The sequence below is a fragment of the Agromyces ramosus genome (genome assembly GCF_004216665.1).
In the GTDB taxonomy this organism is placed as follows: Bacteria; Actinomycetota; Actinomycetes; order Actinomycetales; family Microbacteriaceae; genus Agromyces; species Agromyces ramosus.
In genome coordinates this window covers 664,976-777,124 of record NZ_SGWY01000002.1, presented here as the reverse complement: position 1 = coordinate 777,124, position 112,149 = coordinate 664,976, and the positions used below count along the sequence as shown (strand labels likewise).

At 71.3% G+C, this 112,149-nt stretch carries 110 protein-coding genes and 2 tRNA genes (1 of these 112 running past the window's edge); 47 read left to right on the top strand and 65 right to left on the bottom strand.

Annotated features, from left to right (window positions below; translation table 11 throughout):
• Positions 1-163: 163 nt before the first annotated feature.
• Positions 164-592 carry a cupin domain-containing protein gene (locus EV187_RS10235; protein ID WP_130352932.1) on the bottom strand — a complete coding sequence of 143 codons (429 nt, stop codon included), beginning with the start codon at positions 590-592 and terminating at the stop codon, positions 164-166.
• 112 nt (positions 593-704) lie between these two features.
• On the opposite strand from EV187_RS10235, the gene EV187_RS10230 reads away from it, so the two are divergent.
• Positions 705-1,703 (top strand): NAD(P)H-dependent flavin oxidoreductase, encoded by a 999-nt coding sequence (locus tag EV187_RS10230; protein WP_130352931.1) that lies wholly within the window; start codon positions 705-707, stop codon positions 1,701-1,703.
• 245 nt (positions 1,704-1,948) lie between these two features.
• Here EV187_RS10230 and EV187_RS10225 read toward each other — a convergent pair whose 3' ends face one another.
• From EV187_RS10225 to EV187_RS10215, 3 genes are all read right to left on the bottom strand, one after another.
• Positions 1,949-4,339, bottom strand: a complete 2,391-nt coding sequence (locus tag EV187_RS10225) for an ATP-binding cassette domain-containing protein (protein ID WP_130352930.1) — start codon at positions 4,337-4,339, stop codon at positions 1,949-1,951.
• A gap of 104 nt (positions 4,340-4,443) precedes the next feature.
• Positions 4,444-5,061, bottom strand: a complete 618-nt coding sequence (locus tag EV187_RS10220) for a hypothetical protein (protein WP_130352929.1) — start codon at positions 5,059-5,061, stop codon at positions 4,444-4,446.
• Positions 5,062-5,240: 179 nt separating this feature from the next.
• Complete coding sequence (locus EV187_RS10215) at positions 5,241-5,624, bottom strand: META domain-containing protein (RefSeq protein ID WP_130352928.1); 384 nt, start codon at positions 5,622-5,624, stop codon at positions 5,241-5,243.
• 232 nt (positions 5,625-5,856) lie between these two features.
• Between EV187_RS10215 and EV187_RS10210 the strand changes: the two genes are divergently transcribed.
• The gene (locus tag EV187_RS10210; RefSeq protein ID WP_130352927.1) at positions 5,857-6,474 is read left to right on the top strand and encodes an HdeD family acid-resistance protein; all 618 of its coding nucleotides are present in this window, start codon (positions 5,857-5,859) and stop codon (positions 6,472-6,474) included.
• 81 nt (positions 6,475-6,555) lie between these two features.
• Here the strand turns inward: EV187_RS10210 and EV187_RS10205 are convergent, their stop codons facing one another.
• Positions 6,556-7,323 (bottom strand): SDR family oxidoreductase, encoded by a 768-nt coding sequence (locus tag EV187_RS10205; RefSeq protein WP_130352926.1) that lies wholly within the window; start codon positions 7,321-7,323, stop codon positions 6,556-6,558.
• Between the two features lie 134 nt (positions 7,324-7,457).
• Here EV187_RS10205 and EV187_RS10200 point away from each other — a divergent pair, with 134 nt between their 5' ends.
• The 4 genes from EV187_RS10200 (at position 7,458) to EV187_RS10185 (ending at position 10,093) form a co-directional block, all read left to right on the top strand.
• Positions 7,458-7,931 carry an NfeD family protein gene (locus EV187_RS10200; RefSeq protein ID WP_130352925.1) on the top strand — a complete coding sequence of 158 codons (474 nt, stop codon included), beginning with the start codon at positions 7,458-7,460 and terminating at the stop codon, positions 7,929-7,931.
• Positions 7,928-8,884, top strand: a complete 957-nt coding sequence (locus EV187_RS10195) for an SPFH domain-containing protein (protein ID WP_130352924.1) — start codon at positions 7,928-7,930, stop codon at positions 8,882-8,884. Before EV187_RS10200 ends, EV187_RS10195 begins: the two co-directional genes overlap by 4 nt.
• Positions 8,885-8,889: 5 nt before the next feature.
• Positions 8,890-9,642, top strand: coding sequence for a glycerophosphodiester phosphodiesterase family protein (locus EV187_RS10190; protein ID WP_130352923.1), 753 nt, complete (start codon positions 8,890-8,892; stop codon positions 9,640-9,642).
• An 85-nt stretch (positions 9,643-9,727) separates the two neighbouring features.
• A complete protein-coding gene (locus EV187_RS10185; protein ID WP_130352922.1) occupies positions 9,728-10,093 on the top strand; it encodes an RNA polymerase-binding protein RbpA in 366 nt (121 codons plus the stop codon).
• 6 nt (positions 10,094-10,099) lie between these two features.
• Here EV187_RS10185 and lnt read toward each other — a convergent pair whose 3' ends face one another.
• The 9 genes from lnt to EV187_RS10140 all read right to left on the bottom strand — a co-directional run bounded on the left by lnt (position 10,100) and on the right by EV187_RS10140 (position 20,075).
• Entirely contained in the window at positions 10,100-11,647 is a 1,548-nt protein-coding gene (gene lnt, locus EV187_RS10180; RefSeq protein WP_130352921.1) for an apolipoprotein N-acyltransferase, read from the bottom strand.
• 30 nt (positions 11,648-11,677) lie between these two features.
• A complete protein-coding gene (locus EV187_RS10175) occupies positions 11,678-14,107 on the bottom strand; it encodes a DEAD/DEAH box helicase (RefSeq protein ID WP_130352920.1) in 2,430 nt (809 codons plus the stop codon).
• A 12-nt stretch (positions 14,108-14,119) separates the two neighbouring features.
• On the bottom strand, positions 14,120-14,917 hold the full coding sequence (tatC, locus tag EV187_RS10170; RefSeq protein ID WP_341272752.1) for a twin-arginine translocase subunit TatC: 798 nt from the start codon (positions 14,915-14,917) through the stop codon (positions 14,120-14,122).
• A 5-nt stretch (positions 14,918-14,922) separates the two neighbouring features.
• Positions 14,923-15,201 carry a twin-arginine translocase TatA/TatE family subunit gene (gene tatA, locus EV187_RS10165; protein ID WP_130352919.1) on the bottom strand — a complete coding sequence of 93 codons (279 nt, stop codon included), beginning with the start codon at positions 15,199-15,201 and terminating at the stop codon, positions 14,923-14,925.
• Between the two features lie 92 nt (positions 15,202-15,293).
• Complete coding sequence (locus tag EV187_RS10160) at positions 15,294-16,319, bottom strand: helix-turn-helix transcriptional regulator (RefSeq protein ID WP_130352918.1); 1,026 nt, start codon at positions 16,317-16,319, stop codon at positions 15,294-15,296.
• Complete coding sequence (locus EV187_RS10155) at positions 16,319-17,338, bottom strand: helix-turn-helix transcriptional regulator (RefSeq protein WP_130352917.1); 1,020 nt, start codon at positions 17,336-17,338, stop codon at positions 16,319-16,321. The genes EV187_RS10160 and EV187_RS10155 overlap by 1 nt, the downstream gene beginning before the upstream one ends.
• Before the next feature lie 49 nt (positions 17,339-17,387).
• Positions 17,388-18,332, bottom strand: coding sequence for an FKBP-type peptidyl-prolyl cis-trans isomerase (locus EV187_RS18725; RefSeq protein ID WP_130352916.1), 945 nt, complete (start codon positions 18,330-18,332; stop codon positions 17,388-17,390).
• A 43-nt stretch (positions 18,333-18,375) separates the two neighbouring features.
• Positions 18,376-19,404: a tRNA (adenine-N1)-methyltransferase gene (locus EV187_RS10145; RefSeq protein WP_130352915.1), complete on the bottom strand. Its 1,029-nt coding sequence runs from the start codon at positions 19,402-19,404 to the stop codon at positions 18,376-18,378.
• The gene (locus EV187_RS10140; RefSeq protein WP_242609533.1) at positions 19,401-20,075 is read right to left on the bottom strand and encodes an HAD family hydrolase; all 675 of its coding nucleotides are present in this window, start codon (positions 20,073-20,075) and stop codon (positions 19,401-19,403) included. Before EV187_RS10140 ends, EV187_RS10145 begins: the two co-directional genes overlap by 4 nt.
• A gap of 75 nt (positions 20,076-20,150) precedes the next feature.
• Here EV187_RS10140 and EV187_RS10135 point away from each other — a divergent pair, with 75 nt between their 5' ends.
• Complete coding sequence (locus tag EV187_RS10135) at positions 20,151-21,089, top strand: PAC2 family protein (RefSeq protein ID WP_242609532.1); 939 nt, start codon at positions 20,151-20,153, stop codon at positions 21,087-21,089.
• Positions 21,090-21,120: 31 nt separating this feature from the next.
• On the opposite strand, the gene EV187_RS10130 is transcribed toward EV187_RS10135, so the two are convergent.
• Together EV187_RS10130 and EV187_RS10125 are read right to left on the bottom strand one after the other, a co-directional pair.
• Positions 21,121-21,939 (bottom strand): undecaprenyl-diphosphate phosphatase, encoded by an 819-nt coding sequence (locus tag EV187_RS10130; RefSeq protein ID WP_130352914.1) that lies wholly within the window; start codon positions 21,937-21,939, stop codon positions 21,121-21,123.
• Positions 21,940-21,994: 55 nt separating this feature from the next.
• The gene (locus EV187_RS10125; protein ID WP_130352913.1) at positions 21,995-23,320 is read right to left on the bottom strand and encodes a M20/M25/M40 family metallo-hydrolase; all 1,326 of its coding nucleotides are present in this window, start codon (positions 23,318-23,320) and stop codon (positions 21,995-21,997) included.
• A gap of 123 nt (positions 23,321-23,443) precedes the next feature.
• Between EV187_RS10125 and EV187_RS10120 the strand changes: the two genes are divergently transcribed.
• The 7 genes from EV187_RS10120 (at position 23,444) to EV187_RS10090 (ending at position 32,949) form a co-directional block, all read left to right on the top strand.
• Positions 23,444-23,527: transfer RNA gene (locus EV187_RS10120), tRNA-Leu, on the top strand.
• Positions 23,528-23,707: 180 nt separating this feature from the next.
• Positions 23,708-24,430, top strand: a complete 723-nt coding sequence (locus EV187_RS10115) for a hypothetical protein (RefSeq protein WP_130352912.1) — start codon at positions 23,708-23,710, stop codon at positions 24,428-24,430.
• On the top strand, positions 24,427-25,968 hold the full coding sequence (locus EV187_RS10110; RefSeq protein WP_130352911.1) for a DNA polymerase Y family protein: 1,542 nt from the start codon (positions 24,427-24,429) through the stop codon (positions 25,966-25,968). The genes EV187_RS10115 and EV187_RS10110 overlap by 4 nt, the downstream gene beginning before the upstream one ends.
• Before the next feature lie 29 nt (positions 25,969-25,997).
• A complete protein-coding gene (locus tag EV187_RS10105) occupies positions 25,998-29,459 on the top strand; it encodes an error-prone DNA polymerase (RefSeq protein WP_130352910.1) in 3,462 nt (1,153 codons plus the stop codon).
• 96 nt (positions 29,460-29,555) lie between these two features.
• Positions 29,556-30,749 carry an MFS transporter gene (locus EV187_RS10100; protein ID WP_130352909.1) on the top strand — a complete coding sequence of 398 codons (1,194 nt, stop codon included), beginning with the start codon at positions 29,556-29,558 and terminating at the stop codon, positions 30,747-30,749.
• A gap of 68 nt (positions 30,750-30,817) precedes the next feature.
• On the top strand, positions 30,818-31,690 hold the full coding sequence (locus EV187_RS10095) for a DUF3097 domain-containing protein (protein WP_130352908.1): 873 nt from the start codon (positions 30,818-30,820) through the stop codon (positions 31,688-31,690).
• Positions 31,691-31,854: 164 nt separating this feature from the next.
• The gene (locus tag EV187_RS10090; protein ID WP_130352907.1) at positions 31,855-32,949 is read left to right on the top strand and encodes a VIT1/CCC1 transporter family protein; all 1,095 of its coding nucleotides are present in this window, start codon (positions 31,855-31,857) and stop codon (positions 32,947-32,949) included.
• Positions 32,950-32,956: 7 nt separating this feature from the next.
• Here the strand turns inward: EV187_RS10090 and EV187_RS10085 are convergent, their stop codons facing one another.
• The gene (locus EV187_RS10085) at positions 32,957-33,433 is read right to left on the bottom strand and encodes an Lrp/AsnC family transcriptional regulator (protein ID WP_130352906.1); all 477 of its coding nucleotides are present in this window, start codon (positions 33,431-33,433) and stop codon (positions 32,957-32,959) included.
• A 110-nt stretch (positions 33,434-33,543) separates the two neighbouring features.
• Here EV187_RS10085 and EV187_RS10080 point away from each other — a divergent pair, with 110 nt between their 5' ends.
• Positions 33,544-34,767 (top strand): trans-sulfuration enzyme family protein, encoded by a 1,224-nt coding sequence (locus EV187_RS10080; RefSeq protein ID WP_130352905.1) that lies wholly within the window; start codon positions 33,544-33,546, stop codon positions 34,765-34,767.
• A 54-nt stretch (positions 34,768-34,821) separates the two neighbouring features.
• Here the strand turns inward: EV187_RS10080 and EV187_RS10075 are convergent, their stop codons facing one another.
• Together EV187_RS10075 and EV187_RS10070 are read right to left on the bottom strand one after the other, a co-directional pair.
• Positions 34,822-36,246 carry an MFS transporter gene (locus EV187_RS10075; protein WP_130352904.1) on the bottom strand — a complete coding sequence of 475 codons (1,425 nt, stop codon included), beginning with the start codon at positions 36,244-36,246 and terminating at the stop codon, positions 34,822-34,824.
• 76 nt (positions 36,247-36,322) lie between these two features.
• A complete protein-coding gene (locus tag EV187_RS10070) occupies positions 36,323-38,125 on the bottom strand; it encodes a DEAD/DEAH box helicase (RefSeq protein WP_242609531.1) in 1,803 nt (600 codons plus the stop codon).
• Between the two features lie 64 nt (positions 38,126-38,189).
• Here EV187_RS10070 and EV187_RS10065 point away from each other — a divergent pair, with 64 nt between their 5' ends.
• A complete protein-coding gene (locus EV187_RS10065) occupies positions 38,190-38,975 on the top strand; it encodes an SGNH/GDSL hydrolase family protein (protein WP_130352902.1) in 786 nt (261 codons plus the stop codon).
• Here EV187_RS10065 and EV187_RS10060 read toward each other — a convergent pair.
• Together EV187_RS10060 and EV187_RS10055 are read right to left on the bottom strand one after the other, a co-directional pair.
• Positions 38,957-40,240 (bottom strand): D-alanyl-D-alanine carboxypeptidase family protein, encoded by a 1,284-nt coding sequence (locus tag EV187_RS10060; RefSeq protein ID WP_130352901.1) that lies wholly within the window; start codon positions 40,238-40,240, stop codon positions 38,957-38,959. The two genes, EV187_RS10065 and EV187_RS10060, sit on opposite strands and share 19 nt — an antisense overlap.
• On the bottom strand, positions 40,237-41,073 hold the full coding sequence (locus tag EV187_RS10055; protein WP_130352900.1) for a TrmH family RNA methyltransferase: 837 nt from the start codon (positions 41,071-41,073) through the stop codon (positions 40,237-40,239). The genes EV187_RS10060 and EV187_RS10055 overlap by 4 nt, the downstream gene beginning before the upstream one ends.
• A 151-nt stretch (positions 41,074-41,224) precedes the next feature.
• Between EV187_RS10055 and EV187_RS10050 the strand changes: the two genes are divergently transcribed.
• The gene (locus EV187_RS10050; protein WP_242609574.1) at positions 41,225-42,007 is read left to right on the top strand and encodes an NAD-dependent protein deacetylase; all 783 of its coding nucleotides are present in this window, start codon (positions 41,225-41,227) and stop codon (positions 42,005-42,007) included.
• Between the two features lie 5 nt (positions 42,008-42,012).
• On the opposite strand, the gene EV187_RS10045 is transcribed toward EV187_RS10050, so the two are convergent.
• Both EV187_RS10045 and EV187_RS10040 read right to left on the bottom strand, forming a co-directional pair.
• The gene (locus EV187_RS10045; RefSeq protein ID WP_130352898.1) at positions 42,013-43,113 is read right to left on the bottom strand and encodes a glycosyltransferase family 4 protein; all 1,101 of its coding nucleotides are present in this window, start codon (positions 43,111-43,113) and stop codon (positions 42,013-42,015) included.
• Entirely contained in the window at positions 43,110-44,003 is an 894-nt protein-coding gene (locus EV187_RS10040) for an alpha/beta fold hydrolase (protein WP_130352897.1), read from the bottom strand. The genes EV187_RS10045 and EV187_RS10040 overlap by 4 nt, the downstream gene beginning before the upstream one ends.
• Positions 44,004-44,116: 113 nt before the next feature.
• Here EV187_RS10040 and EV187_RS10035 point away from each other — a divergent pair, with 113 nt between their 5' ends.
• Positions 44,117-44,923: an exonuclease domain-containing protein gene (locus EV187_RS10035; protein ID WP_130352896.1), complete on the top strand. Its 807-nt coding sequence runs from the start codon at positions 44,117-44,119 to the stop codon at positions 44,921-44,923.
• A 94-nt stretch (positions 44,924-45,017) separates the two neighbouring features.
• On the opposite strand, the gene EV187_RS10030 is transcribed toward EV187_RS10035, so the two are convergent.
• From EV187_RS10030 to glgA, 3 genes are all read right to left on the bottom strand, one after another.
• Positions 45,018-45,266 carry a type B 50S ribosomal protein L31 gene (locus EV187_RS10030; protein ID WP_130352895.1) on the bottom strand — a complete coding sequence of 83 codons (249 nt, stop codon included), beginning with the start codon at positions 45,264-45,266 and terminating at the stop codon, positions 45,018-45,020.
• A 124-nt stretch (positions 45,267-45,390) separates the two neighbouring features.
• A complete protein-coding gene (locus EV187_RS10025) occupies positions 45,391-46,176 on the bottom strand; it encodes an ABC transporter ATP-binding protein (protein ID WP_130352894.1) in 786 nt (261 codons plus the stop codon).
• Between the two features lie 77 nt (positions 46,177-46,253).
• Positions 46,254-47,441, bottom strand: a complete 1,188-nt coding sequence (gene glgA, locus EV187_RS10020; RefSeq protein ID WP_130352893.1) for a glycogen synthase — start codon at positions 47,439-47,441, stop codon at positions 46,254-46,256.
• An 81-nt stretch (positions 47,442-47,522) separates the two neighbouring features.
• Between glgA and glgC the strand changes: the two genes are divergently transcribed.
• The 3 genes from glgC to EV187_RS10005 all read left to right on the top strand — a co-directional run bounded on the left by glgC (position 47,523) and on the right by EV187_RS10005 (position 50,465).
• Positions 47,523-48,770 (top strand): glucose-1-phosphate adenylyltransferase, encoded by a 1,248-nt coding sequence (gene glgC, locus EV187_RS10015; RefSeq protein WP_130352892.1) that lies wholly within the window; start codon positions 47,523-47,525, stop codon positions 48,768-48,770.
• The gene (serB, locus tag EV187_RS10010) at positions 48,767-49,429 is read left to right on the top strand and encodes a phosphoserine phosphatase SerB (RefSeq protein WP_242609530.1); all 663 of its coding nucleotides are present in this window, start codon (positions 48,767-48,769) and stop codon (positions 49,427-49,429) included. The genes glgC and serB overlap by 4 nt, the downstream gene beginning before the upstream one ends.
• An 85-nt stretch (positions 49,430-49,514) precedes the next feature.
• Entirely contained in the window at positions 49,515-50,465 is a 951-nt protein-coding gene (locus EV187_RS10005) for an SMP-30/gluconolactonase/LRE family protein (protein WP_130352891.1), read from the top strand.
• A 21-nt stretch (positions 50,466-50,486) separates the two neighbouring features.
• On the opposite strand, the gene EV187_RS10000 is transcribed toward EV187_RS10005, so the two are convergent.
• Positions 50,487-51,197 carry a beta-ketoacyl-ACP reductase gene (locus tag EV187_RS10000; RefSeq protein ID WP_130352890.1) on the bottom strand — a complete coding sequence of 237 codons (711 nt, stop codon included), beginning with the start codon at positions 51,195-51,197 and terminating at the stop codon, positions 50,487-50,489.
• A 143-nt stretch (positions 51,198-51,340) separates the two neighbouring features.
• Here EV187_RS10000 and EV187_RS09995 point away from each other — a divergent pair, with 143 nt between their 5' ends.
• From EV187_RS09995 to EV187_RS09985, 3 genes are read left to right on the top strand one after another with little or no spacing between them, the layout of a single operon-like run.
• Complete coding sequence (locus EV187_RS09995; protein ID WP_130352889.1) at positions 51,341-51,799, top strand: DUF3099 domain-containing protein; 459 nt, start codon at positions 51,341-51,343, stop codon at positions 51,797-51,799.
• Positions 51,796-52,044, top strand: a complete 249-nt coding sequence (locus tag EV187_RS09990) for a hypothetical protein (protein WP_423190882.1) — start codon at positions 51,796-51,798, stop codon at positions 52,042-52,044. The genes EV187_RS09995 and EV187_RS09990 overlap by 4 nt, the downstream gene beginning before the upstream one ends.
• Positions 52,041-52,886 (top strand): SURF1 family cytochrome oxidase biogenesis protein, encoded by an 846-nt coding sequence (locus EV187_RS09985; protein ID WP_165391155.1) that lies wholly within the window; start codon positions 52,041-52,043, stop codon positions 52,884-52,886. Before EV187_RS09990 ends, EV187_RS09985 begins: the two co-directional genes overlap by 4 nt.
• A 1-nt stretch (position 52,887) precedes the next feature.
• On the opposite strand, the gene EV187_RS09980 is transcribed toward EV187_RS09985, so the two are convergent.
• Positions 52,888-54,486, bottom strand: coding sequence for an ABC-F family ATP-binding cassette domain-containing protein (locus EV187_RS09980; protein ID WP_130352887.1), 1,599 nt, complete (start codon positions 54,484-54,486; stop codon positions 52,888-52,890).
• A gap of 133 nt (positions 54,487-54,619) precedes the next feature.
• On the opposite strand from EV187_RS09980, the gene EV187_RS09975 reads away from it, so the two are divergent.
• Positions 54,620-55,726 carry a winged helix DNA-binding domain-containing protein gene (locus EV187_RS09975; RefSeq protein ID WP_130352886.1) on the top strand — a complete coding sequence of 369 codons (1,107 nt, stop codon included), beginning with the start codon at positions 54,620-54,622 and terminating at the stop codon, positions 55,724-55,726.
• 53 nt (positions 55,727-55,779) lie between these two features.
• Here the strand turns inward: EV187_RS09975 and EV187_RS09970 are convergent, their stop codons facing one another.
• Both EV187_RS09970 and EV187_RS09965 read right to left on the bottom strand, forming a co-directional pair.
• Positions 55,780-56,343 (bottom strand): YceI family protein, encoded by a 564-nt coding sequence (locus EV187_RS09970; RefSeq protein ID WP_130352885.1) that lies wholly within the window; start codon positions 56,341-56,343, stop codon positions 55,780-55,782.
• A 71-nt stretch (positions 56,344-56,414) separates the two neighbouring features.
• Positions 56,415-57,599 (bottom strand): glycoside hydrolase family 3 N-terminal domain-containing protein, encoded by a 1,185-nt coding sequence (locus EV187_RS09965; RefSeq protein WP_130352884.1) that lies wholly within the window; start codon positions 57,597-57,599, stop codon positions 56,415-56,417.
• A gap of 46 nt (positions 57,600-57,645) precedes the next feature.
• On the opposite strand from EV187_RS09965, the gene EV187_RS09960 reads away from it, so the two are divergent.
• The 6 genes from EV187_RS09960 to EV187_RS09935 all read left to right on the top strand — a co-directional run bounded on the left by EV187_RS09960 (position 57,646) and on the right by EV187_RS09935 (position 63,957).
• Positions 57,646-58,836, top strand: coding sequence for an aggregation-promoting factor C-terminal-like domain-containing protein (locus EV187_RS09960; RefSeq protein ID WP_242609529.1), 1,191 nt, complete (start codon positions 57,646-57,648; stop codon positions 58,834-58,836).
• Positions 58,837-58,914: 78 nt separating this feature from the next.
• Positions 58,915-59,742: an oxygenase MpaB family protein gene (locus EV187_RS09955; RefSeq protein ID WP_130352883.1), complete on the top strand. Its 828-nt coding sequence runs from the start codon at positions 58,915-58,917 to the stop codon at positions 59,740-59,742.
• Positions 59,739-60,233: an Lrp/AsnC family transcriptional regulator gene (locus EV187_RS09950; protein WP_130352882.1), complete on the top strand. Its 495-nt coding sequence runs from the start codon at positions 59,739-59,741 to the stop codon at positions 60,231-60,233. The genes EV187_RS09955 and EV187_RS09950 overlap by 4 nt, the downstream gene beginning before the upstream one ends.
• 108 nt (positions 60,234-60,341) lie before the next feature.
• A complete protein-coding gene (gene pdhA, locus EV187_RS09945; RefSeq protein WP_130352881.1) occupies positions 60,342-61,469 on the top strand; it encodes a pyruvate dehydrogenase (acetyl-transferring) E1 component subunit alpha in 1,128 nt (375 codons plus the stop codon).
• A complete protein-coding gene (locus tag EV187_RS09940) occupies positions 61,466-62,488 on the top strand; it encodes an alpha-ketoacid dehydrogenase subunit beta (RefSeq protein ID WP_130352880.1) in 1,023 nt (340 codons plus the stop codon). The genes pdhA and EV187_RS09940 overlap by 4 nt, the downstream gene beginning before the upstream one ends.
• Complete coding sequence (locus tag EV187_RS09935; RefSeq protein WP_130352879.1) at positions 62,488-63,957, top strand: dihydrolipoamide acetyltransferase family protein; 1,470 nt, start codon at positions 62,488-62,490, stop codon at positions 63,955-63,957. Before EV187_RS09940 ends, EV187_RS09935 begins: the two co-directional genes overlap by 1 nt.
• Here the strand turns inward: EV187_RS09935 and EV187_RS09930 are convergent.
• The 9 genes from EV187_RS09930 to EV187_RS09890 all read right to left on the bottom strand — a co-directional run bounded on the left by EV187_RS09930 (position 63,954) and on the right by EV187_RS09890 (position 69,467).
• Positions 63,954-64,496, bottom strand: a complete 543-nt coding sequence (locus EV187_RS09930; protein ID WP_130352878.1) for a hypothetical protein — start codon at positions 64,494-64,496, stop codon at positions 63,954-63,956. The two genes, EV187_RS09935 and EV187_RS09930, sit on opposite strands and share 4 nt — an antisense overlap.
• A 99-nt stretch (positions 64,497-64,595) precedes the next feature.
• The gene (locus EV187_RS09925) at positions 64,596-65,093 is read right to left on the bottom strand and encodes a glutathione peroxidase (RefSeq protein ID WP_130352877.1); all 498 of its coding nucleotides are present in this window, start codon (positions 65,091-65,093) and stop codon (positions 64,596-64,598) included.
• A gap of 99 nt (positions 65,094-65,192) precedes the next feature.
• Positions 65,193-66,365 (bottom strand): low temperature requirement protein A, encoded by a 1,173-nt coding sequence (locus EV187_RS09920; protein WP_130352876.1) that lies wholly within the window; start codon positions 66,363-66,365, stop codon positions 65,193-65,195.
• A 79-nt stretch (positions 66,366-66,444) separates the two neighbouring features.
• Complete coding sequence (locus tag EV187_RS09915) at positions 66,445-66,666, bottom strand: amphi-Trp domain-containing protein (RefSeq protein ID WP_130352875.1); 222 nt, start codon at positions 66,664-66,666, stop codon at positions 66,445-66,447.
• 190 nt (positions 66,667-66,856) lie between these two features.
• Positions 66,857-67,063, bottom strand: a complete 207-nt coding sequence (locus EV187_RS09910; protein WP_130352874.1) for a hypothetical protein — start codon at positions 67,061-67,063, stop codon at positions 66,857-66,859.
• A gap of 28 nt (positions 67,064-67,091) precedes the next feature.
• Entirely contained in the window at positions 67,092-67,598 is a 507-nt protein-coding gene (locus EV187_RS09905) for an SRPBCC domain-containing protein (RefSeq protein WP_130352873.1), read from the bottom strand.
• Positions 67,599-67,607: 9 nt separating this feature from the next.
• Positions 67,608-68,255: a dihydrofolate reductase family protein gene (locus tag EV187_RS09900; RefSeq protein ID WP_130352872.1), complete on the bottom strand. Its 648-nt coding sequence runs from the start codon at positions 68,253-68,255 to the stop codon at positions 67,608-67,610.
• Between the two features lies 1 nt (position 68,256).
• The gene (locus EV187_RS09895; RefSeq protein ID WP_130352871.1) at positions 68,257-68,595 is read right to left on the bottom strand and encodes an ArsR/SmtB family transcription factor; all 339 of its coding nucleotides are present in this window, start codon (positions 68,593-68,595) and stop codon (positions 68,257-68,259) included.
• A 398-nt stretch (positions 68,596-68,993) separates the two neighbouring features.
• Positions 68,994-69,467 carry a winged helix-turn-helix transcriptional regulator gene (locus EV187_RS09890; RefSeq protein WP_130352870.1) on the bottom strand — a complete coding sequence of 158 codons (474 nt, stop codon included), beginning with the start codon at positions 69,465-69,467 and terminating at the stop codon, positions 68,994-68,996.
• A 103-nt stretch (positions 69,468-69,570) separates the two neighbouring features.
• Here EV187_RS09890 and EV187_RS09885 point away from each other — a divergent pair, with 103 nt between their 5' ends.
• On the top strand, positions 69,571-70,065 hold the full coding sequence (locus tag EV187_RS09885) for an SRPBCC family protein (protein ID WP_165391154.1): 495 nt from the start codon (positions 69,571-69,573) through the stop codon (positions 70,063-70,065).
• 374 nt (positions 70,066-70,439) lie between these two features.
• On the opposite strand, the gene EV187_RS09880 is transcribed toward EV187_RS09885, so the two are convergent.
• From EV187_RS09880 to rplU, 10 genes are all read right to left on the bottom strand, one after another.
• Positions 70,440-70,515, bottom strand: a tRNA-Ala gene (locus EV187_RS09880).
• Positions 70,516-70,608: 93 nt separating this feature from the next.
• Positions 70,609-70,983, bottom strand: a complete 375-nt coding sequence (gene rsfS / locus EV187_RS09875) for a ribosome silencing factor (protein WP_130352868.1) — start codon at positions 70,981-70,983, stop codon at positions 70,609-70,611.
• 40 nt (positions 70,984-71,023) lie between these two features.
• Positions 71,024-72,079 (bottom strand): hypothetical protein, encoded by a 1,056-nt coding sequence (locus EV187_RS09870; RefSeq protein ID WP_130352867.1) that lies wholly within the window; start codon positions 72,077-72,079, stop codon positions 71,024-71,026.
• Positions 72,076-72,675 carry a nicotinate-nucleotide adenylyltransferase gene (nadD, locus tag EV187_RS09865; protein WP_130352866.1) on the bottom strand — a complete coding sequence of 200 codons (600 nt, stop codon included), beginning with the start codon at positions 72,673-72,675 and terminating at the stop codon, positions 72,076-72,078. The genes EV187_RS09870 and nadD overlap by 4 nt, the downstream gene beginning before the upstream one ends.
• 15 nt (positions 72,676-72,690) lie before the next feature.
• Positions 72,691-72,915, bottom strand: coding sequence for a hypothetical protein (locus EV187_RS09860; RefSeq protein WP_242609585.1), 225 nt, complete (start codon positions 72,913-72,915; stop codon positions 72,691-72,693).
• Between the two features lie 50 nt (positions 72,916-72,965).
• On the bottom strand, positions 72,966-74,234 hold the full coding sequence (locus EV187_RS09855) for a glutamate-5-semialdehyde dehydrogenase (RefSeq protein ID WP_130352865.1): 1,269 nt from the start codon (positions 74,232-74,234) through the stop codon (positions 72,966-72,968).
• 9 nt (positions 74,235-74,243) lie between these two features.
• The gene (gene proB / locus EV187_RS09850) at positions 74,244-75,062 is read right to left on the bottom strand and encodes a glutamate 5-kinase (RefSeq protein WP_130352864.1); all 819 of its coding nucleotides are present in this window, start codon (positions 75,060-75,062) and stop codon (positions 74,244-74,246) included.
• The gene (obgE, locus tag EV187_RS09845; protein WP_130352863.1) at positions 75,059-76,660 is read right to left on the bottom strand and encodes a GTPase ObgE; all 1,602 of its coding nucleotides are present in this window, start codon (positions 76,658-76,660) and stop codon (positions 75,059-75,061) included. The genes proB and obgE overlap by 4 nt, the downstream gene beginning before the upstream one ends.
• A gap of 73 nt (positions 76,661-76,733) precedes the next feature.
• Positions 76,734-76,991, bottom strand: coding sequence for a 50S ribosomal protein L27 (gene rpmA / locus EV187_RS09840; protein ID WP_130352862.1), 258 nt, complete (start codon positions 76,989-76,991; stop codon positions 76,734-76,736).
• 26 nt (positions 76,992-77,017) lie between these two features.
• Positions 77,018-77,326, bottom strand: a complete 309-nt coding sequence (gene rplU, locus EV187_RS09835) for a 50S ribosomal protein L21 (RefSeq protein ID WP_130352861.1) — start codon at positions 77,324-77,326, stop codon at positions 77,018-77,020.
• Between the two features lie 217 nt (positions 77,327-77,543).
• Between rplU and EV187_RS09830 the strand changes: the two genes are divergently transcribed.
• Complete coding sequence (locus EV187_RS09830) at positions 77,544-77,831, top strand: DUF4031 domain-containing protein (RefSeq protein WP_130352860.1); 288 nt, start codon at positions 77,544-77,546, stop codon at positions 77,829-77,831.
• On the opposite strand, the gene EV187_RS09825 is transcribed toward EV187_RS09830, so the two are convergent.
• Positions 77,814-80,492, bottom strand: coding sequence for an Rne/Rng family ribonuclease (locus EV187_RS09825; RefSeq protein ID WP_130352859.1), 2,679 nt, complete (start codon positions 80,490-80,492; stop codon positions 77,814-77,816). The genes EV187_RS09830 and EV187_RS09825 overlap by 18 nt on opposite strands.
• A gap of 277 nt (positions 80,493-80,769) precedes the next feature.
• On the opposite strand from EV187_RS09825, the gene EV187_RS09820 reads away from it, so the two are divergent.
• Positions 80,770-81,396: a vitamin K epoxide reductase family protein gene (locus EV187_RS09820; RefSeq protein WP_130352858.1), complete on the top strand. Its 627-nt coding sequence runs from the start codon at positions 80,770-80,772 to the stop codon at positions 81,394-81,396.
• A gap of 72 nt (positions 81,397-81,468) precedes the next feature.
• On the opposite strand, the gene ndk is transcribed toward EV187_RS09820, so the two are convergent.
• From ndk to EV187_RS09795, 5 genes are all read right to left on the bottom strand, one after another.
• Positions 81,469-81,891 (bottom strand): nucleoside-diphosphate kinase, encoded by a 423-nt coding sequence (gene ndk, locus EV187_RS09815; protein ID WP_130352857.1) that lies wholly within the window; start codon positions 81,889-81,891, stop codon positions 81,469-81,471.
• Positions 81,888-82,334 carry a DUF4233 domain-containing protein gene (locus tag EV187_RS09810; RefSeq protein WP_130352856.1) on the bottom strand — a complete coding sequence of 149 codons (447 nt, stop codon included), beginning with the start codon at positions 82,332-82,334 and terminating at the stop codon, positions 81,888-81,890. The genes ndk and EV187_RS09810 overlap by 4 nt, the downstream gene beginning before the upstream one ends.
• A complete protein-coding gene (locus EV187_RS09805; RefSeq protein ID WP_130352855.1) occupies positions 82,331-83,710 on the bottom strand; it encodes a bifunctional folylpolyglutamate synthase/dihydrofolate synthase in 1,380 nt (459 codons plus the stop codon). The genes EV187_RS09810 and EV187_RS09805 overlap by 4 nt, the downstream gene beginning before the upstream one ends.
• Complete coding sequence (ileS, locus tag EV187_RS09800; protein ID WP_130352854.1) at positions 83,707-87,012, bottom strand: isoleucine--tRNA ligase; 3,306 nt, start codon at positions 87,010-87,012, stop codon at positions 83,707-83,709. Before ileS ends, EV187_RS09805 begins: the two co-directional genes overlap by 4 nt.
• Before the next feature lie 230 nt (positions 87,013-87,242).
• Positions 87,243-87,638: a GntR family transcriptional regulator gene (locus tag EV187_RS09795; protein WP_130352853.1), complete on the bottom strand. Its 396-nt coding sequence runs from the start codon at positions 87,636-87,638 to the stop codon at positions 87,243-87,245.
• Between the two features lie 205 nt (positions 87,639-87,843).
• On the opposite strand from EV187_RS09795, the gene EV187_RS09790 reads away from it, so the two are divergent.
• From EV187_RS09790 to EV187_RS09775, 4 genes are all read left to right on the top strand, one after another.
• Positions 87,844-89,193, top strand: coding sequence for an MFS transporter (locus tag EV187_RS09790; RefSeq protein ID WP_242609528.1), 1,350 nt, complete (start codon positions 87,844-87,846; stop codon positions 89,191-89,193).
• Between the two features lie 143 nt (positions 89,194-89,336).
• Complete coding sequence (valS, locus tag EV187_RS09785; RefSeq protein WP_130352852.1) at positions 89,337-91,919, top strand: valine--tRNA ligase; 2,583 nt, start codon at positions 89,337-89,339, stop codon at positions 91,917-91,919.
• A gap of 9 nt (positions 91,920-91,928) precedes the next feature.
• The gene (locus EV187_RS09780; RefSeq protein ID WP_242609527.1) at positions 91,929-92,375 is read left to right on the top strand and encodes a GNAT family N-acetyltransferase; all 447 of its coding nucleotides are present in this window, start codon (positions 91,929-91,931) and stop codon (positions 92,373-92,375) included.
• Positions 92,375-92,599, top strand: a complete 225-nt coding sequence (locus EV187_RS09775) for a hypothetical protein (RefSeq protein ID WP_130352851.1) — start codon at positions 92,375-92,377, stop codon at positions 92,597-92,599. Before EV187_RS09780 ends, EV187_RS09775 begins: the two co-directional genes overlap by 1 nt.
• Positions 92,600-92,602: 3 nt before the next feature.
• On the opposite strand, the gene EV187_RS09770 is transcribed toward EV187_RS09775, so the two are convergent.
• A complete protein-coding gene (locus tag EV187_RS09770) occupies positions 92,603-93,436 on the bottom strand; it encodes a methyltransferase domain-containing protein (RefSeq protein WP_130352850.1) in 834 nt (277 codons plus the stop codon).
• 54 nt (positions 93,437-93,490) lie between these two features.
• Here EV187_RS09770 and EV187_RS09765 point away from each other — a divergent pair, with 54 nt between their 5' ends.
• The gene (locus EV187_RS09765; RefSeq protein WP_130352849.1) at positions 93,491-95,530 is read left to right on the top strand and encodes a M3 family metallopeptidase; all 2,040 of its coding nucleotides are present in this window, start codon (positions 93,491-93,493) and stop codon (positions 95,528-95,530) included.
• A 33-nt stretch (positions 95,531-95,563) separates the two neighbouring features.
• On the opposite strand, the gene EV187_RS09760 is transcribed toward EV187_RS09765, so the two are convergent.
• From EV187_RS09760 to sufB, 5 genes are read right to left on the bottom strand one after another with little or no spacing between them, the layout of a single operon-like run.
• Positions 95,564-95,893, bottom strand: a complete 330-nt coding sequence (locus tag EV187_RS09760; protein ID WP_130352848.1) for a metal-sulfur cluster assembly factor — start codon at positions 95,891-95,893, stop codon at positions 95,564-95,566.
• A 21-nt stretch (positions 95,894-95,914) separates the two neighbouring features.
• Complete coding sequence (gene sufC / locus EV187_RS09755; RefSeq protein ID WP_130352847.1) at positions 95,915-96,697, bottom strand: Fe-S cluster assembly ATPase SufC; 783 nt, start codon at positions 96,695-96,697, stop codon at positions 95,915-95,917.
• Between the two features lie 47 nt (positions 96,698-96,744).
• Positions 96,745-97,071 (bottom strand): non-heme iron oxygenase ferredoxin subunit, encoded by a 327-nt coding sequence (locus tag EV187_RS09750; protein ID WP_130352846.1) that lies wholly within the window; start codon positions 97,069-97,071, stop codon positions 96,745-96,747.
• 1 nt (position 97,072) lies between these two features.
• A complete protein-coding gene (gene sufD, locus EV187_RS09745; protein ID WP_242609526.1) occupies positions 97,073-98,242 on the bottom strand; it encodes a Fe-S cluster assembly protein SufD in 1,170 nt (389 codons plus the stop codon).
• A gap of 14 nt (positions 98,243-98,256) precedes the next feature.
• On the bottom strand, positions 98,257-99,675 hold the full coding sequence (sufB, locus tag EV187_RS09740) for a Fe-S cluster assembly protein SufB (RefSeq protein WP_130352844.1): 1,419 nt from the start codon (positions 99,673-99,675) through the stop codon (positions 98,257-98,259).
• Between the two features lie 250 nt (positions 99,676-99,925).
• Between sufB and EV187_RS09735 the strand changes: the two genes are divergently transcribed.
• Positions 99,926-100,864 carry a COX15/CtaA family protein gene (locus EV187_RS09735; protein ID WP_130352843.1) on the top strand — a complete coding sequence of 313 codons (939 nt, stop codon included), beginning with the start codon at positions 99,926-99,928 and terminating at the stop codon, positions 100,862-100,864.
• 13 nt (positions 100,865-100,877) lie between these two features.
• The gene (locus EV187_RS09730; RefSeq protein ID WP_130352842.1) at positions 100,878-101,483 is read left to right on the top strand and encodes a gamma carbonic anhydrase family protein; all 606 of its coding nucleotides are present in this window, start codon (positions 100,878-100,880) and stop codon (positions 101,481-101,483) included.
• Positions 101,484-101,485: 2 nt separating this feature from the next.
• Here the strand turns inward: EV187_RS09730 and EV187_RS09725 are convergent, their stop codons facing one another.
• Positions 101,486-102,406: a heme o synthase gene (locus tag EV187_RS09725; protein WP_130352841.1), complete on the bottom strand. Its 921-nt coding sequence runs from the start codon at positions 102,404-102,406 to the stop codon at positions 101,486-101,488.
• A gap of 322 nt (positions 102,407-102,728) precedes the next feature.
• Here EV187_RS09725 and tkt point away from each other — a divergent pair, with 322 nt between their 5' ends.
• Genes tkt through pgl form a run of 6 tightly spaced genes read left to right on the top strand, consistent with a single transcriptional unit; the run spans position 102,729 to position 110,843 of the window.
• The gene (gene tkt / locus EV187_RS09720; RefSeq protein WP_130352840.1) at positions 102,729-104,822 is read left to right on the top strand and encodes a transketolase; all 2,094 of its coding nucleotides are present in this window, start codon (positions 102,729-102,731) and stop codon (positions 104,820-104,822) included.
• 26 nt (positions 104,823-104,848) lie between these two features.
• The gene (gene tal, locus EV187_RS09715) at positions 104,849-105,961 is read left to right on the top strand and encodes a transaldolase (RefSeq protein ID WP_130352839.1); all 1,113 of its coding nucleotides are present in this window, start codon (positions 104,849-104,851) and stop codon (positions 105,959-105,961) included.
• Positions 105,958-107,562, top strand: a complete 1,605-nt coding sequence (locus tag EV187_RS09710) for a glucose-6-phosphate isomerase (protein WP_130352838.1) — start codon at positions 105,958-105,960, stop codon at positions 107,560-107,562. Before tal ends, EV187_RS09710 begins: the two co-directional genes overlap by 4 nt.
• A 16-nt stretch (positions 107,563-107,578) precedes the next feature.
• The gene (gene zwf / locus EV187_RS09705; RefSeq protein WP_130352837.1) at positions 107,579-109,120 is read left to right on the top strand and encodes a glucose-6-phosphate dehydrogenase; all 1,542 of its coding nucleotides are present in this window, start codon (positions 107,579-107,581) and stop codon (positions 109,118-109,120) included.
• The gene (locus tag EV187_RS09700; RefSeq protein ID WP_130352836.1) at positions 109,117-110,076 is read left to right on the top strand and encodes a glucose-6-phosphate dehydrogenase assembly protein OpcA; all 960 of its coding nucleotides are present in this window, start codon (positions 109,117-109,119) and stop codon (positions 110,074-110,076) included. The genes zwf and EV187_RS09700 overlap by 4 nt, the downstream gene beginning before the upstream one ends.
• Positions 110,073-110,843, top strand: a complete 771-nt coding sequence (gene pgl, locus EV187_RS09695) for a 6-phosphogluconolactonase (RefSeq protein ID WP_130352835.1) — start codon at positions 110,073-110,075, stop codon at positions 110,841-110,843. The genes EV187_RS09700 and pgl overlap by 4 nt, the downstream gene beginning before the upstream one ends.
• Positions 110,844-110,955: 112 nt before the next feature.
• Here pgl and EV187_RS09690 read toward each other — a convergent pair whose 3' ends face one another.
• The 3 genes from EV187_RS09690 to tpiA all read right to left on the bottom strand — a co-directional run.
• Positions 110,956-111,324, bottom strand: coding sequence for an RNA polymerase-binding protein RbpA (locus tag EV187_RS09690; RefSeq protein WP_130352834.1), 369 nt, complete (start codon positions 111,322-111,324; stop codon positions 110,956-110,958).
• 10 nt (positions 111,325-111,334) lie between these two features.
• The gene (gene secG, locus EV187_RS09685; RefSeq protein ID WP_130352833.1) at positions 111,335-111,586 is read right to left on the bottom strand and encodes a preprotein translocase subunit SecG; all 252 of its coding nucleotides are present in this window, start codon (positions 111,584-111,586) and stop codon (positions 111,335-111,337) included.
• An 85-nt stretch (positions 111,587-111,671) separates the two neighbouring features.
• Positions 111,672-112,149 carry the 3' portion of a triose-phosphate isomerase gene (gene tpiA, locus EV187_RS09680; protein WP_130352832.1) on the bottom strand. Its footprint extends 311 nt past the window's final position, so the window shows 478 of its 789 coding nt (coding positions 312-789); its start codon lies off the right edge, out of view; it ends in the stop codon at positions 111,672-111,674.

The window sequence follows — 112,149 nt, the reverse complement described above, 5'->3', positions numbered from 1 at the left end:
GGCTGCCGCGACAGCCGGACGTCGTGTCTGCACAGTGTTCCCCCGTGGTCGGATACCGAGATCCTAAGTCGCCACCGGGCCGAATGCACGGTCGGGAGAACGAGATCCGTCATCGATCGACCACGACGTCGACCCCACCGACGGTTCAGCCGACCAGCCGCGCTCACCAGGGCATGTCGCGGCCGACGGCGCGTTCGGAGTCGTCGGGAAGGTGCGGCAGCTCGTGTCCGCCGGCGCGGATGCAGAGCCAACGCAGCTGGTCGGCACTGTCGGGCACGCAGCGCCAGGTGCGCCAGACGCCCTGCCCGACGCGGACGACGGTGCCCGGTCCGACCGCGACGAGATCGTCGCCCAGCCCCATCTGGCCGTTCCCGCCAAGGAAGACGTAGAGTTCCTCGACCTGGGCGTGCCGGTGCCAGTAGCCGGCTTCCTCGCCGGGTTCCAGGGCGTTCGCGGTCAATCCGATGTATTGCATCGTGAGCTCGTGATCGACCACGCGCCGGCCGTCTCGGGAGCTCTCGGGGCGGAATCCGCCGTAATGAGAACGCCAGCCGTCGAGTCCGCCGATCTCCAGCACCTGGTAGTCAGCCACGTCGCCCACCCTATTGCCGGCCACTCCCCCTCGGCTCCCCGGCCGCCACGGAAAACGCTTGCCCGACACACGCCATTGACGCGACCGGAACGTGGTTTCGTAGGCTCGAGCCATGATCAGGACCACGTTCTCCGAGCTGTTGGGCATCGACGTGCCGATCGTGCAGGCTCCGATCGGTGCCGCGAGCACGGCACAGCTCGTGGCAGCCGTTTCCGACGCGGGTGGGCTCGGGATGCTCTCGGGGAGCTGGCGCGAGCCCGACGAACTGCGCGCGCTGATCGCCGACATCCAGAGCCGGACTGAACGGGCGTTCGGCGTGAACCTGGGGCTCGCGTGGGACCAGGCCGAGCGACTCGCCATCTGCCTCGATGCCGGTGTCCCGGTGGTGTCATTCTTCTGGGGTGACCCGTCGACGTTCGTCGAGGAGGTGCACGCCGCCGGTGCGGTCGTGATGCAGACCATCGGCAGCGCGGAGGATGCCCGGCGGCAGGTGGCGAACGGCGTGGACGTCCTGGTCGCCCAGGGCTGGGAGGCAGGAGGGCATGTGTGGGGCGAGGTCGCCACGATGGCGCTCATCCCGGCGGTCGTGGACGCGGCCGGGTCCGTGCCCGTGATCGCCGCAGGGGGCATCGGTGATGGACGTGGAATGGCGGCCGCCCTCGCACTCGGCGCGCAGGGTGTCTGGCTCGGCACGCGTTTCCTGGCGAGCATCGAGTCCGCGGCTCACCACGTCTACAAGGGCGCCGTCATCGCCGCCGATGAGGCCGCGACCGCCTACACGACACTGTTCGACGGCGGATGGGCGGCGCCGCACCGCGTTCTGCGGAACAGCACCTACCGAGCGTGGGAGGCTGCCGGACGCCCGGCACAGGGCCGACGGCCCGGTGAGGATGAGCAGCTTGCGACGAACGCCGATGGGTCGGCCGTTCGCCGGTACGACGACGCCAAGCCGGTGGAGGGGATCTCCGGCGACGTGGAGGCGCTCTCGCTCTATGCGGGCCAGAGTGCCGGACTCGTGCACGACGTGAGGCCGTCGGCGCAGATCGTGTTCGACCTCGCGGACGAGGCCGAGCGCGCCCTTCGCCGGGCGTTGTCCACATTCGGCGAGTGATCCGACCGGGCCCCATGGAGCTCGGTCGCGGAGCACGTGCGGGTGGCAGTCGTCGGGGCCGTTGCGGATCACGCGCGACAGCTCGAGCCTGGTCGTGACCTTCTCCTGGTGGAGGCCTCCCCCGACGGCGAGGCCCCCCGCGCCACCGCGCTGTTGCGCATCACGCGGCTGGTGATGAGCTCGCCCCTGCGGCCGGTATCCAGTGATCTCGAGCCGCTGTCTGCCCCCGTCCGCGTGCCCGACGGTCAGGCGCCGACGTAGTCCGCGAGATGCTCGCCCGTCAGGGTCGACCGCTTGGCGACGAGGTCGGCGGGCGTGCCCTCGAAGACGACCAGCCCGCCGTCGTGGCCGGCGCCCGGTCCGAGGTCGATGATCCAGTCGGCGTGCGCCATGACCGCCTGGTGGTGCTCGATCACGATCACCGACTTCCCGGAGTCCACGAGCCGATCAAGCAGGCCGAGGAGGTTCTCCACGTCGGCGAGGTGCAGGCCGGTCGTCGGCTCGTCGAGGATGTAGACGCCGCCCTTCTCGCCCATGTGCGTCGCGAGCTTCAGACGCTGCCGCTCGCCGCCCGACAGCGTGGTGAGCGGCTGGCCGATGGTGAGGTAGCCGAGCCCGACGTCCGCGAGCCGCTGCAGGATCGTGTGCGCCGCCGGGATCCGGCTCTCACCGGAGGCGAAGAACTCCTCGGCCTCCTCGACCGACATCCCGAGGACCTCGCTGATGTCGCGACCGCCGAGGTGGTACTCGAGCACGGATGCGTCGAACCGCTTGCCTTCGCACACCTCGCAGGTGCTCGACACGCCCGCCATCGGTCCGAGGTCGGTGTAGATCACCCCAGCCCCGTTGCAGTTCGGGCAGGCACCCTCGGAGTTTGCGCTGAACAACGCGGGCTTCACGCCGTTGGCCTTCGCGAACGCCTTCCGGATCGGCTCGAGCAGCCCGGTGTACGTCGCCGGATTGCTCCGCCGCGATCCCTTGATGCCGCCCTGGTCGATCGCGACCACGCCGTCGCGCCCGGCGACCGACCCGTGGATCAGCGAGCTCTTGCCGGAGCCGGCGACGCCCGTCACCACGACGAGCACCCCGAGGGGGACATCGACGTCGACGTCCCGCAGGTTGTTGGCGTCGGCACCGCGCACCTCGATCGCACCCGACGGCTCACGCACCGTCGACTTCACCGCGGCCCGGTCGTCGAGGTGCCGGCCGGTGAGGGTGCCGCTGGAGCGCAGCTCCTCGATGGTTCCCTCGAACACCACCTCTCCCCCGGCGGCGCCGGCGAGGGGACCGAGGTCGACGACGTGGTCGGCGATCGCGATCGCCTCGGGCTTGTGCTCCACCACCAGCACGGTGTTGCCCTTGTCGCGGAGCTGCAGCAGCAGTCGGTTCATCCGCTCGATGTCGTGCGGATGGAGGCCCACGGTGGGCTCGTCGAACACGTACGTGACATCGGTCAGCGACGACCCGAGGTGGCGGATCATCTTCGTGCGCTGCGCTTCGCCGCCCGACAGCGTTCCCGACGCCCGGTCGAGCGAGAGGTAGCCGAGGCCGATCGCCACGAAGGAGTCGAAGAGGCGGCGCAGGTTCGCCAGCAGCGGTGCGACGGATGGCTCATCGAGGGACGCGACCCACTCCGCCAGGTCGCTGATCTGCATCGCGCACGCGTCGGCGATGCTCACGCCCGCGATCTTCGACGACCGAGCGCCCTCGTTGAGCCGAGTGCCGCCGCACTCGGGGCACGCGGCGAACGTGACCGCCCGCTCGACGAACGCGCGGATGTGCGGCTGCAGGGCGTCGACGTCCTTGGAGAGCATCGACTTCTGGACCTTGGGGACGAGGCCCTCGTACGTGATGTTGATGCCGGACACCTTGACCTTGGTCGGCTCCTTGTAGAGCAGGTCGTGCAGCTCGGACTCGGTGAAGTCGCGGATCGGCTTGGCGGGGTCGAAGAAGCCCGACTCCGCGTACATCTTCACGGCCCATCCGTCGGCCGTGTAACCGGGCACGGTGATGGCGCCCTCCGTGATCGCCTTCGAGGCGTCGTAGATCTGCGCGAGATCGATGTCGGACACGGTGCCCATGCCCTCGCAGCGCGGACACATGCCGCCGAGCTGGCTGAAGTCGCGCTGGAGCGTCGTGCCACCGGTGCCGCCGCGCTCGATCGTGATCGAGCCGCTCCCCTGCACGCTCGGGATGTTGAAGGAGAACGCCTGCGGCGAGCCGATGTGCGGTTGCCCGAGACGGCTGAAGAGGATGCGCAGCATCGCATTGGCGTCGGTGACGGTGCCGACGGTCGACCGCGCGTTGGCGCCCATCCGCTCCTGGTCGACGATGATCGCAGTGGTCAGTCCCTCGAGCACGTCGACATCCGGTCGGGCCAGCGAGGGCATGAAGCCCTGCACGAAGGCGCTGTAGGTCTCGTTGATCATCCGCTGCGACTCCGCGGCGATGGTGGCGAACACGAGCGAGCTCTTACCCGAGCCGGAGACGCCGGTGAACACGGTGAGCCGGCGCTTGGGCAATTCGACGCTGACGTCTTTGAGGTTGTTCTCCCGTGCGCCCTGCACGCGGATCACGTCGTGGCTGTCGGCATCGCGGGGTGCGGGCTGCGCGTCGGTGCTCGCGGGCATGCTCATCGTGTCTCCATCCGTCGTCGGGGGCAGCCCGCCGACAACGCCATCGACGCGCCCCTGCTCGATCTAACCAGCTTCGCGCAGACCAGCCTCGCGCAGGCAGCCGATCAGTTCGAGGTGCCCAGGAGCTCGGCGGCGTAGCCCCAGCAGCCGGCGTCCTCCCAGCGGTACTCGGCGCCGAGCGCGCTGTCGCCGTGGAGTGCGAGCTCCCACGCGGCCCTCGCCTCGCCGACGAGGTGCGTCGGCATCCCGCCGGGCGTGCCCGCCCCCCTCCACCACTCCCAGTACAGGTACTCCTGGCCGACGCCGGCCATGCAGTCGCGCACGACCTGCTGGAACGCCAGCCACTCCAGCTGCTCCGAAGTGAACGACTCGTCGCCGACATCGTTTGACTCGGGTGCGGGAACCGCGTCGCCGTCGGGAGCCGTCCCGACGTCGAGCGGCACCGTCGCGTCGGGCGACTCCGCCCGCGTGTCGGCGGTCTCGAACTCGGCCGGCGCGGGATGCGAGGTCGGCGGCGATGCGGTCGGGTGCAGCCGCCGCGCGTCGAGCGACCCTGCACCGATCTGCCCGGCATCGCGCTCGATGCTCGACGCACCGCTCGCAACCGACACCCGCTCGACGGTCGCGGGCTGCGCCCCCGCAACCGCCGCAACGACGCCGCCGATGACCACCGCACCCATGACACCGCCCAGCACCGCTCGCCAGGTCCCAGATCGTCGCATTCCCGCCTCCCCGTCGAGGCCACGGTGGCCACGTCGTCAGGGTAGTGATCGGGAGATCGCGAGGAAAGAGGGATCGCCCTCTTGACGAGACGCGTCGAGCCCGATACGACCCGGTCCGCCCGGTGTCGAACACCCGCGAAGCGGCAAACCGTCCGCCGGCCGGTCGGCGCGATCGATCGTCAGTCGGTGCGCTCGAGCTGGCCGATCTCCGCGCCGTCTTGGCCGAGGATCGTCATCGTCGACCCGGAGATCGATGCCTGGCTGAGCTGGTCGAGCCAGACGTCGACGTCGGGGCACGCCATGCGCGTCGAGGCGACGGAGCCGAAGGAGACGAGGTCGTCGTCCTCGAGCTCCCACGATCCCGAGAGCTGGTTGCAGCCGTCCGTGCCGGTGAGCTTTCCGCCGTCGGCGAGCGTGAGCGATGGGGCGTCCGCGTCGCTGGACTCCGCCCAGGTGCCCACGGGGTCGATGGAGCCACCGCCGGAGCTGGTCGCGCAGCCACTGAGCGCGACGGCGGCCAGCACGATGAGCGCGGCGGCGAACGGAGCACGAATCCGAGTCATGCTCGAAAGTGTAGCCCCGCCGTTGCGGGGCAGGCGGGTCCGTTCAGGGCGGGTGTCGCGGCCCGTGCCTGTGCGTTCCCTGAGCGCGAGGCGCGCCTCCCACTCCCCTGCGTCGCACTCGAAGCGCGGCGACGCGCATGACGCGCGCGTTCACATCCGACGCTCAGGGGTTGCGTGGGAATAGCCTGACACCTGCAACGCACCATGTCGTCGCCCTCAGAAAGGACATCTCATGTCTTCGCCGCAGTCCAATACGGTCTTCGCCGCGTTCTCGCTGGATTCAGCGGACCTGTCGAAGGCCGCGATCAACACCGTGCGCACCACCCTCGGCATCACCGGCGCCGTCTCCCTCATCGTCGGCATCCTGATCACGTTCTGGCCGAAGGACTCGGCGGTCGTGATCACCGTGATCCTCGGGATCTACTTCATCATCGCCGGGCTCGCCTACGCCGGCCTCGGCATCTTCTCGAAGGGGATCTCCGGCGGCGCGAGGACGCTCGACATCATCCTCGGCATCCTGTTCGTGGTCGGCGGTGTCATCGTGCTCGCGAACCCGTCGGACTCGGCGGTCGTGCTCGGCATCTTCCTCGGCATCCTGATCGGGATCCTGTGGATCGTGGAGGGCATCGTGGCGCTCGTGCAGTCGAGCGACGCCCCGTCGAAGGGATGGGCGATCTTCTTCGGCATCCTGAGCGTCGTCGCGGGCATCGTGCTGCTGTTCTCCCCGCTGTGGGGCGCGGTCATCCTGTTCATCATCGCCGGCATCAGCCTGATCGTGCTCGGGATCATCCAGATCGTGCGCGCCTTCACCTTCGGGCGCGGCGCGAAGAACGCGCCCGCCACCGCGTAGCACCGCGGCATCCGACGACGAAGGCCGGTCCGGAGCGCACGACGCTTCGCGACCGGCCTTCATCGTGACCGGGGTGCAGGTTCAGCTCTCGGCGACGAACCCCGAGGTGTCGCCGACGTAGCGCGTGTGATCGGCGGGCACCGGGTCGACGGCGGCCGAGGCGACCTCGGCCGCGAACTCCGAGACGTTGTACAGGCGGCCGGCGTCCTGCTTGCGCGCTTCGATCGCGCCCGGATTCGCGCGCTCGAGCAGCGTGGCGGTGATGGTGCCCTCGATCATGTCGCCCGAGACGACGACGAACTCGAACCCGGCGGCCTCGAGCTCGGGCAGCTTGGCGCGCAGGGCGTCTTCGCCGGCGCGCTTCGACAGGGCCACCGGCTCGTACTCGGGCATGGTGGGCGTGGTGCGGATGAAGTGGGCCTGGTGGCTGGTCACGAACACGATGCGGGCGCCGGGAGCGAGGTGCGGCAGCGCTCCCTCGAGCACGTTGACCTGGGCGTCGCGGTTGAGCCGCATCGCGTAGTCCTCCCCCATGCCCGACTCCATGCCGCCGGAGGCATTGAGCACGAGGACGTCGATGGGCCCGAGCTCGGCCACGGTGCGCTCGAACATCGCCCCGACGGATGCCGCGTCGGTGAGGTCGGCGCCGACCGCGATCGCGCGGCCGCCCGCCTCGGTCACCTCGGCGACGACCTTCTCCGCCCGGGGCGCCTTGCTGCGATAGTTCACGACGACGGCGGCGCCCGCGCCGGCGAGGAAGCGCACGGTGTCGGCTCCGATGCCGCGTGACGATCCCGTCACGAGGGCGACGCGTCCGTCGAGCGATCCGGGGGCGAGTGGGCTGGTCACGGCGGGGACTCCTCGAAGCATCTGGATAGGGGCCTGCAGGCCCTCGGCGGTGCGCCGAACCGAGACTATCAACTCCACCCGCCGCGGCATCCGCCCTGCTAGTTTCGAAGCGGGGCGCGTGCGAAGGAGACCGAATGGATGTGCTGACCCAGTACGCGTGGATCGTCTGGCTGGTGCTGATCCTGGTGTTCGCGACGATCGAGGTGTTCACACTCGAGATGACGTTCCTCATGCTGGCTCTCGGCAGTGTCGCCGGCCTGCTCTCCGGACTGTTCGGCATCCCGTGGTGGGCCCAGTTCATCGTCGCCGCCGTCGTGGCGGTGGCGCTCATCCTCACGCTCCGGCCACCGCTGCTGCGGATGCTCCGGCGCGGCGGTGATCCCGCCCGCAGCAACATCGACGCGCTCATCGGGGCGGAGGGCTCGGTCGTCCGCACCGTCACGTCGTCGAGCGGGCAGGTTCGTCTCCAGAATGGAGAGGTCTGGACGTCACGCCTCTCCCCCATCACCGAGCAGGCGGATGTGGCGGTCGGCGAGCGGGTGCTCGTGACCGGCATCGATGGTGCGACGGCCGTCGTCGTGCCCGTTGAGAGGAGCACCCCGCAGTGACCGATATCGACGTCGGGACCATCGTCCTGGCGGTCATCATCCTCGTCATCGTCATCTTCGTGATCGTCGTGCTCGCGAAGTCCATCCGCATCATCCCGCAGGCCTATTCGGGCATCGTCGAGCGGCTGGGCCGCTATCACAAGACCCTCTCCCCCGGCCTGAACATCCTCATCCCGTTCATCGACCGGCTTCGTCCGCTCGTCGACATGCGCGAGACGGTCGTCTCCTTCCCGCCCCAGCCGGTCATCACCGAGGACAACCTGGTCGTCTCCATCGACACGGTCGTGTACTTCCAAGTGACCGATGCCCGGGCGGCGACCTACGAGATCGCGAACTACATCGGCGCGGTCGAGCAGCTCACCACGACCACGCTCCGCAACGTGGTCGGCGGCCTCAACCTCGAGGAGGCGCTCACCTCACGCGACAACATCAACGGGCAGCTGCGCGTCGTCCTCGACGAGGCGACCGGCAAGTGGGGCATCCGGGTCGGCCGCGTGGAGCTGAAGGCGATCGATCCGCCCCACTCCATCCAGGACTCGATGGAGAAGCAGATGCGCGCCGAGCGCGATCGACGCGCACTCATCCTCACCGCGGAAGGCACCAAGCAGTCGGCGATCCTCACGGCAGAGGGCGCCCGACAGGCCGCGATCCTCGAGGCGGAGGGCGACGCCAAGGCCGCCGTGCTGCGCGCACAGGGCGAAGCCGAGGCGATCCTCACGGTCTTCGACGCCATCCACAAGGGCGACGCGGATCCCAAGCTGCTCGGCTACCAGTACCTGCAGATGCTGCCGCAGATCGCGCAGGGCCCGGCCAACAAGCTGTGGATCATCCCGAGCGAGCTGACCGAGGCGCTCAAGGGCATCGGCACGGCGTTCACGCCGCAGTCGGGCGCGACGACGGATGCCCCGGCGCCGCCGCCCGCATCGGGTGCCACGCCGACCGCCCGGCCCTGACCGGCGTGCCCTCGACGTACTTCGATCCGCCGAGGCCGCGCGTGCTCGCGCACCGCGGCCTCGCGCTCGAGGCACCGGAGAACACGCTGCTCTCGTTCGCCCACGCGGTGGGTGTCGGCGCGTCGTACCTCGAGACCGACGTGCACCTCACGGCCGACGGCGTCGCCGTGGTGTCGCACGATCCGTCGCTACGGCGGGTTGCGGGGCGAGACGTCGACGTGTCGAGGCTGACCATGGCCGAGCTCCGTCGCGTCGACCTCGGGCACGGGCAGGGCTACTGCTCGCTGGAGGAGGCCCTCGACGCATTCGGCGAGACTCGGTTCAACATCGACGTCAAGGCGGAGACCGCCGTCGGGGCGACCGTCGACGCGGTGCAGCGCACCCGGGCGGGCGCGCGCGTGCTCCTCACGAGCTTCTCGGATCGCCGTCGCCGTCGCCTCGGCGAGCTCGTGCCCGACGCCGTGACCTCGGCCGGCCGCGCCGGTGTCATCCGTGCCCGCCGCGCGGCGTTCGCCGGAGCGGACGCACTTCGACGTGCGCTTCGCGGCGCGGCCGCGCTCCAGGTTCCGGAACGCGTCGGGCCGGTGCGATTCGTCACGTCGCGCTTCGTCGAGCGCGTGCACGAGGCGGGGGTCGAGGTGCACGTCTGGACGGTGAACGACCCCGCCGACATGGTGCGGCTGCTGGACCTCGGCGTCGATGGGCTGGTGACCGATCGCGCCGACCTCGCCCTGCCGCTCGTGGCCGGTCGAAGCTGAGAATTCCCCGGCAATCACCCAGTCGTTGGAAGGGGAATGCCCAGCTTGATCGTTTATACCTATAGACGATCGAGAGGAGTACGCCATGGCGGACCGGAGCCTTCGGGGCATGCGAATCGGCGCGCAGAGCCTGCAGAGCGAGGACGGCGTGATCTTCGCCGACCGCGCCGACTACACGTACCGCTGTGCCACGTGCAGCCGCGAGACGGTGATGACCTTCTCGACCGAAGCCGAGCTCCCCGAGAGCTGGGAGTGCCGCTACTGCGGTGCCGCGGCCACCCTCCTCGTCGACTCCCAGCCGGTCGAGATCGACCGCTCGGGCGAGAAGGTCGCCCGCACCCACTGGGACATGCTGCTCGAGCGTCGTACCCGCGCCGAGCTCGAGGAGCTGCTCGAGGAGCGACTCCAGTACCTGCGTGCTCGCCGCGGCCAGCAGAAGATCGGCGCGTAGCCTCCGTCAGCCCTCGGAGTCGACCTCGCGACGTGACCGTCGTCGGGCGAGGACGCCCGCCGCGACGAGGCCGCCCAACGACGCGGCCACGATCAGGAACGGCACGGTTCCGCCGAGGACGACCGACGGCGTCAGGCCTTCGCGCAACTCGACGTCGGTGACCATCGCCCCCTGCTCGTAGGCCGGGAGGGCGTCCATGGTGCGCCCGGTCGGGTCGATGACCTGGCTGGTGCCGACGGTGGAGATGTTCACCACGGATCGGCCCGTCTCGATCGCCCGCAGGCGCGCGATCGCGAGCTGCTGCTGGTTCTCGTCGGTGCCGGTGAAGTCGGCATTGTTCGTCTGGAACATGTACAGTTCTGCGCCGTCGCGCGCGCCCTCCCAGATCAGCTCGTCGTAGATCACGTCGAAGCAGATCGCGAGGCCCGTGACGGTGCTGCCCAGGTCGAACACCGGCGCGTTGGTGCCCGGGGTGTAGCCGCGCTGGATGAGGCCGATGAGGTCGGGGGCGAGCGGCTCCCAGAACGCCCGGTCGGGGATGTACTCGCCAAACGGCACCGGATTGCGCTTGTCGTAGCTGTCGACGGCGCCTTCGCCGGCGCGCCACAGCAGGGACGTGTTGAAGAACTCGTCGTCGCGCGTCGTCACGGTGTTCAACACGACCGGCGCACCGAGCCGCTCGCTCAGGTCGTCGAAGGTGTCGGCGACATCGGGGCTGCGCGTCGGGTCGAGGTCGGAGCCGCCCTCGGGCCAGAGCAGCACGTCGACGCCCGGCTCGTCGAGGATCGGTTCGGTGGCGTCGAGCTGGGCCTCCAGCACGTCGCCGGGAGCGCGCTCGTCGAAGTACCCCGCCGGGCCGTTGCCCTGCACGCTCGCCACGCGGATCTCCCCCGTCGTCGTCGTCGGCCACGCCGGCAGCAGCAGCGCAACCAGCGCGAGCGCCGTCACCGGGATGGCCGACCGCAGGTCCTGCCACCCGCGCAGGCGCACCCACTCGATGACGCCCGCGACGATCGCGACCATGACGAACCCGAGCCCAGTCGACCCGACCCAGGAGACGATGTCGGCGAACGGGCTCTCGGACTGGCTGAGCGCGGCGCGGCCCCACGGGAACCCGCCGTACGGGATCGAGCCCGTCGCCGCCTCGCGCACGCACCAGAGCCCTGCGACGAGCAGCGGCAGCCAGAGGAGGCGCACCCAGCGCGACGTGCTCGCCCTCGGGACCCACCGGTAGGCGAGCGCGATGAGCACGGCGCCTCCGGCGACGATGAGCGACTCGAGCACCGACAGGGCGAGCCATGGCACGGGCCCGAGGTACAGGGTCGTCCACGACACGTGCTGCAGGTAGAACGCCATGCCGAACGCGAAGCCGACGAGCGCGGCCGACCATGAGGTCCGGCCGATCAGGCTGACGAGGGCGAGCGCGATTCCGGCGAAGGCGAGCGGCCAGATGCCCGCATCCGGGAAGCCGAGGTCGTAGACGAGTCCGCCCGCGATCGCCACGAGCACCGCGACCCACAACGGCAGCAGGGGACGCGGATCGTTCTCGGGCACCAGATCAGCCTAGGCGACGCGACCGGTCGATCATGCGACCGAACCGTAGGCGACCACGCCTCGCCGGACGGCGTCGATCGCCGCGCGCGCCGTCGCGCCGAGCTCGGCATCCGCCACGATCGAGACCTGGTCGAGCAGGTCGACGACCTGCTTCGTGAGCCGCACGAAGTCGCCCGCCGCGAGCTCGGTGTCGGCGAGGACCTGGCCGAGGCCCGCGCCGCTCGCCCAGGCGTGCATGGCGGTGGCCAGCGCCGGCGACGGTTGGTCGCTGCCGGCGAGCCGGTGGTCGCGCTCGAGGTCGTCGAGCTCGCTCCAGACATCCGTGGTGCGTTCGAACGCCGCACGGAAGCGTCCGCGGGGCAGGCGGAACTGCTCGCCGCGATCGTCACGTCGTGGTTCGTACACGAGGGCCGCCGCCATGGCCGCGAGCGACGGCACGTCGAGGCCGTCCCAGAAGCCCTGCCGCAGGCACTCGGCGACGAGGAGGTCACGTTCTCCGTAGATGCGCTTCAGGATGCGTCCCGCCGACGTCGAGACGAGCGAGCCATGCCGATCGCGCTCGAGGTAGCCGAGCTGCTCGAGCACCTCGGCGACCCGGTCGAATCGCTTGGCGACCTGCCCCGTGCGCGTGCGGATCTGCCGGGACAGCTGGTCGTGCTCCTGCTTCAGGCGCCACCAACGCTCGGCCCACCGCGCGTGCTGCTCGCGCTCGGCGCAGCCGTGGCACGGATGCGCCCGCATCGCCTTGCGGGCCTCGCCGAGCTCGCGCTGCAGCCGCTCGCGCTGCGCGTGCGTCGGATTGCCCTTCGACGTCTGCCGCTCGAGCTCTCCGATACGGCGTCGGAGCGCAGCGTACTCGCCGAAATCACCAAGGTGGCAGCGCATGGCCTCCTCGTAACCGGCCATCGACTCCTCCTGCTTGCGCAGCGTCCGCGCCAGGTCGACCACCGCCCGGTCGGCCTGGAACTGCGCGAACGAGAGCTCGAGGATCTGCCTCGTGCGCTCCCGGCCGAACTGGTCGACGAGGTTCACGGCCATGTTGTAGGTCGGCTTGAAGCTGGAGTTCAGGGGGTAGCTGCGCCGCGAGGCCAATGCAGCCACCGCCTCGGGATCGAGGCCGTCGACCCACTGGATGACGGAGTGGCCCTCCACGTCGATTCCACGGCGGCCCGCTCGACCGGTCAGCTGCGTGTACTCCCCCGGCGTGATCGGCACCCGGGCCTCGCCGTTGAACTTCTCGAGCTTCTCGAGCACCACCGAGCGCGCCGGCATGTTGACGCCGAGCGCGAGCGTCTCGGTCGCGAAGACGACCTTCAGGAGCTTCAGCTGGAAGAGCTCCTCGACGACCTCCTTGAAGGCCGGCAGCATGCCGGCGTGGTGCGCGGCCACCCCTCGCTGCAGGCCCTCGAGCCACTCCCAGTAGCCGAGCACCGCGAGGTCCTCGTCCCGAAGCATCCGTGCGCGCTCCTCGACGATGGCTCGGATCTCGTCTCGCTCGGCCGCGTCGGTCAGGCGGATGCCGGAGCGGAGCACCTGGCGCACGGCCTGGTCGCAGCCCGCGCGCGAGAAGATGAAGACGATCGCGGGCAGCAGGTGCTTGCCGTGCAGCAGCTCGATCACGTCGGGGCGCTCGACGCGCCCGCTCCCCGGCGAGGGCTGGTGGTACCTGCCGCGATCGCCGCCGCGGCGCCCGCGTGCCGACCGCGATGAGATCGACCGTCCGCCGGCGCGCGCGAGGCGCTGGAGCTCGGGGTTCACCCGGTTCGTCGCCGCCTGCCCCGACGAGTCGAACAGGTCGATGAGCTTCGCCTTCACGAGCACGTGCTGCTCGAGCGGCACCGGCCGGTCCTCGGACACGATGACGTCGGTATCGCCGCGCACGGCTTGCAGCCAGTCGCCGAACTCCTCGGCGTTCGACACGGTCGCGCTCAGCGAGACGAGCCGAACCTCCTCGGGGAGGTGGATGATGACCTCCTCCCAGACCGCACCGCGGAACCGGTCGGCGAGGTAGTGCACCTCGTCCATCACCACGTACGCCAGCCGGTCGAGCAGCGGCGAGTCGGCATAGAGCATGTTCCGCAGCACCTCGGTGGTCATCACCACGATGCGCGCACCCGAGTTCACGTTCGTGTCACCAGTGAGGAGGCCGACCTCGGCCGCGCCCCACTCGTCGGCGAGCTCCTGGTACTTCTGGTTGCTGAGCGCCTTGATCGGCGTCGTGTAGAAGACCTTCGCGCCGGGCTCCCGCATCGCGAGGAAGACGGCGAACTCGGCCACGACCGTCTTGCCCGCGCCGGTGGGCGCCGCGACGAGCACGCTGCGATCCTCGTCGAGCGCGGCGCACGCGGCGCGTTGGAACGGGTCCAGGTCGAAGCGGAGCCTCGACGCGAACTCGACGAGTCGGGGTTTCCGGCGCTGGTCGCGAGCACTCGCGTATCGTTCGGCCGGTGAGAGGCTCATCACCCCTCCAGCCTAGACAGCCGGTTCGAACTCCAGGCGGTTGCGGCGCTCGACACGGCGATCGTGCAGGTGCGCGATGAACCAGGCCGCGAAGTAGAGGGCGATCATCGGCACGGCGAGCATGAACATCGAGATGATGTCGGCCGACGGGGTCGCGATCGCCGTGAACAGCACGATCACGAGGATGGCCACGCGCCACGACTTGATGATGGCGGCGGCACTGATGACGCCCGCGAAGTTGAGCAGCACGATGAAGACCGGCACGACGAACGCGACGCCGATCGCGATCACGAGCTTCAGCACGAAGTCGATGTACTCCTTCGCCGTGAGCAGCGACTCGCCGCCCTCGGGGACGAAGCTCGTCATGAGCTTCACGATGTTCGGCAGCACGAACCAGCCGGCCGCGCACCCCGCGAAGAACAGCGGGATCGCGGTGGCGAAGAACGCGAGCGTGAACCGGCGTTCCCGCTTGTTGAGCCCGGGCACGAGGAACGCGAACACCTGGTAGAGCCACACCGGGCTCGAGATCACGATGCCGAGCGTGAACGCGATCTGGAGCCGGAGGTCGAATGCGCTCGAGATGGTCGGGAAGATGATCGCCGAGGAGCTTCCCTGCGCCTCGGCCACCCGCTGGACGGGCTCCTGGATGGCTTCCCAGACGGCGACGTCGGTGAGCCACCAGCCCAGCGCGGCGCCGACCACGATCGAGATGGCGGAGATGAAGAGGCGCTTGCGCAGCTCGATGAGATGCGCACCGAGCGACATGCGCTTCTCGCGGTTCTTCTCCCCGCGATCCTTCACCGCGGACATCGGGTTCAGCGGCTCTTGCCGGAATCGGCCTCGTCGGTCTTCGTCGAGCTGACGGTGCCGTCTGCCGCGCTCGTCGTGCTCGCCGCCGCGCCCGTGGTGTTCGCGTCGGCTGCCGGGGTCTCGGTCGTGCCGGACTCGTCCTTCTCGGGACGGACCTCGCTCTTGAGGATCTTCATCGACTGACCGAGGCTACGGGCGAGCGCCGGGAGCTTCGGGGCGCCGAAGAGCAGCAGGATGACCACGAGGATGATCAGCGCGTGCCAACCGGTGAAGCCTTGCCACATGGGTGTTCGTCCGTTCTCGGGAGGGATCGTGACGACAGTCTACCTGTCGCGGGAGCACACTGCCCCAACGAGATGTCCGGCGCCGGTTCGGGTCAGGCCGTGCCGTCGCCGGGGTGAGGCGAGCGCGCGTCGGACTCGGCCGTTCCGTGTTCGGGGTATCCCGCCAGCCCGGCGCTCGCCCAGTCCGCCACCGCTGCACGCGCCTCGGGCGGCGCGACGACGGTGACGAGGCCGGGCAGCCCCGCGACGAGCCGCTTCAGTCCGTGCACGTGCGCGAGGCGGAGCGTGACGCGGAGTCGTCCGTCGACCTCGCGGGAGCTCGAGTCGGCGAGGTAGTCGGACAGCAGCGGCAGGGCCGCCGGGGACACGTCGACGACCACGTCGAGGTCGGATTCCGAGCCCTGGAACAGGGTGTCGGGGACGATGCGGTGCGAGTGGTCGCCGATCGGCTCGTCGGTGAGCACGAGGTCGCTCATGCGGTCGACGCGGAAGTTCCGCACGTCCTCCCGCGTGTGGCAGTACGCCTGCAGGTACCAGTCGGCGTCCTGCGAGATGATGCGCAGCGGGTCGGCCCTGCGGCGGCCGCGCTCGCCCCTGGCGTTGAGGTAGTCGAACTCGAGCTGGCGGCCCTCGGCGACCGCTTCTCGGATGAGGGCGAGGGACGCGTCCGCCTCGGTCTCGGCGACCCCGAGGCGGCTCGGCGCCGACGAGGCACCGGCCGCGAGCTTCGCGCGCAGCGAGGCCAGCGACGCGCTGCCCGCGCTCTCGGGCGAGGCGGAGAGGTACTGGAGCCCGGCCATGAGCGCCGCCGCCTCGCGCGCGGAGAGGCGGGGCGCGTCGTCGATCGCGACGTGGTGCACGATGACGATGACGTCGTCGTCCTCGAACGAGTCCCAGTCGATGTCGAAGAGGTCGTTGGGCTGGTACGTCCCGGTCGACCCGGGCAGTCCCGAGGTCGCGATGAGTCGCACCGCGTCGCGGATCTCCTCCTCGGTCATGCCGAAGTGCTGCGCGGCCTCCGCGACGTCGACGACCCGCCGCTCCAGCAGGTACGGCACGAACGAGAGGAGGAAGACCAGCTTGTCGGGCGCCTTGAGCGGCTTCGAACGCCGGGCCATCACGCGGCACCTCCGCCGCGGTGGGCGGCGACGACGGTCGCGAGGCGCTCGCGCACGGCCTCGCGCAGGGAATCGGGGGCGATGACCCGCACCTCAGGACCGTAGGCCGCGAGCTCGTCGGCGAAGACCGCGACATCCGTGTAGTGCAGGCGGATGACGCCGGCATCCTCGTCGCGCAGCACCGCCCGCCGCCCGAGGCGCACCTCGGCGTCGGACCCGGCGGTGACCGCGAGGTCGGCCGCGTTGCGCGAGCGGAGCTCGTCGAGCTCGGCGAGGACGCGGTCCTGGATGTCGGCCGGCGGAGCGTCGAAGGTCATGCCGGGAACGGGCTCGACGGCTCCGATGATGCGCGAGAGCAGGAACGTGCGCGGGGCCCCGGCGTCACGGTCGAACGCGTGCAGGTGCCACCGGCCCTCGTGGAGCACCACGGCGAGCGGGTCGACGGTGCGTTCGCGCGGAGCGCCCTCGCCGGGCTTGAAGTAGTGGAATCGCACCGACTGGCGGCGGTCGAGCGCCTGCCGCAGCGGCTCGAACGCGGCGTCGCGCACGCGCAGCCGCGGCGCGTAGCCGATCACGGGCTCGCGCGGTTCGATGCCGAGCGAGCGCAGCTTGGTGAGCGCCCGCTGCGAGTCGGCCGAGAGGGATGCCTCGCGCCACACCTCTGCGGCCAGGCCGAGCAGGGCGAGCTCGTCGGGGGTGAATCGCACCTCGTCGGGCAGGTCGTACAGGCCCTTCGGGATGCGGTACCTGAGCGCCTGGTTGTCGCCCGGCCGATCGGGCGACTCGACGGTCTCGAGCGGGATGCCGAGCTCGCGGATGTCGTCCTTGTCACGCTCGAACTGTCGCTCGAGGTTGGCGTTCTGGCCGGAGTCGTCGTAGCGCTCGGCGTAGCCGCGCACCGACGAGAGGATCTCGGACTTCAGGAGCCCCGTCTCGGTGGCGAGCAGCGCCAGGACCAGGCTGAAGAGCCGATCTTCGACCGGGATCCTCGGCTCACCCTTGCGCGATGCACCCGACACAGGAGCGATCATACTGAACGACGGGCGACCGACGGCCGCGCCCGCCGGCTCAGATCACACCCAGGATGTCGATCACGAAGAACAGCGTGGATCCTGCGGGCACCTGGGCGTTGCCCTCGTCGCCGTATCCCTCGGACGGCGGCACGATGACGCCGATCTGCGAGCCGACCTGCTGGCCGACGAGGGCCTTCGAGAAGCCCGGGATGACCTGCGCACCCGAGCCCTCGCCGACCACGAACGTGGCCGGGGCGCCGTTCTGCCAGGACGAGTCGAAGACCGTGTTGTCGTTCCAGAGCACGCCCGTGTAGTGCACGACGACGGCGTCGCCGTCTTCGACGGTCTCGCCGTTCCCCTGCTTCAGGACCTCGGTCTGCAGCTCCTTCGGCGGGTCGTTCTTCGGCACGGTGATGCCGGGGCGGCCGTCGGGCGCGAGCACCACGGCCGGGAAGCCGTCGCGCGTGAGCCGCGCCGCACCGTCGGCGCGGGCCGGGAAGGCGCGCTGCACGTCGATCACGAAGACGAGGCTGTCGTCGGGCGACACGGCGAGCGACTCGTTGCCCTCCTCGCCGAAGGCGTCCTCCGGCGGCACGACCACGGCGACGCGCGAGCCGACCTGCGCGCACTCGAGCGCCTTCTTGAGTCCGGGAAGCGTCGAGTCCGACACGGTGACGGCGATCGGCTCCTCGTCGCCGAAGCCCGCGTACTGGATGTCCTCGCCCGTCGAGCCGTTGAACACGGCCAGGCTGATGAGCGCCTGCTGCCCCTCCTGCAGCCGCTCCCCTTCGCCGGCGATGACCTCGGAGCACTGCGTCTCCTGGGGTGCGAGCGGCGACGGGAACTCGACGCGGGGCTCCTCGCCGAAATCGCCCTCCACGACGACGACGCCGGAGGACTGTCCCGGGGTCGCCTCGGGGGCGGCCGGCGCGGACGAGCATCCGGTGAGGGCCGCGGCGACGATGCCGGCCGTGGCGATGAGCGCGAGTGACGAGCGCACTGATCCTCGATTCTTCGATGGGTCGCGGAGGGGCACGGAAAGCCTACAAGGCTTCGCCCGGCGCTTCGTCGTCGGGCGAGGCGCCCGGCTCCGAGGCGCGCGAGCGCTCCGCCGCGGCATCCGCCGCCCGAACGCGCTTGCGCAGCGCCTTCGCGCTGACCGCCCGCTCGCCGAGGGCGCCGGGCGTCCACGCCTCCACGTCCTCGTCGCTGAACTCCGTCTTGGACGGGCGGCGCTTGAGCTCGGGCAGCACGGTGCCGGGCGCGAGCCGACGGGCGGTGAGCAGGAAGCCGGTGTGGGCGATCATGCGGTGGTCGGGGCGCACCGCGAGGCCCTGCACGTGCCATCCGCGCACCATGGTCTCCGACGACTGCGGCTCCGTGTACATGTCGGTGTCCCGGATCGCCTCCGCCACCCGCGACAGCTGCGTGACGGTGGCGATGTAGCAGAGCAGCACGCCGCCCGGCTTGAGCGCGGTCGAGACGACGTCGATGCACTCCCAGGGCGCGAGCATGTCGAGCACCACGCGATCAACGGATGCCGCGGGCGCCTGTCCGGGCAGCGCCTCCGCGAGGTCGCCGAGCGTGATCGACCAGTTCCCGGGGTCGTAGCCGTGGAAGGTCGCGACGTTGCCGCGCGCCACCTCCGCGAACTCCTCGCGCCGCTCGAACGACATGAGGCGGCCGGCCGGACCGATCGCGCGCAGCAGCCAGAGCGAGAGGGCGCCCGACCCGACCCCGGCCTCGACGACCGTGGCGCCCGGGAACACGTCGGCCTGGGCGAGGATCTGCGCGGCGTCCTTGGGGTAGACGATCGCGGCGCCGCGGGGCATCGACATGACGAAGTCGCTGAGCAACGGGCGCAGGGCGAGGTACTCGACGCCGACCTGGTTCGCGACCACCGACCCGTCGGGACGGCCGATGAGGTCGTCGTGCGCGATCGGCCCCTTGTGCGAGTGGAACAGCTTTCCCGGTTCGAGGGTGATGGTGTGCATCCGCCCCTTGGGCCCGGTGAGCTGCACGCGGTCACCCGACCGGAACGGCCCGCTGCGTTCGCCGCGGCTCTCGCTCATGCGCTCGCCTCCCGCGCCTCGAGCAGCGCCGCGACATCCGCCACCGACTTGTCGGCGAGGGTCGGCCAGAGCACGTGGGCGGGCGCCTCGTCGAGCGAGATGAAGTTCGGCACGCCGATCGTGACGGCGCCGGCCGACCACGCCGAGGTGAGCCCGGCGGGCGAGTCCTCGATCGCGACGCAGTCGCGCACGTCGACGCCGAGGGCGTCGGCCGCCGCGAGGTACGGCTCGGGGTGCGGCTTGGCGTTGCCGACCGAGTCGCCGGTCACGATCACGTCGAACGCGTCGAACGGGATCGCACGCACGACGTCGTCGGCCATGGAGCGGACCGACATGGTGACGAGCGCGGTGGGCACGGATGCCAGGCGCAGCGCCTCGAGCAGCTCGCGCGCGCCCGGCCGCCACGGCACGCCGTGCTCGGCGAGCTGCTCCTGCACGCGCGCGGTGAGGCGCGCCACGATCGTGTCGGCGTCGAGGTCGACCCCCGCCGCCTGGAAGACCCGGGCCGACTCCCACAGCCCGCTCCCGACGAGCCCGAGGGCGTCCTCGTGCGTCCAGCGGCCCCCGAAGGACTCGACGAGCTCCTCCTCGGCCGCCATCCAGTAGCGTTCGGTGTCGACGAGGGTGCCGTCCATGTCCCAGAGGACGGCGGCGGGAAGGCGAGTGGTCACAACCCGCAAGTCTACGGGCACGGCCTATTGTGGGAGGGACCCCGGGCGTCCGGGGCGGGAAGCGGGGCACCTGGAGTGAATCAGCCGGCCGGGTTCGAGGGCGGAAGGCTGCTCGTCGTCGCCTTCGAGGGATGGAACGACGCGGGCGAAGCGGCGACCGGGGCGGCGAAGCTCCTGGCCGAGCGGCTCGGCCTGGTCGAGATCGCCGGGGTCGACCCCGAGCTCTACTTCGACTACCAGTTCACCCGGCCCACGGTCGTCGTCGGCGACGACGGCTCGCGGCGCCTCGAATGGCCCGGCGCCGCGATCCTCGGCCCGGGCGGCACCCCCACCTCGGACGACGAGGAACGGGTCACCGGACCCGGGGCCGCGACCCTGCACGTGCTCATCGGCGCCGAGCCGGCGCGCAGCTGGAAGGGCTTCGCCGCCGAACTGGTGGATGCCGCGCTCACGGCCGACATCGAGGGCATCGTGCTGCTCGGCGCCATGCTCGCCGACGCCCCGCACACGCGTCCGCTGTCGGTGTTCGCGTCGAGCGAGAACCGCGAGGTGCGCGAGGCGCTCGGCGTCGACCGGTCGAGCTACGAGGGGCCGGTCGGGATCCTCAGCGTCATCGCCGACCAGGCCGAGCGCGTCGGCATCCCCACCGTGTCGCTCTGGGCGTCCGTGCCGCACTACGTGCACAACGCGCCGTCCCCGAAGGCCGTGCTGGCCCTGCTCGGCAAGCTCGAGGAGCTCACCGGCCTCAGCATCCCGCGCGGCAACCTCGAGACCGAGGCCAAGGCGTGGGAGGCGGGCGTCGACGCACTCGCGGCCGACGACGAGGACATGGCGGGCTACATCACGCAGCTCGAGCAGGCGCGCGACGCGGTCGACGCGCCCGAGGCGAGCGGCGAGGCCATCGCCCAGGAGTTCGAGCGCTACCTGCGCCGCCGCGGCGAGGGGCCCGAGGGCCGCGCCGACGGGCGCGAGGGTCCGCGCGACGAGCCGTGGCGACCGCGCGACGGCTCCTGACGGTCCGATCGAGCGGATGCCGCGGCATCCGTCACGCGTCGATGACGCCCGTCGCGAGCAGCGCGAAGATCGTGCCGCCGAGCAGGATGCGGTAGATCACGAACGGCAGGAAGCTGTGCCGTGAGATGTAGTTCATGAAGAACGCGATCACGAGGATGGCCACCACGAAGGCGACCAGCGTCGCCGCGGCGGTCTCGATCGGACCGTACACGGCGGGCTCCCCCAGGCTCTTCGCGAGCTGGAAGAAACCGCTCCCGAACACCGCTGGGATCGCGAGTAGGAAGGCGTAGCGAGCCGCCGCGGCGCGCTCGTAGCCCAGGAAGAGCCCGGCCGAGATCGTGCCGCCCGAGCGGGAGACCCCGGGGATGAGCGCGAGGGCCTGGGCGAACCCGAACGCGATGCCGTGCGGGATCGTGAGGTGGTCGAGCGTGCGGTTCTTGGCGCCCGCCCAATCGGCGAGGCCGAGGATGATGCCGAAGACCACGAGCATCGTCGCGACGATCCAGAGCGAGCGGAACGTCGTCTCGATCTCGTCCTGGAAGAGGATGCCGAGCACCACGATGGGGATCGAGCCGACGATGATCAGCCATCCCATGCGTGCGTCGGGATCGTTGCGCGGTATCCGTCCGAAGAGCGCCTTGAACCAGTGCGAGACGATGCGCACGATGTCGCGCCAGAAGAACACGACGACGGCCGTCTCGGTGCCGAGCTGGGTGATCGCGGTGAACGCGGCGCCCGGATCCTGCGCGCCCGGGAGGAACTCGCCCAGGATCCGCAGGTGCGCGCTCGACGAGATGGGGAGGAACTCGGTGAGTCCCTGCACGAATCCGAGGATGAGCGCTTCGAGCACGTTGGTGTCCGCCTTCCGCCTCCGCGGAAGCCGGAGGAACGAGACCGGTCGTTGGTCAGTAGTCGAGCAGGAGGTCCGTCAGGACCCTCCTCCCGAAGGATAGTGCGTCGAGCGGCACGCGCTCGTCGACCCCGTGGAACATCGCCGGGAAGTCGAGGTCGGCCGGCAGCCGGAGCGGCGAGAACCCGTAGCCCGCGATGCCGAGCCGCGAGAGGGACTTGTTGTCGGTGCCGCCCGAGAGCAGGTAGGGGAACACGCGTGCCCCGGGGTCGTGCGTCGCGAGCGACCGGGTGACGGCGTCGACGAGGGGTCCGGACGTGGAGGACTCGAGGCCGACGTCGCGGTGCACGAACTCGATCTCGATGTCGTCGCCGATGATCTCGCGCACCTCGGCGAGCACCGCGTCCTCCTCGCCGGGCAGCGTGCGGATGTCGACGAGGGCCTCCGCGCGATCGGGGATGACGTTGTGCTTGTAGCCGGCGTCGAGCTTCGTCGGGTTCGTGGTGGTGCGGAGGGTGGCGGTGATGAACCCCGAGGCCGAGCCGGTCGCGACGGCGAGCTCATCCGGCGCGACCCGCGCGGGATCCACTCCGAGGGTGTCGGCGATGGCGGCGAGGAGCTCGCGGGTGGTGTCGGTGAGGTGGAGCGGCCACTCCGTGCGGCCGAGGCGGGCGATGGCCTCGGCCAGCTTCGTGACGGCGTTGTCGCGGATCAGCCGCGACCCGTGGGCGGCGACGCCGTGGGCGACGAGCCGCACCCAGATGAGCGACTTCTCCCCCGTCTGGAGCAGGTAGGCGCGCTCGCCGCCGACCGTGATCGAGTAGCCGCCGACCTCGCTGATCGCCTCGGTGGCGCCGTCGAAGAGCTCGGGATGCCGGTCGACGAGCCAGCTGGCGCCGACCCCGCCGCCCGCCTCCTCGTCGGCGAAGAACGCGACGACGAGCTCGCGCTCGGGCAGTGAGCCCGACCCGATGATGTCGCCCAGCGCCGTGAGGATCATCGCGTCCATGTCCTTCATGTCCACGGCGCCGCGCCCCCACAGCATGCCGTCGCGGACCTCGCCGGCGAACGGGTCGACGCTCCAGTTGCGCGGATCGGCCGGCACCACGTCGAGGTGGCCGTGCAGCACGAGCGCGGGCTTGTCGGGGTTGCGCCCCGGGACGCGCGCCACGACGCTCGCCCGGCGCGGCTCCGGCTCGAAGAGCTGCGGTGCCAGGCCCAGCGCGGCGAGCCGCGCCTCCACGTACTCGGCCGCCTCGCGCTCCCCCTTCGCGCGCCCCTCCCCGTAGTTGGTCGTGTCGAATCGGATGAGATCCCTGGCGATCACCGCGGTCTCGTCGAGCTCGGTGGTCGGCTGCTGGACTGCGGATGACTCGGCCATGCGATTCACCGTAGCCGCCGCGCTCGGGGCGGGCCAGCGGCGCCCTGGCGGCGTTCGAGGCGCCTCGGAATCCGTGCTAATGTCTTCTCTCGGGCCTCCGAGCGATCGAGGGCCTGGAACAACGCGCGGGTGGCGGAAATGGCAGACGCGCTAGCTTGAGGTGCTAGTGCCCTAACGGGCGTGGGGGTTCAAGTCCCCCCTCGCGCACGCGTTGTCGAGAAGGCCGGATCATGGTGATCCGGCCTTCTCGCGTTTCCGGGTGCGGCGTCGATCCGCGGCCTCCACGAAGCCTCGAGGTCGTGCCTCGGTACCCCCGGAACGCGGGGTGGACGGTCGGCATCCTCGACTTGCCGGATTCGAACGTATGTTCGAAACTGGGGTATGACCATGACCGCTCCCCTCGCCTCAGCGCCCCGCCCGGCGCGCGTCGACGAGCTGCAGGCCCGCATCCGCGGGATGCAGGCCACGCGGCTCGACTCCAAGGCCGTGCCGACGCATCCGGCCCTCGAGTCGGTGCTGCCGGGCGGCACGCTCCGCGAGGGCACGGTCGTGCAGGTCGAGGGTTCGACGACGCTGCTCATGGCGCTGCTCGCCGGGCCGAGCGCGAGCGGCCGGTGGGTCGCGGTGGCCGGCATGCCCGAGTTCGGCGTCGAGGCGGCGGCCCGGTTCGGCATCGCCCTCGAGCGGCTCGTGCTCGTGCCCGATCCCGGGCGGCAGTGGCTCACCGTCGTCGCCGCGCTCGCCGACGTCATCCCCGTGGTCGCGGTGCGGCCGGCCGGCCGTATCGCCCCCGCCGAGTCGAGTCGCCTGCAGGCCCGGCTCCGCCAACGCGGCACCACGCTGCTCGTCGCGGGCGAGTGGCCCGGCAGCGACGCCCGGCTCGGGGTCGAGGCGAGCGAGTGGCAGGGCCTCGAGCGCGGACACGGCCGGCTCGCCGAACGCGAGGTCGTGGTGAGCACGGCCGGCCGCGGCGAGTTCGTGCGCCGCGCCAGGTCGCGGTTGCGGCTTCCGGGGCGCTCGCTGGAGTTCGCCCCGGTCGACGAGGTCGCCGCCCCCGACGTGACCGAGCCGGTCCGCCTCGACGACCTCGAGCGGAGGGCCACCGGATGAGCGCCGACCCCGGCCGCACCATCGTGCTGTGGTGCCCCGACTGGCCGATCCTCGCGGCGTGCCGCGAGCAGTCGCTCGACCCGGCCGCCCCCATCGCCCTCACCGAGGGCGGCCTCGTGTTCGCCTGCTCGCCGGCCGCGCGCCGCGACGGCGTCGCTCGCGGACTGAAGCTGCGCGAGGCGCAGTACCGCTCCCCCGGGCTCACGGTGCTCGACTACGACGCGGCGCTCGACATGCGGGTCTTCGAACCCGTCGTGCGACGCGTCGAGGCCACCGTGCCCGGGGTCCAGCTGATCCGCCCCGGCACGCTCGCGATGCGCGCCCGGGGTCCCGCGCGCTACTACGGGGGCGAGGAGGCCGCGGCGGCGGCCCTCCTCGCGACCGTGGCGGAGCTCGGGGTGCCGGGCGCCCGGGTCGGCATCGCCGACGGGCCGTTCGCGGCCGAGCAGGCCGCACGCGCCGCGCGCGAGTCCGTCGAGATCGTGCCCCCCGAGGCATCCGCCGCCTTCATCGCCCCGCTGCCGGTGGCGCTCGTGGTCGACCCGCGCACGGCGATCCTGCTCAACCGGCTCGGGGTGCGCACGCTCGGCGAGTTCGCCGCGCTGCCCGCCGACGACGTGCGGCGTCGCTTCGGAGCGTCCGGCGCCTTCGCGCACGACCGTGCGGCGGGGCGGGAGCAGGCACGGGTCGTGGCACGCACGCCCCCGCCCGAGTTCGAGGTGGAGCAGCACTTCGAGCCACCGCTCGACCGCGTCGACCAGCTCGCGTTCGCGTTCCGGGTGGGCGCCGAGGAGTTCATCGAGCGCATGCGGGCGGTGCGCCTCGTGTGCACGGGCCTGCGCATCGAGCTCGACGACGAGGGCGGCGGGCACTCGAGCCGCAGCTGGCTGCATCCGCGATGGTTCACGCCGGGCGACGTCGTCGACCGGGTGCGGTGGCAGCTGCAGGGCGCGGGCACCGTCGACAGCGGGCTGGCGTCGCCGATCGTGCGGCTGCGGGTCGTGCCCGAGCGCATCGACTCCACGGGCAACCACGAGGAGGGGCTGTGGGGCGGCGGGCCCGACGAGCGCGTGCACCACGGGCTGACCCGCGTGCAGAGCATGCTGGGGCACGAGGCCGTGGTCACCGCGACGATCGGCGGCGGCCGCATGCTCGCCGACCGCCAGGTGCTGGTGCCGTGGGGCGACCGCCCGCCCGAGCGCACGGGCGACGCGCCGTGGCCCGGGAGCCTGCCCGCGCTCGCACCCGCGAGCGTCTTCCGTGAGCGGCTGCCGATCGCCCTCCTCGACGGGCGGGGCGAGATCGTCGCGATCGACGCGCGCGGAGCGATCTCAGCAGCACCCGAGCGATTCGCGGTCGGCGGCGGCGAGGCGGCGCCGGTGCGGGCCTGGGCCGGCCCATGGCCGGTGGTGGAGCGCTGGTGGGACGCCGAGCACGCCAAGCGCGTGCACCGGTTCCAGGTCGTCGACGACGACGGCTGCGCGTGGCTCCTCGTACGCGACCGCGAAGGCTGGTGGGCCGAGGCGAGGTACGACTGATGACCGTGGATCGTCAGGCGGGGTGAGCGATGGGCTGGAACAATCCGTCGATCCCGTGGTCGGAGCTCGAGCGCAAGCTCTCCGACCAGCGACGTCCGGGCGGGCCGTCGCTCATCGCCGACGGCGGCGACAGCCCCGCGTGGAGCCGCAAGCGGCATCCGTACCGCCCCTCGGAGGGGCTCGAGGCGCCGGCCGGGCCGATCGTGCCCTACGCCGAGCTCCACGCGCATTCCACGTTCAGCTTCCTCGACGGCGCCTCCACGCCCGAGCAGCTGGTGGAGGAGGCGCACCGGCTCGGGCTCTCCGGCCTGGCCGTCACCGATCACGACGGCTTCTACGGGATCGTGCGTTTCGCCGAGGCGGCCGAGAGCTTCCCCGAGCTCGCGACCGTGTTCGGCGCCGAGCTCTCGCTCGGGCTCAGCGAGCCGCAGATGGGCGTGGCCGACCCCGAGGGCGAGCACCTGCTCGTGCTCGCACGGCAGGAGCCGGGCTACCACCGCCTCGCGAGCGCGATCACCGCCGGCCAGCTCGCCGGCGGCGAGAAGGGCCGGCCCACGTACGCGCTCGAGGAGCTCGCCGAGCGCTCGGGCGGCGAGTGGGTGGTGCCCACCGGATGCCGCAAGGGCGCGGTGCGCCGGGCGCTCGCGCACGGCGGGCCGGATGCCGCGTGGCGCGAGCTCGACCGGCTGGTCGCGCTCTTCGGGCGCGACAACGTCGTCGTGGAGCTGTTCGACCACGGGCATCCGCTCGACCAGGAGGCGAACGACGCGCTGGCCGGGCTCGCCGAACGCGCCCGGCTGCCGCTCCTCGCGACGAACGCGGTGCACTACGCCACTCCCGGCGAGCACCGGCTCGCCTCCGCGCTCGCGGCGGTGCGGGCGCGGCGCAGCCTCGACGAGCTCGACGGGTGGCTGCCCGCCTCCGACGGCCTGCACCTGCGCAGCGGAGCCGAGATGATGCGTCGCTTCGAGCGCTACCCTGGCGCGGTCGCCCGTTCGGTGACGCTCGCCGAGGAGCTCGGCTTCCGGCTGCGGAGCGCGCGCCCGCACCTGCCGCGCCAGGAGGTGCCCGCGGGCCACACGCCGATGAGCTGGCTGCGCGAGCTCGTCTGGGCCGGCGCCGAGAAACGCTACCCCGGCCTGCCCGACCACGTGCGCGAGCGGCTCGCCCGCGAGCTCGACGTCATCGAGCGGAAGGACTTCCCCGGCTACTTCCTCATCGTCTACGACCTCGTGCGCGAGGCACGCAGCCGCGGCATCCTGTGCCAGGGGCGCGGCTCCGCCGCGAACTCGGCGGTCTGCTACGTGCTCGACATCACGGCGGTCGACTCGATCTTCTTCGACCTGCCGTTCGAGCGGTTCCTCTCCGCCCTGCGCGACGAGGAGCCCGACATCGACGTCGACTTCGACTCCGATCGGCGCGAGGAGATCATCCAGTACGTCTACGGCAAGTACGGCCGGCACAACGCCGCACAGGTCGCGAACGTCATCAGCTACCGGCCGAAGGCCGCGGTGCGCGACATGGCGAAGGCGCTCGGGTACTCCACTGGCCAGCAGGACGCGTGGTCGCGCCAGGTCGAGCGCTGGGGCGCGGTGGTCTCCACCGACGACCACGACATCCCGGGCCCGGTCGTCGAGCTCGCCGAGCAGCTGCTCACGTTCCCACGGCACCTCGGCATCCACTCGGGCGGCATGGTGCTCACCGACCGGCCGGTCGGCGAGGTGTGCCCCATCGAGCACGCCCGCAAGGAGGACCGCACGGTGCTGCAGTGGGACAAGGACGACTGCGCGTGGATGGGCCTCGTGAAGTTCGACCTGCTGGGCCTCGGCATGCTCGCCGCCCTGCAGTACACGTTCGACCTCGTGCGCGAGCACACCGGTGAGGAGTGGGAGCTCGCGACGATCCCGAAGGAGGAGGCGGCCGTCTACGACATGCTCTGCAGGGCCGATTCGATCGGGGTGTTCCAGGTCGAGAGCCGTGCGCAGATGGGCACGCTCCCCCGGTTGCAGCCGCGCTGCTTCTACGACCTCGTGGTCGAGATCGCGCTGATCCGGCCCGGACCGGTGCAGGGCGGCGCCGTGCACCCCTACATCCGCCGGCGCACGGGCGAGGAACCCGTCAGCTACCTGCATCCGAAGCTCGAGCCGGTGCTCGCCCGCACGCTCGGGGTGCCGCTCTTCCAGGAGCAGCTCATGCAGATGGCCGTCGCCGTCGGCGACTGCAGCGCGGCCGACGCCGACCTGCTGCGCCGCGCGATGGGGTCGAAGCGCGGGGTCGAGAAGATCGAGAAGCTCCGCTCGAAGCTCTATGCGGGAATGGCCGCGAACGGCATCGAGCCCGAGGTGGCCGACTCGATCTACGCCAAGATCGAGGCGTTCGCGAACTTCGGCTTCGCCGAGAGCCACGCCCTGAGCTTCGGCCTGCTCGTGTACGCGAGCTCCTGGCTGAAGCTGCACTACCCGGCCGCGTTCCTCGCCGCGCTCCTGCGCGCCCAGCCCATGGGCTTCTACTCGCCGCAGACGCTCACCGCCGATGCCAGGCGGCACGGCGTCGAGATGCTCCGGCCCGACATCCTCCGGTCGGGCGTGGACGCGGGGCTCGAGGCGATCGGCGACGCCGCGTGCGCAGCCGGGGCGGCGACCGGCTCGGCGACCGACGACCACGCGGGTGGACTCCGCCGCGTGCCGACCGGCATGGGCGGATGCACCGACCCCGCGCAGCCGCCGATCGGCAGGTTCGACCGGAGCGCACCCGACCGCTCCGCGGAGCACCGGCGCGACGGAGCGTTCGCGGTGCGGCTCGGGCTCGCCGACGTCTCCTCGATCGGCACGACCGTGGCCGAGCGCATCATCGCCGAACGCGAGGAGCGCGGACCGTACCGCGATATGGCCGATGTCTCGCGCCGGGCCGGCCTGAACGCCGAGCAGCTCGAGGCGCTCGCCGCGGCGGGTGCGTTCGACGGCTTCGGCCTGCAGCGGCGCGAGGCGCTCTGGCTCGCGGGCGAGGCTGCGGAGGACCGCGAGGAGTTCCTCGCGGGCTCGATCGTCGTCGTGCAGCCGCCGCTCCTGCCGATGCTGAGCGCGGCGGAGCAGGTCGTGTACGACCTGTGGGCCACGGGCATCTCGCCCGACGACCATCCGATCCGGCACATCCGCCAGCAGCTCGACGAGCGCGGTGCGATCCGCATCGACCTGCTTCGCCATGCAGAGAGCGGCCGGCGCATCGAGGTGGGCGGAGTGGTCACCCACCGTCAGCGGCCGGCGACGGCGAGCGGCATCACCTTCATGAACCTGGAGGACGAGTCGGGCACGCTCAACGTGATCGCGGGCGTCGGCGTGTGGAACCGATACCGCCGCATCGCCCGCGAGGCGCCGGCCATGATCGTGCGCGGCATCCTGGAGCGCTCGCCCGAGGGGGTGACCAACCTCGTGGCCGACCGATTCGAGCGCCTCATCCTGTCGGCCCCAACCCGCTCGCGCGATTTCCGCTGAACCCGCCGGCGACTGCCCACGGGAATATCCTGAGGTCGTGGATGCCCGCGATCCACGATCGCCGAGCCGATCCGCGCCGGGCCAAGGGGTCACGCGATGACCCGCCCGCCGGCGACGGAGCGGTTGTTCACGCCGTCGTTCATCGCGCTCGGCGTCGCGGAGCTCTGCTACTTCACCGCCGGCGGCGTCGCCATCTTCGGCCTGCCCCTCTACGTGACCGGCCCGGTCGGCGGCGACGAGGCCGCGGCCGGGCTGGCGTTCGGCGCCTTCGCGCTCTCGGCGCTCGTGCTGCGGCCGGTCGCCGGACGACTCGCCGACCGGTACGGCCGCCGCCCCCTCCTCCTCGCCGGAGCACTGCTCGCCGCCGCGAGCCTCGCGCTCATCGGCGTCGCCGACGACTTCGCCGTGATCGTCGCACTCCGGCTCCTCGCCGGCGTCGCCGAGGCCGCGTTCTTCGTCGCCGGGTTCGCCGCCCTCGCCGACCTCGCGCCGCCCGCGCGCCTCGGCGAGGCGCTCTCGTACAACTCGCTCGGCCTCTACCTCGGCGTCGCGCTCGGTCCGCCCCTCGGCGAGGTCCTCGTGCGGACGTCCGGATTCGGCCTCGCGTGGGCGGGCGCCGCCGCCCTGGCCGTCGCGGCGGCGGGCCTGGCCCTGCTCGTCGGCGAGACGCGGGCGGGCGGGCCGTCCGACGACGGCGAACGTCACCTCATCCACCGCCCCGCCCTGCCCATCACGCTCGGCTTCCTCGCCTCGCTCGTTGCGATGGGCGGGTTCCTGGCCTTCGCCTCGCTGTACGCCGTGCGAGTCGGCGTCGCGAACGCGAGCCTCGTGCTGCTCGTGTACGGCGGCGTGGTCGTCGTCTGCCGCCTCGCCTTCGCACGCGTCCCCGATCGCCTGCCGCCACTCGCCCTCGGCGCCGCGGCGCTCGGCACGATCGCCCTCGGGCTCGTGCTCGCCGCGTCGTGGCCGTCGCCGGCCGGCCTGCTGCTGGGCGCCGTGGTCACCGCGGTCGGCGTGTCGTTCAGCACGCCCGCGTTCTTCTCCGCGATCTTCGCGACCGCCTCGCCGTCGCAGCGCGGCGTCGCATCCGGAACCGCCAGTGCCGCGATCGACCTCGGCCTGGGGATCGGACCGATCCTGCTCGGCCTGGTCGCCGATCCGTTCGGCATCCGGTGGGCGCTCGCCGTCGGGGCCGCCGTCGCGCTGGCGGGCGCGGTGTGGACGTTGCTGCTGCGACGACGCTCCACGGTCGCGGCATCGCCCGCGACGCCCGCGACCCCGGCGGAGTGACCCACCCGAATCGCGCCCCGCCCCGTGTCGGCGCCGCCCGCCCACGGGACGTCCGCTAGCCTCGACCGGTGCCGACTGCGCCCCACGACTCGAACGGACCGGACCGCTACGGCGCCGACGTGCTCGCCGGCGACTGGCGGGGCCGTGGCCGCCGCACGATCCCCACTGTCGAGGCCGAGCGCGACCTCGTGGTCGAGCTCGCCGCCAACGGGTTCTGCGGCGCGGTCGTGGCGGTCGACCGGCGCACGGTCACGCTCGAGGATCGCCGGGGCGCGACGCGGATGTTCCCGCTCGGACACGGGTTCCTCGTCGACGGGGAGGCGGTGCAGCTCGTCGCACCGGCGCCGAAGGCGCCGTCCGGACGTCTGCGCACGGCCTCCGGCTCGTTCGCCGTGGAGCGGGCTGACGCGCGGGTCGCGCTGCCCAGCCGCATCTTCGTCGAGGGCCGGCACGATGCGGAGCTCGTCGAGAAGGTCTGGGGCGCCGACCTCCGCGTCGAGGGGGTCGTCGTGGAGTACCTCGAGGGGGTCGACGTGCTCGCGGAGCAGCTCGATGCCTTCCGGCCGGGCCCCGGACGACGCGCCGGCATCCTCGTCGACCATCTCGTTCCGGGCTCGAAGGAGCAGCGCATCGCCGACGCGGTGCGGCGCGGCCCGCACGGGCGGCACGTGCTCGTCGTGGGGCATCCGTTCGTCGACGTCTGGCAGGCGGTGAAGCCCGCCCGGCTCGGCCGCGAGGCGTGGCCGGTGATCCCGCGGGGCACCGAGTGGAAGCACGGCGTCTGCGAGGCGTTCGGATGGCCGCACGCCGACCAGGCCGACATCGCACGCGCGTGGCAGCACGTCCTCGGCCGGGTGCGCGGCTACGGCGACCTCGAGCCCGCGCTGCTCGGCCGGGTGGAGGAGCTCATCGACTTCGTCACCGCTCCACGGGAGCCCTGAGCCGCGGCTGTGCTTCGGCGCTCCGAAATGCTGCCAATCCCGGCGAATCGGGCGGATGGCGCGCCGCGCGCGGATATCGTGGCTGAGGCCGCGCAGGCGGCAGCGACGTGACGGAGCGGGAGCCTCGGCGAGCGTCCGCGGCTCCCCCAGGGGATGTGGAGCAGATGATCGACGAGCAGCGGCCGGGAACCCAGGCCGACCGGGCGAGGTGGCGCAGGTACCTCGCCGACGAGCGGGCGGAGGCCGCGGTCTACCGCGAGCTCGCCGCGCGCCGCGACGGCGAGGAGCGCGAGATCCTGCTCGCGCTCGCCGCCGCCGAGGGACGCCACGAAGCCCACTGGCTCGCCCTGCTCGACGGCGACGACGACCGGACCCCCCGCGCCGACGTGCGTACGCGAATCCTCGGGGCCCTCGCTCGCCGGTTCGGCTCGATCTTCGTGCTCGCACTCGCGCAGCGCGCCGAGGCCCGGTCGCCGTACGCATCCGACCCCGACGCGACCCCCGCGATGGCCGCCGACGAGCGCATCCACGGCGAGGTCGTGCGCGGCCTCGCAGCCCGCGGACGACGGCGCCTCGCCGGCACCTTCCGCGCTGCGGTCTTCGGTGCGAACGACGGCCTCGTCTCCAACCTCGCCCTCGTGCTCGGCATCGGCGCGACCGGCGTCCCGGCGTCAGTGGTGCTGTTCACCGGCATCGCCGGGCTGCTCGCCGGAGCCCTCTCGATGGGAGCGGGCGAATACGTGTCGGTGCGGTCGCAGCGCGAGCTGCTGGAGGCATCCGCGCCCGACCCCACGACCCGCGAGGCGCTCGTCGACCTCGACATCGACGCGAACGAGCTCGCGCTCGTCTACCGCGCCCGCGGCATGGACGAGGCCGCGGCCCGCGAGCACGCCGCGCTGGTCGTGGCGCGCGTGCACGCCGCCGGCCAGCTGCAGGCCCCCACCGACGCCCTCGCGGTCGTGGCGCAGGACGACGAGGCGGTCGGCACCGGCCTCTCGGCGGCGATCTCGAGCTTCCTGTTCTTCGCATCGGGCGCGCTCGTCCCCGTGCTGCCCTGGATCTTCGGCCTCGACGGTGCGGCGGCCATCATCACTGCGACCGTGCTCGTCGGCATCGCGCTGCTCGCCACGGGCGCCACGGTGGGGCTGCTCTCGGGCGCGTCGCCGATGAAGCGGGCGATGCGCCAGCTCGGCATCGGCCTCGGCGCGGCAGCCGTCACCTACCTGCTCGGCCTCGCCTTCGGCACGACGATCGGCTGATGACGCCTCAGCCGACGAGCTTGTTCCAGCCGTCGCCGTCGACGTGCTCGAAGATCAGGTTCGTCTCGGTGTGGGCCACGGCGGGATGCCCCGTGAGGTGCGCGAGCACGAACTCCCGCAGCTCCTCCGCGTCGCGCGCGGCCACGTGGAGCAGGTAGTCCTCCGCCCCGGCCATGTGGAACACCCCGAGCACGCCGGGCAGGTGCGGCACCTGCGCCCGGAACGCGTCGATCTCGCTGCGATCGTGCTTCACGAGCCGGATCGCGATCAGCGCCTGCAGCGACACGCCGAGCGAGGCGAGGTCGACCTCAACCCGGTAGCCGCGCACGGTGCCGAGGCTCTGCAGGCGACGAAGGCGGAGCGATACCGTTGATTCGGCGACGCCGACCTCGGCGGCGAGTGCGGCGCCCGAGGCCCGCGCATTGGTCGACAGCGCCTGGAGCAGTGCTCGGTCGACGCGGTCGAGTTCGGGTTTCTGCGCCATTGTGTGGACTCCCCCGGGATCGGATTGCAGAAGCTGCGAGATTTCGAGTGTATCGCACTGATCGTGCAGGTCGAGTTGCTGTTTGTCACAGCTTCTGCTTCATTCAAGGCATGCAGACATCGTCGTCGCAGTTCGAGACCCGCGCCGTCCACGGCGGCATGACCGGGGTCCGAGCGAGCGGATCCCACGTTCCCGTCATCGACTTCTCCACCACGAACCCGCTCGGCTCCGTCGAGACCGGCGGGCTCTCCTACGAGGAGCTCGCCACCGGGCACGACCTGGGCGACGGGCGCTCCGCGGTCTACCAGCGCTTGTGGCAGCCCGGCGTCGCCCGGTTCGAGGAGTCCCTCGCCGGCCTCGAGGGCACCGAGGGCGCGGTCGCGTTCGCGAGCGGCATGGCGGCGCTCGCGGCGACGCTGATCGCCATCGCGTCGGCCGGCACGCCGCACGTGGTGGCGGTGCGTCCGCTGTACGGCGGCACCGATCACGTGCTCGAGGGCGGCCTGCTCGGCACGAGGGTGACGTGGACGGATGCCGCGGGCATCGCCGCGGCCATCGAGCCCGACACCGGCCTGGTGATCGTCGAGACCCCGGCCAATCCGACCCTCGAGCTCCTCGACCTGCGGAAGGTGGCGGATGCCGCCGGCGACGTGCCGGTGCTCGTCGACAACACGTTCGCCACCCCAGTGCTGCAGCGGCCCGCCGAGTTCGGCGCCACCCTCGTGCTGCACAGTGCCACGAAGTACCTCGGCGGACACGGCGACGTGATGGGCGGCGTCGTGGCCGCCGACCGGGACTGGGTGGAACGGCTGCGCCGCGTCCGCGCGCTGACGGGTGGCCTGCTGCACCCGATGGGCGCCTACCTCCTGCATCGGGGCCTGCGCACCCTGCCCGTTCGCGTGCGCGCCCAGCAGGCGACCGCCGCAGTGCTCGCCGAGCGCCTGCTCGCCCACCCGGCCGTGGCGCGCGTGCACTACCCGGGCCTGCCCGGCCAGGATCCCGCGGGCCTCATCGGCCGCCAGCTCGCAGGCCCCGGCTCGATCATCGCGCTCGAACTCGCCGGCGGCTACGACGCCGCTGCCCGGTTCACGGAGTCGTGCGAGCTCGTGACGCACGCCGTGTCGCTCGGCGGTGTCGACTCGCTCGTGCAGCATCCGGCGTCGCTCACCCACCGACCGGTCTCCGGCGAGGCGAAGCCCGGCGCCGCCGTCGTGCGCCTGTCGATCGGCCTCGAGCACGTCGACGACCTGACGGCCGACCTGATGGCCGCCCTCGACGCGGCCGCCGAGCTCGTCGGCCTCGTGGCGCCGACCGAGGCGGAGGCGACCGCCTGACCCGGGCGCGCCGCCGGCGCGGGAGCGACTGCGCCGTGCGCTGACCCGACTCCCTCAGTCGACCCCGTGCGGCGGCACGTGCGCGGTGCCGGTCGACGGCGCGTCGGGTTGCGGCGTCGCTCCGGTGGCATCCGGCGACGGCACCGGGTTGCGGATGCCGAGCCAGGAGATGACGCCGCCGACGACGAGGAAGACGGCGGTGGCGATGGCCGCGCGGTGGTATCCGCCCACATCGAGCTGTGTGCCGACGATCACGCCGAGGCTCGCGATCGCCACGAGGCCGGCGATGCGTGCGACCGCGTTGTTGACCGCCGAGCCGATGCCCGCCCGCGCGGGATCCACCGCACCGAGGATCGCCGCCGTGAGTGGTGCGACCGTCATCGCCATGCCGAGGCCGACGACGAGGATCCCGGGCAGGAACTGCAGCCAGTAGTTCAGGTCAACCTGCACCGAGAGGGTGAGCAGGTAGCCGACCGCGACGATGATCGGCCCGAGCGTCATGAAGATCCGCGGCCCGAAGCGCGTGGAGAGCCCGCCGAACCACGAGCCGAGGAGCACGAGCATGATCGTCGGCGGGAGCGTCGCGAGCCCCGCCATCGTCGCGGAGAGGCCGCCGGTCTCCTGCAGGAAGATCGTGATCACGAACGGCCCGAGCGAGAACGCGGCGTAGACGAAGACGGTCGCGAGGTTGCCCGCGGCGAAGTTCCGCTCGCGGAACAGGGTGAGCGGCAGCATCGGCTGCGGCGCGCGCCGCTCCCACAGCACGAAGGAGACGAGGGCGACCAGCCCCACGACCAGCGGCACGAACACGATGGGCGAGCCCCAGCCGAAGCGGCCCTGCTCGATGAGCGCGAACACCGTGCCGCCGAGTCCGACGACGCAGAGCGCCGCGCCGATCCAGTCGATCCGCTCATGGTCGGGGTTCGGCTCGTCGCGACCGAGGGCGCGCATGAGCACGAGCACCGCGACGATGGGCACGAGGTTGATCCAGAACGCGAGCCGCCACGAGACGAGGTCGACGAGCACGCCGCCGAACAGCGGCCCGATCAGGAACGCGCTCGTCGTCCACGCCGTCCAGCGTCCGATCGCGCGACCCTGCTCCGCGTGCGGGAAGGTGGCGACGATGAGGGCGAGCGAACTCGGCACGAGGAGCGCGCCCGCCGCGCCCTGCAGGGCGCGGCCGATCACGAACACGACCCCGGTGGGCGCGAGCGCGCACAGCACCGACGTGGCGGCGAACCCGTACAGGCCGATGCGGATGATCCGGAGCCGGCCGTACGAGTCGGACAAGGATCCCGCGAGCAGGATGAGCGAGCCGAGCGTGAGCAGGTAGGCGTCCACGGCCCACTGCTGCAACGCGAGCCCGCCGCCCAGCTCCGCGGCGAGCGACGGCAGCGCCACGTTGATGACCGCGCCGTCGAGGAACGCGATGAACGAGACGACGATCGCGACGACGAGCACCCGGGTGCGTCGGTCCATCCGCCCATGCTCGCACACGCCTGCGACGACGGACCCGGATGCGGCGTCCGCTCGCCCGGGGGCGGATGCTCGGCGCTCAGCGGCTGCCGAGTCGCCGGCGAAGCAGGTCGATGCGCGCCTGCAGCTGGGTCACGGTGGCCTGCGCGACCGCCGGACCGCCGCACACCCGGCGGAGCTCAGCGTGCACCTGGGAGTGCGCCTCGCCGGTGTGGCGCGCCCAGAGCCCGACCAGGCTGTTGAGCAGCGACCGCTGCTCCTTGAGCGTGCGGTAGAGCGCCACCGGTTCGGCACGGCCGGACTCCTCGGACTCGGCTGCGTGCCGGCGGCGCTCTCCCGCCCGACGGGCCTGTCGCGCCTGCCGGTGCCGCAGGAGCTCCGACACCTGTTCGGGCTCGAGCAGACCCGGGATGCCGATGAAGTCGTACTCCTCGTCGCTGCCGGGCTCGGCGAGCGTGCCGAACTCGGTGCCGTCGTAGAGCACGCGATCGAACGAGGCATCCGACCCGATCGCCTCCCAGGTACCGAGGCCGGCCTCCTCCGAGGCGCGCTCCTCGCGGTTCGCGGACTCGAGCAGGCTGTCGTCGAGGCCGTCGTCGCCGTCGCCGCTGCGCCGGTCGAGGGCGTGGTCGCGCTCGAGCTCGAGCTGGGCCGCGAGGTTCATGAGCGTCGGCACGTTCGGCAGGAACACCGAGGCGGTCTCGCCACGGCGTCGTGCGCGCACGAACCGGCCGATCGCCTGCGCGAAGAACAGCGGCGTCGAAGCGCTCGTCGCGTAGACGCCCACTGCGAGCCGGGGCACGTCCACCCCCTCGGACACCATCCGCACCGCGACCATCCAGCGGCGCGTATCGCACGAGAACTCCTCGATCCGCGCGCTCGCCTCCTTCTCGTCGGAGAGCACCACCGTGACGGGCTCGCCGCAGATGCCCTCCAGGATCTGCGCGTAGGCCCTTGCGACCGTCTGGTCGGTCGCGATGACGAGCCCGCCGGCGTCGGGGATGCCGTGCCGCACCTCGGTCAGCCGTCGATCGGCGGCCTGCAGCACCGCGGGGATCCACTCGCCGGTGGGCTCGAGCGCGGTGCGCCACGCCGACGACGTGATGTCCTTGGTGTTGTCCTCGCCGAGCCGTGCCTCCATCTCGTCGCCGGCCTTCGTGCGCCAGCGCATGTGACCGGCGTAGATCATGAACAGCACCGGGCGCACGACGCCGTCGGCGAGTGCCCGGCCGTAGCCGTAGTCGTAATCCGTCTGCGACAGCCGCACGCCCCGCGCGTCGGGTTCGTAGTGGACGAACGGGATCGGCGCCGTGTCGGAGCGGAACGGGGTCCCGGTGAGCGAGAGGCGCTTCGTCGCCGGTTCGAACGCCTCGCGGATCGCGTCGCCCCACGAGAGCGCGTCACCGCCGTGGTGCACCTCGTCGAGGATCACCAGGGTACGGCCGGAGATCGTGAGCTCGCGGTGCAGCGCGGGCCGCATGGCGACCTGGGCGTAGGTCACGGCGACGCCGTGGAAGTGCCGGGCGCTCTGCCCGTGGGCGTTGCGGAACCCGGGGTCGAGCCGGATGCCGGCGCGCGCCGCGGCATCCGCCCACTGGCGCTTCAGGTGATCGGTCGGCGCCACGACGGTGATGCGGTCGATGATCCGCCGGGAGCGCAGCTCCGCCGCGAGGCGGAGGGCGAAGGTGGTCTTGCCGGCGCCGGGCGTCGCGGCCGCGAGGAAGTCGCGCGGCATCTCGGCGAGGTACTGCTCGAGGGCCTCGGCCTGCCAGGCGCGCAGCTTGCTCGCGGTGCCCCACGCGGCGCGCTCGGGAAAGGACGGGGAGAGGTGCTCGGCAGCCGAGGTGCCCGGCTGGTGGCCGGAGGGGGTCGCGGTGCTCACTGGATTCGAGGGTAGCGGAGCGGTCCGACATCCTCGAACCCGCAGCCTTGGCACAATGGAGGGCATGGTCACGCAGCAGCATCCCTGGTCCCGCTACGTCGCCGTCGGCGATTCGTTCACGGAGGGCATCGGCGACCCCGAGTCGACCGTGCCGGGCGGCCACCGCGGCTGGGCGGATCGCGTCGCGGAGGCGCTCTCGCAGGGCAGCGAGGACTTCGCCTACGCGAACCTCGCCGTGCGCGGCAAGCTGATCCAGCAGATCATCGACGAGCAGCTCGAGCCCGCGCTCTCGCTGCGACCGGATCTCATCACGATCTCGGCGGGCGGCAACGACGTGATCCGGCCTCGCACCGATCCCGACGAGATCTCGGCCCGATTCGAGTACGCGATCGAGCGGCTCTCACGCGACCACGCGACCATCGTGCTCTTCACGGGGGTGGACGTGGGCTTCTCGCCGGTCTTCCGCGGCATCCGCGGCAAGGTGGCGATCTACAACGAGAACCTCCGCACGATCGCGAAGAAGTACGACTGCATCGTCGCCGACCAGTGGGCGCTCACCGAGATCCAGGACCAGCGGATGTGGTCGCCCGACCGGCTGCACCTCAACTCGCTCGGCCACCACGAGGTCGCCCGCATGGTGCTCGCCGCGCTGAACGTCGAGAACGACTTCGAGCCGATGAAGCCCGAACCGCTGCCCACGAGCACCTGGCGGCAGGCGCGCGTGGAGGACCTCTCGTGGGCGCGCGAGTACCTCGTGCCATGGGTGCTGCGCCGCGTCCGTCACCAGTCGTCGGGCGACCTCATCTCGGCGAAGCGCCCAGATGCCGGTCCCTACTCGCTGCCCGACTGAGCCACCTCCGGGGCGTCGAGGGCGCCGGGGTTCGTGAGGCGCCACCAGGCGCCCGGTTCCTCGAGCGACGCATCCAGCACGAGCGGCACCGTGATCTCCTGCGAGCCGGCGCGCACGACGGCGGTGCCGACCTCGTCGCCCCGGCTCGCGAGCGTCAGGGGGTCGGCGTGCACCTCGACGTCGACCGGGGTGTCGCTCCACACGACGACGGATGCCCCGCCGGTCGTGCGCGCGCGCGCCGTCTCGCCCCACGGGGTCTCGTACTGCGCGAGCACCTGGTTCGCCTCGAGCGGCGTCACCTCGTGGAAGCCGGGCGCGATGGAGTCGAGCAGCGCGGCGATGGCCTCGTTCAGCACCGCGTGGGTGGCGCCGCCGAGCACGACCCCGACGACCGTCACGCTCGATGCCCCCACCGCGTAGTCCGCCGAGAACAGGAGGTTCGCGGCGTCGTCGGTGGTGCCGGTCTTGATGCCGTCGACCCCGTGCGCGCCGAGCAGCTTGTTGCCGTTCTTCACCGTGCCGAGTTCGGGGATGTCCGCCGACGGCATGGCCACGATCTCCGCGACCGTCGGATCGGCGATGGCGAGCTTCCCGAGCTCCACGATCTCGGCGGCGGTGCTCACGTCGTCGAGCGAGAGTCCGCTCGTGTCGACGAGGCGGGTGTTCACGAGGCCGTGCTCGTCGAGCCAGGCGCGGGCTCGCTCGAGGAAGCCGTCGACCGACCCGAACGCCCAGTTCGCGATCGAGATCGAGTAGTTGCCGCCCGACGGCAGGAGCATCGCCTCGAGGCTCTCGCGCAGCGAGAGCGTGGAGCCCGCGACCACCGGGGCCACCGACGAGTTCTGTGCCACCTGGTCCCAGTAGATGTCGACGTCGGCGTCGGTGTAGGTGATGTCGGGACCACCCTCGCCCGCCGGGATCGGGTTCGCGTCGAGCACCACGAGGGCCGTGATGACCTTCGTGATGCTCGCCATCGGCATCGGACGCTGCTCGTCGCCGGCGGCGAGGAGGCCCTCGAACCCGACCCCGCCCACCGCGAAGGTGCCGAAGCCGGGCAGGCTCAGCGACTGGGGAGCCGCAGCGACGGGTGCCGGGTCGGTGATGGCCGGCTGGGCCGCGGGGACGGGCGCGCCGAGCGCATTCGCGGAGTAGACGCCACCGGTCGTGAACAGCGCGAGCACGATGGCGAGGGCGCTGAACACCACGATGCGACGCCGGCGGTACACGCGTGCGCTCGGCCTCGCCGTGCTCGAGCCGGCGCTCATCGCCCGGCTCCGGCCGGCTCGGCCGGCACGGGATCGACCGCGAGGGCGTAGAGCACGACGGCGGCCGCCGCGGCGACGTTGAGCGAGTCGACGCCGTGCGCCATCGGGATCGTGACGACGTGGTCGGCGGCCTCGATCGCGTTCGTGCTGAGTCCGTCGCCTTCGGCGCCGAAGACGAGCGCGAGTCGCTCCGGCGGATCGGCCGCGAGGTCGCGGAGGGACACCGCGCCGTCGGCGAGGGCGAGGGCGGCGATCGAGACGTCGTGGGCGTGCAGCATCCGTGCGGCCTCGGGCCATTCGGGCAGCCGGGTCCACGGCACCTGGAACACCGTGCCCATGCTCACCCGCACGCTGCGACGGTAGAGCGGATCGGCGCACCTCGGGCTCACCAGCACCGCGTCGGCCCCGAGCGCCGCGACCGAGCGGAAGATCGCGCCGACGTTGGTGTGGTCGACGATGTCCTCGAGCACGACCACCCGGCGCGTGTTCGCGAGCAGCGCAGCGGGATCGGGCAGCGCGGGGCGCTCGAAGGCGGCGAGGGCGCCCCGGTGCACGCGGTACCCGGTGATGGCCTCGAGCTGCTCGGGGTCGGCGAGGTGCACGGGGATGTCGAACGCGTCGAGCGAGAGCTCGAGGCCCGCCAGCCACTTCTCCTCCATGAGCACCGAACGCGGACGGTGGCCGGCGCCGATCGCGCGGCGGATGACCTTGGCGGACTCCGCGATGTAGAGACCGTTGGCCGGCTCGTGCGCGCTGCGCAGCGTCACGTCCGTGAGCCGGGCGTAGTCGGCCACGGCGTCGGATGCCGCGTCGCGGACTCGTTCGATGTGCATGGATCTCCTCCCCTCAAGCCTGCCAGTGCGCGAAACATTCCGGAAAACGGACACGTCTAGAATCGGACCACCGTCGAAGGGAGACACGGTGGTGCCTGGCCTCGAAGCTCCGATCCTGACCGACGCGCTGCTCGATGCGGCGATCGGGCTCATGCGCGGCGCACGCGTCGCCGTGCTCACCGGGGCGGGCGTCTCGACGGACTCCGGAATCCCCGACTACCGCGGTGAGGGCGCTCCCGTGCGCACGCCGATGACCCTGCAGGCGTTCCTCGCCTCCGAGACGGCGCGCAAGCGGTACTGGGCGGGCAGCCACCTCGGATGGCGCAGCTTCGGCAGCGCGCAGCCCAACTCGGGTCACCTGGCCCTCGCCGAGCTCGAGGCCGGCGGTGTGGTCACGGGCGTCGTCACGCAGAACGTCGACGGCCTCCACCGCCGGGCGGGCAGCCGGCACGTCGTCGAGCTGCACGGCGGCATGGACCGCGTGCTCTGCCTCACCTGCGGGCAGCACTACGCGCGGCAGGCGATCGCCGAGCGCCTCGCCGAGCTGAATCCCGCCATCGACCTCGACACGGCCATCCGCGCGCGACCCGACGGCGATGTCGACGTCGACGACGTCGAGGCGATGGTGATCCCGGCCTGCACCGTCTGCGGCGGCATCCTGAAGCCCGACGTCGTCTTCTTCGGCGAGTTCGTCCCGGTCGACACGTACCAGGCGGCGGCCTCGCTCGTGCAGGGCGCCGACACGCTGCTCGTGGCCGGCTCGTCGCTGGTCGTGAACTCGGGCGTGCGGCTCCTCGAGCTCGCCCGCCGACGCCGCACGCCCATCATCGTCGTGAACCGCGGCATCACGAAGGGCGACAGTCGTGCCGCCGTCAAGATCGAGGCGGGTGCGAGCGAGACGCTCACGGCGATGGCGGCCGCGCTCGCGTCCTGAGCCGCTCACCGACGGCGGCCGGCGCCACGCCGACGGGTGCCCGGCGCCACGGTGCGGCGCATGAGGTCCAGCAACTGCTCGGCCGACGACGCCCAGTTGTAGCGTGCCGCCACGGCGACGGATGCCGCGGAGCGCCGCTCCCACTCCCCCTCGCGCTCGAGCGACCACAACGCCGCGACGAGCGCCTCGGGGTTGCCGGAGTCGAAGTACAGCGCGGCGTCGCCGCCGATCTCGCGGAAGATCGGGATGTCGCTGACCACGACGGGAGTGCCCAGCCGCATCGCCTCCACGAGCGGGATGCCGAATCCCTCCGCCTGCGAGGCGTGCACGAGCGCGGTCGCACCCGAGAGGAGTTCGGCGTACTCGGCGTCGGTGACGCCGTCGTGGAAGACGAGGCGAGCCTGCGGGGCCAGCCGCGTGAGCCGCGCGCGCTCGTCACGGCTGATGCGGCTCAGCAGGTGCAGCTCGTGGTCGGGCAGGGCGGCGACCGCACGCACGAGCGTGTCGACGTTCTTGTAGGGCATGTAGGAGCCCATGTACACCAGGCGGTGCCCCTCGGGCCTGGCCCGGGGCAGCGTCGGCGTCCCGAGGTCGTCGGCGGCGTTCGGGATCACCGTGACCGGCCGGTCGGTGAGGTGGTGCTCGTGGATGAGCCCGGCGGTCGTCTCGGACACGGTGACGACGCCGTCGCCGCGGTTGAGGAGCATCCGCTGGGGCCACCAGGCGAGGTGGTACAGCCGCCACAGCAGGCGCACGGGCGCCGGCAGGTCGCGCGGCGGTGTGCGGTGCTCGTAGTAGATGAGGTCGTGCAGGGTGAGCAGCAGCTTGTAGTCCCGGCCCCACGAGCCCATCGTCTGCATCGGCGTGAAGACGAGATCGGGTCGCAGCTTCTTCACCTGCAGCGCCACGAGCGGCTCGCGGATGCTGGTCGGCGAGCTCACGAGCTGCCACGGCAGCGGCGGGAGCAGCTCGAGCTGCCGGTGGTCGCTCACGAGCATGGTGAGCGGATGCCGCTTGGCGAGCTCGGCGACGATGCCCGCCGTGAAGCGGCTGATGCCGTCGTGGTGCCCGATGCGCACGTAGCGGCAGTCGACGACGATCCTCACGCGTCGGCTCCCGAGCGCAGGAAGCGGAGGATGCGCGCCGCGGCGTCGCCCGGCGTCTCGTAGTGGATGAGGTGCCCGACCTCGGGGATGACCTCGAGCGAGGCATCCGGGAACAGCGTCACCAGCCGTCGCTGGGCATCGAGGGGCGTGACGTCGTCGCGCTCGGCCGCGACGAGCAGCGTGGGCACCCGGATGTCGGCAGCGACCTCGCTCACGTCGTGGCTGACCGACGCCCGGAACGCCTCGAGCACGGCGTCGCGGTCGCCGAACGCGGAGAAGTAGCGGTCGTGCTGGTCGTGGATCCAGCGGCGAAGTGGCTTCGACCGGGTCTTGGCCATCGTGACGCTCATCACGCGCACGATCGCGCCGTTGCGCAGCAGCGCGAAGCCCGCGCGCTCGGGAAGCGCCGCCGCCGTGCGGTAGTAGAGCACCGCGAGGCGGGTCATGACGCCGCGGGGTCCCTCGAGCGCGGGTGCGCCGATCGGGTTCACGAGCACGAGCCGTTCGGGTGACAGCCCTCGAGCGACCGCGTTGGCGGCGACGATCGAGCCGAACGAGTGCCCGAGCAGCGCGTAGGGGCCGACGATCCCGACGGCGCCGATGAACGCGGCGAGCCAGTCGGCGTAGGCCTCGATGTCATGCGGGCGACCCTGGAACGTCGCCGACTCGCCGAAGCCCGGCAGGTCGGGCGAGATGATCCGGAAGCCGGGGAGCTGCGCGACGACGGGCTCGAGCCCGTGGTGGTCGCCGCGGAACCCGTGCACGAGCACGAGCACCGGCGCATCCGCGCGGCCGTACTCCCACCATGCGGTGTCGGTGCCGTCGACGTCGGTGCGGTGCGCGCTCACGGGGATGCGAGCGAGCTGCTCGTCGTACGGGGAGGCGATCATCCCGCACATTCTACGGCGCGTCGCCTGCGCGTCCGCCGGTCGCCCGCGCCGGATGCCGGAGACACGCGCGCGGCTCCCCCGGTCGTGACGGTGGCCGCCCATAGCCTTCCACCATGGATGCCACGAGCAGCGCCCGCTGGGCCGACGAACTCGCCGTGTTCGACCTCGAGACCACGGGCATCGACGTGGACACGTGCCGCATCGTGACCGCCCATGTCGGCGTCATCGGCGTCGACGGCGAGGTGCTCGAGCGTCGGGAATGGCTCGTGGACCCCGGCGTCGAGATCCCCACCGCGGCATCGCTCATCCACGGGGTCACGACCGAGCGAGCACGGCTCGAGGGGGTGCCGGCGGTCGGGGCCGTCGCCGAGATCATCGCCGCGCTGGCGGATGCCGCCGCGCGAGGCCTGCCGATCGTGGCGTACAACGCGGCCTACGACCTGACCCTCCTCGAGCGCGAGGCGGAGCGCTACGGACACGCTCCGCTGCCCGGTCCGGGTCCGGTCATCGACCCGCTCGTCATCGACAAGGCCGTCGACCGGTATCGACGTGGCAAGCGCACGCTCACCGCGGCGGCGGAGCACTACGGCGTCGCGCTGCCCAACGCGCACGACGCGGGCGCCGACGCCGTGGCGGCCGGTCGCGTCGCGCAGGCGATCGTCCGGGCGTTCCCCGAACTCGCCGCCGTCGCGGTCGGCGACCTCCACGCCCGGCAGGTCGAGTGGTGCCGGGAGCAGGCCGAGAGCTATCAGGCGTACCGGCGTGCCAACGGCGAACCCGGGTTCACGACGACGGGCGCCTGGCCCGTGCGGCGCGCCGTCGCCACGGCCACCGCCGCCGCCGCCGCCCCTGCAGCCACCTCGACCGCGGTGCTCGACCTCGCCCTCCCCGAGCCCGCCTCGGTCGACATGCTCTTCTGACGGCGACCGTTCGCACCGGCCACCGGCCGCGCGCCGCGCAGACGAGGCCCCCACCATGTGGCGGGGGCCTCGTGCGAGCTGCTCGGGATGTGCGTTACTTGCCGAAGTTCTTGAAGCGCTGGTTGAACTTCTCGACGCGGCCGGCCGAGTCCATGATGCGCTGCTTGCCCGTGTAGAACGGGTGCGACTCCGACGAGATCTCGACGTCGATCACCGGGTAGGTGACACCGTCGAGCTCGATCGTCTTGTCGCTCGTCACCGTCGAGCGGGTGAGGAACGTGGCGCCCGACGAGAGGTCGCGGAAGACGACGGCGTTGTAGTCGGGGTGGATGTCGGTCTTCATGGAGACTTCCTTGGATTTCAGATGGCGAGTGTTCGGATGATGGATTCGCACCTGCCGCGGGCAGGAAAGTACGTAGGCCCCGTGGGCCAGCTCACGATTCTAGCAGAATCGACGTGAAGGGGTGTCAGGCCGCCCGCGCGGCGTATCGCCCGTCGGCTTCGGCGAGGTCGATCGAGAGACCGAACGTCTCGGTGAGCGTCTCGGACGTGAGCGCCTCGGCCAACGGCCCGGCGGCGACGATCTTGCCGCCCGCCAGGAGGAGGGCGTGGCTGAAGCCCTGCGGGATCTCCTCGACGTGGTGCGTGACCATGACGATCGCGGGAGAGGCGGGCGAGGAGGCGTAGCCGCCGAGGAGCCCGACGAGCTCCTCGCGGGCACCGAGGTCGAGGCTCGCGGCCGGCTCGTCGAGGAGCAGCAGCTCGGGATCGGTCATGACCGAGCGCGCGATCTGCACGCGCTTCTGCTCACCGTCGGAGAGGCTGCCGAACTTGCGGCCCGCGAAGCCCTCGAGGCCCCACTCCTGCAGCACGCGGTGGGCACGCCGGAGGTCGATCTCCTCGTACTCCTCGTTCCAGCGGCCGGTGACCGAGTAGGCGGCGGTGAGCACGACGTCGAGCACGGTCTCGTTGCGCGGGATCTTGCGCGCCATCGCGGTGGAGGCGAAGCCGATCATCGGGCGCAGCTCGAAGACGTCGACCTTGCCGAGCGACTCCTCGAGCACGTGCGCCGATCCCTTCGACGGGTGCATCGCGGCCGCGGCGATCTGCAGCAGCGTCGTCTTGCCCGCGCCATTCGGCCCGAGGATGACCCAGCGCTCGTCGGAGTCGACGCTCCACGTCACCGAGTCGAGGATCAGATTGCCGTCTCGGACCACCGACACATCGCGGAACTCCAGCACCGTACTCGCCATATGACCCATGCTATCGGGACGCGGCGAGGCCTCCGGTCCGCCCGGGTGCATGCGAGGGCGAGCGGCCGGGTCGGCGCTCAGCCGGCGAGCACCCGCTCGTACAGTTCCCGCGTCCTGGCGGCGATCGCGTCCCACGCGAAGTGGTCCTCCGCCCGCTGCCGGCCTGCGGCTCCCATCGCCCGGGCGCGCTCGGGGTCGTTCACCACACGCGCGAGCGCCGCGGCGAGGTCGGCGACGAACGCGTCGGGGTCGAGGGGGGTGCCGGTGCCGTCGTCCGCCTGCTCGATGGGCACGAGCACGCCCGTGACGCCGTCGTCGACGACCTCGGGGATGCCGCCGGTCGCCGTGCCGACCACCGGCGCGCCGCACGCCATCGCCTCGAGGTTCACGATGCCGAGCGGCTCGTAGACCGACGGGCACACGAAGACCGTCGCGGCCGTGAGCAGCGACGTGAGCTCGTTGCGCGGGAGGTGACGGTCGATCCACACGACGCCGCCGCGCTCCTCGCGGAGCTCGTCGACGAGGCCGGTGACCTCGGTCATGATCTCCTCGGTGTCGGGCGCGCCCGCGCACAGCACGAGCTGCACGTCGGCGGGCAGCAGTCGCGCCGCGCGGAGGAGGTAGGGCAGGCCCTTCTGCCGCGTGATGCGGCCCACGAAGATCACCGACGGACGATCGGGGTCGAGGCCGAGGGCGCGCGCGGTCTCGGCGTCGTGGTTGGGCTGCCAGTCGGCGAGGTCGATGCCGTTGTACACGACCTGCACGCGCGACGGGTCGATCGACGGGTAGGCCCGCAGGATGTCGCGGCGCATGCCATCGCTGACGGCGATCACCGCGTCGGCGTCCTCGAAGGCCGTCCGCTCCACCCACGACGAGAGCCGGTAGCCGCCGCCGAGCTGCTCGGCCTTCCACGGACGCAGCGGTTCGAGGCTGTGCGCGGTCACCACGTGCGGGATGTCGTGCAGCCGCTTCGCGGTGAACCCGGCGAAGTTCGCGTACCACGTGTGCGAGTGCACCAGGTCGGCGCCCGCGGCATCCCCCGCCATCAGCAGGTCGACGCCCATCGTGCCGAGCGCGGCGTTGCGCCCGTCGAACTCGGCCGGCGTGGCGTAGCCGAACGTTCCGGCCTCGTCGCGCGGCGCGCCGAAGCAGCGCACCACGACCTCGAGATCTCGCCGGAGCGCCCGGACGAGTTCCGCGACGTGCACCCCCGCTCCTCCGTAGACCTCGGGCGGGTACTCGCGGGTGAGCAGGTCGACGCGCATGCTGCAACGGTAGCGCAGCGGCATCCGACATGGTCGGACTTCCGCGCCCGTGATGGGCCTCGTCTGACTACGCTGGTGGGCATGGCCACGCGCAAGGTATTCGGCATCGTCCTCGCCGGCGGCGAGGGAAAGCGGCTCATGCCCCTCACGGAGGACCGGGCCAAGCCCGCGGTGCCGTTCGGCGGGCAGTACCGGCTCATCGACTTCGCGTTGTCGAACCTCCTGAACTCGGGGCTCAGGCAGATCGTCGTGCTCACGCAGTACAAGTCGCACAGCCTCGACCGGCACGTGTCCCAGACCTGGCGCATGAGCGGCCTGCTGAACTCCTACGTCGCGTCGGTGCCCGCGCAGCAGCGGCTGGGCAAACGGTGGTTCTCGGGCTCGGCCGACGCGATCCTGCAGAGCCTCAACCTCATCTACGACGAGCAGCCCGACATCATCGTCGTGGTCGGCGCCGACCACGTCTACCGCATGGACTTCAGCCAGATGATCGACGCGCACATCGAATCGGGCCTGTCGGCCACCGTGGCCGCCATCCGGCAGCCGATCTCCCTCGCCGACCAGTTCGGAGTCATCGAGGTCGATGCGGCGCATCCGGGCCGCATCGACCGCTTCCTCGAGAAGCCGAAGGACCCGGTGGGCCTGCCCGACTCCCCGCAGGAGGTGCTGGCGTCGATGGGGAACTACGTGTTCGACGCCGACGCGCTCATCGACGCGGTGCTGCGCGACGGCGAGCGCACGGACTCCAGCCACGACATGGGCGGCGACATCATCCCGGCCTTCGTGGCGGAGGGTAGGGCCGGCGTCTACGACCTGAAGCAGAACGAGGTGCCGGGCTCCACCGACCGTGACCGCTACTACTGGCGCGACGTCGGGACCATCGACTCGTTCTTCGAGGCCCACCAGGACCTCATCTCGGTGCTTCCCGTGTTCAACCTCTACAACCGCGAGTGGCCGATCTTCAGCCAGCAGCTCAACTCTCCGCCGGCCAAGTTCACGCGCGACGCGCGCGGCTCGCTCGGCACCGTGATCGACTCCATCGTCTCGCTCGGGTCCGTCATCTCCGGAGCGCATGTCGAGCGCAGCGTGCTGGGCCCCTGGGCGATCGTCGGGTCGGGCGCGCACGTGGCCGACTCGATCCTGTTCGACCGCGCTCGCATCGACGCCGGCGCGACGGTGCAGCGCGCGATCCTCGACAAGGAGGTCGTCGTCGAGGCCGGCGTGCGCATCGGCGTCGACCGCGCGGAAGACCTCGCGCGCGGCTTCATCGTCACCGACAGCGGCATCACGGTCGTCGGCAAGGGCTCCCGGGTTCGGGCCAACGCGTGACGGGCACGGCATCGGGCCGCGCGAGCGGCCCCCTCGTCGTGCTCGACGCCGATTCGACCCTCATCCGCGAGGAGGCGATCGAACTGCTGGCGGATGCCGCCGGCAGCCTCGCGCTCGTCACCGAGGTCACCGAGCGGGCGATGCGCGGCGAGCTCGACTTCGCCGCGAGCCTCCGCGAACGCGTGGCCACGCTGGCCGGGCTCGGCATCGGGGTGTTCGAGCAGGCTCGCGCCAGGATGACGCCGACCCCCGGTGTGCAGGAGCTCATCGACGGCGTGCACGCGGCCGGCGGAAGGGTCGGCGTCGTGTCGGGAGGATTCCACGAGCTGCTCGATCCGCTCGCACAGCGGCTCGGCCTCGACTTCTGCCGCGCCAACCGCCTCGAGACGGCCGACGGCCGTCTCACCGGACGCGTCGACGGCGACATCGTCGACGCCCATGGGAAGGCGGCCGCACTCGAGGAGTGGGCGGCGGCGAGCGGCATCCCGCTCGAGCGAGCCGTCGCCGTCGGCGATGGCGCCAACGACCTCGAGATGCTCGACCGGGCCCGTCTCGGCGTCGCGTTCTGCGCGAAGCCCGTGGTGCGCGAGCGAGCGCATGTCGCGATCGACACGCCCGACCTCAGCGCAGTGCTCCCCCTGCTCGGCCTGCGCGGCTGACGCTTCCCGTACGGCGGTCGACGGGCGGGCTGGGAGCTTCCTCCGAACCCCGACCGCATCGCCGAGCCGGACGTAGCATGTGGCCATGTCCGGTCGCATCGTCGCACGTACATTCGCCGCCGCCGCACTGACTGGGCTCCTCGCCGTCTCGGCGGCGGGCGCCGCCCACGCTGCGGGTTCTCCTCCGGGAGGCGGTGCGGTCGAAGACCTGATCGAACTCCCCGACGGCTTCCGGCCCGAGGGGATCGCGATCGGCCCCGGCGGCACCGCCTACGTCGGATCCCTGGCCGACGGCGACGTCTACGTCGTCGACCTCCGCACCGGCGCCGAGATCACGACGCTCGACGGCCCGGGCACGCCGTCGGTCGGCCTCAAGATCGACGATCGGGGGCGGCTCTTCATCGCCGGTGGGCCGACCGGTTCGGCCCGCGTGGTCGACGCCGACACCGGAGACGTGCTCGAGACCTATCCGCTGACCAGCGGTCCGGCGTTCATCAACGACGTCGTCCTGACCCGTGACGGCGCCTGGTTCACGAACAGCTTCGCGGCCGAGCTGTACTTCGTGCCGGTATCGCCGTCGGGCGAGCTCGCCGACGCCTCCGACGTCGTGACCCTTCCGCTCACTGGCGACTGGGTGCAGCAGCAGGGCTTCAATGCCAACGGCATCGCCGAGACGCCCGACCGCCAGGCCCTGCTCGTGATCCAGTCCGCGACGGCCACGCTGTTCCGCGTGGACCCCGCGACCGGCGAGGCGACCGCCGTCGACCTCGGCGGCTTCCCCGTGACCGCCGGAGACGGCCTGCTCGTCGTCGGCAACACGCTCTACGTGGTGCAGAACCAGCTCAACACGGTCGCGGTGATCCGCCTGGCCGCAGACGGCACGAGCGGCACCCTCGTCGATCAGCTGACCGACCCCGCGTTCGACGTCCCGACCACGGTCGCGCGGTTCGGGAACAGCCTGTTCCTGCCCAATGCCCGGTTCGGCACGCCGCCGACTCCCGACACCGAGTACGACGTGGTGCGGATCGACCGCTGATCGTCGCGTCCGGGATGGGGCCTAGTGCCCCATCCCGAGGCCGCCGTCGACCGGGATGACGGCACCCGAGATGTAGCCGGCGTCGTCGCCGGCGAGCCAGGCCACGACCTTGGCGACCTCGTCGGGTGTCGCGAAGCGTCCCGCGGGGATGCTCTTCTTGTACTCGGCCTGCTGCGCCTCGGGCAGTTCGTCGGTCATGTCGGTCTCGATGAACCCCGGTGCGACGACGTTCGCGGTGATGTTGCGGGACCCGAGCTCGCGGGTGATCGAGCGTGCCATGCCGACGAGCGCGGCCTTCGACGAGGAGTAGTTGACCTGGCCCGCGCCACCGAGGAGCCCGACGACACTCGAGATGAGCACGATCCGTCCGAAGCGCGCCTTCAGCATGCCCTTCGATGCGCGCTTCACGACCCGGAATGCGCCGGTGAGGTTGGTGTCGATCACGCTCGTGAACTCGTCCTCGCTCATGCGCATGAGGAGGGTGTCGCGGGTGATGCCGGCGTTCGCCACGACGACCTCGACAGGACCGAGGGCCGCCTCGACCTCGGTGAACGCCTGGTCGACCGAGGCGGAATCCGTGACATCCGCCCGCACCGTGAGCGAACCCTCCGGGCCCTCACCGGAGCGTGCGGTGACGGCGACGCGGTGCCCCTGGGCGACGAACTCGCGCGCGATCGCGAACCCGATGCCGCGGTTGCCGCCGGTCACGAGAACGGTACGACTCGTCGTCATGATGGACTCCGTTTCCTCGGTGCTGGTGCGACGGGCCCATCGGGCCCGTCCCAGCATAGAGGCTCGCCGATCGGGGCATCCGTCGGGCTCGGACGGACGTAGGCTTGACGGAGAGGAGAGCCGCGCGACCAACGGCGACCATCATGAAGCAGCAGTCGATCACCACGCTGCCGCCCTCGCCCGAAGCGGAGCGGCGATCGCGCATGATCAAGTACACGATCGCGATGTCGATCCGTGTCGCCTGCATCTTCGCCATGCTCTTCGCCCAGGGCTGGTGGCTCGTCGTCTTCGCTGCCGGCGCGATCTTCCTGCCCTACGTGGCCGTGGTGCTGGCGAACGTCAGCGGACCGTCGCGCGACTCCGAGGTGCTCCGACCGGGCGGGCTGGTTCCCATGGCCCCGCACGCACCCGGTCCCGACGCGGAGGCGGCCGGGCGAGAAGCGCCGTCGGCGCCCGCCTCCGAGGAAGGGGAATCCGGTGATGCCGCGCCCGGGGCATCCGCACACGACTCCCCCGGCGACCCCGGCCACTCCGGCGACCCCGGCCACTCCGGCGACTCCGAGACCGGCGGCCCGCCGCACGACGAGCGCGGTGCCGCGTGATCGGCGGAATCGGGGCGGATGCCGCCCCCGACGTCTGCTCGCGCGCCGCGTGCCGTGACACCGCGACCTGGCGCATCGACTGGCAGAACCCGCGCATCCACACCGGAGAGCGCTGGAAGACCTGGCTCGCCTGCGACGAGCACGTCGAGTACCTGCGTGGGTTCCTCGAGGCGCGGTCGTTCCCGGTTCGCGTCGCTCCGTTCGAGCCGGTGACCACGGATGCCGCCACGGGAGCCGAGCCGTGAGCGAGTGGTCGTTCCTCAGGTCGCCGCGATGGGCCGGCTACCTCGCGCTCGTGATCGTCTTCGCGATCGCGTGCTGTGCGCTGGGCACGTGGCAGTTGAACCGGCGCGCGGAGGCCCTCGCCGAGGTGGCGCGCATCGATGCCAACTACGACGCCGATGCGATCCCGGTCGCGGAGGCCCTGCCCGACGCCGACGGGTTCGACGTCGACCAGCGGTGGCAGGTGGTCTCCCTCTCGGGCGAGTACCTGGCCGACGAGGAGGTCGTGGTTCGGAACCGCCCGTTCGAGGGCAGCTCGGGCTTCGAGGTGATCACGCCCTTCCGCCTCGACGACGGCTCCGTGTTCATGGTCGACCGGGGCTGGATCGCGCAGGCGTCCGACGGCCGGCCGAGCGAGTACGCCCCGCCCGCGTCGGGACGCGTCCAGGTCGAGGCGAGGCTGAAGGCGGGCGAGGAGCGCATCGCCGGGCGCACGTCCACCGGCATCGAGTTCGCGACGATCGACCTGCACGAGCTCGCCGAGCGGATGGACGAGCCGAGCTACACGGGCGCGTACGGCGTGCTCGTGCAGTCGGGGGCCGACGTCGACGAGCCGCCGCTCGCAGCGGCGCGGCCGGTGCGCGACGAGGGTCCGCACCTCTCGTACGCGCTGCAGTGGTTCGTGTTCGCCCTGCTCGCGTTCGTCGGACTCGGGTGGGCCGCGAACCAGGAACGCCGCGGGCTCGCGGAGGCATCCGGAGTCGCGCCTGCGAGTGGGACGCCCGAGCGCGGATTCCGTCGATCCAAGCGCGTGAAGGCCGACGCCGACGCCGACCTCGAGGACGAGGTGCTCGACCGCCGCTAGATCACGCCAGCTCGATGAGCTCCTGGTACTCGCGGCTCCAGTGGTCCTCGGTCCCGTCGGGCATGATCAGCACGCGTTCGGGGTTCAGGGCCTCGACCGCGCCGGGGTCGTGCGAGACGAGCACGACGGATCCCTCGTAGTGGGCGAGCGCGTCGAGGATCTCGGCGCGGCTCGCGGGGTCGAGGTTGTTCGTCGGCTCGTCGAGCAGCAGCACGTTCGCGCCCGACACGACGATCATCGCGAGCGCGAGGCGGGTCTTCTCGCCGCCCGAGAGGACTCCGGCGGGCTTGTGCACGTCGTCGCCCGTGAACAGGAACGAGCCGAGCACCTTGCGGGCCTCGGTCTCGGTGAGGTTCGGTGAGGCGCTCACCATGTTCTGGAGCACGGTGCGCGCCACGTCGAGCGTCTCGTGCTCCTGCGCGTAGTAGCCGACGCGCAGCCCGTGCCCGGCCTCGACGACGCCCGTGTCCGGGCGGTCGACGCCCGCGAGGATGCGCAGCAGCGTCGTCTTCCCGGCACCGTTCAGGCCGATGATGACCACCTTCGACCCTCGGTCGATCGCGAGGTCGACGGCGGTGAAGATCTCGAGGGAGCCGTAGCTCTTCGAGAGGTCGCTGGCGGTGAGCGGCGTGCGACCGCAGGGCGCGGGCGTCGGGAAGCGCAGCTTCGCGACCCGGTCGACGGCGCGCACCTCCTCGAGGCCGGCGAGGAGCTTCTCGGCGCGGGCGACCATCTGGTGCGCCGCGGCCGCCTTCGACGCCTTCGCGCCGAACCTGGCCGCCTGCAACTGCAGGGCGCCGGCCTTCTTCTCGGCGTTGGCGCGCTCCTTCTTGCGACGCTCCTCGTCGGCGGCACGCTGGCGCAGGTAGTGCTTCCAGCCCATGTTGTAGATGTCGATGATCGAGCGGTTCGCGTCGAGGTAGAAGACGCGGTTCACGACCTCGCCGACGAGCTCCACGTCGTGGCTGATCACGATCACGCCGCCCTTGTAGGCCTTCAGGAACTCGCGCAGCCACACGACCGAGTCGGCGTCGAGGTGGTTGGTCGGCTCGTCCAGGATCATCGTCTCGGCGTCCGAGAAGAGGATGCGCGCGAGTTCGATACGCCGGCGCTGTCCGCCCGAGAGCGTCTTCAGCGGCTGGTCGAGGATGCGGTCGGGCAGGTTGAGGTTCGACGCGATCGAGGCCGCCTCCGCCTCGGCCGCGTACCCGCCGAGCGCGGTGAAGCGGTCGGTGAGGTTGCCGTACTTCTTCATCGCGCGCTCGGCAACGTCGGGATCGTCGCTCCCCATCGCCATGGACGCCTCGTGCATGCCGAGCACCAGCGAGCCCAGGCCCCGCGCATCGAGGATCCGCGTGCGCGCGAGCATCTCGGGGTCGCCGGAGCGCGGGTCCTGCGGCAGGTAGCCGATCTCGCCGGATCGATCGATCCGCCCGCCGTTGGGCAGCGTCTCGCCGGCGAGCGTCTTCGTGAGCGTGGTCTTGCCGGCGCCGTTGCGGCCGACCAACCCCACCTTGTCGCCCGCCGAGACGCGGAAGTCCACGTGCTCCATCAGCACGCGGGCGCCGACGCGGATCTCGAGATCATGGACGGCGAGCACGGGGATCCTCCGGCGGAAGTGGGTGGGGTGAGGCGTGCCGAGTGGCACAGCCCCCCAGTCTATCGCTCGAACGGGCGGCGTCTCGCGTCGGCGTCGTCCAGCGGATGTCACCGGCATCCGCCAGACTCGTGGCATGCCGAAGCCCGCCAGCGCGGCCCGCCTGCGAGCCGCGCGACTCGATGCGCACGGATTGCGCACCGGCCTGCCGTCCATCACCGCCGCGGTGCGACGGCTCGGCGCCGTCCAGGCGCAGGACTTCGCGGCCGCGAGGTGGGTGCTCGGCGCACGCGTCCCGGGATCCGCCTCCGCCGATGTCGACGCGGCGATCGAGTCGCGCGAGGTCGTGCGGTCGTGGCCGATGCGCGGCACCCTCCACCTGCTGCCGACCGAGACGCTGCGCCCGATCCTCGCGATCACCGGGCCGCGCATCATGCAGCGCGCGGCCACCCGGCATCGCCAGCTCGAACTCGATCGGGAGGTGTATTCGCGCGCTCGCGAGCTCGCCGAGACCGCGCTGGCCGGCGGCGCCTCGCTCTCCCGCGAGGAGCTCCTCGCCGCGTGGGAGGCGGCGGGCATCCGCACGACCGGGCAGCGGGGCTACCACCTGATCTGGTGGCTCGCGCAGGACGCCGTGCTCTGCTGCGGCCCCGTCGAGGGTCGCGGACAGCGCTTCGTGCTGCTCGACGAGTGGGCGCCCGCCGCCGGCCGGGTCCCCGACCGCGATGAGACGCTGGCGAACCTCGCCGTCGCCTACGCCGCAGGCCACGGGCCGGTCACCGTGCGCGACTTCGCCTGGTGGAGCGGACTCACGCTCACCGACGCGCGCACGGCGTTCGCCGCAGCCGGTGGCGCGCTCGTGGCATTCGACGAGGAGCGCGTCGTCGCGGCGGATGCGGGTTGGGCCGCCGATCCCGCGTCGACCACGCCGCGCACCTCACGCCGCTTCGTGCTCGCCGCCTTCGACGAGTATTTCCTCGGGTACACGGAGCGCAGCGACGTCTGCGATCCGCTCCACGCGCCCAGGATCGTGCCGGGGCTGAACGGGGTGTTCCAGCCGATCCTCGTGAACGGCGCGGGCGTCGTCGAGGGCCTTTGGAAGGTCACCAGGGCGAAGGGCGAGGCATCCGTCGCACTCGAGGGCTTCGAGCGGTCGATCGACCCGGTCGGGTACGAACCCGCCCTCGCCCGTTGGGCACGGTTCCACGGGGAGCGGCTGGGCGCGATCACGACCGCGACGTGAACGCGGAACGGGCGGCGCCACGTCGCGGCACCGCCCGTTCCGCTGGACCGGAGTCACTGCTCGAGCGCGGCCTGCAGCTCGAGCGTGATGGTCACCTGGTCGCCGAGCAGCACGCCGCCCGTCTCGAGGGCCGCGTTGTAGCTGAGTCCGAAGTCCTCGCGGTTGATGACCGTCTTCGCGGTCGCGCCACCCTTGTAGTTGCCGTAGGGGTCGCCGCCGAAGCCGCCGAAGTCGAAGTCGAAGGTCACGGGCCTGGTGATGCCGCGGATCGTGAGGTCGCCGTCCACCTTGAAGTCGCCGCCCTCGGCGCGCACGCCGGTGGACACGAAGTCGATGGTCGGGTACGACTCGGCCTCGAAGAAGTCGCCGGTGCGCAGGTGCGCGTCGCGGTTCGGCTCGTTCGTGGTGATCGAGGCGACCTCGGCGGACGCCGTCACGCTGGACTCGAGGGGGTTCTCGGCGGTCACGAAGGTGGCGTCGAATCGCTCGAACTTGCCCTTCACCTTGCTGATCATCAGGTGGCGGATGCTGAAGCCGACCTCGCTGTGGGCGGTGTCGACCTTCCACGTGCCTGCGCGGTAGCCGGGGATCTCGATCGTCGTCGCGGTGCTCGTCATCTTGCGGTTTCTCCAATGTGATGTCGCTGCGGCCGGTCGGCCACACATATGCGAACGCATCGATCGCGGATCTATTCCCCGGATCCGACATCCGATGGCGACACGAGTCCTCGGCGCAGCGTGAGCACCCGCTCGACGGCGTCGTCGAGTCGCTGCGCGCTGACGCGCCCGGACCCGACCGCGGCCACCAGCGACCCGACCAGGCCCTCGACCGAGATGCCGAACTCGGAGGGATCCGCGGGGAGCACGTAGAGGAGCAGGTCGGAGCCGGCTTCGACGGCGCGGACCGCGTTCTCGCCCGCATCCGCGTACTCGGGCAGGCCGTTGTGCTGCAGCATCAGCATGTCGTCCGTCACCACGACGCCGTCGAAGCCGAGTTCCTCACGCAGGATCCGGTGCCACTCCGGTGAGAGTGATGCCGGGGCCGCGTCGACGGCGGGGTAGGCGAGGTGGCCCGTCATCACGAGCTCGGCGCCGGCGTCGATGCCGGCCGCGAACGGGATCGCCGGACCCGCGCGCCACTCGTCGATCGTGAGGGGTGCGGTCGGCACGCTCGCGTGCGAGTCGCCCGGCGCGGCTCCGTGGCCGGGGAAGTGCTTCAGCGTGCTGAGCACGGCGCCGCGCTCCCCCGCCACCGCCGCGGCCACGCGATCGGCCGCCGCGTGCGGGTCGCCGCCGAGCACGCGGCCGGCGATGAAGGAGGCGGGGTCCGCCGTGACATCCGCGACGATGCCGAAGTTCACGTCGACGCCCACGGCGGACAGCGCCGCGGCACGGGATCCGAATGCCTCCTGCGCGACCGGCGGCGGCGCGGCGCGGAGCTGCTCCGCACCCGCCGAGTCGTCCCACGGGAGGCGCTGCACCTCGCCGCCCTCCTCGTCGATGCCGACGAGCACCGGCGCCTCGGCGTCGGCCTGCACGGCCTCGGTGAGCGCCGAGAGCTCGGGAGGCGTGGCGGGCATGTTGTCGCCCATCAGGATGAGCCCGGACACGCCGGCATCCACCAGCGCGCGGAGCGGCGCGGGGTCGGTGCCGGGGGCATGGAGCATGAGCAGCGAGGCGGCCTTCTGCTCGATCGAGAGCTGCGACATCCGCTGGTCGACCCACTCGGCGACCGGGTCCGCAGCGGCCGGATGCCGCGGCGACGCCGTGGGTGCCGACGATGGACCCGACGGTGCGGTCGGGGCGCATCCGGTGACCCCGACGAGCGCTGCGCAGAGGATCAGCGGCATCGCGGCGGTTCGGATCACGTGCATCCGGGCGAGTGTACGCTGCGTGTCCGGGCGACCGCCGAGTGCCCTCGTGGGTAGACTCGCCGCGCTCGGAGGGGGTACTGTGCGCGGCGGATGGAAGGCGATGGCGGGCGTGGTCGTGCTGATCGCGACCCTCGGCGTGCCCGCGGGTCCCGCCGCCGAGGACTACCCGACGTGGGACCAGGTGCAGGCCGCGAAGGCCGACGTCGCCACGCGCGAGGCCGAGGCGACGCGGATCACGGCCTTCGTCGACGAGCTCGAAGCCGAGGCCGGACGGCTCGGCGATGCCGCGGTGGAGGCCGCCGCCGTGTCCGCGGCCGCCGAGGCCGCCCGCTCCGACGCGGAGGAGCGCGCCGCCACCCTTCGCGCCCAGGCGGACGCCGCGACGGCGGAGGCCGCTGCGTCGGCCGCCCGGCTCGGTCGGATCGGGGCGGTGCTCGCGCGATCGGGCGGCGCCGACGTGACCTTGCGGCTCCTCTTCGGCCGCGAGGGCGACTCCGACCTCCTGGCCGGGCTCTCCCGAGCGGCCCAGCTCGCCGGCATCTACGGCGGCGTCGCGGCTCGCGCCAAGGCCGCACGCGCCGATGCCGCGGCGCTCAGCGGGCAGGCGGACGTCGCGGAGGCCGAGCGGACCCGACTCGCCGCGGAGGCGGCGACCGCCGCCGAGGCGGCCGAGGCGGCCCACGACGCGGCGGAGGCGCGCGCCGCGGAGCAGCAGGCGGTGCTCGACACCCTGTACGCGCAGCTCGCGAGCCTGCGCGACCGCACGGTCGAGCTCGAGCGCCAGTACCGGATCGGGGAACAGGCCGCCCAGGAACGTGCCGCGCGAGAGGCGGCCGCTGCCGCGGCCGCGGCCGCGGCAGCCGCAGCGGCACGGGGCAGCAGCGGCGGCAGCGCCGGCGACGATGGCGCGCCTCCCCCGGGGGTCGTCGTCGACCGTGCGGGCGCGAAGGCCTACGCCGCGAGTCGGCTCCCGAGTTACGGCTGGGGCTCCGACCAGTTCCGCTGCCTCGACCTGCTCTGGACGCGCGAGTCGGGCTGGCGGGCCGACGCCTACAACAGGTCGAGCGGTGCGTACGGCATCCCGCAGTCGCTTCCGGGCAGCAAGATGGCGAGTGCCGGCTCGGACTGGCGCACCAACGCGGCCACGCAGATCAACTGGGGCCTGGGCTACATCGACGCTCGCTACGGATCACCGTGCGGTGCCTGGGCCCATTCGGAGGCCTACAACTGGTACTGACGGTCGGTGACCTCGTGGTCGGCGACCTGGCGTCGACGACCTGCTGGTCCACGAGCTGATGGTCTACAACTGGTACTGATGATCGACCAGGACGAACGCGAGGTGTTCCGCCGCCATGGCGCGGAGGGCGTGCTGCTGCTCGGCGGCGGGGCCGCGATCCTCCTCCAGCTCGCCGACCCGCGGGTCGCGCGCGGCGTCGCCGAGCACAGCGGCTTCCGCGAACGTCCGCTGGACCGGTTGCTCGGCACCCTCGACTACGTCTACGCGGTCGGCTTCGGCGACGACGAGCTCGTCGCCGACGCGGTACGCGCGGTCAATGCGCGTCATGCGCCGGTGCGGGCGCACGCCGACGACGCCCGGCCCGCGTACAGCGCCTTCGACGCCGACGCCCAGCGGTGGGTCGCCTCCACACTCCTCGGCGTGGCGATCGTGCTGCACGAGCGGATCTACGGTCCGCTCGACGAGCCGACCGCGGATGCCGTCGTGCGCGGCTACGCGCCCGTCGGCTTCCGGCTCCAGGCGTCGCGGGAGGGCTGGCCGGACACCCGTGCCGAGTTCGACACCTGGTGGTCGGAGCGGCTCGCCCGCCTCGAGGTCGGCGGCGAAGCGCGATCGGTGGCGCGCACCCTGCTCTCCCACTCCCCGGCACTGCCGTTCGGCACCGCGGCGCTGCTGCCGCCCGTCCGGCTGATCACCGCGTCACTGCTGCCCCCCGACGTGCGCGCCGCGTACGGGTTCCGGTGGACACCGCGCGCCCAGCGCGTCGTCGACGGATGGTTCCTCGGCATCTCGGCCGTCTGGCCGCTGCTCCCACGCGCCGTTCGGCACGCCCCGATGCGCGCCTCGCTCCGTCGCGCGCGACGTCGCAGCCGCTACGCTGGGCATGAGCCACGAGGACGACGATGACCCAGCAGACACCGCACCGGAACGACGCGCTCGACAGCATCGATCGACGCATCGTCGCCGAGCTGAGCCGCGACGGACGGCTGTCGGTCCGCACCCTCGCCGAACGGGTCCACATCTCGCGCACCGCCGCGCACAATCGCGTCCAGCAGCTGCAGAAGCGCGGGGTGATCACGGGATTCGGCGCGCAGATCGACCGGAAGGCGATCGGGCTCAACATCTCCGCACTCGTGGTCGTGCGCATCGGCGAGATCTCCTGGGAGGAGATCGCCGCGAAGCTCGCGACCCTCCCCTTCGTCGAGAAGGTCCAGGCCGTCTCGGGAGACATCGACATCATGCTCACCGTGAGCGCGCCCGACCACGAGCAGCTGAGCCAGGCCATCCTGCGCGACATCCACGACATGCCCGGAGTCATCTCCACGCGATCGCATCTCATCCTCGCCGAGATCGAAGGCCACCCGCCCGCGCAGACCCTGGACATCTGGCGCACCTGAGCTCGTCCCGGGCGGACGAACGGCAACGCTTTCGAGTCGATGGAGCCGTTCGTTCACGCTTCTCGCCGACGTCCCGCGCGCGGCCGCAGACTGGCGCACCATGGCCATATGAGCCTCAATGTCGAGCACCGCAGCGTCCGTGCCCTCCCCTCCGAGAAGCCCATCCGGCTGCTCGACAACGCGGGTCATGCCGTGCACGGCTCAGCCACCGGCGGGTTCGACCTTCCGGACGCCGAGACGCTCCTCGAGCTCTACCGGCGCATGGTCGTCGCCCGCCGTTTCGACGTGCAGGTGACCGCGCTCACCAAGCAGGGCCGGCTCGCGACGTACCCGTCGGCGTACGGCCAGGAGGCCTGCGAGATCGGCGCCATCTCCGCGATCGAGGCGCGCGACTGGTTCTTCCCGACCTATCGCGACAGCATCGCGCTGCTCACCCGCGGCATCGAGCCCGGCGACATCCTGCAGTCGTTCCGCGGCGACTGGCACAACGGGTACGACCAGCACGCCCATCGCTGCGCCTCGCAGGCGACGCCGCTCGCGACGCAGGCCCTGCATGCCGTGGGCCTCGCTCACGCGGCGCGTCTGCGCCAGGACCCGATCGTGACGATGACCTACCTCGGCGACGGGGCCACGAGCGAGGGCGACGCGCACGAGGCGTTCAACTTCGCCGCCGTCTGGCAGACGCCGACCGTCTTCCTCGTGCAGAACAACCAGTTCGCGATCAGCGTGCCGCTCTCGCGCCAGACGCGTGCCGCGACGCTGGCCGACAAGGCCGTCGGCTACGGCATGCCCGGCTTCCACGTCGACGGCAACGACGTCGCCGCGGTCTACTCGGTGACGCGGGCCGCGGTCGAGCGCGCGCGGTCGGGCGGCGGCCCGACGCTGATCGAGGGCCTCACCTATCGCATCGAGGCGCACACGAACTCCGACGACCCCACCCGCTACCGCCACGCGCGCGACGTCGAGCACTGGAAGCGCCGCGACCCGATCGAGCGCCTCGAGAAGTACCTCGTCTCCGAGGGGGCGCTGTCCGAGGACGTGCGCACCGAGATCGCGGATGCCGCGGAGTCGGTCGCCGCCCACACGCGGGAGGTCATGACGACCGAGGCCGAACTCGACCCCCTCGAGCTCTTCGACCACGTCTACGGCCGCCCGCGCGCGGCGCTCCTCGAGCAGCGCGCACGGCTCGAGGCCGAGCTGGCGGATGCCGCGACCGACGCCGGAGCCGCCCGATGACCGCCACGACGACCGAGCACGTCACGCCAGCGGCATCCGCACCGACGCAGCTCACCATGGCGGGGGCCCTGAACGCCGCGCTGCGCGACGCCATGGCGGACGACGACCGCGTCGTGGTCTACGGCGAGGACGTCGGCCCGCTCGGCGGCGTCTTCCGAGTGACCGACGGGCTCCAGTCGCAGTTCGGCGAGGACCGCATCTGGGACTCCCCGCTCGCGGAGTCGGGGATCATCGGCACGGCGGTCGGAATGGCGATGTACGGCATGCGGCCCGTGGTCGAGATGCAGTTCGACGCGTTCAGCTACCCGGCGTTCGAGCAGATGGTCTCGCACGTCGCCAAGATGCGGAACCGCACGAAGGGACGGATGACGCTGCCGATGGTCGTGCGCATCCCGTGCGCCGGGGCGATCGGCGGCGTCGAGCACCACTCCGACTCGTCCGAGGCGTACTGGACCGCGACGCCCGGCCTCACCGTCGTGATGCCGTCGAACCCCGCGGACGCGTACTCGATGCTGCGGGAGGCGATCGACAGCGACGACCCCGTGGTGTTCATGGAGCCGAAGAGCCGCTACTGGTCGAAGGCGCCCCTGACGCTGCCGGTGACGACCGCGCCGATGGACCGAGCGGTCGTCGTGCGCGAGGGCACCGAGGTGTCCCTGCTCGCCTACGGCCCCACCGTGCGCACCGCGCTGGAGGCCGCCGACGCGGCCGAGTCCGAGGGGCTCTCGATCGAGGTGGTCGACCTGCGCAGCCTCTCCCCCTTCGACGACGAGACCGTCGGGGCATCCGTGCGCAAGACCTCACGTGCCGCCGTGATCCACGAGGCGGCGCAGTTCGGCGGCTACGGGGCGGAGGTCGCCGCGCGCGTCACCGAGCGGAACTTCCACCACCTCGCGGCCCCGGTGCTGCGCATCGCGGGATTCGACATCCCGTATCCGTCGCCGAAGCTCGAGGAGCACCACCTGCCGACGCCCGACCGCGTGCTCGCTGCGCTCGACACCTGGGAGTGGGACCGCTGATGAGTCGCGACTTCATCCTGCCCGACCTCGGCGAGGGACTCACCGAGGCGGAGATCGTCGCATGGCTCGTGCAGCCCGGCGACGAGGTCGCGATCGACCAGCCCGTCGTGGAGCTCGAGTCCGCGAAGTCGGTCGTGCAGCTGCCCACCCCGTTCGCAGGCGTGGTCGAGTCGCTCGGCGGCGAGACCGGCCAGGTGCTCCACGCGGGCAGCGTGCTCATGACGCTCGCGCCCGTCGGCGCCCCGGTGGCGGATGCCGCCCCGGCATCCGTCGACGCCCCGGCAGCGGATGCCCCGGCCGACGCGGGGCCCGCCACCGCACCCGTCACCGCCGAGCCCGGCGTCGCCGTGCCAACGGCTGCGGCCACCGAGGAATCGGGTGCGGTGCTGATCGGCTACGGTACGCGGGCCACGACCGCCACGAAGCGCGCGGCGACGGCCCCGGCCCGGTTCGGGCGCCGCCAGTCCGCAGGCGGCGGTTCAGGCCACGTCACGACCGGCCCTGCGTCGTCCGGGGCATCCCCGACGCGGCTGGACCCGTCCCGCCGCTCCCCCGTCGTCTCGCCGATCGTCCGCCGCATGGCGCGCGAGCACGGCTTCGACGCGAGCCAGCTCGACGGGTCGGGTCCCGACCACCTCGTGATGCGCCGTGATGTCGAGTCGTTCGTGCGCGAGCTCGAGGCCGGCGGGAGCACCGAGCGCGGGCCTGTCGCCGCGGAGCCCGCAGCCCACGGCGTCGCCGCCGCGGCATCCGTCGCCGTCGGGGCGAACGCGTCGGTCGAGGATCGGCGCGTGCCGCTCGACCGCATGGGCCGCGCCGCGGCCGCGCATTTCGCCCGCTCCCGCCGGGAGATCCCCGAGGCCACGGTGTGGCTGGACGTCGACGCGACGCCACTGCTCGAGGCGCGTCGCGAGCTGCAGGAGGCCACGGGCGAGCGGTTCGGGGTCACCGCGCTCGTCGCGCGGTTCGTGGTCGCCGGCCTGGCGCGACACCCGCTGCTGAACTCAAGCTTCGACGCCGCGACCGAGGAGATCGTGATGCACGGAGGCGTGAACCTCGGCATCGCCGCGCAGACGCCGCGCGGGCTGCTCGTACCGGTGGTGCACGGCGCTGAGCGCATGAACCTGCGCGGCCTCCGCGATGCCATCGCCGCCCGCGGCGAGGAGGCCTCGACGGGGGCGTTCCCGCCCGCTGCCCTCACCGGTGGCACGTTCACGCTCAACAACTACGGCACGCTCGGCGTCGACGGGTCCGCGGCGATCATCAACCACCCCGAGGCGGCGATGCTGGGCATCGGCCGGCTCGTCGAGCGACCGTGGGTCGTCGACGGCCAGCTCGCGGTCCGCACCGTCACCGAGCTGACGATCTCGTTCGATCATCGGGTCTGTGACGGGGCGGAGGCGGCGGGGCTGCTCACCTTCGTGGCGCGCTGCATCGAGCGCCCGCTGTCGCTGCTCGCGGAGCTCTAGAAGAACTCGTCGGGGGTTCCCGCAGCGCGTTCGACGTCACGGGTCTCGCCGCCCGCGGCGCGCAGCTTCGCGACGGCGACCCGCAGGCCCGACTCCATCTGGGCCGCCCATGCGTCGGACTCGCGCGCGCTCGCCTCCGCCGCCCTGGCGCGTGCCTCCGCGGCCTCCGCGGCGGTCCGCGCGTCGTTCACCTGCTTGAGGGCCAGCGAGATGCCGTAGTACGCGGCCACCATGGTGGCGATCGGCGCGGCGATGACGGCCAGCGCGCTGATGGCGGCGCCGGTGGGGCTGAAGGCGATGAGCAGCGCGAACGCCAGGAACAGCACGACGATCGCGGTGAGCACCACGAGCATGAATCGCAGGTCGCGGCTCCAGACACCGGCGGGCTGCCGTGACGAGGGGGCGCGCTCGGGCTCCTGCTGCCCTCCCTGGCCGGTGAGCACCACCGTGTCATCCGCGCGCTGGGCGGGGGCCTGTGGCGGGACACCTCCCGCGGCGGCTCCCTGGTCGACGATCTGACGTGAGTACGCGTCGGTCATTGATTCCCCGCTCCCCTTGCATGGATCGACCCCCCAATTGTGGGCCTCGCACCGGAGGGGGTCAAGGAAGCGCGCCGCCGACGACCCCGGCCGATCGGGTCAGGCCGCGCGGGTCTCGACGAGTCCGCGCTCGATCGCGGCGATGATCGCCGGGTGGTCGGGCTGTGTCGTGGGGCGGAAGCGCACCACCTCGCCGTCGGGGAGCACGAGGAACTTCTCGAAGTTCCAGGTGACGCGGCCGGCCTTGCCGGCGGCATCCGCCACCTTCGTGAGCTCGGCGTAGAGCGGATGCCGGTGCCGGCCGTTCACCTTCACCTTGGCCATGAGGGGGAAGGACACGCCGTAGGTCATCGAGCAGAACTCCTTGATGTGCTCGGCGTCGCCCGGCTCCTGCCCGGCGAACTGGTTGCACGGGAAGCCGAGCACGGTGAACCCGCGGTCGCCGTACTCGCGCTGCAGCGCCTCGAGCTTCTCGTACTGCGGCGTGAGCCCGCAGCGCGAGGCGACGTTCACCACCATGACGACCTGGTCGTCGTAATCGGCCAGGGAGGCGGCGGCGCCGTCGATGGTCGTGAGTGGGATGTCTCTGATGTCCACGCTTCGAGCCTAACCCGGATGCGGAGACTTCCTCCTGCGATGCGATTCGGGATATTGGCTACGCCGAGACCCGTGACCCGTCACCCCCACCGTAACCCATCATCCGGCGGTGGCGGCATTCTCTCGCTCGGCGCGCACGCGATGTCGGTTCACCTCGGCGATGCCGATCATCAGCACGATGAGCAGTACGACCGCGGCGACCACGGCCTCCGCATGGACCACTGCGGCGAGTGGAAGGATCACCCATGGCAGGACGAGACCGGCGCTCCCCCACGTCACGACCTCGCGCCACGGAACCCCGTAGCGAAGGGACTCGGCGACACTCGCGAGGTAGAACAGGAAGATTCCTCCCGCCATGCAGACGGCGGCACCGGGCGCCAGGTGATGTCCGGCTTCGGCGACCGCGCTGCCGAGTCCGGAGGCGAACAACGCGATGCCCGCGATCAGGATGAACGGCAGGTACATCACCGCGTCTCGCAGCGCCCCGATGCGGCCGGTCGACTGGAGCATGCGCAAGCCCGCTTCCGCCGAACCGGACGCATAGCGGAAGAACACCCAGGCGAGCAGCGAAATGGCGAGGAAGGCAAGAGCGGCGGTCACGCCCGAAGCGAGCGTCCAGTGGGCGGCGAGCTCCGCGATGGTCGCCAGGATCGACTCTCCGAACACGATGACGACGAGAAGGCTCACCCGCTCGAGCAGGTGATCCACGTCGAGCGAGCGCTGCAACCACGTCGCCTGACCACCGAGGGAGGCGAGCAGCACGACCTCGACGGCGATCGCGACCGCCCACAACACGTACTGCGCGGGCGGTGGAACGACCGCCGAGACGAGCCAGAGCGCAGCGGGGAGTCCGCTGTACGCGATCGGGCGCCACCACGGCACGCCGATGGTGCGTCTCTTCGCGACCCAGGGCAGCATCCAGACCAGGCGGATGACGGCGTTCCCGACCGCGAAGGCCCATGCTCTTTCGGTGAGCGCCTCGGGAACCGCGGCCGCCATGACTCCGATCGCGATCATCGCGACGGTGACCCCGGCCCAGAGCAGCGGTGTGATGCGAGCACCGAACAGGTTGAGGGTGAGCGTCATGTTCACCCACGCCCACCATGCCGGCGCAAGGAGCACGAAGAACACGAGCGCGTCGGCCCAGCCAGGGTCGCCATGCATCCCGTGGGCGACCTGCCCGACGTACGCGACCATGACGAGGTCGAAGAAGAGCTCTAGCCAATGCACCCGACGCCCACCGCGCACGTCGACCTCGGATCCCTCGCTCACGCCGTCAGCCTACGACCGGAGGTGATCCCATGGGCAGGTGCCCGACGGGATGAGTCTGGCGCACGGCGCCCGCCGGCCGTCACCACGTGAGCTCGACCTCCAGCTCGTTGGCGCCCTCGTCGCCGAGCTCCACCTCTACCTTGAGGTTGACCTGGTCGGGGATGCGCACGGTGATGCGCCGTCCCGCGCGGTGGAACTCGACCGAGTTGTTCTTCGCCAAGGCGTCGGCGAGGGTGCGGAGCTTGGCGGCTGCCTCCTCGCGGCTCATACGCTGGGCATCCTCGATGTCGAACAGGTCCATGGTGTCTCTCCCTCGGTGTCGTCTCGTCGACCGTACCCACCTCCGCCCATCCGCGCACTCGCGTTCCGGCATGGATCGCCGACGTGGCGGCCTTCGGCGATTCCTCCGCGGGCACCGCCAACGAGAGCGACGACGAAACCCCCTGGTTCGCCAGAGGGTTTCGCCGTCTCCGTGCCCGGCGCGACGTCGCCTACCTAGCCCCTTCCAGGGCAGAGAGCGCGCCGACGGCGTGGGGCATCGTGGTGAACACGCCGACCTGCCGGTCGGCCCAGTCCCATGCGATGAAGCCGGCTCCGGTGTGCCAGACGCAACCGATGATGGTCAGGCTGTCCCGAAGCTGGATATCCCACCGCCCCTCGTCCGTCTCGATGACGTCGACCGATTCGATGAATCCCATCTCGCACCTCCGTTCAGTTCCGGGCACGCTAATCGGATGAGATGACGACCGTGTGACCGGCAGGGAACGACTCCCTACCGAGGTGTCGGCCCAGGGCTTCGAGGAGGCCTCGCGAGCCTTCCTCGCGGCCGGGGCCATCGGCCCAGAACCGGTCGAAGAACACGCCGTGCTCGGTGTGCGTGAACCTGGTGCCCTCGGGGATCTGCTCGAACTCGAAGGACGCCACCGAGGTCGACATGTGGATGCCGTCGAGCCACATATCGTAGGTCGTGACGATGCGGACGTGATCGACGATGTCGGTGTAGACGGCTTCGTACCGTGACACCGGTCCGCCGTGGAACTTCGCCTCGTCGATATCGCGTCCGCCGATGCGGAAGTCGAACGCCCACTCGCGAGGCTCGAACGTGTCGCCGTCGCCGAACCAGCTTCGCTTCTGCTCGCCGTCGGCGAACGCCTGCCAGACCTGTTCGACGGGTACGGGATAGTCGCGCGTGAGAGTGAACCCGGAGTGCGCGAGCCGGTGCTCGATGGTCATGTGCGCGTCCTATCGGGTGAAGGTGACGTGGATCGTGCCGCTCTCGGCGACCTCCGTCGTCACGGCATGGGTGTGCTCGAGGCCGCGCAGGTCGTCCCACACGCGGTTGCCCCGCCCGAGCACGATCGGGGCGATGCCGACGTGCAGCTCGTCGACGAGGCCGGCACGCAGGAATTCGCGTGCGGCGCGCACCCCGCCGCCGACTCTGACGTCGAGCCCATCGGCGGCGGTGCTGGCCTCCGCGAGCACCTCCTCGATCGGGCCGCTGCGGAAATGGAAGGTCGTGCCGCCGTCCATCGCGATCGACGGGCGCGGCGCCGAGTGCGTGAGCACGTAGACGGAGCAACCGAACGGCGGCAGGTCACCCCACCACCCCTTCCAGTCCGGGTCGTCGGGATTCGCGTGCAGACCGAACATGGCCGCGCCCATGATCTCGGCGCCGATGCCGGTGAAGAACGCCGCGGCGTACGAGTCGTCGATGCCGGTCGTTCCCGCGCCGCTCGTGTCGCCGAAGAGCCTCTGCCGAAACGTGCGCGTGGCCGCGTATGCGGCGGTGAGCGGCGCCCAATCCTCGCCCATCGGATTGTCGGCCGCCGGATCTGGGGCGGCGGTGTATCCGTCGAGCGACGCGAACAGGTCGATGCGTACGCGGGTCATGTCAGGTCTCCTTGGTGGTTGTGCGGTTCAGGTGGATGCCGAGGCGGTCTGCCTGGCGCTCGGCGGAGGTTCGTTGCTCGCCGAGCCAGACGCGGAGGATGTCGAGCGCGCCGGGTCGCAGGCTCACGGTGCGGACGCGTCCCTGCTTGCTCGAGGTCACCACGTTCGCGTCCTCGAGGATCCGCAGGTGCTGGAGCAGCGACGGCAGGGTCATGGAGAACAAGCCCAGCAGGTCGGACACGACGGCCGGCGACTTGGCGAGCCGCTCGACGACCATCCGTCGAGTGGGATCCGCGAGTGCGCGAAGCACCGCGTCCAGCTCTGCGGAATAGTTAGGCATATGCCTAACTATCGCGCAGTGTGCCGCACCGTGTCAACCCGCGCCGCCGACTCCCCATCGGCCGTGCGAACGCCGCGTTCCCACCTGCGGGCATGCGGATCGATGAGCCCGTGGCAGACTCTGGAGGACTTCGCATCGATGAGGATCATGCGGTATCGGGACCATCACTGAGGGATCGACTTTCGGGACGACGGTGCTCGAGAGTCGACTCCGAGAATCCGAGCGGGGACCTCGCAGCAGCCGGTGTAGGAATTGGCCACTTCTCATGGAATCTAGCCCACAGGTCCGATGACAAATGCCGCGGGTTTCCACGTGGTTCGCCGCTGATGTGCGCTCGGAAACCTCCACCGTCGCCGTCACGCGACCGCGCGCTGGCGCTCCGCTGCGATGCGTCGCCGTCACACGATCGCGCGTGCCCTGGCGCTCAGCCGCGCGAACGCGCTCTCCGCGCCTCCGAGGAGCGAACCACCCTCGCGCACAGCCTGCTGCCATGCGTCGAGCACGTCGTGGCGGTCCATCGCCATGACCGCCTCCCACGGATCGTCCTCCTCGATGGGAACGCCGCCCATGCCCCATCGCGCCGCCTCGTACAAGAGCGGGATCGCGGCGATGCCGCGCTCCGTCGCCGAGTAGGTGACCTTGCGGGCATCCGTCTCGCTCGGGGTGCGCACAATGATTCCGCTGCGCTCGAGTCGGGCGAGGCGGTCGGCGAGCACACTCGGACCGATGCGCTCCTCGGACCGAAGGAACTCCCCGAAGGTGTGCTTGCCGAGTGTGAGCAGGTCGCGCAGGATCAGCAGCGACCAGCTGTCACCGAAGGTCTCCACGGTGAAGTTGGTGGGGCAGGTCGACCGCCCTTCAGCTCGCTTCATGCGTCGAGTCTACGGCATTGACTTTGATCATCGTAGTGACCTACGCTTCGATCATCGAAGTGAAACGGATGCCGCGGCGGCGGCCTGCAGCGGAGGAGCCACGATGAACGACACGACCCAGCACGAGACGCACGATCTCGTCGTGAGCCGCGACATCCCCGCCCCCATCGAGGCGGCCTGGAAGTCGTGGACCGAACCGGACCGCGTGCTTCGCTGGTGGGGCCCGAACGGCTTCACCTGCACGGTCGCCGAGCTCGACGTGCGCGTCGGCGGCACGTCCCTCGTGTGCATGAGCGCCCCCGACTGGGGGTTCCCGGCGCTGTACAGCACCTGGGCGTACACGCTCGTCGACGCACCGCACCGCCTCGAGTTCATCCACAACATCGCCGACGAGCACGGCGCCACGATCGACCCCGCGACCATCGGGGCCGCGGGCATCCCGCGCGACGTGCGGCACGTCATCACGTTCGAGTCGATCGGCGACGACGCGACTCGACTCACCGTCACCGAACTCGGCTACATCGACCCCGAGCAGCTCGCGCTCTCGAAGAAGGGCCTCGAGGAGTCCCTCGACAAGCTCGTCGCGATCTACGTATGAGCCCAGCCGCCCCGGACGTCCCCGCATCCCCGAGGCCGCGCGCACCGCGCTGCCTCACTCCTCGACGTGCACCTCCGCCCGTCGTACGGTTCAGGCATGGGACTGCGCCGTCGCGATGATCGCCGAATGGATGCCGCTGCAGCGGTGATTCGGCGGCAAGGGTCACACGCCATCGCTCCGCCTCGTGGGGTTCGAGCTGTCGACCGTCGAAGAGCGCACCGGTATACGCACGCTCCTGGTGATGGTCGACGTGTCCGACCCTCGACCCCTCTATGGGCATCGTCCCGTGGAACAGCGGAAGCACCACAAGTTTCCTTGTCGCCGAGCCGTGTTCAGCAGAAGAACCCCCGTGAACTCGCGTTCATCAGGGGTTTTGGTGGATCTGAGGGGACTCGAACCCCTGACCCCCTGCATGCCATGCAGGTGCGCTACCAGCTGCGCCACAGACCCGTGCGCCCCGTGCGGGGCAACGAATCGAGCTTACACCAGCCTCGCCCGTCCGAAGAAATCGAGCGGTCCTCAGCGAGCTGGATGCCGCGTGGCTCAGCTCCCGGCGGCCAGCAGCGGCGCCACCGGCAGGGCCGGGCAGTCGAGCCACAGCCGCTCGAGGCCGTAGTAGAGGCGCTCCTCACGGTGGAACACGTGCACGACGAGGTCGCCGAAGTCCAGCAGCACCCAGCGGCCCGCGTCGTGGCCCTCACGGTGCAGGGTCTTCGCGCCCGCCTCGCGAAGCGCGTCCTCGACGGCGTCGGCGATCGCGACGACGTTGCGCTCGGAGTTGCCCGTGACGAGGAGGAACACGTCGGCGAACGGGAGGGGTGCGGACACGTCGAGAGCGACGAGATCCTCGCCGCCCTTCGAGTCGGCCGCGCGCGCCGCGAGGGCGAGCGAGTCGAGTGCCTGGTCGGATGCGGTCATACGCTCACTTCCGGTTGCTGGTGGCGAATCGGCGCGGAGATCAGAAGAGCCCCGCGACCGCGCCGATGACGAGGGTGGCGACGACGCCGAGCGCGAGCACGCCGGCGGTGACGGCGAGCACGAGCGGAACGTTCATGCCCTCCTTCTTGGGCGGCGCCATCATCGCACGCGCCGCGTTCTGGGTGCTGATCGCGCGCGTGGCGGCGACCGGTGCGCCGACGCCGGCGCCGTCCTCAACCTGGTCGAACAGGCGGTCGACGTCGGACGAGTCGATCTGGCTCGGGTGGACCCCGGTGGCGCCGAAGCTCCGCGGCAGGTCGATCGAGCCGGTGACGATGACCTCGCCGCTCTTCGCGAGCGGGTTGCCCATCGGCCCGGTGTCGGGCAGCGTCGGGAGGATGAGCGCGTTGGTCGTGGTGGGCACGCCGTGGCTCACCCCGCCGCGCGAGAGGAGCTGGTCGAACGGTTCGGCCCGATCGGCCGGCAGGTTGAGCTGGTCGGTCCAGTGCCCGACCGGCTTCGGGGCGGCCAACGGCTCGTCCGCGATGGCGGAGTCGGCGACCTGATGCGGCGCCGGCGACCTGACGGGAGCGGGCGGCGAGGCGAAGGGGTTCGCCGCGGGCGCGGCGACCGGCGGCGGCGCCTGCGGAGCCACGGCGGGCCTCGCCGAGGCAGCCGGCTCGTCGTCGAGGTCGAGGTCGTGGTAGTCGCCCGACGCGTTGGCGTCGAGCATCGCCCGCAGCTCGCGACGCGTCAGCGTGCGCTCGGGCGTCGTGGCCTCGAACGGCGACGGCGCGGCGGGCGGAGCCGCGGCAGCGGGCTGCGGCGTCGCGACCGCTCCGCCGAAGGGCGACGACGGGTCGTATCCCCCGGCCGGGCGCGGCGCGGTGTAGCCGGGTGACGGCGCCGGAGGGGCTGCCGGGATGGGCTGCGGTGCGGGGGCCTGGGCCGGCGGCGCGGGCTGGGGCGGCGCGGCCGGCTGCGGAGTCGGCGCGGGCGCGGCATCCGGGGTCGCCTGGGTCGCCTGCTGCTCCCGCAACCGTTCGCGCTCGCGCAGCTCGCGGCGCGTCAGCGGCGGTTCCTGCGACGACGTCATTCGACACTCCGATAGAGGTGGTGCTTGGAGATGTACTGGACGACCCCATCGGGCACCAAGTACCACACCGGGAAACCCCGGCGCACCCTGTCCCGGCAGTCGGTCGACGAGATCGCAAGTGCCGGAACCTCCAACAAGCTTACGTCCTGCTCAGGCAATCCCGAAACGGACAGTACATGTCCCGGTCGACTCACAGCGACGAAGTGCGCGAGTTGCCACAGCTCCTCCACGTCCTTCCAGGAGAGGATCTGGGCGATCGCGTCGGCACCGGTGATGAAGTACAGGTCGGCATCGGGGCGTTCGGCACGGATGTCGCGGAGGGTGTCGATCGTGAACGTGGGCTTGTGGCGGTCGATGTCGACCCGGCTCACGGTGAACCTCGGGTTCGACGCCGTGGCGATCACCGTCATGAGGTAGCGGTGCTCGGGAGGGGTGACGTTCGACTTGTAGCTGGGCGCACCGGTGGGGACGAAGATCACCTCGTCGAGTCCGTGGGACTGCGCGACCTCGCTGGCCGCCACGAGGTGTCCGTGGTGGATGGGGTCGAACGTGCCGCCCATCACGCCGATTCGCCACCGGCCGTCGTCGCCCGTCATCGCGCGACCGCCCGCTCAGTGGCCGCCGTGCTCGCTCCCGCCGCCGTGGCGTGCGGCGTAGGCGTCTGCCTTGGACCGATGCCGGTTCGCGACGTCGCGGTACGAGGCCGTCACGAACGCGAGGGCGGCGAAGACCACGATCGCGACGACGCCGTACAGGACCGGCTCCATCGGGAGCTCCCTCGCGTGCACCGTCTCGGTGAGCACCGTGCCGGTCAGCACTGCGGTCGTGAGGCTCATTCGCCGTTCCTTTCGATCCTGCGGGTGTCGCTCGTGACAGTCTAGCGAGGTCAGGCGCGCACGTGGCCGGCGCCGCGCACGATCCACTTCGTGCTCGTGAGCTCGGGCAGCCCCATGGGCCCGCGCGCGTGGAGCTTCTGCGTGGAGATGCCGACCTCGGCGCCGAAGCCGAACTCGGCGCCGTCGGTGAAGCGGGTGGACGCGTTCACCATGACGGCCGCGGCATCCACCTCGTTGAGGAACCGCTCGGCGTTGCCGAGGTCGTTCGTGACGATCGATTCGGTGTGCTTGGTGGAGTACCGGCGGATATGGGCGAGCGCGTCGTCGATCGAGTCCACGATGCCGACCGAGAGGTCGAGGCTCATGTGCTCGGTGGCCCAGTCCTCGTCGGTCACGGGCAGCGCCTCGGGGCGCAGCGTGCGCACGCGCTCGTCGGCGTGGATGGTGACGCCGGATGCCTCGAGCCGGTCGAGCACGGCCGGAAGGAGCCGCGGAGCGGCGGCGCGGTGCACGAGCAGGGTCTCGAGCGCGTTGCAGACGCTCGGGCGCTGGGTCTTGGCGTTGTGCACGAGCTCGACGGCCCAGTCCTCGCGGGCGCTCTCGTCGAGGAACATGTGCACGACCCCGGCGCCGGTCTCGATGACGGGCACCTTCGCCTCATCGACCACGGCGCGGATGAGTCCGGCGCTGCCGCGAGGGATGAGCACGTCGACGTAGTCGCGCGCCTGCATGAGGTGACGGGCGCCCGCACGACCGAAGTCGTCGACCGTCTGCACGCCATCGGCGGGCAGCCCCGCGGCACCGAGCGCGTCGCGGAGCACCCCGACCAGCACGCGGTTGGTCTGCTCGGCCGCGCTGCCGCCCCGCAGCACCACCGCGTTGCCGCTCTTGAGCGCGAGCACGGCGATGTCGATCGTGACGTTCGGACGGGCCTCGTAGATGGCGCCCACGACGCCGAGCGGCACGCGCACCTGGTCGATGCGCACCCCGTTCGGCAGCGACCGACCGCTCACCGTCTCGCCGATCGGATCGGTCAGTGCGATCACCTCGAGCACGGCGTCGGCCAACGCGCCGATCCGCCGCTCGTCGAGCGCGAGTCGGTCGAGGAGTCCGGTCGAGAGACCCGACTCCCGGCCCGTCGCGAGGTCGAGCGCGTTGGCGGCGATGATCTCCGCGGTGCGGTCGCGGAGGAGCCCGGCGATCCGCTCGAGCGCGGCATCCTTCTCGGCCGTCGTCGCACGCGCGAGGAGGTAGGAGGCCTCCTTCGCGGCGGCGAGCCGGGCGTCGATCACGGTCGTGTCGAGGTCGGGATGCTCCATGGCACCAGCCTATGCGTGCGGCGAATCCTCGCCGGCCGTGTGACGAACGGGGGCAGCGTCGAACCACGTGCCGAGCTCGGCGCCCTCGAGTGCCCGGGCGACGAGCGGCGTGGCGGTGATCAGCACGGCCGCTCCGGCCTCCGCGGCGATCCGGGCGGCGGACACCTTGGTCTCCGCTCCCCCGGTGCCGACGCCCGCATGGCCGACGGAGCCGATCTCGACGCCGGCCAGGGCGTCGCCGAAGGGCACGTGCGCGATGCGCTCGGCTCCCTCGAGGTGCGGCGGCCTGGTGTAGAGCGCGTCGACATCGGAGAGCAACACCAGGAGGTCCGCCCCGATGAGCTCGGCGACGAGGGCGGCGAGCCGGTCGTTGTCGCCGAATCGGATCTCGTGGGTCGCGACGGTGTCGTTCTCGTTCACGATCGGGAGGATCCGCAGGGCCAGCAGGCGGTCCATGGCGCGCTGGGCGTTCGAGCGCGGCGTCGCGTGCTCCAGGTCGCCCGCGGTCAGCAGCACCTGGCCGGCGACGATGCCGTAGCGGTCGAGCGAGTCCTGGTAGCGGAAGATGAGCAGGTTCTGCCCGACGGATGCCGCGGCCTGCTGTGTCGCGAGGTCGGTGGGCCGCGCGTCGAGCCTGAGGTACGGCATGCCCGTGGCGATCGCTCCCGACGAGACGAGCACCACCTCGGCACCGCGCTCGTGGGCCGCTGCGAGGGCATCGACGAGCGGGCCGATCTGGCCGGCGTTCCCACCGCTGATCGACGAGGAGCCGACCTTCACGACGATCCGCCGTGCCTGCGGGATCTCCGCCCGGGTGCGCGGGGTCACCGCTCGTCTCCCGCCGGCCCCTGGTCTGCGGCCGGCTCGTTCACCTCGTCGGCGTCATCGGCGCGCGCTTCCGGTGCGGCGGGCTCGGCTCCGTCAGGCTCGCCGTCGGCCCAGAGGCCTGCCTCGCGTTCGCGCTGCAGCTCGGCGCGAGCCTCCGCCTTGGCGTCCATGCGGTCGTGGTAGTCGCTCTTGCGCTCGGCACGGGTGGCCCGGCGGTTGTCGTCGAGGCGGAGGTCGGCGCCGCGCGGCGCGGTGATCAGTTCCGCCGTGGACGTGAGGGTTGGCTCCCAATCGAAGACGACGCCCGATCCGGGGCCGATCACGACCGTCGAACCGGCCACCGCGCCCGCGCGCACCAACTCGTCCTCGACGCCGAGGCGGGCGAGGCGATCGGCGAGGAAGCCCACGGCCTCGTCGTTGGTGAAGTCGGTCTGCGCGACCCACCGCTCGGGCTTCGCGCCGAGCACCCGGTAGATCGTGCCGTAGCTGCCGCCTTCGGGGCGCACCACGAAGCCGCTGTCGTCGACGGCCTTCGGGCGCATCACGATGCGCGGTGCCGCCGGAGCGGCCGCCGCCGCCACGCGAGCCTCGTCGACGAGCTCGCCGAGGGCGAAGCCGAGCTGGCGCAGGCCCTCGTGGCTCACCGTCGAGATCTCGAAGACACGGTAGCCTCGGGCCTCGAACTCGGGTCGCACGAAGTCGGCGAGCTCACGCGCCTCGGGCACGTCGACCTTGTTGAGGGCGACGAGCTGCGGCCGTTCGAGCAGCGGCACCTGCCCCTCGGGCACCGGGTAGGCCGCGAGCTCGCGCAGGATCACGTCGAGGTCGGTCAGGGGATCGCGCCCGGGTTCGAGCGTGGCGCAGTCCACGACGTGCAGGAGGGCCGAGCAGCGCTCGACGTGGCGCAGGAACTCGAGGCCGAGCCCCTTGCCCTCGCTCGCGCCCTCGATGAGTCCCGGCACGTCGGCCATGGTGAAGCGGTGGTCTCCAGCCTCCACGACGCCGAGATTCGGATGCAGGGTCGTGAAGGGGTAGTCGGCGATCTTCGGCCGAGCCGCGGAGAGGGCGGCGATGAGGCTCGACTTGCCCGCCGAGGGGAAGCCCACCAGCGCGACATCCGCGATCGTCTTGAGTTCGAGCGTGACCTCGCCCTCGAACCCGGGCGTGCCGAGCAGGGCGAAGCCGGGCGCCTTGCGCTTGGTGCTCGCGAGCGCGGCATTGCCGAGGCCGCCCTGTCCTCCGGGGGCGGCGACGAATCGCATCCCGGGCTCCGAGAGGTCGGCGAGCTCGGTGCCGTCGGGGTCCTTCACGACGGTGCCGACCGGCACGGGGAGCTCCAGGAGCTCTCCTGCGGCGCCCGAGCGGTTGTCGCCCATGCCGGGCTGCCCGTTCGCCGATGCGCGGTGCGGGCGGCCGTGGTACGCGAGCAGCGTGGTGACCTGCGGGTCGGCGACCAGCACGATGTCGCCACCGTGCCCGCCGTTTCCGCCGTCGGGGCCGGCGAGCGGCTTGAACTTCTCGCGGCGCACCGAGACGCAGCCGTTCCCGCCATGTCCGGCGCGCACGAACAGCGTCACCTCGTCGACGAAGCTGACCATGCTGCATCCCTCCAAAGGGTGGAAAACGCGTGAGGGCGAGCCGAAGCCCGCCCTCACAAGACCTGTCGGTCGACTATTCGCCGGCCGCCACGATGTTGACGACCTTGCGGCCGCCCTTGTTGCCGAACTGCACTGCGCCGGCCTCGAGCGCGAAGAGCGTGTCGTCGCCGCCGCGACCGACACCCGCACCCGGGTGGAAGTGAGTGCCGCGCTGGCGGACGAGGATCTCGCCCGCGCTGACGACCTGGCCGCCGAAGCGCTTCACGCCGAGGCGCTGGGCGTTCGAGTCACGACCGTTGCGAGTGGAGCTCGCTCCCTTTTTGTGTGCCATGTCTGTTTCTCCTTGCGAGCCGCGGGCTACTTGATGCCGGTGATCTTGACGCGCGTGAGCTCCTGACGGTGGCCCTGGCGCTTCTTGTAGCCGGTCTTGTTCTTGAACTTCTGGATCACGATCTTGGGGCCGCGGAGGTCGTTCAGGACCTCAGCCGTGACCGTGATCTTCGCGAGCGACTTGGCGTCGGAGGTGATCTTCTCGCCGTCGACGAGGAGGACCGGGATGAGCTGGACGTTGCCGTCCTTGTCAGCCTTGATGCGGTCCATCGTCACGATGGTGCCGACTTCGACCTTCTCCTGCCGACCGCCGGCGCGCACTACTGCGTAAACCACTTCTCGTACCTATCGTTGGGGAGCCGGGGCTCCATGAGCTGATGGGGATGTCACTGCGCGGGACCCCAGCGGGAAGGAGGGTCGTCACTGCCAGAAAACTGTGCGGGCACACCGGGATAAGCGGTGGCACCAACGGTCGAGTTTACCGGATGACCCATGGTCGGTCAAACGCGCGTCGCCCGGCGCGTCGCGCGGTGCGGCGCGTAGGATCTGCGGCATGACCGTGCTGATCGATACGCCGCTGTGGCCGAAGCACGGCACGGTGTGGTCGCACCTCGTCAGCGACCGGTCGGTCGCCGAGCTGCGGGCCTTCGCCGAGCGCACCGGAGTGCCGGCCAGGGCGTTCGACCTCGACCACTACGACGTCCCGGTCGAGCGCTACGACGAGCTCGTCGCCGCCGGCGCCGAACCGGTGTCGCCGCGTGAGCTCGTGCGCCGGCTCGCCGCGAGCGGGCTGCGGGTCACGCCGCGCGAGCGGCGCGCCCGTTCAGCGCTCGACGCCTGACTCCCCCGCATCCGCCGTGGTGCCGTCGGCGCGCGTGATCACCGGCGGAGCCCCGGCGGGACTCAGGGCGGCCGTCGACACCCGACGGCTGCGCGCACGTCCCTCGCCGGCCTTCTTCGGTGCGGGCAGCGCGTCGAGCACGGAGTCGAGGAGCACCTCGGCATCGACCGCACGGACCGCGCGCTTGCGCTCGACGGGCGCGACCGGCGGCAGGTCGACGAGCGCCACGCGAGCGGGGGCCTCGGATGCCGCGGCCACGGGCTCGGCGGTTCCGGCCTCGCGGTCGGGCCGCTCCGCGGGGGCTTTGGCGGCCTCTCGCGTCTCGGCCGGTCCCTGCTCCTGGGTCACGCGACGGTGTCGGCCGCGCCGGCGGCCACCGGTCGACGCGGGCGACTCCGCGCCCGCATCCGGCGACGATGCACCCGCGGACCCACGGTCGGGGGCCACGCCGGCGTCGGCGGGCTCGGCCGCAGCGGCCGCCGCGGCGACGTCCGCCTCGGCCGGCCGGTGCTCGGTGTGCGGGATCGTCGACGCGGCGATCTGCGCGAGGGCGTGCTTGACGTCTTCGGTGATCGCATGCGTCCCGGTGTGGGCCTTCGGCTCCGCCGCGGGTGCGGGCTGCTGGTTGCCGCCACCGCCGCCACGCCCGCGGTTGCGGCCGCGTTCCACCTGCTGGGGCGGGCGGTGCTTCGCGATCGGCTCGTGGTGCACGATGATGCCGCGGCCCGCGCAGACCTCGCACGGCTCGCTGAACGATTCGAGCAGGCCGAGCCCGAGCTTCTTGCGCGTCATCTGCACGAGGCCGAGCGAGGTGACCTCGGCGACCTGGTGCTTGGTGCGGTCGCGCGAGAGGCACTCGACCAGTCGACGCAGCACGAGATCGCGGTTGGACTCGAGCACCATGTCGATGAAGTCGACGACGATGATGCCGCCGATGTCACGCAGGCGCAGCTGTCGCACGATCTCCTCGGCAGCCTCGAGGTTGTTCTTGGTGACCGTCTCCTCGAGGTTGCCGCCCGAGCCCACGAACTTGCCCGTGTTCACGTCGACGACCGTCATGGCCTCGGTGCGGTCGATGATCAGCGAGCCGCCGGAGGGCAGCCACACCTTGCGGTCGAGCGCCTTCTCGATCTGCTCGCTGATGCGGAACTCGTCGAACGCGTCGCGCTCGCCCGTGTAGGCCTCGACCCGCTCGAGCAGGTCGGGCGCGACGGCGCGGAGGTACCGTTCGATCGTCTCGCGCGCCTCGTCGCCCGAGATGATCATCTTCTGGAAGTCCTCGTTGAAGACGTCGCGCACGATCTTGATGAGCAGGTCGGGCTCGGAGTGCAGCAGCGCCGGCGCCTGGACCCGCTCGAGCTGGGTCGAGATGTCGGCCCACTGCGCGATCAGGCGGTTGACGTCGAGCGTGAGCTGCTCCTCGGTGGCGCCCTCGGCCGCGGTGCGGACGATGACGCCGACGTTGTCGGGGAGCACCTCCTTGAGGATCTTCTTGAGGCGCGCGCGCTCGGTGTCGGGGAGCTTGCGGCTGATGCCGTTCATCGACCCGTTCGGCACGTACACGAGGTAGCGGCCCGGCAGCGAGACCTGGCTCGTGAGGCGCGCGCCCTTGTGGCCGACGGGGTCCTTCGTGACCTGCACGAGCACGCGGTCGCCGGGCTTCAGGGCGAGCTCGATGCGGCGCGGCTGGTTCTTCTCGCCGTTCTCGGCGGCGGCGTCCCAGTCGACCTCGCCCGAGTACAGCACGGCGTTGCGGCCGCGGCCGATGTCGACGAAGGCGGCCTCCATGCTCGGCAGTACGTTCTGCACGCGACCGAGGTAGACGTTGCCGATGAGGGACGCGTCCTGGTTGCGCGCGACGTAGTGCTCGACGAGCACCCCGTCTTCGAGCACGCCGATCTGGATGCGCCCGCTCTTCGCCCGCACGACCATCTGGCGGTCGACGGACTCGCGGCGAGCGAGGAACTCCGACTCGGTGATCACCGGACGCCGGCGGCCCGCGTCGCGACCGTCGCGGCGGCGCTGCTTCTTCGCCTCGAGGCGGGTGGAGCCCTTGACCTTCTGCGGCTCGGTGATGAGCTCGGGCTCGCGTGGCTTGCGCACCTTGACGACGGTGTTGGCGGGCTCGTCGCCTGCGGGACGACTCTCCTCGCCGCTGCGGCGGCGGGTGCGGCGACGCACGCTCGACATCTCATCGACGTCGGGAGCGCCGCCCTGGCGCTCAGCGCGCTCGGGTCGCTCGCCGCGCTCGGGCCGTTCGACCTGGACCAGCACCGGCGGAGCGTGGAAGATCAGCGAGGTCGTCGTGAGCGTCGCGGGGATGGGCGACGCCGGAGCGGCCTCGGGCTCGGGTTCGGGCGCATCGGCGTCGGATGCCTCGGGCGCGCCCTCCGCGACGGCCTCGGCCTCTGCGGCGTCCGCGACGTCGTCCACGGCGCCGGCGGTCGCTGCCACCGTCGCGGGCTCGGGCTCGGCGGATCGGCCGGACTCGGCGGTCGTCTCGTCGACGGCATCGACGGTCGCGTCGCCGGTCACCGGCGGGCGCTCCAGGCCTCCGCGTCCACGGCCTCCGCGACGTGCTCCGAATAGGCCGCCCCGTCGCTTCTGGGTGCCGTTGCCGGAATCGGGTTCGTTCGTGTGGTTCTCGTTGCCTTCCACCATCTCTGGTGCACTCCTACGACGGTTCGGTTGGCCGCGCCACCCGTTCCGTTCTCGTCTCGAGCGGTCCTGCGCCGTGCGCGGGACTGCCAATCCTTCATTGCTGCGACCGGCAGGTTGCCTGTGTCGCCACGTCTCGCGGTGCGTCTCGACCGCTCACTCGGATGCAGTGCATCCTCAAAGCCTTCATTGGCGCCGTTCCGGGCGCGGCCCGGACGACTCATTCGATTATCGCACGCTCTCACAGGGTCGTGTGGAAGCGGCATGCCACAATACGAACATGCCGGACTCCTCCCCTCGGTCCCGACCCGTCGCCATCGCCGTCTTCCTGGTGGTCGCTGGCGCCCTCGGGCTCCTCGCGGCGTGGGAACTGTCGGTCGAGAAGGTGCTCGTGCTGGCGGATCCGGAGCACGTCCCGGCCTGCAACGTCGGCGTCCTCGTCGGCTGCGGCGTCAATCTCGAGTCGTGGCAGGGATCGGTGTTCGGGTTCCCCAACCCGTTCATCGGGCTCATGGCGTGGCCGGTCGTCATCACGATCGGGGTCGCGATCCTCGCCGGCGCCGAGTTCTCGCGCTGGTTCTGGATCGGCCTGAACGTCGGGGTGGCCGGGGCGCTGGTGTTCGTCGGCTGGTTGATCGCGCAGAGCATCTACGTGCTCGACGTGCTGTGCCCGTGGTGCATGCTCACCTGGGCCGTGACGATCCCCACCTTCTGGGTGGTGACGCTGCACAACCTGCGCACCGGGCATATTCCTGCGTCGGCACGCGTCCGGCGCCTTGCGGCCGCCTGGTTCTCCTGGATCCCGCTCATCACGGTGGTCTGCTATGCGATCGTCATCCTGCTCGCGCAGGCGCAGATCGACGCGATCCCGCGAGTCATGATCGACCTGCAGAACCTCTTCCGTTGACCCGGCGTCGCCGCGGCGACCACGGAACCGACCGGCAGCGGGTCCGCAACCCGGCCGGTCGCGGGCCTCCGCTCAGGCGAACCAGAGCGCGAGCTCGCGCGCGGACGACTCGACGGAGTCGGAGCCGTGCACGAGGTTCTGCTGGACCTTGAGGCCCCAGTCGCGGCCGAAGTCGCCCCGGATCGTGCCCGGCGCCGCGGTGGTCGGGTCGGTGGTGCCGGCCAGCACGCGGAATCCCTCGATCACGCGGTTGCCGGCCACGCGCATGGCGACGACAGGCCCCGACTGCATGAACTCGACGAGCGGCTCGTAGAACGGCTTGCCCTCGTGCTCCGCGTAGTGCTTCGCGAGGATCTCGCGATCGGGCTGCACCATCCGGATGTCGATGAGCGAGTATCCCTTCGCCTCGATGCGGCGGAGGATCTCGCCGGTGAGGTTGCGGGCGACGCCGTCGGGCTTCACGAGCACGAGGGTCTCTTCGATGGCGGTGGTCATTCCTGTTCCTGTTCCGGATCGGCGATCGCCGCCGTCCTGTCTCGGTCGATTCGTGCGCCGACGACCATGCAGTACCACCACAGGCCGCCGAAGATGAGGCCGACGAACCACATCGCCGGATTGACGAAGCCGGTCGCGAGGATCAGCCCCTGGAGCGCCCAGCCGAGCGCGAACGCCCACCTGTGGCGCAGGAGCCCGATCGTGGCGATCAGGCCGAGGATCACAACCCCGCCCGCGGCCAGCGAGACCCAGGGCGGAAAGCCGAACGTCCCGTTCTCGGTCGGTGCGAGCCCCCAGATCACGAGCGCCGCGAGGAACACCACGATGACCTCGAAGCCGAGCACGATCGAGGCGAGGCTGCGCCGGACCGAGCGCGGCGCCGGCGGCGGGCCTTCCGCCGGCTCCGGCGTCGGGTCGGGACGGGGCGTCGTGGCGTCGCTCATGCGCGGCTCCAGCCGCGGTCGTCGGCGATCGCCATGGCCTCGCCGACGAGTGCGATCGAGCCGGTGACGATGACCGCGCGCTTGGGTGCCCCTGCCGCCCAGGCGCGGGCGTCGTCGAGGGCGTCCTCCAGCCGCTCCACGGCCCGCACGCGATCGGCGCCCACCCGCCGGGCGACGGCCGCGGCGAGGTCGGATGCGTCGCGTGCGCGATCCGAGTCGGGTCGCGTGACGAGGAACGAGCCGCCGGCGCGGCCGAGCACGCCGGCGATGCCCTCGGCGTCCTTGTCGGCGAGCACGCCGAACACGTAGACGACCTCATCGAAGTCGAAGTACTCGTCGAGGGCGGCGACCAGCGACTCCGCACCGTGGGGATTGTGCGCGGCGTCGACGATGACCGTGGGGTCGGTGGCGATCGGCTGCAGCCGACCCGGGGATGCCGCTGAGGCCAGTCCGCCGTGCACCACCTCGTCGGCGAGCCGAACCGCGCCGCCCCCGATGAACGCCTCGACCGCGGCGATCGCGACGGCCGCGTTCTCGGCCTGGTGGCGGCCGAACAGTGGGAGCGCCACGTCGCGGTACTCCCCCGCGAGTCCGCGGATCGATACGAGCTGGCCGCCCACGGCGACCCTCGACTCGAGCACGTCGAACGCGTCGCCCTCGACGGCGAGCGTCGACTCCGTGAGCTCCGCGGCGTCCTCGAGCACCTCGAGCGCCGCATCCGACTGCTTCGCGGTCACGACGGAGGCCATCGGCTTGATGATGCCCGACTTCGTGCGAGCGATCTCGGTGATGGTCGCGCCCAGGCGCGACTGGTGGTCGAGGTCGATCGGGGTGAACACGGCCACTTGGCCGTCGGCGACGTTGGTGGAGTCCCACTCGCCACCCATCCCCACTTCGAGCACGACGACGTCGACGGGCGCATCGGCGAAGCAGGCGAAGGCGAGCACCGTGAGCGCCTCGAAGAAGGTGAGCGGTTCCTCACCGGCGCCTTCGAGCTCGACGTCGACGATCGCGACGAACGGGTGGATCTCCTCCCAGTTGCGCGCCACCGCCTCGTCGGAGATGGGCTCGCCGTCGATGCGGATCCGCTCGGTGAACCGTTCGAGGTGCGGACTCGAGAGGAGGCCCGTTCGCAGCCCGGAGGCGCGCAGCAGGCTCTCGATCATGCGGCTGGTCGACGTCTTGCCGTTGGTGCCGGTGATGTGGATGACGGGAGCCGCGTGGTGGGGATCTCCCAGCAGTTCGACCGCCCGCCTCGTCGGCGCGAGGCGGGGACGGGGCGAGCCCTCGCCGATGCGCGCGAGCAGCGCGGCGTACACCGCATCGGCCGCGTCGCGCGCCTCGGCCTCGTCGTGGTCGTCGGTTGCGTCGGTCACAGCTTCTCCAGGTCCACGAGGAGCGACGATCCGTCGCCCACCGGGCGCGCCGCGCCGGCGCCCGACACGTCGACGGACGCCTCGATGTCGAGTTCGGCGGCGAGCGTCTCGCGGGCGATCAGATCGCGATGCGCCGAGGCGGCGATCACCCCGTCGCCGTCGAGCGTGAGCCCGAGCCGGATGCGGTCGCCCACCTCGAGCCCGGCCGACTTGCGCGCCTCCTGCACGGCTCGCACCACGTCGCGGGCGAGGCCCTCCGCCTCGAGCTCGGGCGTGGTCGCCGTGTCGAGGATCACGAATCCGCCGTCGGAGAGGAGCGCGAGCGCGTTCGACCCGTCGCCGGATCCGCCGGCCTCGAGCACGAGCTCGTACTCGCCGGGCTCGAGCGGGACGCCGCCTGCGACGACGGCATCGCCGTCGAGCGTCCAGTCGCCCCATCGTGCGGCCTGGATCGCCTGCTGCACGGTCCTCCCGAGTCGCGGACCCGCCGCGCGCGCGTTGACGCTCAGTCGCTTCGTGACGCCGTACGCCTCGGCACTCGTCTCGTCGAGCGGAACCAGGTCGATCGACTTCACGTTGAGCTCGTCGCGCAGGATGCCCTCGAATGGCGCGAGCGCCGAGGCATCCGCTGAGACGACCGTGAGCTTCGCCAGCGGGAGGCGCACCCGTCGCCCGGCCTGCTTGCGGAGGGCCAGCACCGCGCCGGTGGCCTCCCGCACGGCGTCCATCGCGGCGACCAGCGCATCGTCGGCCGGGAATTCGTCGGCATCGGGCCAGTCGGCGAGGTGCACGCTGCGCCCGCCGGTGAGCCCGCGCCAGATCTGCTCGGTGACGAGGGGCAGCAGCGGCGCAGCGAGCCGCGTGTACGTCTCGAGCACGGTGTAGAGCGTGTCGAAGGCCTCCGTACCGCCGCCGTCCTCGCCGACGCCCGCCCAGAACCGGTCGCGCGACCGACGCACGTACCAGTTCGTGAGCACGTCGGCGAAGTCGCGGAGCCGCTGGGCGGCCAGGGTCGAATCGAAGGCCTCGAACTCGGCGGTGACCGCCGTGACGAGGTCGCGCAGCTTCGCGAGCAGGTAACGGTCGAGCACGTCGGACGAGTCCGTGCGCCGGGCCGCCTCGTACCCGCCCTCACGGGCGGTGTTGGCGTAGAGCGAGAAGAAGTACCAGGTGCTCCACAGCGGCAGCATCACCTGACGCACGCCCTCGCGGATCCCCTCCTCCGTGACGATGAGGTTGCCGCCGCGCAGCACGGGGCTCGACATCAGGAACCAGCGCATGGCGTCGGCCCCGTCGCGATCGAACACCTCCGAGACATCCGGGTAGTTGCGCAGCGACTTCGACATCTTCTGCCCATCGCTGCCGAGCACGATGCCGTGGCTGACGACGTTCTCGAACGCGGGCCGGTCGAAGAGCGCGGTCGACAGCACGTGCATCACGTAGAACCAGCCGCGCGTCTGCCCGATGTACTCGACGATGAAGTCGGCCGGGTTGTGCGTGTCGAACCACTCCTGGTTCTCGAACGGGTAGTGCACCTGCGCGAAGGGCATCGATCCCGAGTCGAACCAGACGTCGAGCACGTCGGGGATGCGGCGCATCGTGGACCTGCCGGTCGGATCGTCGGGATTCGGCCGCGTGAGGTCGTCGATGTACGGCCGGTGCAGGTCGGGCTCGCCGGCGGCGTTGCGGGGAAGCTCCCCGAAGTCCCGCTCGAGCTCGGCGAGCGAGCCGTACACGTCGATGCGGGGGTGAGCGGGATCGTCGCTCTTCCACACCGGGATCGGCGAGCCCCAGTATCGGTTGCGGCTGATCGACCAGTCGCGGGCGCCGGCGACCCACTTGCCGAACTGCCCGTCCTTCACGTTCTCGGGAACCCAGGTGATGTCCTGGTTCAGCTCGCCCATCCGGTCGCGGAACTCGGGCACGCGGATGAACCAGCTCGAGACCGCCTTGTAGATGAGCGGGTTGCGGCAGCGCCAGCAGTGGGGGTACGAGTGCTCGTAGCTCGCCTGCCGGAGCAGTCGGCCCTCGGCCCTGAGCAGCTGCGTGAGCGGCTTGTTCGCCTCGCTCCAGAGGAGTCCAGCGACATCCTTCACCGCCGGGAGGAACCGCCCGCCGTCGTCGAGCGACAGGATCACCGGGATGCCGGCCGCCTCGCCGACCTTCTGGTCCTCCTCGCCGTATGCCGGCGCCTGGTGAACGATGCCCGTGCCGTCCTCGGTCGTGACGTAGTCGGCGACGAGGACCTGCCACGCGTTCTGCACGCCGTACTCGTCGACATCGGCGTAGTAGTCGAACAGCCGGTCGTAGGTGACGCCGTCGAGCTCCGCGCCGCGCACGGTGCGCGACACGGCGGCCTTCGCGTCGTCGGCGGAGTCGTACCCGAGTTCCCGGGCGTAGCTGCCGACGAGGTCGCGGGCGATGAGGTACTCGGCACCGAGCACCTCGGTGTCGGTGGGACCCTCGTGCTCGCGGTTGACGGTCGCGTCGGGCGTGCCGTTCGGGCCGGCGGGCACGACCGCGTACTCGATGTCGGGGCCGACCGCGAGGGCGAAGTTCGTGGGGAGCGTCCACGGCGTCGTCGTCCAGGCGAGCGCGCGCACGGCGGTGAGGCCGAGCGACTCGGCCTTCGCGCCCGTGAGCGGGAACGTGACGGTGACGGACTGGTCCTGCACCATCTTGTAGACGTCGTCGTCCATGCGGAGCTCGTGGTTCGACAGCGGCGTCTGGTCTCGCCAGCAGTACGGCAGCACGCGGTAGCCCTCGTAGGCGAGCCCCTTGTCGTGCAGGGTCTTGAACGCCCAGATCACCGACTCCATGAAGGTCAGGTCGAGCGTCTTGTAGTCGTGCTCGAAGTCGACCCAGCGCGCCTGGCGGGTGACGTACTCCTGCCACTCCTCGGTATAGCGCAGCACGGCGTCGCGCGCGGCCTGGTTGAAGGCCGCGATCCCCATCTCCTCGATCTCGCTCTTGTCGGTGATGCCCAGCTGGCGCTCGGCTTCGAGCTCGGCGGGGAGGCCGTGCGTGTCCCAGCCGAAGCGCCGGTGCACCTGGTGTCCGCGCATGGTCTGGAATCGCGGGAACAGGTCCTTCGCGTAGCCCGTGAGGAGGTGCCCGTAGTGCGGGAGGCCGTTCGCGAACGGCGGTCCGTCGTAGAAGACCCACTCGGGCGCGCCCTCGCGCTGGTCGATCGACGCCTGGAAGGTGCCGTCCTGCTTCCAGAACGCGAGCACCTCCCGCTCGACGGCGGGGAAGTCGGGTGAGGGGGCGACACCGTGGTCGTCTGGGGTACGGGGGTACACGCTCGCTCCTTGCGGGGACGGATGCTCTCGCGAGGACGCCGGCTGCTCGATCGAGCACCGTCGCGGTACCACCTCGCTTGTTCCGGTGCCTGCCGGCCCCGGAACCCCTCCTTGCGGCTGTGACGGGCCACCCGTTCGGTTCTACTGGCGAGCGGGTGCCGCGGGGCATCCGTTCGCGTTCTTCCGAAGACTCCCCGGTGATGGCCGGATCGACGTCGTTGCCCTCAAGACTACCGTGTCGTCGGCGTGCGGAGCACGCGCGGCGGCGCGGGAGCCCCGCGGTAGGCCTGGCTGATGAGGGCGAGCAGCGCGCCCTCGGGGAGGTCGTGCTGCTTGGCCTCGTCGACGAGGTCGTGGATCGCTCCGGCGAGGGCGGCGTGGCCGCCGATGCGCACCGCCACGACGGCGCCCCGCCCGCGATGGAGCTCGATGAGCTGCTCGTCGCGGAGCACCCGGTAGGCGCGCAGCACCGTATGCATGTTCACCCCGAGCGACTCGGCGAGATCGCGGGCGGATGGCAGTCGCTCGCCGCCGATGACGCGCCCGTCGATGATGGCCGCCCTGACGGCGGCGGCGAGCTGTTCGAAGAGGGGCGTCGCACGCGTGGGATCGAGGCGAATCAGCACACTTTGACTCTATTGTTCTATTCAAAGGCAAACAACTTGCTTGTCCCGTGATCGTCGCGCTGTCAAGATGAGTGCGAGCCGCGTCGTCGGGGCGCCCCCGCTCCCCCAAGCACGCCCCGTCGGCCCGGTGATCCAGTACTCGGCCGCGCGACACCGGCACCGCCGGCCGTCGGGCTCTCACGCCATCGACCCACAAGGACTGCACGTGACCACCGCCACCCCCGCCACCTCGATCCCGGCAGACGCCACGCCAGTGCGACGCGTCGCATGGGCGTCGATGATCGGCACCTCGCTCGAGTCGTTCGACTTCTACGTCTTCGCCTACTTCTCGGCGTTCTTCATTGGACCGCTCTTCTTCGACCCGCTCGGCGACTTCGGCAGCCAGCTCCTGGCCTTCTCGACCATCGCGGTGGCGTTCATCGTGCGCCCGATCGGCGCAGCGCTCTTCGGCCACATGGGCGACCGCCTCGGCCGACGCGCGACACTCCTCTGGACCGTCGGCACCATGGGCGTCGCCACGGGCCTCATCGGACTGCTCCCCACCTACGCGCAGGCCGGGTGGCTCGGCGCCGCGCTGCTCGTGCTGCTCCGCGTCGTGCAGGGCCTCTCGCTCGGCGGCGAGTGGGGCGGGTCAATCCTCCTCGCCACTGAGCACTCGGGGCCGGTGAAGCGCGCTTTCTACGCCGCCATCCCGCAGTTGGGATCGCCGGTCGGTTCGATCCTGTCGGCGGCGCTGTTCATCGTCATGACGATCGCCCTGCCCGCCGAGGAGCTCGCGGCGTGGGGCTGGCGCATCCCGTTCCTGATCGCGTTCCCTCTGCTGCTCGTCTCGCTCTACCTCCGGTGGTCGATCGACGAGACCCCCGTGTTCCGCGAGGTCGTCGCCGAGGGCCGCCGCGACCGCCTGCCGTTCGCCACGATGTTCCGCCAGCGCCCCGCGGCGATCCTCATCGCGATCGGCGCCGCCCTGCTCGGCATCGGCTCCTATTCGCTGATGAACACGTACACGATCAACTACGGCGCCGCGGAGCTCGGGTTCAGCTTCCAAGACCTGCTGATCGCCACCACGATCGGCGGGCTGCTCCAACTCGTCACGATCCCGCTGTTCGGATCGTGGGCGACGCGGATCGGCTCGGCGCGAGTGGTCGCGTGGGGTGCGCTCGGCACGCTGCTCATCACGTTCCCGATGTACTTCCTCCTCCAGTTCGCGACGTTCCCGATCCTCGTCGGCACGATGATCATCGGCGGCATCCTCCCGACGATGTCGTGGGCCGCACTCGGCGGGCTGATGAACGACCTGTTCCCCGACCACTTCCGGTACTCGGCCCTGTCGGTCTCCTACGCCATCGCGGCGACAGTGGGCGGCTTCGTGCCGCTCGTCACGCTCGCGCTCGGCGAAGCCAGCGGGTTCGCCTGGTGGCACCCCGGAATCGTGCTCGCGATCCTGTCCGCCGTCACGCTGGTGTCGGCCTGGGTCGCATCGCGGATGCCGCGGGTGCCCGAGGTGGGTGACCCCGACGCCGTGGCGACGCCCGAACCGGCATCCGCCGCCTAGCACCCCGTTCGACCGCTCACGCGCCGAACACACCCGCAGCCCGCCGGCTTCCGGCGGGCTGCGGTGTCTCCGATAGGCTGGATCGTCGCACATTCAGGCACCTCGGTACGGACACGGTGCCGCCGATATCGAACCGGAGCATCATGACCGACCACCCGCGCATCCCCGACAAGCCCGCGCTCGAAGGCCTCGAATCGGTCTGGGGCGACGCGTGGGAGCGCGAGGGCGTCTTCCGGTTCGACCGGTCCGCCGCCTCCCGCGACACGATCTACTCGATCGACACACCGCCCCCGACCGCATCGGGCTCACTCCACATCGGCCACGTCTTCTCCTTCACGCACATCGACCTCGTCGCCCGTTACCAGCGCATGCGCGGCCGCCACGTGTTCTACCCGATGGGCTGGGACGACAACGGCCTGCCCACCGAGCGCCGCGTGCAGAACTACTACGGCGTGCGCTGCGACCCGTCGCTGCCGTACGATCCCGACTTCGTGCCGCCGTTCGAGGGCGGCGACAACAAGAGCACCAAGGCCGCCGACCAGCAGCCGATCAGTCGCCGCAACTTCATCGAGCTGTGCGAGCGCCTCACGGTCGAGGACGAGCAGCAGTTCGAGGCCCTGTTCCGCCAGCTCGGGCTCTCGGTGGACTGGAAGCAGTCGTACCGCACCATCGCCGATGAGGCGCTGTTCACCTCGCAGCTGGCATTCGTGCGCAACGTCGAGCGCGGCGAGGCGTACCAGGCGCTGGCGCCCACGTTGTGGGACGTGACCTTCCGCACCGCCGTGGCCCAGGCCGAGCTCGAGGATCGCGAGCAGGCCGGGCACTACCACCGCGTGACCTTCCACCGTCCCGACGGGGGCACGATCGAGATCGAGACGAGCCGACCCGAGCTCATCCCCGCGTGCGTCGCGCTCGTCGCCCACCCCGACGACGAGCGCTACCAGCAGCTGTTCGGCACGACGGTGACCACCCCGGTGTTCGGAGTCGAGGTCCCCGTGGTCGCGCACCACCTCGCCCAGAAGGACAAGGGCACCGGCATCGCGATGATCTGCACCTTCGGCGACGTGACCGACGTCGTGTGGTGGCGCGAGCTCGACCTGCCCAACCGCGCCATCATCGGCTTCGACGGACGGGTCATCGCGGAGGCGCCCGACGCGATCACCTCGGAGGCGGGCCGTGCCGCGTACGCCGAGCTGGCCGGCAAGACGACGTTCTCGGCGAAGCAGGCCGTGGTCGAGCAACTCCGCGCGTCTGGCGACCTGCTCGGCGAGCCGAAGGCGATCACGCATCCCGTGAAGTTCTACGAGAAGGGCGACCGCCCGCTCGAGATCGTCTCCACGCGCCAGTGGTACATCGTGAACGGGGCGCGCGACGAGGGGCTGCAGCGCACGCTCCTCGAGCGCGGCCGCGAGATCGACTGGCACCCCGACTTCATGCGCGTGCGCTACGAGAACTGGGTCAGCGGCCTGTCGGGCGACTGGCTCATCTCCCGCCAGCGCTTCTTCGGCGTGCCCATTCCGGTCTGGTATCCGCTCGACGCCGCGGGCGACCCGGTGTTCGACGAGCCGATCGTCGCCACGCGCGACCTGCTGCCCGTCGACCCCTCCTCCGCGCCCGCGCCGGGATACGACGAGTCCCAGCGCGGCGAGCCCGGGGGGTTCGTCGGCGAGCACGACATCATGGACACCTGGGCCACGTCGTCGCTGACGCCCCAGCTGGCCGCGGGCTGGGAGCGCGACCCCGAGCTGTTCGACCTCGTCTTCCCGTACTCGCTGCGCCCGCAGGCCCAGGACATCATCCGCACGTGGCTCTTCTCGACCGTGCTGCGCGCGCAGCTCGAGCACGGCGCCGGGCCATGGACGAACGCCGCGATCTCCGGCTTCATCGTCGACCCAGACCGCAAGAAGATGTCGAAGTCGAAGGGGAACGTGGTCACCCCCGCGGGTCTGCTCGAGCAGCACGGCTCGGACGCGGTGCGCTACTGGGCGGCGTCCAGCCGGTTGGGCACCGATGCCGCGTTCGACCCGCAGAACCCGACGCAGGTGAAGATCGGGCGCCGTCTCGCCATCAAGGTGCTGAACGCGGCCAAGTTCATCCTCGGCTTCGACGGCCGGGCGGATGCCCCGGTCTCGGTGCCCATCGACCGCAGCATGCTCGCCGAGCTCGCCGACGTCGTGGCGAGTGCGACCCGGGCGTTCGACGCCTATGACCACGCCCGCGCCCTCGAGGTCGCCGAGACGTTCTTCTGGACGTTCTGCGACGACTACCTCGAACTCGTGAAGGAACGCGCCTACGGAGCGCCGAGTCCCGAGCAGGCGTCCGCCGTCGCGGCGCTGAAGACCGCGCTCAGCGTGCTGCTCCGCCTCTTCGCGCCCGTCATCCCGTTCGCGACGGAGGAGGCGTGGCGATGGTCGAACGACGGCTCCGTGCACGCCTCGCCCTGGCCTGAGACCGACGAGCTCGCCGCGCGCGGCGAGGCGGGCGTCGAACTGCTCGAGCTCGCGAGCCTCGCGCTCACCGGCATCCGCCGCGCGAAGACCGACGCGAAGGCGTCGCAGAAGACGCCCGTCACCAGCGCCGTGATCGCGGCACCGGCGGCGGCGATCGCGCTGCTCGAGGCAGTGGCATCCGACCTGCGTGCGGTCGGGCGCATCGCGTCGCTGTCGTTCGTCGAGGCCGACGAGTTCGAGGTGCGCGACATCGTGTTCGAGGCACCTGAGGCGTAGGGGGAACGCATGGCACACGAGATCCGCATGGCGGGCGACGAGGACTTCTTCGGCTGGCTGCCGTTGTTCGAGGCGTACTGCGAGTTCTACGAGACCGAGCTCGACGACGCGAAGGCGTTGATCGTCTGGAACTGGATCCGCGACGAGCACGATCCGCTCGAGGCGGTGCTCGCCGTCGACGAGGAGGGCACGCCCGTCGGGCTCGCGCAGTTCCGCATCGTGCCCGACACCCTGCAGGCGACCCGCGGCATCCACCTCGACGACCTGTACGTCGAGACGGGTGCGCGCGGCACGGGCGTCGGCCGCGCCCTCATCGAGTTCGTGCACGCGCGATCGCGCGAGGTCGGCACGGGCGGGGTGACGTGGATCACGGCGGCCGACAATGCCGAGGCGCAGCGGCTCTACGACGAGCTCGCGCGCCGCACGACCTGGGTCACGTACGAGATGGACGCCTGATGCGGCTCGGCACGCGGTGGGCGTTCGGAGCCGAGCCACCGGCGTCCGTCCCCGTCGACCTGCGCCCGCGCATCGCCGCCGCGGAGTCGGCGCACGCCGGTGAGGGCGAGGGCCGGCACTGGACGCTCACCTGGCTCGAGGGCCGGCCGATCGTCGAGCTCGACGACGGCACCACGGTGAGCGACGCGATCATCGACGCCCACGACGCCGACGAGGACTGGTAGCGCTCAGGCCCGCGCGAGCACCTCGGCGTGCGGCATGAGCAGCCAGCCGTCGTCGTCGGCGGCCCACTCGCGCCACGCGGCGGCGATCCGGGCGAGCTCGGCGGGGTTCGAATGCCCCGACTCGATCGCGTGCGCCGCGAACTGCGACTGCGTGGCGCGCTCGGCCCACGAGTTGCCCCACCATTCCCGCTCCAGCGCGGTCGAGAACACCCACGTCGACGCGCTCGCGTCGAGGTCGCCGAACCCGGCCTCGCGCACCCACCGCTTCAGGTGCCGCCCGGCATCGGGGTCGCCGCCGTTGCCGATGGCGACGTCGTGGTACAGCTCGAGCCACCGGTCGAGCCCCGCAGAGGCGGGACTCCAGATCACGCCGCCGTAGTCCACGTCGCGAACCGCGAGGAGGCCGCCGGGCTTCAGGACGCGCCGGAACTCGCGCAGCGCGTCGACGGGGCGGGCGAGGTGCTGCAGCACCTGGTGCGCGTGCACCACGTCGAACGCGGCATCCGCGAACTCGAGCGCGTACGCGTCGCCGGTGCGGAACTCGACGTTCTCGACGCGCTCGCTCTCAGCCAGGCCCGTGGCGCGCGCGACCACGTCGTCGGCGGCGTCCACGCCCGTGACCAGCCCGGGTCGCACCCGCCGGGCGAGGTCGATCGTGATGGTGCCGGGGCCGCTGCCGACGTCGAGGATCCGGGCGCCGGCGTCCAGGTGCGGGGCGAGGTACGCGGCGGAGTTCTCGACGGTGCGCCACGCGTGCACTCGTAACACGCTCTCGTGGTGGCCGTGGGTGTACGCCTCGCTCGGCGCGGACTCGATCGATTCGCCGTCACGCTGCATGCTCCGAGCCTACGACCGACGCGGCATCCGGCCGGCACGCCCTAGTGTGGTCGGATGGGCGACTCGTCGAATCCGTTCCTCGAACCAAGTCCGCTGCCCTACCGGCTGCCCCTGTTCGCACTCGTGCGACCCGAGCACTACCGGGAGGCGATCGAGGCCGGCATGCGCGAGCAGCGCGCCGAGGCGGAGGCGATCGCGGCGGACTCGGCACCGCCGACGTTCGAGAACACGATCGTGGCGCTCGAGCGCTCGGGCGCGCTCCTCCGACGCGTGCTGCCCGTGTTCGCGAACGCGAGCTCGGCCGACACGAACGAGGCCATCGACGCACTCGACGCGGAGCTCGCGCCGCGGCTCGCGGCGCACCGCGACGCCATCCGCCTCGACCCGCGCCTCTTCGCGCGGATCGGGGTGCTGCACGAGACGCGCGACGAACTCGGGCTCGATCCCGACCAGGCCTACCTGCTCGAGCGGATGCACCGCGAGGCCGTGCTGGCGGGCGCGGCGCTCGATCCGGCCGACCGCGCCCGGCTCGGGGCGCTGAACGAACGCCTCTCCGCGCTCACCACCGCGTTCCAGCAGCACCTGCTGGCCGACACGAACGACCTCGCGCTGCACCTGACCGACGCGGCAGCGCTCGACGGCCTCGACGACGGGGCACGGTCCGCGGCACGTGAGGCGGCGCGATCGCGGGGGCTCGACGGCTGGCTGATCACGCTCGTGCTCCCGACCGGCCAGCCGGCGCTCGCCGACCTGGCGGACCCCGACGTGCGCGATCGCCTGCTCGCGGCGTCGAGAGCGCGCGGATGCCGCGGCGGCGCGCACGACACGCGCACGACCCTGCTCGAGATCGTGCGCCTCCGCGCGGCGCGCGCCCGCCTGCTGGGGTTCGCGAACCACGCGGACGCCGTCACCGCGGGCGAGACCGCGGGTTCGGCCGCGGCCGTCTCGGGCCTGCTCCGCGAGCTCGCGCCGCCGGCGATGCGGAACGTCGCTCGTGAGCGCACGGAGCTCGCCGCGCGAGCCGCGGCGACCGGGGCACGCGAACCGGTCGCCGCCGACTGGGCGCACCTCGCCGAGCAGGTGCGCGCCGAGCGCCACGACCTCGACCTGTCCGTGCTGCGCCCGTACTTCGAGCTGCAACGCGTCCTCATCGACGGCGTGTTCCACGCCGCGCACCTGCTGTACGGCCTCCGGTTCGAGCCGCGGACCGACCTCGTCGGGTATCACCCCGACACGCGCGTGTTCGAGGTGTTCGAGCACGACGGCAGCCCGGTGGGCCTCTACCTGCTCGACCCGTACACGCGCGATGCGAAGCGCGGGGGTGCGTGGATGAGCTCGCTCGTCGAGCAGTCGGAGCTGGGCGTCGACCTCCCGGTGGTCGTCAACAACCTGAACATCCCGAAGCCCGCGGCCGGCGAGCCGACGCTCCTCACGTACGACGAGGGCGAGACGCTCTTCCACGAGTTCGGCCACGCGCTGCACGGGCTGCTGGCGCGGGTGCGCTATCCGTCGCAGGCGGGCACGAACGTCTACCGCGACTTCGTGGAGCTCCCGAGCCAGGTGAACGAGCTCTGGATGCTCCGCCCCGAGGTGCTCGCGAACTACGCGGTGCACCACGAGACGGGCGAGCGGATGCCGCAGGAGCTCGTCGACCGGCTCATCGCCGCGCGCGGCTTCAACGCCGGCTTCGAGACCGCCGAGTACCTGGCCTCGGCCGTGCTCGACCAGGCCTGGCACCTGGTGGGCCCCGACGACGACGTGACGGATGTCGCGGCGTTCGAGCGCGCGGCACTCGCGGAGGCGGGTCTCGAAGATCCCCTCGTGCCGCCGCGGTACTCCACCACGTACTTCGCCCACGTGTTCGCAGGAGGCTACGACGCAGGCTACTACTCGTACGTCTGGAGCGAGGTGCCGGGCGCCGACGTCATGGCGTGGTTCGAGGGGCGTGGCGGCGCGACCCGCGAGAACGGCGACCGCTATCGACGTGAGATCCTCGCCCCGGGCGGCTCACGCGACCCCGGCGAGTCGGTGCGGGCACTCTTGGGGCGCGATCCCGAGATCGGGCCCCTGCTCGCGCGCCGCGGCCTCGCGTGAGGCCGCTGCGCCGGGCTCGATGACGGATCCGGGTCAGATCGCGAATCCGAGGGCGCGCATCATGTCGCGCCCGTCGTCGGTGATGCGTTCGGGACCCCACGGCGGCATCCACACCCAGTTGATGCGGAACGCATCGACGACGCCGTCGAGCGCCTCGGCCGTCTGCTCCTCGAGTACGTCGGTGAGGGGGCACCCGGCGCTCGTGAGGGTCATGTGGATGATGAGCGCGTCGTGCTCGTCGTCCCAGCCGAGGTCGTAGATGAGGCCGAGGTCGACGACGTTGACGCCGAGCTCGGGGTCCACCACGTCCTTGAGCGCCTCGGAGACCTCGTCGTAGCGCTCGGGTGCGAGTGAGGTGACCATGAGAGCGATTCTACCCGCGCCCTACTCGGCCGCGGCCTCCACGACCGCCGGCTCGGCGACCTGGTAGCGGTCGTAGCCCTCCTCCTCGAGCCGGTCGGCCAGTTCGCGGCCGCCCTGCTCGGCGATCCTGCCCGCGACGAACACGTGCACGAAGTCGGGCGTGATGTAGCGGAGGATCCGCGTGTAGTGGGTGATGAGCATGATGCCGAGGCCGGTGTTGGCCTTGGCGCGGTTCACGCCCTCGGACACGATCCGCAGGGCGTCGACGTCGAGCCCGGAGTCGGTCTCGTCGAGCACCGCGAACCTCGGCTTCAGCAGCTCGAGCTGGAGGATCTCGTTGCGCTTCTTCTCGCCGCCCGAGAAGCCCTCGTTGACGTTGCGCTCGGCGAAGGCGGAGTCCATCTTGAGGTTCGACATCGACTCGCGCACGTCCTTCACCCAGTGGCGCACCGACGGGGCCTCGCCGTCGATCGCGGTCTTGGCGGTGCGCAGGAAGTTCGTGACGGTCACGCCGGGGATCTCGACCGGGTACTGCATCGCGAGGAAGAGCCCGGCCCGGGCACGCTCGTCGACCGTCATCTCGAGCACGTTCTCGCCGTCGAGGAGGATCTCGCCCTGCACGACGTGGTACTTCGGGTGGCCGGCGATCGTATAGGCGAGCGTGGACTTGCCGGAGCCGTTCGGCCCCATGATCGCATGGATCTCGCCTTCGTTGATGACGAGGTCGACGCCACGGAGGATCTCGCGGGTGCCCTGGTCGGTATCGACGTTGACGTGCAGGTTCTTGATCTCGAGCACTGACATGTGGTGGTGAATCGCTTTCGTGAGTCGGCCGCGCGGGCCGGAAGTGGTCAGACGGTCAGGGTGACCGAGGGATCGATGTGGACGCCGCCGTCCTTCACCTCGACCTGGAACGCCGGGACGGGTTCGTAGGCGGGAAGGGTGAGGGGCTTGCCCGTGCGGAGCGAGAACTTGGAGCCGTGCGCCCAGCACTCGAGGGTGTCGTCCTCGACGAACCCCTCGGCGAGCGAGATGTCGCCGTGCGTGCAGGTGTCGCCGATGGCGAAGATGTCACCGGCGGCGTCCTTCACGACGGCGATGGGCACGCCCTCGACGACGAAGCGGGCGGCCTCGTTCACTCCGAGGTCGTCGACGGCGCAGACTCGAACGGATGCCACGTCAGCGTCCCTCCAGCTCGGCCTCGACGGCGGCGCTGAGCCGCGCCTCGAGCTCGGGCGAACCGATCTTCTGGACGATCTCGCCGAGGAACCCGCGCACGACGAGACGGCGTGCCTCGTCTTCGCGGATGCCTCGGGCCATCAGGTAGAACAGCTGCTCGTCGTCGAATCGACCGGTCGCCGAGGCGTGTCCGGCGCCCTCGATGTCGCCGGTCTCGATCTCGAGGTTCGGCACGGAGTCGGCGCGCGTGCCGTCGGTGAGCACGAGGTTGCGGTTCTGCTCGTAGCTGTCGGTGCCGGTCGCGGAGTTGCCGATGAGGACGTCGCCGACCCAGACGCTGCGCGCACCGGCACCCTGGAGGGCGCCCTTGTACGTCACGCGCGAGCGGGTGTGCGGCGCGTCGTGGTGCACGAAGACCTGCTGCTCGAGGTGCTGGCCCGCGTCGGCGAAGTAGAGGCCGAGCGCCTCGACATCGGAACCCTGCTCGGCGAGGTGCGTCGAGGGGTTCACGCGGACGACGTTGCCGCCCAGCGACACCACGATGTGCTTGAGGAACGAGTCACGCCCGAGTCGGGCGAAGTGGCTCGCGAGGTGCACGGCGTCGTCGCTCCATTCCTGGAGCGACACGACCGTGAGGGAGGCGCCCTCGCCGACGACGATCTCGACGTTCTCGCTGAGGCGGGCATCACCGGTGCCGCGGAGCACGACGAGCCCGCGGCTGTTCGGTGCCGCCTCGATGACCGTGTGCGCGGCGCGCGGCGCGACGCCGAGGTCGTGTCGGGTCACGGCGACGACCTTCTCATCCTCGCCGGAGACCGAGACGAGGAGCGCCTCGCCGAAGGAGCTCCAGGCGTTGGCGGCGGCGCGCTCCTCGGGGATGCCGGCGCGCCCGATGCGGGCGTCGTCACGGGCGATCCACGAGACGTCGACGCCGGCGGCATCCGTGGTCTCGATCTCGAGCCGGGAGCCGTCGAGCTCGCCTCCGGTGAGGTCGGCGAACGCCGCGACGGGTGAGAGCTTCCACTCGTGCTCACGGCCGGTGACGGGCGCGAAGTCCTCGACGTTCACCGAGCGGAAGCGCTCGGATCGCGTCTGCACGGGTACGAACGCGCCGTCGGAATGGGGCCGGAAGCCGTGCTGCTCGGCAGTGGGCATGGCTGTGCTGGTCATCTGTGCGGACATTCCTAGCCGACGCTGCCTTCCATGCCCATCTCGATGAGCTTGTTGAGTTCCATCGCGTACTCCATGGGGAGTTCTCGCGCGATGGGCTCGATGAAGCCGCGCACGATCATCGCCATCGCCTCGTCCTCGGGGAGGCCCCGGGACATGAGGTAGAACAGCTGCTCCTCGCTCACCTTCGAGACCGTGGCCTCGTGCCCCAGGTGCACGTCGTCGACGCGGATGTCGATCGCCGGGTACGTGTCGGAACGGGAGATGGTGTCGACGAGCAGCGCGTCGCAGCGCACCGTGTTGGCCGAGTGGTGCGCGTTCGCGTCGATGCGCACCTCGCCGCGGTAGCCCGCACGGCCGCCGCCGCGTGCGATCGACTTCGAGACGATGGACGACTGCGTGTACGGCGCCATGTGGATCATCTTCGCGCCGGCGTCCTGGTGCTGGCCGGGGCCGGCGAAGGCGACCGACAGGGTCTCGCCCTTCGCGTGCTCGCCCATCAGGAAGATCGACGGGTACTTCATGGTGACCTTGGATCCGATGTTGCCGTCGATCCACTCCATGGTGGCGCCCTCGGCGGCGGTCGCCCGCTTGGTGACGAGGTTGTAGACGTTGTTCGACCAGTTCTGGATCGTCGTGTAGCGCACGCGGGCGTTCTTCTTCACGATGATCTCGACGACGGCCGAGTGCAGCGAGTCGGACTTGTAGATCGGAGCGGTGCAGCCCTCGATGTAGTGCACGTAGCTGCCCTCGTCGGCGATGATCAGCGTGCGCTCGAACTGGCCCATGTTCTCGGTGTTGATGCGGAAGTAGGCCTGCAGCGGGATCTCGACGTGCACGCCCGGAGGCACGTAGACGAACGAGCCGCCCGACCAGACCGCGGTGTTCAGCGCGGCGAACTTGTTGTCGCCGGCCGGGATGACCGTGCCGAAGTACTCCTCGAAGAACTCGGGGTGCTCCTTCAGCGCGGTGTCGGTGTCCATGAAGATGACACCCTTGCGCTCGAGCTCCTCGTTGATCTGGTGGTAGACCACCTCGGACTCGTACTGCGCGGCGACGCCGGCGACGAGCCGCTGGCGCTCCGCCTCGGGGATGCCGAGCTTCTCGTAGGTGTTCTTGATGTCGTCGGGCAGGTCCTCCCAGGTCTGGGCCTGCTTCTCCGTGGAGCGGACGAAGTACTTGATGTTGTCGAAGTCGATCTCGGAGAGATCGGCCCCCCACGTCGGCATGGGCTTGCGCTCGAAGAGCTGCAGCGCGCGCTGCCGGCGCTGGAGCATCCATTCGGGCTCGGCCTTCAACGCCGAGATGTCGGCGACGACCTCGGGCGAGATGCCGCGTCGGGCGGATGCGCCGGCGGCGTCGGAGTCGGCCCAGCCGAACTCGTAGACACCGAGTCCTTCGAGTTCCGGTCGGTCGATCAGTACGTCCGTCATGCTCTCCCTCTTCTCCTCCCGTGCAACCGGCTATCAGTCCGGCTCATTCCCCTCGCGAGTCGAGGTGCTCGGTGAGTGGCGATGATGTGCGGGTGGCTTCAGTGCGAACCTAAGATGGCTGGGAACCCGCATCGCGCGTTGTCGCGCGCCTCGCGGGAGTCTCCAACCCCTCAAGTCTATAGGGTCGCACTGCCGGCTGGACGGTTCTCCCAGTGCCGTCACAGTACGACCCGGATCAGGACCGACCAGCGTGAACCGCTTCATCCAGTGGCTGCCCGACCACGTCGACGGGCGGATCCGCCTGTTCGCCTGGCTGTCCTTCATCGCGCAGACCACGATCATCGCGACGGGCGGGGCCGTGCGGCTCACCGGTTCCGGCCTCGGATGCCCCACCTGGCCGACCTGCACGCCCGACTCACTGGTCGCCACGCCCGAGATGGGCATCCACGGCCTCATCGAGTTCGGCAATCGCATGATGACGGGCGTCGTGGGCATCATCGCGCTCGTGCTGTTCGTGCTGGTGTGGCGGATCCGGTCCCGGCGCCGCGACCTCTTCACGCTGGCATTCGTGGTGGGCGCCGGCATCGTGGCCCAGGCGATCGTCGGCGGCATCACGGTCTGGACCGGGCTGAACCCCTTCATCGTCGGGTTCCACTACGTCTCCTCGCTCGTGCTCGTCTGCGTCTGCGCCGCGTTCCTCGTGCGCATGGACGCTCCCGCCGGACCGCGCGAGCGTGCGGTGCCCGGGTGGTACGCGGGCCTCACGCACGCGACGACCGCCGTGCTCGCGCTCACGATCGTGTTCGGCGTGCTCACGACCGGCTCGGGTCCGCACTCGGGCGACGCCGCCGCCGGTCGCAACGGGATCGACTCCGAGCTCTTCCAGCACGTGCACGCCTGGCCCGGCTACGCGCTGCTCGCACTCACCCTGGTGCTGCTCGTCGCGGCATGGCGCCTGCGCCTCCCGACCCTGCGCGCGCTCATCGTGCTCCTGGCCGTCGAGCTCGTGCAGGTGGCTGTCGGCCTCTACCAGGCGCGCACCGGCCTGCCGCCCCTCGCGGTCGGCGTGCACATGGTGCTCGCCGCACTCACGGCCGCGGCCATGACCGTCGTGGTGCTGCGCCTCAAGGCGCCCGCCACGACGCCGACGTCGACCGAGGCCGCGCCGGCCGCGGCGTCCGCCCGCTGAGATCGCGGCGACCGTGCTGATCGAGCATCGCGGCCGACGCCCGACGGTCGATCCGTCGGCCACCGTCGCACCCACCGCGGTGCTGTCGGGCGACGTCCGGATCGGCCCCCGCACCCGCATCCTCCACGGTGCGGTGCTCACCGCAGAGGACGGCGCGATCGTCGTCGGCGAGGAATGCGTCGTCATGGAGCACGCCCTCGTACGCGGTCGGGTGCGGCATCCGGTCGCCATCGGAGACCACGTGCTCGTCGGCCCGCACGCGCAGGTGAACGGCGCGACGATCGCGGACGAGGCCTTCATCGCCACCGGTGCGTCGGTGTTCCCCGGAGCGACGGTCGGCCGCGGTGCGGAGGTGCGCATCAACGGCGTGGTGCAGGTGAACACGACGCTGGAGCCCGGCGCCGTGGTGCCGATCGCGTGGGTGGCCGTCGGAACGCCCGCGCGGCTCCTCTCCCCCGACCGGCACGAGGAGATCTGGGCCATCCAGCGGGAGCTCGACTTCCCCGGCACGGTGTACGGCGTCGACCGTGCGAGCGGCATGGCCGAGATCATGCGGCGCCAGTCCGCGTTCTACGCGGCGCACGACGACGACCGCATGTTCGACGACCCGGAGTCGTGAGGCTAGAACGGCAGCAGCGGATCGATGCCGATCGCGAGGAAGAGCAGCGAAAGGTACACGATGGAGCCGTGGAACACGCGCATCGGCGAGACCTGCTCGTGCCGGATGGCGAGGTTGTACAGGCGGTGGGTCTCGTAGATGAACCAGGCGCCCGTGACGAGCGCGACACTTGAGTACAGCAGGCCCATGCCCGCGACGGGGATGAGCAGCAGCGAGCACGCGACGGTCGCCCACGCGTACAGGATGACCTGCAGTCCCACCTGCGCGCGTCCCCGCACGACCGCCAGCATCGGCACGCCGGCCGCGGCGTAGTCGTCCTTGTACTTCATCGAGAGCGGCCAATAGTGCGGCGGCGTCCAGAGGAAGATGATGAGGAACAGGATGAACGGCGTCCATGTGAGGCTGCCGGTGACCGCCGCCCAGCCGATGAGCACGGGCATGCAGCCGGCGACGCCGCCCCACACGATGTTCTGCGACGTGCGGCGCTTGAGGATGAGGCTGTAGAAGACCACGTACAGCAGGATCGCGCCGAGCGACAGGGCCGCGGCGAGCCAGTTGGTGAAGAGCCAGAGCCAGGCGATGGATGCCGCACCGAGGGCGTACGCGAACACGAGCGCCTCGCCGTCGGTGAGCTCGCCGGTGACGAGGGGTCGGCCCCGGGTGCGCTTCATGACGCGGTCGATGTCGCGGTCGATGTAGCAGTTGAACGCGCCGGCGGAGCCGGCGCTCATGGCGCCGCCGATGAGCGTGGCGACGAGCAGCCAGAGGTCGGGCAGGCCGTTCTGCGCGAGGATCATCGTGGGAGCGGTGACCACGAGCAGCAGTTCGATCACCCGCGGCTTGGTGAGTGCGAGGTACGCCGCGGCCTTGCGTCGTACCGTCATCGCCGGTCGCGACTCGCGAGTGTGTACGGCTGCCTGCATCGTTCCTCTTCCGGGCGCGGGCACGATTCGACCACTCCCCGCGCGACCCCTGACGATTCTAGGCCATGCCGCGGCACGGTCTGACGGAATACGCTTTCCGCCTCACATAGCGCGGATTGCCATGTGAGTCATCCCCCGTCACAGAGCACCCCCGAATCCATATACTGAGGATTGCGCGCCCGGCTTCGCGGGTTCGACCAAGCCGGCGTCACGCTCGACGTGTCCGGCCGAATCCGCCGCCGGGCGGAACCGCGCCGCAACGTCCCGGCGGGTCGGGGCCCACGGTTCCCGACGCCGTCACGATCGGAAGGAACAGCACCTCGTGGCCAATCTGCAGTGGGAACCCATCGACGATCGCGCGGTCGACACGGCGCGCGTACTCGCGGCCGACGCCGTCGAGAAGGTCGGGAACGGGCACCCCGGCACCGCGATGAGCCTCGCGCCCGCCGCGTACCTCCTCTTCCAGAAGGTCATGCGCCGCGACCCGGCCGACCACGCCTGGCTCGGGCGCGATCGATTCATCCTCTCCGCAGGCCACAGCTCCCTGACCCAGTACGTGCAGCTCTACCTCGCTGGCGACGGGCTCGAGCTCGACGACCTGAAGGCGCTGCGCACGTGGGGCTCCAAGACCCCGGGCCACCCCGAGTACGGCCACACCGACGGCGTCGAGATCACCACGGGCCCGCTCGGGCAGGGCCTCTCGTCGGCCGTGGGCTTCGCCTACGCGTCGCGCTTCGAACGCGGCCTCTTCGACCCCGATGCCGCGCCCGGCACGAGCCCCTTCGACCACTTCGTCTACGTCGTCGCCGGCGACGGCGACCTGCAGGAGGGCGTGACCAGCGAGGCCTCCTCCCTCGCCGGCCACCAGCAGCTCGGCAACCTCGTCGTGATCTACGACTCGAACCAGATCTCCATCGAGGACGACACGAACATCGCCTTCACCGAGGACGTCGCCAAGCGCTACGAGGCGTACGGCTGGCACGTGCAGACCGTCGACTGGAAGAAGACCGGCCAGTACGTCGAGGATGTCGCGGAGCTCCACCGCGCGATCGAGGCCGCCCAGGGCGAGACGTCCAAGCCGTCGATCATCATCCTGAAGACGATCATCGGCTGGCCGAGCCCCGGCAAGCAGAACACCGGCAAGATCCACGGCTCCGCCCTCGGCGCCGCCGAGCTGGCCGCCACCAAGGAGGTGCTGGGCTTCGACCCCGAGCAGACCTTCGTCATCGCGGAGGACGTGCTCGAGCACACCCGCGAGGCGCGCGAGCGCGGCGCCGTGCAGCACGCCGAATGGCAGGTGGCGTTCGACGCCTGGGCCGCGGCCAACCCCGAGCGCAAGGCGCTGCTCGACCGGCTCGAGGCCGGCGAGCTCCCCGCCGACGTGGCCTCGGTGCTGCCGTCGTTCGAGGGCGGCACCGAGGTCTCCACCCGAGCGGCATCCGGCAAGGTCATCAACGCCCTCGCCGGCGTGCTCCCCGAGTTCTGGGGCGGCTCGGCCGACCTCGCCGAGTCGAACCTCACGACGATCAACGACGCCGCCTCGTTCATCCCCACCGAGTGGTCAACGCACGAGTTCGCGGGCAACCCCTACGGCCGCGTGCTGCACTTCGGCATCCGCGAGCACGCGATGGCCGCGATCGTCAACGGCATCGTGCTGCACGGCAGGACGCGCGCGTTCGGCGGCACGTTCCTCATCTTCAGCGACTACATGCGGCCGGCGGTGCGCCTCGCCGCGCTCATGCGGGTGCCGTCGATCTTCGTGTGGACGCACGACTCCGTCGCGCTCGGCGAGGACGGCCCGACGCACCAGCCGATCGAGCAGCTCGCCACCCTCCGCGCCATCCCGGGGTTCACGGTCGTGCGCCCGGCCGACGCCAACGAGGTGGCGGTCGCCTGGCACGAGATCCTCAAGCGCCACGACGGCCCCGTGGGCATCGCGCTCACCCGGCAGAACATCCCGGTGTTCGAGCGCGGCGACGACGAGGCATCCGGTGACACCCTCGCGGCGGCCGAGGGCCTCGCACGGGGTGCGTACGTGCTGGCCGAGGCACCGTCGGGCACGCCCGAGGTCATCATCATCGCCACCGGCTCGGAGGTGCAGCTCGCCGTCGCCGCGCGCGAGCGGCTCGCGACCGAGGGCATCCAGGCGCGCGTCGTGTCCGCCCCGAGCCTCGAGTGGTTCGAGCAGCAGGATGCCGCGTACCGCGAGTCCGTCCTCCCGGCCTCCGTGACCGCCCGCGTCTCCGTCGAAGCCGGCATCGCGCTCACCTGGCGCCCCTATGTCGGCGACCGCGGACGCAGCGTGTCGATCGAGCACTTCGGCGCGTCCGCCGACTACAAGACCCTGTTCCGCGAGTTCGGCATCACGACGGACGCCGTCGTCGCCGCCGCGAAGGAAACGCTCGCGTCGGCCTGACGCGCGCACGAAGGAGACACATCCCCATGAGCACCAACTCCCCCACCGCCGCGCTCTCCGAGGCCGGCGTGAGCATCTGGCTCGACGACCTGTCGCGCGAACGCATCACCTCCGGAGACCTCGCGCGGCTGATCGCCGACCGCAACGTCGTCGGCGTCACCACCAACCCGACGATCTTCGCCGGCGCGCTCGCCAAGGGCGACGCCTACCGGGCGCAGCTGCACGGCCTCGCCGAGTCCGGCGCCGACCTCGACACGGCGGTGTTCGAGGCCACGACCGACGACGTGCGCGACGCGGCCGACATCTTCCGCCCCGTCTACGACGCGAGCGGCGGCTACGACGGCCGCGTGTCGATCGAGGTCGCTCCCGACCTCGCCAACGACACGGCACGCACCATCGAGCAGGCGCACGCCCTGTGGGAGAAGGTCGACCGGCCGAACGTGATGATCAAGATCCCGGCGACCGTCGAGGGCCTCGACGCGATCACCGCGGTGATCGGCGCCGGCATCAGCGTCAACGTCACGCTCATCTTCAGCCTCGACCGCTACCGGCAGGTGATCGACGCCTACCTCGCCGGCCTCGAGCAGGCGAAGGGCGCGGGCATCGACCTCTCCACCATCCACTCGGTCGCGTCGTTCTTCGTGTCGCGCGTCGACACCGAGATCGACAAGCGACTCACCGCGATCGGCACCGACGAGGCCCTCGCCCTCAAGAGCAAGGCGGGTGTCGCGAACGCCCGGCTCGCGTACGAGCTGTACGAGCAGGTGTTCGGCGGCGAGCGGGCCACGGCCCTCCTCGAGGCGGGCGCGAATCGCCAGCGCCCGCTGTGGGCGTCGACGGGCGTCAAGGACCCGGCGCTGCCCGACACGCTGTACGTCACCGAGCTCGTCGCCCCGGGGGTCGTGAACACGATGCCCGAGAAGACGCTGGAGGCGACCTTCGACCACGGCGAGATCGTCGGCGACACGGTCACCGGCGCCTACGCCGACGCCGGGGCCGTGCTCGACTCGCTGGCCCGCGTAGGCGTCGACTACGACGACGTGACCGCGGTGCTCGAGCGCGAGGGCGTGGAGAAGTTCATCGTCTCCTGGCACGAGCTGCTCGGCACGGTCCGCACCGCGCTGGAGGCGGCGCGATGAGCTTCCGCATCTCCGTCAGCGGCGCGGCCTCCGACGCGGTCCGCCGCACCGTCCCCGTCCTCGTCGCCGACCTCGTCGCAAGCGGCATCACCGGGCAGGACGCCGAGCTCTGGGGTCCCGCAGCGGAGGACGAGGCGTCGAAGCGCCTCGGCTGGACCGAGGCCGTGGCCGTGTCCCGCCCGTTGGTGCCCGAGATCGAGGCCCTGCGCGAGCAGCTCGAGGCCGACGGCGTCACGCACATCGTGCTCGGCGGCATGGGCGGGTCCTCGCTCGCCCCCGAGGTCATCACCCGCACCGCCCGCGTCGAGCTCACCGTGCTCGACTCGACGGAACCCGGCCAGGTGCGGGCCGCCCTCGCCGACCGGCTGGCCGAATCGGCCATCGTCATCTCCTCGAAGTCGGGCTCCACGGTCGAGACCGACAGCCAGCGCCGCGTCTACGAGCAGGCGTTCCGCGACGCCGGCATCGACCCGGCGACGCGCATCATCGTCGTGACCGACCCGGGTTCGCCCCTCGACGAGTCCGCCCGTGCGGCCGGCTACCGGGTGTTCAACGCCGACCCGACCGTCGGCGGCCGCTATTCGGCGCTCACCGCCTTCGGGCTCGTCCCGTCGGGCCTCGCGGGCGCCGACATCGCCGAGATCCTCGATGAGGCCGAGACGATCGAGCTCTCGCTCGCCATCGACAGCCCCGAGAACCCCGGGCTCGTGCTCGGCGCCGCGATCGCGGCGACGGTCCCCCTGCGCGACAAGCTCGCGATCGTCGCCGACGGCACGCACATCGTCGGATTCGCCGACTGGGCCGAGCAGCTCATCGCCGAGTCCACCGGCAAGGAGGGCACCGGCATCCTGCCCGTCGTGGTCGAGAAGGACGCCCCCGAGCTCTCGGCGGGCCTCGCCGACCTGCAGGTCGTGCGCCTCGTCGACGACGCCGGCGACCAGATCTTCAGCCACCACGACACCGGCGAGATCCGGGTCTCGGGCAGCCTCGGCGCGCAGTTGCTCGTGTGGGAGTACGCCACGGCCGTGGCCGGACGCCTGCTCGGCATCAACCCGTTCGACCAGCCCGACGTCGAGTCGGCGAAGATCGCGGCGCGTGGCCTGCTCGACGCCCGCCCCGAGCCGGCGCCCGCGGCCTTCGTCGCCGACGGCATCGAGGTGCGCGGCACGCCCGACGTGATCGGCGCCTCGAGCGACCTCGTCTCGGCCATCGACGTGCTCTTCGAGGAGCTCCCCGCGAACGGGTACGTCTCCGTGCAGGCCTACGTCGACCGCGTCGCCCACCCCGAGCTCGCGCGCCTGCGCGACCTGCTCGCGGAGCGCGCCGGCCGGCCCGTCACCTTCGGCTGGGGGCCGCGGTTCCTCCACTCCACGGGCCAGTTCCACAAGGGCGGCCCCGCGGTCGGCGTGTTCCTGCAGATCACGGAGACCCCGGCGGTGGACCTCGCGATCCCCGACCGTCCGTTCACGTTCGGCGAGCTCATCGCCGCGCAGGCGTCCGGTGACGCGAGCGTGCTCGCCGAGCACGGCCGGCCCGTGCTGACCCTCACGCTGACGGACCCCGCCGCGAACATCGCGACGTTGTTCGACGCCGTCGGCTGATCCGGAGGGGATCCGCATGGCTCCGGCAGAGATCTCCGCGCAACGGAACCCGCTGCGCTCGCCCAAGGACTACCGCCTCAACCGGATCGCCGGCCCGTCGAGCCTCATCATCTTCGGCGTGACCGGCGACCTCTCCCGCAAGAAGCTCATGCCCGCGGTCTACGACCTCGCGAACCGCGGGCTGCTGCCGCCCGGCTTCGCACTGGTCGGATTCGCGCGGCGCGACTGGGACGACCAGGACTTCGAGAAGGTCGTCCACGACTCGGTGAAGCAGTACGCCCGCACCGAGTTCCGCGAGGACGTGTGGAAGCAGCTCGCGCGCGGCGTCCGCTTCGTGCAGGGCGACTTCGACGACGATGCGGCATTCGATCGGCTGCACGCCGTCGTCGAGGAGCTCGACCGCGAGCGCGGCACGATGGGCAACCACGCCTTCTACCTGTCGATCCCGCCGAAGTCGTTCCCCCTGGTGGTGGCCCAGCTGAAGCGGTCGGGCCTCACCGAGCAGCACGACGACCAGTGGCGCCGCGTGGTGATCGAGAAGCCGTTCGGCTCCGACCTGCAGTCCGCCCGCGAGCTGAACGACGTCGTCGCGTCGGTGTTCCCGCCCGACTCGGTGTTCCGTATCGATCACTACCTGGGCAAGGAGACGGTCCAGAACATCCTGGCCCTGCGCTTCGCGAACCAGCTGTACGAGCCGATCTGGAACGCGAACTTCGTCGACCACGTGCAGATCACCATGGCCGAGGACATCGGCGTGGGCGGTCGTGCCGGCTACTACGACGGCATCGGAGCGGCACGCGACGTCATCCAGAACCACCTCCTCCAGCTCCTCGCGCTCACGGCGATGGAGGAGCCGATCTCCTTCGACGCCGCCGACCTGCGCGCCGAGAAGGAGAAGATCCTGGCGGCCGTGCGACTACCTGAGGACCTCGCGGTCGGCACGGCCCGCGGCCAGTACTCCGGCGGCTGGCAGGGCGGCGAGAAGGTCGTGGGCTTCCTCGACGAGGACGGGATGAACCCCGAGTCGACGACCGAGACGTATGCGGCCATGAAGCTCCTGATCGGCACTCGGCGCTGGGCCGGGGTGCCGTTCTACCTGCGCGCCGGCAAGCGCCTCGGGCGCCGCGTCACCGAGATCGCGGTGGTCTTCAAGCGCGCGCCGCAGCAGGTGTTCGCCGACAGCCAGACGTCGCAGCTCGGCCAGAACGCGCTCGTCATCCGCGTGCAGCCCGATGAAGGCGTCACGATCCGATTCGGCTCGAAGGTGCCGGGCGCGGGCATGCAGGTGCGCGACGTCACGATGGACTTCGGCTACGGCCACGCGTTCACCGAGGCGAGCCCCGAGGCCTACGAGCGCCTCATCCTCGACGTGCTGCTCGGCGACCCCCCGCTGTTCCCCCGGCAGGAGGAGGTCGAGCTCTCCTGGAAGATCCTCGATCCGATCGAGGAGTTCTGGACGACGCAGGGCCAGCCCGAGCAGTACCGCCCCGGAACCTGGGGGCCGAGCTCGGCCGACGAGCTGCTGCACCGCGACGGACGAAGCTGGAGGCGCCCATGATCGTCGAACTGCCCGACACGACGACGAGCCAGGTCTCCAAGACGCTGGTGAAGATCCGCGAGGAGGGCGGCGTCGTCGCGCTCGGACGCGTGCTGACCCTGGTGATCGCCACCTCGCCCGGCAGCGAGGAGGAGGCGATCGAGGCCGCGAACGACGCCTCGCGCGAGCATCCGATGCGCGTCATCGTGGTCTCGAGCGACCCCGACGAGCTGCCCGACGCCGAGGCCCGCCTCGATGCGGAGATCCGGGTCGGTGGCGACGCCGGGGCGAGCGAGGTCATCGTGCTCCGCGCCTGCGGCGACGCGGCCCTCGACGAGGAGAGCCTCGTCATGGGCCTCCTGCTGCCCGACGCGCCGGTGGTCACCTGGTGGCCCGGCATCGCGCCGCCCGTGCCCGGTGAGGCCGCCCTCGGCCGCATCGCCCACCGGCGCATCACGGATGCCTCGACGCAGCGCGATCCGCAGGGCTCGCTCCATTCGCTCGCGTCGAGCTACACCCCGGGCGACGCCGACTTCGCGTGGACCCGGCTCACGCTCTGGCGCGCCCAGCTCGCCGCGGTGCTCGACCAGCCGCCGTACGAGCCGATCACCGGCGTCCGCGTGACCGGCGCGATCGATTCGCCGTCGACCACGCTCCTGGCCGCGTGGCTGCGGCTCCAGTTGGACGCGCCGACGTCGTACGTGCTGACACCCGTCGAGCAGGGCTCGCACGGCATCCACGGCGTGCGACTCGAGCGCGAGGGCGGCACCGTCGAGCTCGTACGCGACGTGCCCGGCATCGCCACCCTGCGCCAGCCCGGCCAGCCCGTCCATGACGTGGCACTCCCCCGCCGCAACCTCCGCGACTGCCTCGCCGACGAACTCCGCCGGCTCGACCCCGATGAGTTGTACGGTGAGGTGATCACGAGCGGCCTCTCGCTGCTCGGCGACGCGGAGGCCGAAGGAGTCCATGCATGACCAATGAGCGGCGGGTACTCGTCCATCCCGACAAGGCGTCACTGGCGAGTTCCGTCTCGGCGCGGTTCATCACGAAGATGCTCGACATCCTCGACGCGCAGGCGGTCGCCCACGTCGTGCTGACCGGCGGGTCGATGGGGTCCGCGGTGCTCGACGCGGTGGCGGCCTCACCCGCGCGCACGTCGATCGACTGGTCGCGCGTGCACTTCTGGTGGGGTGACGAGCGCTGGGTGCCCGACCGTCACGAGGATCGCAACGACGAGCAGGCGCGCACGGCCCTGCTCGACGACCTGGACGTGCCCGACGGGAACGTGCACCCGTTCCCGTCCTCGGAGTCCGGGATGAGCCTCGACGAAGCGGCGGACGCCTACGCGGCGGAGCTCTCGCAGCACGGCGTCGACGGCCTCGAGCATCCGATCTTCGACATCACCTTCCTCGGCGTGGGGCCCGACGGCCACATCGCCTCGCTCTTCCCGCACCGATCCGGCATCCAGGTCACCGATCGCACCGTGATCCCGGTGCGCAACTCGCCGAAGCCGCCCCCCGAGCGGCTCAGCCTCACGCGTCCGGTCATCAATTCGTCGCAGCGGATCTGGCTCGTGCTGGCGGGGGCCGACAAGGCCTCGGCGCTCGGACTCGCGCTCGCGGGCGCGAGCCGCGACGAGGTGCCGGTGGCCGGCATCAAGGGGCGACGCCGCACGGTCTTCTTCGTCGACGCGGATGCCGCGGCTGAGGTGCCCGAGTCGCTCATCGCCCGCGACTACTGACCGGTGGGGCCGGCGGGCGCGGGCGGACGCCGCTTCCGCGATGCCGCCCCGACGCACGTGAGGGGCCAGCCTGGCGGCTGGCCCCTCCCGACGTCGCTGGCGACGCGCCGACTCAGTCCTGCGGGGCGATCTGCCCGCGTCGCGTGCGGAGCTGGGTCAGTGCCTCCTCGAGGAGCGCGGCGGCCTCCTCGTCGGTGCGGCGCTCCTTCACGTAGGCGAGGTGCGTCTTGTACGGCTCGAGCTTGGACACCGACGGCGGGTTGTCCTTGTCGCGCCCCGCAGGAAGCCCGGTCGACGGGCTGTCGATGATGTCGGGGATCTCCTCTTCGGGGAGGTTGGCCGCGAAGTACCGCACGGTCTCGTTCCCCTGGGCGTCCCAGTAGCTCACGGCGACGCGGTCGGCGTGGAAGCCGCGGTCCTGCTCGCCCATCGGACCGGCGCCGACGCGCGAGCCCCGGATGGCGCTGTTTCCTGATGCCATGTCGTTCCCGTCAGATTCCGGCGTCGAACTTGGTGATGAGCCCGAGCACCACGATGCACGTGATCCAGACGAGGCCGAGGATGACCGTGATCCGGTTGAGGTTTCGCTCCGCCACCCCGGATGCGCCGAGGCTGGACGTGACGCCGCCGCCGAACATGTCGGACAGACCGCCGCCGCGGCCCTTGTGCAGCAGGATGAGCAGCGTCAGCAGGAGGCTCGTGAGACCGAGCAGCACCTGCAGGACGACCTGGAGAATCTCCACGGTGAACCTTTCCGGGCACGACGCAGGGTGTCAGTGCCGACAATCGAGTATAGCCGCACGTGCGGCGGTGCCTTGGGACCCGCGCTCAGGCGCCGACGTGCTTCTTGAACCGCACGATGCTCGAGAACTCGTCGATGTCGAGGCTCGCTCCGCCGACGAGCGCCCCGTCGACGTCGGGTTCGCGCAGGAACGACGCGATGTTCGTCGCCTTCACGGAACCGCCGTAGAGGATGCGCGTGGCCGCGGCGACGTCGGCGCCGAGCAGCTCGGCGATCACGCCCCGAAGCGCTTCGCACACCTGCTGCGCCTGCTCGGGCGTCGCCGCCTGGCCGGAGCCGATCGCCCAGACCGGCTCGTATGCGACCACGATGCCCTTGGACCCGTCGACGCCCGCGAGCGCCGTGCGCAGCTGGCGTACGGGGACCGCGCTCGGTCCGTGCGCCTCGAGGTCCTCGGCGGTCTCTCCCACGCAGATCACGGGCACGAGCCCGTGACGCTGCGCGGCGACGACCTTGGCGTTCACGTCGAGGTCGGTCTCGTGGTGCAGCGTGCGGCGCTCGGAG

Coding starts and splice junctions, on each gene's coding strand:
- pgl (WP_130352835.1), top strand. CDS start 110,073: ATGACCAATGAGCGGCGGGTACTCGTCCATCCCGACAAGGCGTCACTG.
- EV187_RS10105 (WP_130352910.1), top strand. CDS start 25,998: ATGGGCTGGAACAATCCGTCGATCCCGTGGTCGGAGCTCGAGCGCAAG.
- tal (WP_130352839.1), top strand. CDS start 104,849: ATGAGCACCAACTCCCCCACCGCCGCGCTCTCCGAGGCCGGCGTGAGC.
- EV187_RS09830 (WP_130352860.1), top strand. CDS start 77,544: ATGACCGTGCTGATCGATACGCCGCTGTGGCCGAAGCACGGCACGGTG.
- EV187_RS09940 (WP_130352880.1), top strand. CDS start 61,466: ATGACCGCCACGACGACCGAGCACGTCACGCCAGCGGCATCCGCACCG.
- EV187_RS10110 (WP_130352911.1), top strand. CDS start 24,427: ATGAGCGCCGACCCCGGCCGCACCATCGTGCTGTGGTGCCCCGACTGG.
- EV187_RS10230 (WP_130352931.1), top strand. CDS start 705: ATGATCAGGACCACGTTCTCCGAGCTGTTGGGCATCGACGTGCCGATC.
- EV187_RS09930 (WP_130352878.1), bottom strand. CDS start 64,496: ATGACCGACGCGTACTCACGTCAGATCGTCGACCAGGGAGCCGCCGCG.
- EV187_RS10090 (WP_130352907.1), top strand. CDS start 31,855: ATGATCGACGAGCAGCGGCCGGGAACCCAGGCCGACCGGGCGAGGTGG.
- EV187_RS09700 (WP_130352836.1), top strand. CDS start 109,117: ATGATCGTCGAACTGCCCGACACGACGACGAGCCAGGTCTCCAAGACG.
- EV187_RS09825 (WP_130352859.1), bottom strand. CDS start 80,492: ATGGTGGAAGGCAACGAGAACCACACGAACGAACCCGATTCCGGCAAC.
- EV187_RS10145 (WP_130352915.1), bottom strand. CDS start 19,404: ATGAGCGAGAGCCGCGGCGAACGCAGCGGGCCGTTCCGGTCGGGTGAC.
- EV187_RS10075 (WP_130352904.1), bottom strand. CDS start 36,246: ATGGACCGACGCACCCGGGTGCTCGTCGTCGCGATCGTCGTCTCGTTC.
- EV187_RS10065 (WP_130352902.1), top strand. CDS start 38,190: ATGGTCACGCAGCAGCATCCCTGGTCCCGCTACGTCGCCGTCGGCGAT.
- valS (WP_130352852.1), top strand. CDS start 89,337: ATGACCGACCACCCGCGCATCCCCGACAAGCCCGCGCTCGAAGGCCTC.
- EV187_RS10080 (WP_130352905.1), top strand. CDS start 33,544: ATGCAGACATCGTCGTCGCAGTTCGAGACCCGCGCCGTCCACGGCGGC.
- sufB (WP_130352844.1), bottom strand. CDS start 99,675: ATGACGGACGTACTGATCGACCGACCGGAACTCGAAGGACTCGGTGTC.
- ndk (WP_130352857.1), bottom strand. CDS start 81,891: ATGACCACCGCCATCGAAGAGACCCTCGTGCTCGTGAAGCCCGACGGC.
- EV187_RS10060 (WP_130352901.1), bottom strand. CDS start 40,240: ATGAGCGCCGGCTCGAGCACGGCGAGGCCGAGCGCACGCGTGTACCGC.
- rsfS (WP_130352868.1), bottom strand. CDS start 70,983: ATGACCGCATCCGACCAGGCACTCGACTCGCTCGCCCTCGCGGCGCGC.
- EV187_RS09710 (WP_130352838.1), top strand. CDS start 105,958: ATGAGCTTCCGCATCTCCGTCAGCGGCGCGGCCTCCGACGCGGTCCGC.
- EV187_RS10005 (WP_130352891.1), top strand. CDS start 49,515: ATGTCCGGTCGCATCGTCGCACGTACATTCGCCGCCGCCGCACTGACT.
- EV187_RS09970 (WP_130352885.1), bottom strand. CDS start 56,343: ATGACGAGCACCGCGACGACGATCGAGATCCCCGGCTACCGCGCAGGC.
- EV187_RS10115 (WP_130352912.1), top strand. CDS start 23,708: ATGACCGCTCCCCTCGCCTCAGCGCCCCGCCCGGCGCGCGTCGACGAG.
- EV187_RS10215 (WP_130352928.1), bottom strand. CDS start 5,624: ATGACTCGGATTCGTGCTCCGTTCGCCGCCGCGCTCATCGTGCTGGCC.
- EV187_RS09885 (WP_165391154.1), top strand. CDS start 69,571: ATGAACGACACGACCCAGCACGAGACGCACGATCTCGTCGTGAGCCGC.
- EV187_RS10210 (WP_130352927.1), top strand. CDS start 5,857: ATGTCTTCGCCGCAGTCCAATACGGTCTTCGCCGCGTTCTCGCTGGAT.
- EV187_RS10050 (WP_242609574.1), top strand. CDS start 41,225: ATGCGCGGCGCACGCGTCGCCGTGCTCACCGGGGCGGGCGTCTCGACG.
- EV187_RS10035 (WP_130352896.1), top strand. CDS start 44,117: ATGGATGCCACGAGCAGCGCCCGCTGGGCCGACGAACTCGCCGTGTTC.
- glgC (WP_130352892.1), top strand. CDS start 47,523: ATGGCCACGCGCAAGGTATTCGGCATCGTCCTCGCCGGCGGCGAGGGA.
- EV187_RS10000 (WP_130352890.1), bottom strand. CDS start 51,197: ATGACGACGAGTCGTACCGTTCTCGTGACCGGCGGCAACCGCGGCATC.
- rpmA (WP_130352862.1), bottom strand. CDS start 76,991: ATGGCACACAAAAAGGGAGCGAGCTCCACTCGCAACGGTCGTGACTCG.
- EV187_RS09965 (WP_130352884.1), bottom strand. CDS start 57,599: ATGCACGTGATCCGAACCGCCGCGATGCCGCTGATCCTCTGCGCAGCG.
- tatA (WP_130352919.1), bottom strand. CDS start 15,201: ATGTGGCAAGGCTTCACCGGTTGGCACGCGCTGATCATCCTCGTGGTC.
- obgE (WP_130352863.1), bottom strand. CDS start 76,660: ATGGTCAGCTTCGTCGACGAGGTGACGCTGTTCGTGCGCGCCGGACAT.
- EV187_RS10085 (WP_130352906.1), bottom strand. CDS start 33,433: ATGGCGCAGAAACCCGAACTCGACCGCGTCGACCGAGCACTGCTCCAG.
- tatC (WP_341272752.1), bottom strand. CDS start 14,917: ATGTCCGCGGTGAAGGATCGCGGGGAGAAGAACCGCGAGAAGCGCATG.
- EV187_RS10200 (WP_130352925.1), top strand. CDS start 7,458: ATGGATGTGCTGACCCAGTACGCGTGGATCGTCTGGCTGGTGCTGATC.
- EV187_RS10175 (WP_130352920.1), bottom strand. CDS start 14,107: ATGAGCCTCTCACCGGCCGAACGATACGCGAGTGCTCGCGACCAGCGC.
- EV187_RS09890 (WP_130352870.1), bottom strand. CDS start 69,467: ATGAAGCGAGCTGAAGGGCGGTCGACCTGCCCCACCAACTTCACCGTG.
- EV187_RS09780 (WP_242609527.1), top strand. CDS start 91,929: ATGGCACACGAGATCCGCATGGCGGGCGACGAGGACTTCTTCGGCTGG.
- EV187_RS09950 (WP_130352882.1), top strand. CDS start 59,739: ATGACCCAGCAGACACCGCACCGGAACGACGCGCTCGACAGCATCGAT.
- EV187_RS09770 (WP_130352850.1), bottom strand. CDS start 93,436: ATGCAGCGTGACGGCGAATCGATCGAGTCCGCGCCGAGCGAGGCGTAC.
- sufD (WP_242609526.1), bottom strand. CDS start 98,242: ATGACCAGCACAGCCATGCCCACTGCCGAGCAGCACGGCTTCCGGCCC.
- EV187_RS09775 (WP_130352851.1), top strand. CDS start 92,375: ATGCGGCTCGGCACGCGGTGGGCGTTCGGAGCCGAGCCACCGGCGTCC.
- EV187_RS09935 (WP_130352879.1), top strand. CDS start 62,488: ATGAGTCGCGACTTCATCCTGCCCGACCTCGGCGAGGGACTCACCGAG.
- EV187_RS09820 (WP_130352858.1), top strand. CDS start 80,770: ATGCCGGACTCCTCCCCTCGGTCCCGACCCGTCGCCATCGCCGTCTTC.
- EV187_RS09725 (WP_130352841.1), bottom strand. CDS start 102,406: ATGCAGGCAGCCGTACACACTCGCGAGTCGCGACCGGCGATGACGGTA.
- EV187_RS09995 (WP_130352889.1), top strand. CDS start 51,341: ATGAAGCAGCAGTCGATCACCACGCTGCCGCCCTCGCCCGAAGCGGAG.
- EV187_RS10225 (WP_130352930.1), bottom strand. CDS start 4,339: ATGAGCATGCCCGCGAGCACCGACGCGCAGCCCGCACCCCGCGATGCC.
- EV187_RS10030 (WP_130352895.1), bottom strand. CDS start 45,266: ATGAAGACCGACATCCACCCCGACTACAACGCCGTCGTCTTCCGCGAC.
- EV187_RS09905 (WP_130352873.1), bottom strand. CDS start 67,598: ATGACCATCGAGCACCGGCTCGCGCACTCCGGGTTCACTCTCACGCGC.
- EV187_RS09855 (WP_130352865.1), bottom strand. CDS start 74,234: ATGGAGCATCCCGACCTCGACACGACCGTGATCGACGCCCGGCTCGCC.
- EV187_RS10125 (WP_130352913.1), bottom strand. CDS start 23,320: ATGGCCGAGTCATCCGCAGTCCAGCAGCCGACCACCGAGCTCGACGAG.
- EV187_RS09870 (WP_130352867.1), bottom strand. CDS start 72,079: ATGACGTCGTCGCAGGAACCGCCGCTGACGCGCCGCGAGCTGCGCGAG.
- EV187_RS09910 (WP_130352874.1), bottom strand. CDS start 67,063: ATGGGATTCATCGAATCGGTCGACGTCATCGAGACGGACGAGGGGCGG.
- EV187_RS10040 (WP_130352897.1), bottom strand. CDS start 44,003: ATGATCGCCTCCCCGTACGACGAGCAGCTCGCTCGCATCCCCGTGAGC.
- EV187_RS10100 (WP_130352909.1), top strand. CDS start 29,556: ATGACCCGCCCGCCGGCGACGGAGCGGTTGTTCACGCCGTCGTTCATC.
- nadD (WP_130352866.1), bottom strand. CDS start 72,675: ATGACGGGCGACGACGGCCGGTGGCGAATCGGCGTGATGGGCGGCACG.
- EV187_RS10055 (WP_130352900.1), bottom strand. CDS start 41,073: ATGCACATCGAACGAGTCCGCGACGCGGCATCCGACGCCGTGGCCGAC.
- EV187_RS10220 (WP_130352929.1), bottom strand. CDS start 5,061: ATGCGACGATCTGGGACCTGGCGAGCGGTGCTGGGCGGTGTCATGGGT.
- EV187_RS10160 (WP_130352918.1), bottom strand. CDS start 16,319: ATGGCCCGGCGTTCGAAGCCGCTCAAGGCGCCCGACAAGCTGGTCTTC.
- EV187_RS09760 (WP_130352848.1), bottom strand. CDS start 95,893: ATGGTCACCTCACTCGCACCCGAGCGCTACGACGAGGTCTCCGAGGCG.
- zwf (WP_130352837.1), top strand. CDS start 107,579: ATGGCTCCGGCAGAGATCTCCGCGCAACGGAACCCGCTGCGCTCGCCC.
- glgA (WP_130352893.1), bottom strand. CDS start 47,441: ATGCGCGTCGACCTGCTCACCCGCGAGTACCCGCCCGAGGTCTACGGA.
- EV187_RS09955 (WP_130352883.1), top strand. CDS start 58,915: ATGATCGACCAGGACGAACGCGAGGTGTTCCGCCGCCATGGCGCGGAG.
- EV187_RS09915 (WP_130352875.1), bottom strand. CDS start 66,666: ATGGACCTGTTCGACATCGAGGATGCCCAGCGTATGAGCCGCGAGGAG.
- EV187_RS09810 (WP_130352856.1), bottom strand. CDS start 82,334: ATGAGCGACGCCACGACGCCCCGTCCCGACCCGACGCCGGAGCCGGCG.
- sufC (WP_130352847.1), bottom strand. CDS start 96,697: ATGTCAGTGCTCGAGATCAAGAACCTGCACGTCAACGTCGATACCGAC.
- EV187_RS10185 (WP_130352922.1), top strand. CDS start 9,728: ATGGCGGACCGGAGCCTTCGGGGCATGCGAATCGGCGCGCAGAGCCTG.
- EV187_RS10025 (WP_130352894.1), bottom strand. CDS start 46,176: ATGGCGAGTACGGTGCTGGAGTTCCGCGATGTGTCGGTGGTCCGAGAC.
- EV187_RS09975 (WP_130352886.1), top strand. CDS start 54,620: ATGCCGAAGCCCGCCAGCGCGGCCCGCCTGCGAGCCGCGCGACTCGAT.
- pdhA (WP_130352881.1), top strand. CDS start 60,342: ATGAGCCTCAATGTCGAGCACCGCAGCGTCCGTGCCCTCCCCTCCGAG.
- EV187_RS09900 (WP_130352872.1), bottom strand. CDS start 68,255: ATGACCCGCGTACGCATCGACCTGTTCGCGTCGCTCGACGGATACACC.
- EV187_RS09765 (WP_130352849.1), top strand. CDS start 93,491: ATGGGCGACTCGTCGAATCCGTTCCTCGAACCAAGTCCGCTGCCCTAC.
- EV187_RS09860 (WP_242609585.1), bottom strand. CDS start 72,915: ATGAGCCTCACGACCGCAGTGCTGACCGGCACGGTGCTCACCGAGACG.
- EV187_RS09690 (WP_130352834.1), bottom strand. CDS start 111,324: ATGGCATCAGGAAACAGCGCCATCCGGGGCTCGCGCGTCGGCGCCGGT.
- EV187_RS09895 (WP_130352871.1), bottom strand. CDS start 68,595: ATGCCTAACTATTCCGCAGAGCTGGACGCGGTGCTTCGCGCACTCGCG.